Genomic DNA, 115,343 nt, shown 5'->3' with positions numbered 1-115,343 from the left:
TGGGCAAGATACGACACTAGCAGATACTAAGCAGCCATTAGAATCAGACGACAGTTTACACGGCTCTTCCACAGGCAGGGCACCTCAGGATAGTACTCATCAAGTGGTTCAAAACATCACGACCAAACCTTGGGAAAACATGTGGTTCCGTCTTGGTACTTATGACAAAGCTCGCCGTCTGCCTATGCCTCCCTACTTACCGAATTATAAAGCCGATGTTTTATTAAATAGTCCTGTAAGCACGCAAACTTCTGACAATAAACAGGAGTCTGATTGATGGGATTATTCAAACGCAAAAAAAGCCGCCAAGAAAAAGCCGCTAGTTCAGATAAAGAAACAACCGCCGATGCAATGGATAAAAATGAGTCTACAGATGCGTTAAGCGCTGTGGCTGATATGCCTATCACAGAGCATTTGATTGAGTTACGTAGACACTTAATCAAGATATGTGTTGCTGTACTGGTCATATTCTTGGCGCTAGTCGGATTTTCACGCGAGCTATACAACCTATTGTCAGACCCACTGGTTGCACAACTGCCCGCCAATTCGACCATGATTGCGACGGACATCACCTCCAACTTTATGGCACCGATACGCCTGACCGTTTTTGTCGCTGCGTTCTTTGCCATGCCTTATATTCTGTATCAAATTTGGTCGTTTGTCGCACCAGGCTTATATAAAAAAGAAAAGAAAATCGCGATTCCAGTACTACTGTCCTCTATATTCTTATTTTATTCTGGCGTAGCGTTTGCCTACTTCATCGTACTCAAAGGGGTTCTAAAGTTCTTTATCATGTTTGCCCCGCAAAACGTCCTACCAATGACAGATATCGACAGTTATCTAAGCTTTGCACTCAAACTGTTTATGGTATTTGGCTTAACTTTTGAGATTCCAGTCGTCACTTTGCTATTGATATTGACTGGCATTGTCTCCATTCAGAGTCTAGAAGACAAACGCCGCTATATCATTGTGGGCTGCTTTGCCGTAGCAGCAGTCGTCACACCGCCCGATGGCGTATCGATGCTGATGCTTGCCATTCCGATGTGGTTGTTGTTTGAGCTTGGTTTGTTTTTAGCCAAAATTTTAATCAAAGAAGAGCCTAGCGCTGCTTTAGCTGCTAATACGGCCTCGCACAAAGAATGAACTTACCAGTTAATTCAAAACAGGCCAACGCGCTAATCTGTTAATATGGTTACTTCAGCCTCAAGTAATCGTCGATACCTCTTTTGACTATATTATCACTAATCAGCCATTGTCTATGCAGTGGCTTTTTTTACCCCCATCATTTTTGACCATGTTTTATTCTTTTAGGTAACTTTGTTATGTCCGCATCTATGCCAGCTTATATGAGCGATCCCACTGACGAGCAATTAAATGCGCTCAATATGGCGATGGATCACAAGTCATTCAAAGTGGTGGCTTATGCGGGTGCTGGTAAAACTACGACGTTAAAATTAATCGGTGAGCGCCTGCGCGGACGCGGTTTATATTTAGCCTTTAACAAAACGATTGCCAATGATGCTCGTTCAAAGTTTCCACCGCATGTGGAATGTCGCACCTTCCATTCGCTTGCCTATCGTCATGTCGCCCGTGATATCACGGCCAAACTGTCCTTGCCGCGCTTTTCACCCAAACGCCTCGGCGATGATTTGGGCTTGCAACCTGTCCAAGTACGTCGGCAAATGGATGGCATAAACAAATATATTACGCTCACGCCAGCTCGATTATCGCGCTTCGTCAGTGATGCCGTGAGCAATTTTTGTAGTACGCATGCCAGCTACCCTGCACCCAGACATATATTGTTTCCAAGTTGGCTCGATGAGTCAGATGCAGAGCAATTGCGTGAGATGCTCTACCCTGCCGTAGAGCATCGTTGGTTACAGTCGATTGATGCACGTCATCCTGCTGGCATTGGACATGACATTTATCTGAAGCTTTGGGCATTGTCTAAACCTAGCATTCCAGCGGATTTTATTTTGTTTGATGAAGCGCAAGATGCAGATCCATTGATGATGGGGATTTTGACTCAGCAACCGCGACAGGTCATCTATGTAGGCGATGCGCATCAGCAGATTTACGAGTGGCGTGGTGCGGTCAATGCTATGAAAAAATTGCCACTGCCGCAAACCTTATTGACGCAGTCTTTTCGCTTTGGCGAGCCAATTGCAGAAGTTGCCAATACATTGTTGAAGGCATTGCAAGAAGATGTGCCGCTTAAGGGTAATCCTAATAAACAATCCTCTACTGACAAAGGCATGGTACACAGTAAAAAAGATGCCATTCTATGCCGTACCAATGCCGCTGCGATGTCGCAATTATTGACTGGACTTAAACTCGGTCATAGAGTGGCGCTGCAAGCAGACACTGATCGTATGCTCAAATTCTGTCAGGCCGCCGAAAACTTAAAAAATGGTAAGTCTGCTTATGGCGTGCCTGAACTGGCATACTTTTATAATTGGGGCGATGTGCAAGAATACGCCGAAACAAATGAAGGCAGCGATCTCAAAACTCTGGTGAAATTGGTCGACGATCATGGTACCAACGTATTGAGTCAAGCGGTCAATAGCTTGACCAGTATCGAAAATGCGGACTATGTCATCTCAACTGCTCACAAAGCCAAAGGGCTCGAATGGGGAAAAGTACAGTTGGACGATGACTTTTATTATGATGTCACCACTAATGCCGTCAAAATAAGCCCTGAAGAGTTGCGCTTACTATACGTTGCTTGCACGCGTGCCCAGACCAACTTAGACATTCATAATATTAAAGACTTGATATCAGGATTGCAGACAGGTAAAAAAGTGATTTTTGGTAAGACTTAATTTTCCTCCATCTCTGCCAATCTCGAGCTTCATTCTATCTTTCGTTATAGCAACCTTTTAGTAGTGAACAACAAGCATGAATAATAGTCAGCAACTTCAAGCACGTCAAAACACCATCCGTCAGTTATTTGCCAACCCCGTCCGCTTACTTGCGCCAATGGAAGGCTTGACCGATCCATTAATGCGACAAATTCTCACGCAAATTGCGGCAGATTTAGGTCGTCCCTATGACTGGTCGGTGAGCGAGTTTATTCGGGTGACTCAGCACGTTTTGCCAGCACATGTGTTTTACAAATACGTGCCAGAATTGCGTCATGAGGCCAAAACTACCTGTGGCACACCGATTCATTTGCAACTTTTAGGCAGCGAAGCGCAACTTATGGCAGACAATGCTGCTTATGCTGCTGAGCTTGGTGCACCTGCCATTGATATCAATTTTGGTTGCCCTGCTAAAACGGTAAACAGCCATCGTGGTGGTTCAGTATTACTGGATGAACCCGAAACCATGTATCAGATTATCAGCGCGGTGCGTCAAGCAGTACCTGCCGATATTCCAGTATCGGCCAAGATACGTTTAGGCTACACCGATACCAGTAGAATGGATGATATTCGTGGCGCGATTAACGACAGTGGTACTGATTGGCTGACCATTCATGCACGAACCAAAACCCAAGGCTATAAGCCACCAGCCTATTGGGACAAGATTCAAAGTTTTAACGCGCTTGATATTCCAGTGATTGCCAATGGTGAGATATGGAACGCAGAACATGCAAAGAACTGTATGACGCAAGCAGGTACAAAACATTTGATGTTAGGTCGCGGCGCGGTTACCCGTCCAGATTTGGTTGCTCGTGTGGATTGCGGTTCAGATGATGCCATGCTAAGTGCGGCAACGTTGTCGTGGGAAGCGATGGTCACCCATCAGATAAAATTTTTGGAAGGTCGGGCTAAAACTGAAGTGATATTGGTCGGTCGCTATAAGCAATGGCTCGCGATGCTCATCAAAGGCTATAGCGAAGCAAGAGTCTTATGGGATGCTATCAAACGAGAGAAAAATAAAGCGGTGATTATCAGTGCGCTACAATTTAGCATACAACAATAATCACCTGCTCATATTTGGTTGATCTAGGGCGTGTCATCAATTAGATTGTGAGGCTTAAAATGAGAAAAATTACAGATAAACAAGGAAGAAATTGCCGTTAATATGAATATATTGACAAAATTACTGACGATGTTTAGCAAAATTTAGCCATTTTAAGACCACTAAATGTATTAATGTGCTGATTGATGATACGCCCTAGACCCTGTAAAAATTAGCTCTCAAGCGTTATACACTCACTCGAATCGCTAAATAAAATAGCATCAAAGAACAAGCCATCGATAACGCCCAAAGTATCGAGCGAAAAGCCGACAAATTGGTGATATAAGCCACACAAAAACCAATACGAATCAGCACATATAGCCAAGCCAATACATTGATAATCGCCTGCGGAACGAAGAATAGCATCGCTGTTAGGACAGCCGCCAAAAATATAGGCAATGTCTCATAGCTGTTTTGCTGTGCCGCATTAGCACGTGCTGCAACCCCTGTCGCATGCTGAAAAAAATCGCGAGGATGCGCATTATTTCTGAGCTTAAAACCGCCAGATGCTTTTGCAACGATTGATACTAACCATGGTAGTAAGCTTGCCGCCACCATTGCCGAAATGGCAGATGCTGCGGTATTAGAGACCAACTCCAAAAGTGCATTCATTAATATATTCGCCTCTACCCTGCTATAACTTCAAAGTCATGAGTGACGTTCACGCCGCCCTGTACCAACATTCTACTGGCTGAGCAGTATTTTTCTGCTGATAAATGGATGGCTTTTTCGACTTGTTTTTCTTTGACGTCTTGACCCGTCACCACGAAATGCATATGAATATCGGTATATACCGCTGGTACGGTTTCAGCACGTTGTGCGGTTAGCTCACAACGTACATCTGTCACTGCTTGGCGTGATTTTTGTAAAATCTCTACCACATCATAGCTAGCGCAACCACCTAGCCCTAATAGAATCAGCTCCATTGGACTGGCGCCTTTTCCTTTGTCTGCATCGATCTGTACGTTATGTCCTGACGGTGACACGCCCATAAATGCTTTGTTTTCTTGCCACGTAACACTTGCTTTTGACTCTGACATTTTGCCTATTCCTTATTTCAATTATTAGATTTCAATTAGCAGGTTCTCTGCTTTTTATTTTTAATAATACCTGTTGCCTTAATACCGTACTGGTAGTTATATCACGTTGCTAGTGTAGCATAAGCCAAAGCGAGATTTTATATCGCCATTGTCGTTAACTGTCGTTGGCTATTGCCATAACCTTAGTCATGTGTAGCTAGTCTAGCTTCTTTAATTCATAGTTTATTGATAACGATATTTCTTGAGTCGTAGATTAATACCAATACACTTATATTGCCGCCATTACTGAAACTTACCCCTGCCGTAATACCCTTTAAATAAACTTACAAAAGTCTATTTATAACTACTTGATTTTAAACAGCTAAACTCGTGAAACATTTTATAGCAAAATACTGTTACACATTTTGCTTGTTTCTTGGTTTAATAACGGTAATGAATCTTATTTTGACCTAATATCGACAACAATCACCTTATAATAATTATGATTATTGTCATGGTTTTAAATCAAAATAAGCTATTTTAAATAAATCAAAAAGGTTTAGTCATGATAGATGCAGACGGCTTTCGCGCCAATGTCGGCATCATCTTGGCAAATACACAAGGGCAGGTTCTGTGGGCAAAACGTATTGGTCACAACGCTTGGCAGTTTCCGCAAGGCGGTATCGACCGCGGAGAGACGCCGATGGATGCGATGTATCGCGAGCTCTGGGAAGAGGTCGGCCTACATCCGCGTCATGTAGACTTGTTGGCAGTGACGCAAGATTGGTTGCGTTATCGTTTGCCAAAACGCTATGTGCGACATGGACAACACCCTTTGTGTATTGGGCAAAAACAAAAATGGTTTTTGCTGCGCTTAGATGAGGCAAATACTCAACATATCCGCTTCGATGAAGGGAAGCCGGAATTTGACCATTGGCAATGGGTCAGTTACTGGTATCCACTCGGACAAGTGATTCATTTTAAACGAGGCGTTTATCGCCGTGCCTTGCAAGAACTGGTACGCGAGCTTCCCCTAAAGCAAGAACTGATTATCCCTGAGCAAGAAAATCATTTGATAGTGTAATAAATCGCTCAATTTATAATGTAATAAAAGACACCCTTGGTAATTGCTAGAGTTTTTAGCCATTACCAAGGGTGTTTTTTATTGTTGTTCAGCTATTGTTTTCCAGCTATTGGTTTCAGTTATTTTGAGTGATGATCAAACTCTCGACTGGTAATATTGGCCGTGAAGTTTGCGCCCGTAGCGCCCTCTTTGCGCAACGTCAAAATACTTTGGGTACGAGTCCCATAAGTGGGTACATTGTTTTCTGTATTGCCAAAAGCCACTGGTTCAATATAAACAGAAGACAGCATCTGCTCCACCTCAAACGCCACGCCAGTATCAGGCAGCTTATCTGCTGGTGCTGGCGTATTGTCAGATAACACATCAAAGGCAGCCTCTTGCCAGTATTCGAGTGCACTATTTTCAGCAATAAGAGGCAATACTTCTTGCCGTAGCCTGCCACGTAAACGTTCCGTCTTAAACCAACTGTCCTCTGGCTGACCGTTAGAAAGCACATGCAAACCTGCATATAATGGCGTTGGCGCATGACCGCGATTATTGACAATGACGGCTTGTGCTGTATCACCAATAATAAGATTAAACCCAGCGTAGTCCTGCAAAGTAATCTTTCGGGCAAAATCCATTGGGCTAATAGTACTTGTCAAAAAGTCAGTCACGAGCGCACCGCGCGAACGCTCGTCCGTCCTTGCCTGCACACCATCACGAAAGTTTAGTACCGCAGCCCAACGACCATTCTGTTCAACAAAACCTGTCTTTTTTTCTTGATGAATACCTAACCACGTGCCACCGCTTTGCTTATCACGCCCAGCATAAATAGTCTGATCAGACCATTGATGTAGCGACTCAGTTGGACGCTCCAGAAACTCATCACGATTGGACAATAATACCAATGGCAGCTCATCAAATAACTGCCAAGCAATGGCGACGATACACATAGCATTCCTTTTATAATAATCTGTTATACCAATGCTTTTTAGCAAAAATAAAGAGCATCGTTTAAGGTTTTACTTATTGATTGCCAGCTAGCATTTTATTGGCGGGATAGCTAACCTGAGACGTTGAGCGTATCACTTGTGACTGCTTGCTTGGTAAATCGAACTCCCATGCTACTATGCCTTGATTGTCATTCCAATCTCGTTCGGTTACAGGCGGCGTATGAGTGACCGTAACCTTTAGACTGTCGTCGCGACTGATAGGCTCACTGCCCAACACCTGCAAGCGTACACTGCGATTATGCTGATTGGTAAATTGATAGGCGTTGGTGGTCGTTATGGTTTGCGTGCGGTTCAGCACGCCTTTCTCGCCTTGCTTGTCTTCGTTGGTCAGCTCTTTGACCATCATATTTGAATCGCTACCAAACCCAATCCCTTGCTCTTTTAGCATTTGGTAGCTATAACGTGATTGACCTACATAGTTGTCATCACGGTACAGCTGTAGCGAACCATCGACCCAGTCTGGTGTCAAAAATGGCGCTGAGGCATACCAGTAGGCGGCAGTCTCGACGTTTGGTGTGCTGCGAATCCATAGCTTACTGCTACCAGATTGCTCTCCAATCACTGTACGTACACGTCTGCCATCACTTGGAATACTAACCAGCTGCGGCAAACGATACTCGATGATGCCATTTTTATTTTGACTACTGACGGTGAAATTCGGTAGCGGTGCCATACTGACTCCTGCTCCTTTGGTGTAAGCCGCTTCTGCCATCATCACAGGAGCAGCATCCATCATAGGTGACTCACGCCTAACCTTAGCATCTTGATTCTCTTCATATAATGACAGACGCTGCACATACGGCAGTTGCCCTGTCGTACTCTGATTGGGATTAACGGTACTGAGTGTCACAGGTACATTGGTCCAATTCTCACCGGTTTGCTGAGCAATAATTGCAGAGGCTGTGATACTTAACTGCTCACTATTTGTGTTTAGGCGGGCTTGATACGCAGGTTCCCAACCTGCGCCGCGCACTTGGTAGTGCAACTTAACGCTACTTGGCGAGCGACTGGCCGTGCGTACACTCACCTGTGTCACATTATTAAAGGTTGATGTCGCGCTGCCTGACATAAGCTGATTAAGTGCATCTTGAGCACGCGCCTGACGCTGTTGAATCTCTAAAATTCTTTGGTTAATACTAGTCGCTTGAGTTTCTATATCACGCGCATTATTAGCAATCGTACTATCCGTATTGACCTGCGTGGCTTTGGTCAAATTCTGCAAGTATGCTTTTGCTAAGCGTGCTGCTTCCAATTCTGCATTGATATTTGCTAAAGTACTTTGCTGCGTCTGCACCTTAGCATCACCTTGATATTGGCATTGCGCTGCTTGCTCTCCAGTCAATTCTTCAATACTGATTTCACCGACGTTGACGTTACCCACCGCTTGTACACTCAAGCTCTCTTTGTCCATTTGAGGCGACAAGCACGAAAATACAACGGTTTGCTCACCGTTACCTGTAATGGGCAACGCCCGTGTCACGCTTGCCAGCCCCTGATAGATGGTCACTTGCTCGACGCTGCTCGTTGCCGCTTGCGCCGAAGACAACCCCAATATGGCACTACCACCAAACATAAGCGGCAAAGCAAGACCTATGGTCATTTTATTAAGCGGCGATAATGCGCTGCCATGGTCTGTTGAAACAGACGCCTGTACTACATGTGCGTTCATACATCATTCCTTAGAAGTAAAATCCATTATGGCAGCAGCGCACTCTTTCTATGTTGGCTATCAGATCAGCGCGCAAGACAATTTTTATCAAAAATAGTATCTCTCAAAGATATAACCGTAGCGTTTTTGAAACTTTTTAGCAACAAATGTCTCTATCAGAATTAACGTCCTATTCTTATATTCTGCACGGTTTCTCTGTTTATTCCCTTTTATGGTGCAAATTATCAAAGTCTATGCACTAGATTAATGAAAAAACGCTACCATTTTTAGTTATTGTGCTGTTATTTCCCGAATAATGGCCTTTTTAACTTGGCACGGAACTTGAACTATTAATTACTGTTAAGTAACAGTATTTTATCTTTTGTATTTACTTAGGAGATGTCCATGTTTTCGTTACCAATTTTAGCCAACCCTCAGTTTGTTGAGTCGAATATTCACAGCAAACTCAAATCACGCGTTTCATTATTGGCGATAGCCGTCATTAGTAGTTTGAGTCTCGCTGCCTGTCAAAAACCTGCAGAAACTGCGACATCAACAGAGACAACAGCCGAAACCACCACAGAAACAACGACTGAGCCTGCTGCTGATGGCGAGACCATCAAAGTGGGTATATTGCACTCATTGTCTGGCACCATGGCCATCTCCGAAACCTCTCTAAAAGATACCGCATTAATGACCATTGATGAAATCAATGCCAATGGCGGCGTACTGGGTAAGCAGCTAGAACCTGTAGTCGTTGACCCTGCCTCTGACTGGCCGTTATTTGCTGAAAAGGCCCGTCAGCTATTAACTCAAGATAAAGTGGATGTTATTTTTGGCGGTTGGACATCGGTATCACGCAAATCAGTACTGCCAGTAGTTGAAGAGTTAAACGGCTTGATGTTCTATCCAGTGCAGTACGAAGGACAAGAGCAGTCAGAAAATATCTTTTACACGGGTGCGGCACCAAATCAGCAAGCTATTCCAGCAGTAGAATACTTGATGAGTGAGGAAGGCGGCGGTGCAGAGCGATTCGTATTGCTAGGCACTGATTACGTCTATCCACGTACCACCAATCAGATTTTAAAGGCATTTTTGAAATCAAAAGGCGTGGCTGATGCAGACATTATGGAGGAGTACACACCATTTGGTTTCAGCAATTATCAAACCATCGTATCTAATGTCAAAAAATTCTCAACGGGCAAAAAGACAGCAGTAATTTCTACCATCAACGGCGATTCAAACGTTCCGTTCTATCGTGAGCTTGCCAACCAAGGTATCAAAGCGTCAGATATTCCAGTCATGGCATTCTCAGTCGGTGAAGAAGAGCTGCGTGGCATCGACACCAGCCTATTGCAAGGTCATTTGGCTGCATGGAACTACTTTATGTCGATCAAAAACCCAACCAACAGTGAATTTACCAAACGCTATAAGCAATATGCATTAGACCAAAAACTACCGAACGCTGAAAAAGTCGTGACCAATGATCCAATGGAAGCTACCTATGTCGGTATCAATATGTGGAAGCAAGCTGTTGAAAAAGCAGGCACCACTGATGTTGATAAAGTACGTATTAGTATGGCTGGTCAGACGTTCGATGCGCCTTCTGGTTACACATTAAAAATGGATGACACAAACCATCATTTATGGAAGCCTGTGATGATTGGTCAAATTCGTGCCGACGGACAGTTTGATACGATTTTTAAAACCCCAGAGGTTATTCAAGCGCAGCCATGGAGCGAGTACATTCCTAAATAGGCTATTCCCTAAATAAATTGGTGATGATACCGCGTTAATCAACGCCCACTCTCCACATTTATTTTCAACACGCTATATACCTAAATGCCTTATCCATATCTCTATTGCTTAGTACGCTAAGCAGTAGAGCCAAGAATTCGTTGACCGTGGAAAACAGGGAGCCGCACATGCAGCGTCACATTTTATGCCCCTTTGCAGGGCAAATATCATCTAAGAATGGTAATGATCAGCAAGCATCAACGAGCGGGTTAATGAGGCACGCTGCGATTTTTTCAATATCTATACCTATGCGGCTACTTGCTCTGACTGCATTATTTATAACAATTTTCACCACCTCTGCGCATGCTGACCATGACGGTCAACCACATGACCATGATATGAATACTACTCATAGTGAGCCATCACTGGTCACGCCTGAGAACATATCCACTTCTACTCAAGCCATCATCTCCGATACCTCGACAGCAGCTACAAACTCAGGCGATGCCATTCAACAATTTGTGGCGGGTGATTTTAGTAAGCGCCAAACCATGTTAAGTGCCTGGCCTGGGTCGGTTGAGAGTCTAGATAGCTTGGTTGAGTTCATTGCCAATGATGAGCTATATCAAGGCAACGGTGGTCAAACGTATTTACTGAATAAAGATGATCAGCTATTTACTTATCCTGATAAAAAAGAAACGGCAGATTGGCCTAGTGATTTATCACAAATCACACTGACCAATGCGCTGCGCTCGGCGCTCATTTTTGGACAAGCTAAGGTCAAGCTAGCATCTGACAAACCTGCACAGAGACTACAAGCAGTTGATATTTTAGCCAACAACATTGACCAAGTAGATCCAGCCATTATTACGGCAGCAGCGGCAAATGAAGACAATACTAAAGTCAAAAAGGCACTAACTGCATTACAGGCTCGTATTGATTTCAAAAATGGTGACCTACCCACTCAAATCGCAGCCGCAAAGCTACTTGCTGATAGTGATAGCCCACAAGTATTAGTTGATATCGAGTCTGCCCTTGCCGCTGATAATTCAGATTCTGCACTTGAAGCGGCGCTTATCGATGCTGAATCCAGTGTGTCACGGCGTATTGAAATAAGCACATGGACGGGTCATATTTTCACCGGTATGAGTACCGCCAGTATTTTACTGCTAGCGGCTCTTGGCCTTGCCATTACCTTTGGCTTGCTTGGCGTGATTAATATGGCGCATGGTGAGCTGATTATGATTGGGGCTTATACCACTTATATGGTGCAAAACTTCTTTCAAGCTTATATGCCAGATATGGCAGGTTGGTATTTGCTTGCTGCTATTCCAGCTGCATTTTTAGTCAGCGCTGTCATCGGGATGATTATCGAGCGCATTGTGATTCGCCCACTATATGGTCGTGAGCTAGAGACATTATTGGCGACCTTTGGCGTAAGCTTAATATTGATGCAGTTGGTGCGGATGATTTTCGGTGCGCAGAATGTTGAAGTCAGTAACGTGGCATGGTTAAGCGGCGCATATCAGGTGTCATCAAGTTTAGTACTGCCTTATAACCGTATTGCCATTATTGGTTTTACCGTCATTGTCGTGGCGCTATTGGTGTACTTACTCAACAAAACGCGCTTTGGATTGTTTATACGAGCTGTCACCCAAAATCGCCAAATGGCACGTGCTGTCGGTATCCCCTCTGCACGTATCGATATGATGGCATTTGGGTTGGGCTCTGGACTTGCTGGCATGGCAGGCTGTGCCCTTGCCCAAGTAGGCAACGTGGGTCCTGATCTGGGTCAAACCTATATCATTGATACCTTTTTAGTCGTCGTTGTCGGCGGTGTCGGACAAGTATGGGGCGCTGTACTAGCTGCCTTAGGACTTGGTGTGAGCGGTACGGTACTTGAGATTGGTATCGGTGCTGTACTGGCTAAGATTGTATTGTTGGTTCTTGTGATTCTGTTTATTCAGAAACGGCCACAAGGTTTATTTGCACTCAAAGGCCGCTTTGTCGAATAAGGAGATTCCTATGATACTGACCAAATTACTGTCTGATATACCGCGTAGTGCTGTTTTAATTGGCTTATGTTTTGCCGTACTACTGATACTGCCTTGGCTACATCTTATGCCGGAGACTTCAGCTTTTCATCTTTCAGCCTACTGGATTACCCTGATTGGTAAGATCATGGCGCTGGCCATGGTCGCTTTAGCACTAGATCTCGTCTGGGGCTATGCTGGTATTTTGAGCTTGGGACATGGCCTGTACTTTGCCTTAGGGGGTTATGCGTTTGGCATGTACCTAACACGTGAGACAGCAGGCGATGCGCTTCCCGATTTTATGCGGTTTTTGAGCTGGACTGAAATGCCCTGGTATTGGGCTGGCACGCAAAACTTTTGGTGGGCTGTCGCACTGGTTGTATTAGTGCCTGGCTTGGTTGCTTTCATCTTTGGTTTTTTTGCTTTTCGCTCCAAAATCAAAGGCGTTTATTTTTCTATCATCACTCAAGCCATGGTCTATGCAGCAGCCTTGCTATTCTTCCGTAATGAGACAGGCTTCGGTGGCAACAATGGCTTTACTGGTTTTACGACCCTTCTCGGCTACGACATTACCGCTGCCTCTACTCGCTCAATGCTGTGCTTTGTCACGGCCGTAGCATTGTTAGTCTCTTATATGGGTTTGCGTCATTTAATGAATCAGCCTTATGGGCGAGTACTTGGTGCGATTCGTGATAGCGAAAACCGCTTGCAGTATTTAGGCTACCGTACGTTGTGGTACAAGCTATCCGCTTGGGTATTATCCGCCGTCATCGCTGGTATCGCTGGTGCGCTATATGTGCCGCAAGTAGGCATTATCAATCCGAGTGAGATGAACCCAGTTAACTCAATTGAGATAGCCGTCTGGGTAGCAACTGGTGGTAGAGGAAGCTTAATTGGCGCGATCTTAGGTACTGGTGTGGTCAATGCTGTGAAAACCTACTTTACGGTCGCCTACCCTGAATTTTGGCTACTGATATTAGGTGGACTGTTCGTCGTCGTGACGTTGTTTTTACCCAATGGCATTATGGGCTTGTTCGATCGATTCAAAAAGGAAAAGCAATAATGCTAAATGATAAACCTTCAACGACTGAGCAAATTATTAACGAGTATGGACGTACTCATGGCGGTACTGGCCACAGTCACCCGAAGCCATCAGGCGTCGATTTTAGCCATGGCATTGCATTATATTTAGAAGATTTAAGTGTTTGGTTTGATTCGTTTCGAGCACTCAATAATTTATCGCTATATATTGAAGAAGGTGAGCTACGCTGTATTATTGGCCCAAACGGCGCTGGTAAAACCACGCTAATGGATGTCATCACAGGTAAAACTCGGCCCACTGAAGGCAGCGTTTTTTTTGGTCAAACACACAATCTTGCTAATTTATCCACTGAAGAAATCGCCGAAGCTGGCATCGGACGTAAATTTCAAAAACCTACTGTCTTTGAGAACTTTACGGTCATGGATAATCTGTTACTTGCTGCGCCGAAAGACAAACGTGTAGTCAAAAGCTTATTCAATAAACTCAATGCCGATACTCGCGATACCCTCGACGCTACCCTACAGCAAATTCGCCTGACCGATAAGATCAACAAGCCCGCTGGATTGCTTTCACATGGGCAAAAGCAATGGTTAGAGATTGGCATGCTACTGATGCAGAGCCCCAAGCTGATTTTGCTTGATGAGCCTGTGGCCGGTATGACCGATGCCGAAACAGAACATACCGCTGAGATGTGTTTACGTCTTAAAAAGAACCATACATTAGTAGTAGTCGAACATGACATGACCTTTATCGATGCCATCAGTGAAAAAGTCACGGTATTGGCACAAGGAGCGATTTTGGCCGAAGGTACATTAGCGGAAGTACAAGCCAATGAAGCCGTGATTGAGTCTTACTTAGGCCGATAATTGAATCAATCTTAGGCAATGTATTGCTAGACCATGCAGATATTAGAAAGTAATTTAGAAGTTAGGAGACAGCCATGTTACAAGTTAACGATATCAATCAATATTACGGCGGCAGCCATATTTTACGAGACGTCTCGCTTACAGCACCTATCGGCGAATGCAGCGTGGTACTTGGACGTAACGGCGTGGGCAAAACTACGCTACTTAAATGCCTGATGGGGATATTACCGATTAAATCAGGAGAGATTTTGCTCAATGATAAAGACATCAGTAAGATGTCATCCGAGCAGCGAGTACGATCAGGTTTGGCTTATGTGCCTCAAGGTCGTGATATCTTTTCGACACTGACCGTAGAAGAAAATATCTTGATTGGTATGGCCAAATTCTCACGTAGCAAGGCAAAACACGTACCCAAACATTTATACGATATTTTCCCCGTACTCGATGAGATGAAACATCGGCGTGGTGGTGATTTATCTGGTGGTCAGCAGCAGCAACTTGCCATTGCACGCGCCTTAGCCTCCGAGCCGACTGTGTTAATTTTAGACGAGCCAACTGAAGGTATCCAACCGTCTATTATTAAAGATATTGGCCGAGTTCTACGTGACTTAGCGGACAAAGGCGATATGGCCATTGTGCTGGTTGAGCAGTTTTATGAGTTCGCAGAAGAGCTGGCTGACAATTACACCGTGCTATCACGCGGCAAAGTAGTGTCACAAGGCGCAGGTGACACAATGGTCGAAAACAAAGTACAAGATCTAGTCGCTATCTAATTTCTTTTAATAATAGATGTAATAATACAACTTGGTAGTGAACGCTCGATAATGCTAAAAATGGCGTTTTCATCCTGAGCTGCTAGCTACCAAGATTGGTGCTTGTTCGACATGTCATCACGAAACCTTTTCACGATTACAGCTGTTTGTCCTGTTTTATTCAGCATCTTACCTGCTTCCTACCCTATGTATTCTGCACTGTATCGACCGTTCAACTTCTCAATGCTAACTGATTGGCATCATAGCAATTGTGTATGCTCGACGAATGAAATTTGCTATTATAGTCAGCACTTTATTACCAATATTATGATGCCCTTATGATGATTCATCCTCAGTACGATCCTGTAGCATTAGCCATTGGGCCTGTTGAAGTCCATTGGTATGGGCTGATGTATTTGCTGGCATTTGCTGCCGCTTACGGTCTAGCTTGGTATCGCAGCACCAAACGCGACAACTGGACCACCGACATGGTGTCCGACTTAGTATTCTTTGGTGCACTTGGCGTCATTTTAGGCGGCCGTGTTGGCTACGTCTTGTTTTATCAGTTCGGTGAATTGCTACAAAATCCTGCCTATCTTTTCAAAGTCTGGGAAGGCGGCATGTCATTCCATGGTGGCTTGATCGGTGTCATGCTTGGCATGCTATATTTCGCTCGCAAGTATAAAAAGACACCATTCCAAGTACTGGATTTCGTCGTGCCATGCGTACCAACAGGTTTATTGTTTGGCCGCATTGGTAACTACATCAATGGTGAGCTATGGGGCCGTGTCTCTGACGGCGGCTATAATTGGTTGACGTATTTCCCGCAAGCTGCTGCTGCTGATATGCAACAATTACAGATCAATCCTGAACTCCAAGAGCTGATGACTGAAGTCAATGGTCAGTATCTGCTGCCGCGTCATCCTTCACAGTTGTATGAAGCACTTGCTGAAGGTCTATTGCTGTTCTTATTCTTATGGTGGTATTCATCAAAACCACGTCCCCGTATGGCAGCGACCGGTATTTTCATGTTGGGTTATGGCGTTAGTCGTTTCATCATCGAGTTCTTCCGTCAGCCAGACGTCGACCAAGGATTTATCCTGTTAGGTTGGATGACCAAAGGGCAAATGCTAAGCGCACCGATGATAATCATTGGCTTTATCCTATTAATCTATGCCTACAAACGCGGCATCTATGACTGGGGTAAGCAAGCTGCTTATTAAGCTATATACCAATCAGTGTACTAAACAATACCGACGAGCATTTTTATGATTAACAGCAATAACGAGCAGGGCTATTTAGACTTGCTCAAACACGTTTTAACCACAGGTACTGAAAAAGGCGATCGTACTGGCACTGGTACGCTCAGTCACTTTGGCGCACAACTACGTTTTGACTTAGCGTCAGGCTTTCCGCTATTGACCACCAAAAAAGTCCATTTTAAATCCATCGCCTATGAGCTGTTTTGGTTTTTAAGTGGTAGTACTCACGTTGATTATTTGCAAGCCAATGGCGTACGAATTTGGAATGAATGGGCTACTGCAGAGCAGACGGCGCGCTTTAATCGACCTGCTGGCGATTTGGGTCCTGTCTATGGTCATCAATGGCGCAATTATGGTGCAACCAAAGATGAAGACGGCCATTACCATGCTGATGGTGTCGATCAAATCACCCAAGTTATCGAGCAAATAAAGACCAATCCTAACTCACGTCGCTTAATCGTGTCTGGTTGGAACCCTGGAGAAGCAGATCAAGTCGCCTTACCGCCTTGTCATACCATGTTTCAATTCTTTGTCGCGGACAATAAACTGTCATGCCAGCTCTATCAGCGTTCAGCAGATTTATTTCTAGGTGTGCCGTTTAACATTGCCAGCTACGCCCTGCTTACCCACATGGTCGCGCAAATTTGCGGTCTAGAAGTGGGCGAATTCATCTGGACAGGTGGGGATTGCCATATTTACCAAAATCACCGTGAGCAAGTTGAATTACAGTTGACGCGTTCGCTATATACACTGCCAACGTTGACGCTTAACCCTGATGTTAGTGATATTTTTGCCTTCAATTACGAAGACATTAGCATTGAAGGATACGAATCGCATCCCGCTATCAAAGCGAAAGTTGCGGTATAGCATTGGTCTGATTAACTGATTTAAATAAGCTTAAAATTGTAAAAGATAATAAAAAGGATAGATTATGAGTTATGCCCACACCGAAGTTGCCCAAATCGCAGCCATCAGTAGTAACCGCTGTATCGGTAAAGATAATGAGCTGCCGTGGCATATCTCAGCAGACTTGCAGCACTTCAAAAAGATGACGACCAAACAAACGGATGGCGGGATACAAGGCATCGTCATTATGGGTCGTAAGACGTTTGAATCGATGGGCAGTAAGCCTTTGCCAAAGCGCGTTAGCTTCATCATCAGCAGCCAATTGGATTATTCTGAGCAAAAAGGCCTCGTTGGAAAGGACAATGCATACGTAGTACACAACCTAGACGATGCTTTAACACAAGCAGCCAGTCTGGCACATGGCGCGCATCTAGATACTATTTGGGTCATTGGCGGCGAGCGCGTTTTTAGCGATGCATTGATGTATACCGACCGTATTGAACTGACCCATGTAGACACCGAAATTACCGATGGTGATGCATTCTACCCTGAATTGCCAAGTGAATTTGAAGTGGCAGAAGCGTCTGAGCAGATGCATGATGAGAAGAGTGCGTTAGATTTTAAATTTGTGACTTATAAAGTAAAAGCCTAACGTTGGTTGGTTTTCCATTCAACTTTAATAAGATATAACTTAAGAGGAGAAACCAAATATGCAAAATTAAAAAAGCTCAATGAAATTAATCATTGAGCTTAAAAAACTTTTAGATAAGACAACTATGGAGCTAGACTCCGCTATTAGCATACTAATAAAGTTTATTTACCTTGGACGGTTTATATATTTTATAGTAAATGCTAATAAGTGTCTATGTCTAGTCTCCATGGTTGTGAATTCCTAATCATAATTGTGGAGGTCACTAATGGCTATTCAATGCGGTTATCCTAAAGCTGTGCATGTTCGTTGGTATTTACGCTATCGATTTAATCGTTGGGAACGCGTTTGCGAGCACTGCCGCAGCTATCCAAACCAGCAGCTAAGTTTTGATTTTTAGCGATTAAAGATTTTAATCTGCTAAACACTACTAACGTTAAAACGACAACAGATTTGGTTCTGTTATCGTTTTTTTTAATATATACAGCTACTCATGCAAAACCTTGTAAACGGTTTTCGCAAGTACTGGTCCAATACCTTGCACGCCTGACAGCTCTTGTTGCGATGCGCCAAGCAGTTGCTGCATACCACCAAAGTGATTCAGCAGGTCACGGCGGCGCTTTTCGCCCAGCCCCGGTATGACTTCTAGTACTGACGATGAACGGCGCTTGTCACGTTTTTTACGGTGCGCCGTAATCGCAAAACGATGCGCCTCATCACGAATATGCATCAATAAATGCAGCGCTTTACTATCCATCGGTAGATCTAGCGGCTCATGGTCAATAAAATGCAATACTTCAAGCCCAGCCTTGCGCCCTTCCCCTTTTGCCACACTAATGAGCAAAGTGTCACCCAGAATACCCAATTCAGTTAATACTTCTTTGGCAATACCAAGCTGACCTTTACCACCATCAATCAGTAGTAAATCAGGCAACGGCTGCTTCTTATAACGCCGTGTCAACACTTGCTTCATCGCCGCATAGTCATCACCACCTACGATGTCATGGATAGCATACTGACGATAATCACGGCGACGCGAGCCACCCTGGTCGAATACCACACAACTACCAATGGTCGCTTCACCCATCGTATGTGAGATATCAAAACACTCAACCCGATCAATGGTTCGATCGGTGACATCCGCCAATACATCTTTTAATGCACCAAAGCGTGCATGCAATTCTAAATAATCGCCCAGCTTGGTTTTTAGCGCGTTATTGGTGTTCAGTTTTGCCAAATCTAGCCACTCTGCACGATGTTCACGTACATTGGTTTTGATAACGACTTTGCTACCAAAATGCGTCGCCAATGCCTCACTCACTGCCACTTGATCGGGTAGCTCATGAGTTAGCATAATTTCTGCAGGCAAATCATCCGTCACCTGAAAATAGAAAGAAGTAATAAAAGCAGATAAATTATCCGCAAGCGATTCGCTGCTATCGACATCCGGGAAATAGTTCTTACCACCTAGCACACGCCCGCCACGTACGGTCAGCACGTTGACACACGTCATGCCTGCCTGACTGGCAATGGCAATCACATCAGCCTCACCTTGTACGGTATAGACAGCTTGCTTGGCCTGCACTTCACGCAGCATAGAAAGCTGATCGCGATAAAATACTGCTTTCTCAAAATCTAACTCTTCAGCTGATGCTTCCATTTTTTCAATCAGCGTGGTATGAATATCACTAGAGTCACCCTTTAAAAAACGAATGGTATTGTTGACGTCCTCTGCATATTCTTCTGCTGACACCAAGCCCACACAGGGTGCACGGCAGCGTTTGATTTGATACTCAAGACATGGGTGCTTACGTTGATTGAAGAAAGTATTGGTACATTGGCGCATTTGAAACATTTTTTGCATCAGCACCAGTGTCTCTTTTGCCGCATGCGCAGAGGGAAACGGTCCAAAGAATCGACCTTTTTGATGATTGCCTTTGCCGCGACCGTACGCCAGTCTCGGATAAGGCTTGTCGGCTGAGATAAACACATAGAGATAAGATTTATCATCCCGTAGCAGCACGTTATAAGGAGGACGATATTCTTTAATCAGGTTTTGCTCAAGCAGCAGGGCTTCAGTCTCACTACGCGTGATAATGGTTTCGATATCATGGATACGCGCCACTAACGCTCGTGTCTTTGGATGATCGATTGTCTTTGCGAAGTAGCTGTTTACGCGGCTTTTAAGTGATTTAGCCTTACCCACGTATAAGATATCACCATTTTTACCCAGCATTTTATACACGCCTGGTAAATTTGGTAGGCGCTGAATTAAATGCTTAAGACGGGCTTTTTTATCATCGATAGGGCTCGATTCTGAGACATTAACCATAGAATTTACTGCTCTCAAGATACTGATATATAGCTAGTTATGGGGCGGGAGTCATTATTTTACAAGCCAATTATTATCATAGCTTCACCCATAAAAAAGCCAGCTTTCGCTGACTTAGTTTGTTCTATGATCGTTTATTCAGCAACACACTACTAATGACGGAAGTTTGCCATCAATGCTGGAATGCCTGGCAGCATACCAACGATAGCCATCACGCCTGTCAGTACCACAAACATAATACCTGGTATGATCCAGCGGCTCATTTTAGTCAAATTGGCGCTACGTTCTTTAGAGCCAATCAAGCCCAAGTTATCAAGTAATAACGTAAGTGACCAACCAAATGCCGGATTCACCAGTGCAGACGCGAATACCACGATAGCAGCAGATTGCGTAGTTTTACCTTCACGCGTCATCTCCATGCCAGCTTCAAGCAGTGGAATGAACACCCCAACGATCAATGCCACACACATCACTGGCTGCCAAATAGCCAAATCCATTGGATAGCCCCAAACACCTGCGATAATACAGAACAATGCTGTCAATAAGGCACCGGCAGGAATCGGACGTTTGGCAATCGCTGCTGGGACAATATACGTGCCCCACGATGATGCAAAGTTAGCACCGCCCAATACAGAGCCGACGACCTGACGAAACGATGCACTAGTCATGGTGTCATCGATATCCATAAGCACTTTTTCAGTACGTTTAGGATAGCTGATTTTTTGGAACACCTGATGACCTAAAAAATCTGGTGACCACATCGCAACGGCCAAAATAGCAAATGGCAGTACGACAATAAAGCTTTCAACCGTCGGTAATCCTAGCATCCAACCGGTATTTTCACCCCACCAATACATCGGGTTCATATTCGGCAAGCCTGGTGCAGTTTTGAACTCAAAGGGCGCACCCAATGCAAATGCAAGTCCGCCACCTAGTACACAGCTTAGCGGAACCGCAAGCCAGCGTTTTTGCCAGTGCTCAAGTAATGCATATAGCAGGATAGTGGCCAAAATAATGAAGAAGGCAATATGCGACATGCCGATACCTTCTGCCCATGCAAAGAGGTTTTTGACCTGTGAGGTAGTACCGATAAACCCTAAGTAAATCAACAGGCCACCGCACACACCTTTACTAGTCAGATTTGCCAGCAGACTGCCCCCTTTACTGATTGCCAATAGCAAGCCAAAAGCACCAATGAGCAGACCAAATGCCATTGGATGGCCACCAGCGGCCACTACAATAGGAATTAGGGGAATAAGGGGACCGTGAGTACCTGCAAGGTTGGCTGTCGGGAGTAGAAATCCTGAAAATAAGATGATAAAGAATGAAACGATTAATAGCTCATAACGAACGTTTTCTAAAACAAACGCATCGCCCAAACCAAGTGGACCTGCAAATGTTGCAGCAATCGCACCCACCATAACCACTTTACCAATCGTCGCTGCCATTGCAGGAATAGTATCTTCATACTCAAAGCGATAATCACGAAAGGGCAAATTGGGACGCCAGCGTTTGGGCTGCATGATTTGCAATTCATGATTGAGATAATCATCACGACTCTCAAAACTCGAACTTGGTTTGTGCAAATCGACATAGCTACCTGATAACTCTGTGTCGTAATCGGATGGGTTTGACGGCTGTTGATTAGACCCTGAAGAAGGGATCTGAGAGTTACTCATCACATTTCCTTGTGTCGTCTGAGGCTTAATTTAACTGATAATTTGATAGTGACATTTAATGTGACTAAAGCGTCCATTAAAAATTGCAAGCCATTGTATGACATGAGAACTCGAAATGCGAACTTAGAACCACTCAAAAAGCCGACACACTATTATAATCTATAAATTAAAGTTTCTATTTAGTGCAAAATTAAACTTAATAGAAAACCATAAGGAAAAACCACACCTAATATAAGCTGTAAATTAGAATAAATGACCTTTTTCTTAATAATTATCTGTATCTAGACATTTGTTATCACATAACTAAATATTAAAGATAGGTATAATAAATAGTTTATTATACCTTTTAAGTAACTATAGAAAATCCATGTCAGTTACGCTTTAAGGCTAGCGGTCTTGGTGTTTTTTACTTATGATAAATACCCCCTAATGATTATGCTCAATACAGATACCTTTCAGATAATCAGCTATATCAAAATAAATAGAAAAACTTAGAAGCAATAACAGGATAAGTTCATGCGTTTACTACCATCCAATTTTGAGACCTTAAAACGTCGGGCTAAACAAAGTATCATGCCATTACTGACACCACATTTACTTAAGCTGCGCATCAACACCTACGCACCTTATGTCGGTGCAGGCATCAAAATCGATCATATAAGTCTGGATCAAGGTCTGTGCGTCGTCAGTATGGGACTCAATGCTTTGAACAAAAATATCGTCGGTACTCAGTTTGGTGGCAGTTTGTATTCAATGGTTGATCCATTTTATATGATCATGCTCATGCACCAACTCGGTAGTAGCTATGTTGTGTGGGACAAAAGCTCAAATATTGACTTTATCGCGCCGGGTTATAGCAAAGTTACCGCACGCATGAAGATTGCCAGCTCCGAAATTATTACCATTCAAGAAATGGCGAAAGATGGTGATGCGGTCTTTCGCGAATATAAAGTCGATATAGTCGATGAGCAGCAAAAAGTTATTGCGGTCGTCACAAAGACGATATATATCCGACTGCGTAAGTACAGTAAATCTAAAGACCAAAGTAGCCGTATAGATAATTTTGATGACGAAGATTAGAGCGTACTAAACATGTCATTCTCAACTCACATTTAAAACCCACATACAAAAACCCCAACCTAGCTTTCGCATAGATTGGGGTTCTGTCTTTTTTGGTATGGCCCGCTTATTTATATGATAAACCTATGAATAAGGGCTTGTATCTACTTTTGCATAGTTGCCTTGCCACTTCATTAGCAGCTCAGCAACCGTAGCAAGTTTAAGCAGTTGCTTAAACTTATGCTTTAGCAGCAGCTTTCTTTGGAGCAGCTGCACGCGGAGCAAGTTTTTCGCGGATACGTGCTGATTTACCAGAACGCTCACGTAAGTAGTACAATTTCGCACGGCGAACAGCACCACGGCGTTTAACTTCAATGCTTTCAATGATTGGTGAATGCAATTGGAATGCACGCTCAACACCAACACCGCTTGAGATTTTACGTACGGTAAACGCTGAGTTTAGACCGCGGTTACGCTTAGCAATTACAATGCCTTCAAAAGCCTGTAAACGCTCACGCTCACCTTCACGTACTTTTACTTGAACCACAACGGTATCGCCGGGTGCAAAGCTTGGGCGCTCAATCAATTGAGCATTTTCGATGACCTGAACTAATGGATGCTTGTTGCTCATGAGAGTTATCTCCTCACATTAGATAATAGAGGCTTAACGCATATCACCTGTTTGTAATAATTAATTGCGTCTCTTTATGGTGAGACACAACGTAAATGGTTTATAACCAACGGCCACTATGCTATGACCTGTTTTATTATTGCTCAAAATTTTATTTCTTAACTGTTTATCGAATCCGTGCTTTATAAGACAGTTTTTTATCAATTCTAACCTTATAAAGTCTTATTTTTTTCTGCTTTTGCCAATGCTTTCAACCACTTTGCTTGCTCTACCGTTGGTGTGAACGCTTGCCACAAGTCTGGACGACGCGCTTGCGTGCGACTGACTTGCTGACCAAAGCGCCACTTAGCGATATTGGCATGGTGACCTGACAGTAAAACCTCAGGCACCGCCATACCAGCAAAATCATGTGGCTTAGTATAATGTGGACAATCAAGCAATCCATCAACGAAGGAGTCTTGCTCAGCTGACTTATCATCACCCATAATGTCAGGTAGACGACGTATCACACTATCCATTAGCACCATTGCTGGTAGCTCACCACCAGTCAAGACATAATCACCTAGTGATACTTCCATATCGACATATTGCGACAGTAAGCGCTCATCAATACCTTCATAACGACCGCATAATAAAATCATGCCATCGTAATCAGTCATGCTGACCACACTACTCTCACTGAGCGTCTGCCCTTGTGGCGACATATAAATCACCGGACAGTGCTCACTATCGACACGGCAGCCATGTTGACTGGCTCGTAAGCGCGCATCCTCAATGGCTTTTGACAATGGCTCAGCCATCATCAGCATTCCAGGACCGCCACCATACGGGCGTTCATCAATACGGCGATAGTTATCAGTGGTATAATCACGTGGATTAATGCATTCTATCGTCACTTGCTCCTGAGTAACTGCCCGCCCCGTGATACCAAAATCACGAATCGTGGCAAACATCTCAGGAAAAATACTAATAACGGCAAAATACATCTGATGTCTACTTGGCGTAGTGGTTAATAAGGGTTAAATGAATCGGTATAATTATCGATGACACTTAACAATAAAGCCGAAACTTATATCGTTAAAGCGGATATCAATAATCACTTGGCCAAGACACAAGCACTGTTTTTTCAGTCATATTGACCTTCATTACCGTTTGCTTATGCCATGGAATTAGGCGTTCTTCATTATCCAAACTGTCTGAGTTTGCCGCTACACGCATGATGTCATGGGCACCGGTTTCAAACATTTCAGTGATATTGCCTAGATATTCATCTTGCTCGTTCATCACGCGCAAGCTGACCAAATCCGACCAATAATATTCGTCTTCAGCTGTTTCAGGCAAAACGTTTTGTTCGACCCAAACGGTAACACCGTTCATGGTCTCAGCAACATTGCGATCAGGAACTTGCTCAAATTGAGCCACGATTCCTGTTCCTTGCTCACGCCAAGCTTTAACAGTTAAAGGTTTCATGCCTGTGGCGGTTTTCATCCACCACGGATGCATGTCAAATATTGCCGTACGATCATCTGTATCGCTAAAAACCCAAAGCCAGCCTTTAATACCATAAGGCTTTTTCAGCTGACCAATTTTCATAAGGGCACTAGCGTTTGGAACTGATGACATAACGGCTAACCTAACAATGATTAAAACAGAAATTATAATTACATTTCAATCAAAAGCGATAAACGCAATCAAAATCAATAAACAGTTAATGGCGCACCCTGGTTAGAGCAGTTACGCTATATTTACTAAAGTCTACTGAGGTATGCTCATGATCTTGCTATCAGCATCTCAGTAATAGTAACGAAAACTTAAGCAGTTGCTTCAGTTGGTGCTACAGACTTGTTGTAAGCTTTTACTAATGAAGCAACGCGATCTGAAGGTTGTGCACCTTTTGCGATCCACGCGTTGTACGCTTCCATGTTTAGGCGCACTGCTTCTTCTGAATCTTTAGCGAGTGGGTTAAAAAAGCCGATGTTTTCAATATAGCGACCGTCACGCGCGCGGCGTTGATCAGCAACAACTACTTGATAAAATGGGCGTTTCTTGGCACCGCCCCGTGCTAAACGAATAACAACCATGTGAATTCTCTCTTTCGCAGGTATACCAAAAAGGGCATAATTATATCACAGTCTTTATTTATTGAAAACATAAACTGTGCTTATTTAATTATTTATTAACAATAGCTTAAATGCACATCGATGTAAAACATAATTGCTCATAACCTTTTATTTTAAATCAGTAATTTGACTGTCTTCAGCATATGGAATAGCTAAAATACAAAGTCACCTTATCCCGATTCTCACACGCATTTTAGAGAGTCATATGACTGGTTTATCAGGTAAAAGCGACGTCGGTACCTTTCATTGATTATGCTATAGTTCAATTCAAATAATTTCGATACAAGGAAACCGAGTGCAAGTTATACATTAGTATGCTTAACGAGGATGACGATGTAGCCGATTTATATAGATTTGACTATATTCTATGATATGTCTAGCGACCTAATATGCGAGTTGCTCAGTATACGTATCAAGCCGTATATAATGACCAAGATAAATATACTGACCAAGTTCGATATCGTCATCTAGTTGATAATAACCAAGTATAAAAAGCAGAGTTCATCCTATAAGCAGCATAATAACGGTTTAGCTCAATAGTCGATTTAATAAAATACCTCTCTCAACATGTTGGATTCATATGACCACCTCACACCCAAAACCACGTCGTAAAGGTTGGCTACCACGCTCCTATTCCAATACTTGGCTGACAACCTTGATGGTCTCCTTTATTGTCCTTATCAGTGTTGGCTTATCGATTTTGTTTTTTTGGCGAAGCTTGTATTTACCAGAGCTAAAAAACCATGCTCGCTATTTAACGAGCGAGCTACAGCTGATGAACAGTGTCAATCAAGACTGGAAAGACCGTCCTGAGGTACGCCGATGGATTTATCAGCATTCTCATGTGGTGGTGGTAAATAATCCGAATGACTTTCCAGAAGTGTCTGACAAGGCGTTTGTCGGGGTCTTTACCGATGTTTTGCAACGCGAAATCGGTGCGCAGTTAGGTCGGCCTGTTGAAGTATATTTCAAATTTAAACCAACACCGCAGCTTTGGGTACAAGACAGCCGAGACGACAGTTTTTGGATTCGTGAGCCAGTGGTCTATTACTCACAGTACAGTCCAGGATTGTTGGTACTATTCCTCATTGGATTGCCTATTCTGTCGCTGCTAACCATTATCTTACTGGCGCGACAACTAAACCGCCCATTGCGATATTTACAGCGTGCTGCAACCAACTATATTCGCCTCGGTCACGCAACTACTCTACCAACGCAAAAAGGTCCTACCGAGATACGCCAAGTCAATATGGCATTCAATCGCCTATTTACGACGCTAAACCAAGCACAAAAAGAACGCACAATTATGCTTGCTGGCATCTCACATGATCTGCGTACACCTTTGACTCGTATGCGTTTGACGGCAGAAATGCTGCCAGATGACTTTTTTCGAGAAGGACTGATTTATGATATTGAGGATATGGACGCCATCTTAGAGCAATTTATTTCATTTATGAAAGATGGTTCTGATGAGCCAGTGAGCCTGACTAATTTGAACACCATTTTTAATGAAATCATGGTGCAATTTGCTCCGATGGAATTTATTTATCAGTCAGAGTGTCATAAAGTTGTTCCTATACGCCCCATGTCTATCAAACGCCTCATTATAAATCTGGTAAACAATTCGAAGCGTTATGGTAAGGGACCTATTTACCTATCGGCGACTGTGATGCCGACATTTATAGAGACTATTGAAGATGAAGATAGTGACGTGGTCAGTGAAAGTGCTGTCAATCAGGAAGCACAAGAGCAACTAATGATATGTGTAAGGGACTGTGGTGACGGCGTTGCAGAGGATCAATTAGAACGTATTATGCAACCTTTTGAACGGGGAGAGACCGCACGTACCACCCAAGGTAGCGGTTTAGGTTTGGCTATCGTAGACCGTATCGCAAGATTGCATCATGGCACAGTAGAAGCTATCAACCATCCTGAAGGTGGTCTACAGGTTTGTGTACGTATACCTTTGCTTTCTAAAGTTGCGGGAGATAAGACAGTCGCTGCCGATACCGAAGAGCGTTCAGGTTTTGATAACAACCTATTGAATAAAGACGACTAGACTGAACCTGACTAGAGCTAGAAAATACTTCATTGCAGTTTTTGCATGAATAAAAACTAGTCTCTAGTTCCGATGACAGGAGGGATATACTTGGCGCTATTGGTAAACTCTAATGGTTGAGTAATACTTTCTTGCGCAGCTTTTAACGTTTGAGTCGTCGAAGGCTGCTGTAAGAATAAGTAATACCCTAGCGTTATTGCATTTAAAACCACCAAACCACCAAATAAATACGGCATCCTTTGCCCTCCTCTACTGTCAAAAAATCTACTTTTAAAACCATTATTGGTACTGCAGTACTGACCATGATTACATCATAAAATATGATTAGATTCGTAATCTATAGCTTATTAATTCATGTTTCAGTAATTCTTAGCTAAAAAGTAGCTATAGTGTTGTGTATTGCCTCTATTTATCATCACTTATCATCAAAACCACGTTCACTTTTCTCCTGCGTCAACTCGTCAGCAGCCAGAATTTGTGTCAGTGGTTTAATCGGCCATGTCATAACAAATCGGGCACCACCAAGTGGCTCGCTCTCATCGACTTTCATACTACCATTAAACCAAAAAGCAATACGCGATACAATAGACAAGCCCAGACCATAGCCACCTGATGCACGCGTACGACTATCATCTAGCCGTGAGAATGGAATAAATACTTTTTCGCGATCTGCTTCTGGAATACCATGACCATCATCTTCAACACTAACAAACGCATTGCCTTTTTTGACGCCTGCGCTAATGACAATCGTGGTCTCTGCATAGCGTAATGCATTGCCTGCAAGGTTTTGAATCACACGATGTAGATAGCGTCGGTCGGCAATGGCGGTTACTTTAGCGTTCGGCAGTTTGGTCACTATCTTGATTGGCTTACCTAGTGCATTGGTCTCACGTTCAATCTGCTCAAGCAACTCTCTAAGATTGACTGGCTCCAAATCTAGTTTTGGTGAGCCTTCTTCAAGCTTAGCATAGGTCAAAATCTCATCAATCAAACCATTGAGCGATTCAATATCTTCATCGATATAGTCGCGCTGCATAAAGCGTGAGTCTTCATCATCAGTATCAGCAAGCATATCGACAGCAAAGCGAATACGAGCCACAGGCGTACGTAACTCATGTGACACTGCTCGTGTCAGCTCTCGCTGCGACTCAATCAAACGTTTGATATGTGAGGTCATCGCATTAAAAGTCGCTGCTAAACGAGCAATTTCATCTTGCCCAATCACTTGCACCTGACTTTCAAGGTTACCTTTACTGACTTCATTGACACCGACCTGAATCAATTGTAATTTGCGTTCAAGCGGGAAAATCAATGCATATACACCCAAGCTGATTAAAAACATGCTTATCAAAATCATACTTATAATCAAATTGAGGGGAAACCAGTTAAATAAAGGTACTGGCCCAATCAAAATGGCCATATCATTGATTTCAGAAGGCACTACTATCTGGATAGCCGAATTACTTTTACTGCTATTGGTGTCCTGCAGTGAGATAACAACCTCATCACGGCGCAATCGACCCATCTGATCGGTATCCAAATCCAGCGTATTAACTGCTTTGAATTCCAATGGGAAGGAGAACTTCTCTTCTAACTGAGCCAAGCGTGCACGTTTATCAGGCAGCGTCACGTGATAAGACAAATCATCTAATAAGAACACAGCTATTGCACGCACTTGCTGTTCAGTGACTTGCGTAACCCTAGCCGTTAGGACATTTTTATTGTCAGGTAAACGATAATAGACATCGGCATGCACAGGTTGAGTAACATAGCGTACGACTGTGTTGTCATTTTCAAAACGTCGCAATTCACTGGCATTAAAGTCCACGTCAGTAATAGGCACAATACTGAACTTTGAGCCAAACAAACTACTCGCATCAGACAGCCAATACTCACGCTGCTCTTCACTCTCCTGATGAGAAATACCTTCGCTCACCAGATGAAAAGCGCCCTTGGCCATATTTTCACGATAGGACTGTACACGCTCTTTATTGATTGTATCCATCAATAACTGGGCAAATAACGCCACACATAAACAGACTATGAGTAGTCCAGCATAGATACGAACAAAAATACTGTGTTTTAAAGAAGAGACTAATGACATACGTGCCGTGACCAACTTAATGAATAAAAACTGCTGATATCATGCAGCACATAAGCGCTGTATAACAAATAATATCAAACAGTATGGAGTAAAAACGATCCTAGCTATTATGTTTTTTGTGTTGAGCTGATACTTAGCACACTTTGTACCATGTGCAGGGTCTCAGTCACTACAATAATTGTTTAATTAAACCACATAACACTATAATTAAGTTCAAAAATTCAAATTTAGCCATAAAAAAACCAGCATAGTTGCTGGTTTTTTATATGACGATTATCAATAGTAAGTAATTACTCAAAGGAACGAGAATTAGTTGCCTTCTTTCACAAATAAATAACCTTTACTACGTACGGTTTTAATACGTTTAGGGTTTTCTGGATCATCACCAATCTTTGGACGAATACGTGAGATACGTACGTCAATTGAGCGATCTTGACCATCATATTCAATACCGCGTAGACGTTCAAAAATATCTTCACGAGATAGAATACGACCAGCATTAGAAGCTAGCAACCATAAAAGGTCATATTCAGCACTGGTGAAATCAACCAGCTCATCACCTAGATTCACTGAACGACCACCATTGTCGATGACCAACTCACCAAACTCTAGGCGCTGTGGCACGTCTTCTGATGGTGCATTTTCTGAACGGCGTAATAATGCACGAATACGGGCAAGCAAGACACGTGGCTGAGCAGGTTTTGCGACATAATCATCGGCACCCATCTCAAGACCTAGTACCTGATCCATATCTTCAGTACGAGCCGTCAGCATCAAAATAGGATTTTGGTAATGCGGGCGAACTTCACGACAAACCGTTAATCCATCGCTACCAGGAAGCATCACATCAAGTACAACCAAATCTGGTTGCTCATTGACGATACGGCGAATAGCACGATTACCATCTGTTTCAATCGCTACTTCTAAACCGTTTTTGACCAAGTAATCTTGGGTCAGCATGGCCAGACGCTCATCATCCTCAACAATCAAGATTCGGGGGGTGTTGTCTTCTTCATTCGTTGTCATTGTTATATCCTCTAATACATCTAATTTAAAAGTAGTAAAAGTAAGAGCGGTAAATTAATAGCACCATCACGTGGCACAATTGATGTTCGTATAGCTGTTACAAACTTGGTAGCACAGTATACTATTAAATATACAGCTTCCTATACTATAGCTTATAGTCGTTAACAAAACCTATAAACTACACCTATTAAAACGTTAGTTTACGTCCAAAAAATACGTGATTTACGCAAATAACAGCAGACAAGTTGGTTTTATCACTCCTTGAATGTCTAAATATTGGTAAGTAAACTAACCAAATTAGCTTTTCAAGGAACTTCTAATCGCTTTACTCTCACTCAGAACTTACTCTCTATGACATATAATATAGCGACATATTGTTGTTGTCGCCAGTGACTTTTTAGAAATTGTCTAATATTCTTTGATTCATATATATTTGATATGGTCACTCTAAAAACAGGCATAAAAAAACAGCCCATATTGGACTGTTTTTTTATCGTCGAAAGACTAAAACTTTCAAACAAAAATTTTAAGCACGGTTTTTGTACTTACGGATAGTCTGTAGCTGTGCCACAGACTCTGCTAATGATGCTAAAGCTGCATTAGTCTGTACAGTGTCCGATTGATTGACAAGCATTTGCTCAGCCTTTTTACGTGCTTCAACAATTTTGCTTTCATCAAGGTTATGTGCACGCATGGCTGTATCAGCCAATACGGTAACCATCTTCGGCTGTACTTCTAATACACCGCCTGATACATAAATTATTTCTTCTTCACCGTCTGGTGTTTGCACTCGCATCGCACCCGGTTTTAACAAAGTAATAAGCGGTGTGTGACCTGGCAATACACCAATCTCGCCTTCGGTTCCCGTAGCTATTAACATGCTAATTTCGCCTGAATACAACTCTTCACGAGCACTTACGACGCGACATTGTAACGTTGCCATACTTAACTCCTTACTATCAAAACGCGATCAAAAAAACAGTAAAAACTGCGATGCGTTACTGATGAGTAGATAAACGTATTATAGCCTATCTACTCGTTAGCCAATGCTTGAGCAACTTACGCTGCAGAAGATTTCATTTTTTCTGCTTTGGCAACAACTTCATCGATGCCACCAGCCATATAGAATGCCTGCTCTGGCAAGTCATCGTATTCACCAGCGATGATTGCTTTAAAGCTAGCAATGGTATCGCGTAATGGTACATATTTACCAGGTGCACCAGTAAAGATTTCAGCAACGTGGAATGGCTGTGATAAGAAGCGCTGAATCTTACGAGCACGATAAACAACCAGTTTATCTTCTTCTGATAACTCATCCATACCCAAAATTGCGATGATATCTTTAAGCTCTTTATAGCGCTGTAGGATTTCCTGTACGCCACGAGCAACATTGTAATGCTCTTCGCCGATCACTTGTGGATCTAGCTGACGTGACGTTGAATCCAATGGATCAACCGCAGGATAGATACCTTGTGAAGCGATATCACGGCTTAGTACAACTGTTGCATCCAAGTGAGCAAACGTCGTAGCAGGTGATGGATCGGTCAAATCATCCGCAGGTACGTATACAGCTTGAACTGAAGTAATAGAGCCTGACTGAGTTGACGTGATACGCTCTTGCAGCATACCCATCTCTTCAGCTAGCGTTGGCTGATAACCAACTGCTGATGGCATACGACCTAGTAGTGCTGATACTTCAGTACCGGCTAGTGTGTAGCGATAGATGTTATCAACAAACAGCAATACGTCACGACCTTTGCCAGTAGCAGGATCTTTGGTATCACGGAAGTACTCAGCCATGGTCAAACCAGACAGTGCAACACGTAAACGGTTACCCGGTGGCTCATTCATCTGGCCATATACCATTGCTACTTTAGATTTGCTAAAGTCTTCAGTGTTTACAACGCCAGCTTCTTGCATTTCGTGATAGAAATCGTTACCTTCACGAGTACGTTCACCAACACCAGCAAATACTGACAAGCCTTCATGCTTAAGCGCAATGTTGTTGATCAATTCCATCATGTTGACGGTTTTACCAACACCAGCACCACCAAACAGACCAACTTTACCACCTTTTGCAAACGGGCAAAGTAAATCAATAACCTTGATGCCTGTTTCTAATAGTTCAGTACTGTTTGACTGCTCTGCATAGCTTGGAGCTTCACGATGGATAGACCATTTTTCATCAGCAGCAACAGGACCTTCTTCATCGATAGGACGACCAAGAACATCCATGATGCGACCTAGTGTACCAATACCGACAGGTACAGAAATAGGTGCGCCAGTGTTAGTAACTGGTAGGTTACGCTTTAGGCCTTCAGTTGAACCCATTGCGATAGTACGTACGATGCCATCACCTAGCTGTTGCTGTACTTCTAGGGTGGTTTCGGTACCGTCTACTTGCAAGGCATCAAAAATTTTAGGAACTTCGTTACGGTTGAACTCAACGTCAAGAACCGCGCCAATAATCTGTACAATACGACCGCTACTCATTGCGTTCTCCTTGAACTTCTATATATAGGTGTAGTCAATTATGAAACAGCAGCAGCACCGCCAACGATTTCCGAGATTTCTCGAGTAATCGCCGCTTGACGCAGCTTGTTATAAACCAACTGTAAATCGTTAATAAGGTCACCAGCATTATCTGTAGCCGCTTTCATCGCAACCATACGTGACGACTGCTCAGAGGCAATGTTTTCCATTACCGCTTGATAAACAATCGACTCAATATAACGGCCAAGCAATTCATCAATCAAAGTCTTGATGTCAGGCTCGTAGATATAATCCCAGCTAAGCTCAGTCTGCATGCCGCTGTCTTCATCAATAAGCGATCCCTCTGGAAGAGGTACTAACTGACTGACTGTCGGCTTTTGAGTCATGGCATTGATAAACTGGTTATATACCACATAGATACGGTCTAAATTACCGTTACTATAGTCCTCAAGCATCGCCTGAACAGGTGCGTTCAATTGCTCAAACGTTGGCTTATCACCATAATCGGTCACGGCCGAGGTAACTTTACCACCAAAGTTTTTGAAAAAACTCACACCTTTAGCGCCAATGGCTGCAAACTCAGTCTGTACAGACTGGTCTTGGTATTGCTGGATACTTTTAGTTAAAGCTTTAAATAGGTTGACATTCAAACCACCCGCTAGACCACGGTCAGAGGTAATGACAATATAGCCAACCTTATTGACTGGGCGCGATACCATATACGGATGTTTGTAGTCTGATGAAGCATGCACCAAATGTGAGATAACCCGGCGCATACTATCAGCATACGGGCGACCCACTTCCATGCGCTCTTGTGCACGGCGCATTTTACTTGCTGCAACCATTTGCATTGCGCGAGTAATTTTTTGGGTGCTTTTAATACTGGTGACTTTGGCACGTATCTCTTTTAAGCTTGCCATAATGATTCCAATATAAGAGGGTTAAAAAGCATTGGCGCAAGCGACAATCATTTAATATACAACATTAATCTGACAGAGTAATATTTTATATCTTGTGCATTACGCGTTCTAATACCGTCAATGGTTAAAACAGTGGCGCTCTATCTTGGCAAAAATCTGATCAGACAACGCGCCACTTTATCAGCTATCAAAGATAGCCATAACCAAATTCGGCTTAACCCGTTAAATTAATAACTGTGATTTTGTTTAAATGTCTCTAGAGCTGACTTTAAACGACCTGCGATATCATCGTTGTAGTTCGCAGTGTCATCAATCTCACGCATCAATTCACTCTGCTCATCATGCATATAGCGTAAGTAAGCTTCTTCGAAAGAACCAATTTTTTCAACAGGCACGTCAGATAAAAATCCTTCATTCGAAGCATAAATAACTGCTGCTTGCTCAGAGATAGACATTGGCTGATACTGCTTCTGCTTCATAAGTTCAGTCACACGCTCACCATGATCAAGCTGTTCGCGAGTTGCGTCATCAAGATCTGAGGCAAACTGAGCAAATGCTGCTAGTTCACGATACTGAGCTAGTGCGGTACGGATACCACCAGACAGTTTCTTAATGATCTTAGTCTGTGCAGCACCACCAACACGAGATACCGAAATACCAGCGTTGACTGCTGGACGGAGACCTGATGCGAATAAACTAGACTCTAGGAAGATCTGACCATCAGTAATTGAGATTACGTTAGTCGGTACGAATGCAGAAACGTCACCAGCTTGGGTCTCAATGATTGGTAATGCAGTTAAAGAACCTGTTTTACCAACAACTTCACCATTAGTGAATTTTTCTACATAAGCAGCATTTACACGTGATGCACGCTCAAGTAAACGTGAGTGTAAATAGAATACGTCACCAGGATATGCTTCACGGCCTGGCGGACGACGTAGCAATAGTGAAATCTGACGATAAGCAACAGCTTGCTTTGATAAGTCATCAAAGACAATCAGAGCATCTTCGCCGCGGTCACGGAAATATTCGCCCATCGTACAACCTGAGTACGGTGCGATATACTGTAGTGCTGCTGGCTCTGATGCTGATGCAACCACAACCGTGGTATATTCTAATGCACCAGTTTGCTCAAGCTTACGTACGACGTTGGCGATGGTCGAACGTTTCTGACCGATAGCTACGTACACACACTTAATGCCAGATGATTTCTGTGCAATAATCGCATCGATAGCCATTGCGGTTTTACCCGTCTGACGGTCACCAATGATAAGCTCACGCTGACCACGACCAATTGGGATCATAGTATCAACGGCTTTATAACCAGTCATTACTGGCTGATCTACTGACTGACGATCGATAACACCTGGGGCGATCTTTTCGACTTTGTCAGTCATCTTGGCATCGATAGGACCTTTGCCATCGATAGGATTACCCAAAGCATCAACAACACGGCCTAGCAGCTCAGGACCTACGGGTACTTCAAGAATGCGACCAGTACAATAGGCTTTTTGACCTTCTTGTAACTTTAGGAAGTCACCTAGTACTACCGCACCAACAGAATCACGCTCTAAGTTAAGCGCCATTCCATAGACTTCACCTTCAAACTCAATCATTTCGCCGTACATGGCATCTTCAAGACCATGAATCTGCACGATACCGTCAGATACTTTGACAATCGTGCCTTCATTCTTTGCAGTTGCACCCGCATCAAGGTCTTGAATACGCTGCTTAATCAGGTTACTGATTTCCGCTGGATTCAATTGTTGCATTGCCTTGTTTCCTTTAATTTATGATAACCCGCCCACTGACTTAAATGCTCTTACTATCACGCAGATATTAAATGACTGCGTTGATGAATGGCATTAGGCAGTTAGCTGTGTTTTTAACTGTTGTAACTTGCCGCGCATCGAATCATCAATGATTTTGTCACCGACTTTGATCGTAGCACCTGCCAATAGACTTGGATCAACTGATTCGTGAATCACCACACTAGCGTTTAGCGAGGCAGCGAGACGTGTTTGAATCATTTGACGTTGGTCATCCGTTAATGGATAAGCAGAAGTCACATATGCGTCAAGCTGCTTTAAGCTTACTGCCTTGTGATGACGATAATGCTCATAAACTTCAGGAAGCAGCGCCAGACGCTCTTGTTCTGCCAGCTGCTTAATAAAATTATTGAGCGCTGGTGATACTTTAGGATAGCTAATACTATTACCGTAGCGAGAACCTTTGTTCTCACCTAATAGCTGTTTAAAAGCAGAGTCGTTATCACCAGCCACTTGTGAGTCATAAAGATCAACCAAAGCAGCTGACTTATGCTCAGCCGTAACGGCTGGATTTTCTAGCCAAGTACGGAACGCTTTGTCATTGACAATTGCACCAGCGATAAACAAGAAATTTTCCCACTCGTCTACGGCCCCGTTTTCATTGGCATAGTCAAACGCGGCTCTAGCGTAGGGTCGTGCTAAGGTTGATAAGTCAGCCATTATATCCTCACAGTTACAGCTTCGCCGCCAGTTGGTCTAGCATACTGGCATGTTTTTGCACATCGACTTTGTCTTGCAAAATCTTTTCTGCACCAAGTACAGCCAGTTCAGCAACTTGAGCACGTAATGAATCACGCGCCTGATTGATTTCTTGGTCGATAGACGCTTGCGCTTGTTGACGAATGCGCTCGCCTTCCACTTGGGCCTGCGTTTTTGCATCTTCGACAAGCTGGTTGGCACTTTTATTCGCTTGCTCGATTAGAGCAGCAGCTTTAGTCTTTGCAAGAGTAAGCTCCTGCTGGACATCTTGCTCCGCGGTCGCCAGATCTGCTTTTGCTTTTTCTGCGGCATTCAGGCCTTCAGCAATTTTACGCTGACGCTCATTGATGGCACCAATAAGTGGTGGCCACACGAATTTCATGCAGAACATCACAAAGATTGCAAAAGCAATGGCTTGACCGATGAGGGTAGAATTGATATTCACGTGATCACCTCTTTGTTAATGAAAAATCAGTTTCATTGATCATATTTGATAGCCAAACTTTGGCTATGGTTAAGATACAAACTTTGACTACCAAACATTTACAACTGAGCTTTCTGATTAACCTGCTAGAGGGTTAGCGAATAACAATAGCATAGCAATACCAACACCGATCATCGGAATAGCATCAAGAAGACCTGCTACGATGAACATACGAGTTTGTAGCTGTGAGCCTAGTTCTGGCTGACGTGCTACGCCTTCTAGGAATTTACCACCTAGAATAGCAAAACCAATACCTGTGCCAAGTGCGCCAAGACCGATAAGTAGCGCTACTGCGATAACTGTGTAACCACCTAATACTGGATCCATTGATGTATCCTCATTTACCTATTGAATGTCTAATTAATGTTCAGTTGATGATGCGAGCGACATATAAACTATCGTCAGCATCATAAATACGAACGCTTGAAGTGTAATAACTAAGATGTGGAAGATAGCCCACGGTACCGATAACGCCCATTGAATCCAAAACGGCATTAGAGCAATCAGTATGAAAATCAATTCCCCAGCATACATGTTGCCGAATAGACGCAAACCAAGTGATACAGGTTTGGCTATTAGAGTAACTGCTTCTAGGATGAAGTTGATGGGAATCAAAATCGCTTGTACGATTGGGTTTTTGGCGCCAAACGGATGTAGTGTTAATTCACCGATAAAGCCGCCCAAACCTTTTTCTTTAATGCTATAAAAGATAATCAGTGCAAAGACAGAGAACGACATGCCAAGCGTGATGTTAGGATCAGTCGTTGGAACAATCTTAAAGAAAACATGATGTGGATCATGGCCCATTGCAGCACCAATTTGTCCCGCAATACCTGGAACGAAGTCGACAGGTATTAGATCCATCAAGTTCATCAAAAAGATCCAAACAAAGATGGTCAACGCCAATGGTGCAATCAGTTTTGATGTACCACTGTATGAATCACGAACGTTGTTATCAACAAACTCAACGATCAATTCAACTGCTGCCTGCATTTTGCCTGGCACGCCTGAAGTGACTTTTTTGGCAACCATCCAAAAGATGGTACAAAATAGAATGCCCAGACCAATTGACCATAGCATAGAGTCAAGATGGATAGCTTTAAAGCCCATTAGCCCCGCTTCTTCAGCAGTATAGGCAACTTTCCAACCTTCGCCCGGCAGATAGCCGTACGTCCAATTCGTTAAGTGGTGAGAGATATATTCTGATGATGTTTGCTCGGATGCCATAATGTAAGCTTCTTATTAATCAACGATTTAATCAACTACCAAAAATATGGTTGTCATCTGATGAGGTTTAGTGTTTTATTTGATGTGCTTATAAGCAAGCAAATAATTCATGCTAACGCGCTCATGTAATCAATAACATCCAACCCATAGTTCTATTACTAGTGCGCAACTCAATAGCTACAAATGAAATTTAGCTATCAAAAAAGGGCTTATGATGAATCAGTAATAGCCCTTGCATGTGTACGAAAAATTATTATATATGTGCTCGCCTACTGTCGTGTTCCACGACTGGCGCCTTATACAAGGTTTGTAAGCAAAATATTTAGCTGCCTATATTAATGCAGCGTTGTATTCGTGTAAAGTCAATTGTTACTTTTTTATCCGTTGTATGAATAAGTTAGCAACGCTTAACGTTTACCAATATAGCTTTACGGCTGTAATTTAATTGTAATAATTTAATTACAAATGATAACGATAGCGAAACTTGCCCTACCCTATCACCGCATTCTTAAATGCTACATTCATTTAGAACACTTATACCACAGTTTTTATAGTCACTAGCGCTGTCATAAGACAGATTTTTATGTTTTGACTTTTTAAAACTAGTCATAGAGAAGCTGGACGGCAGGGTGGCTTGCATAGCGTTATTAATCACAAAACCATATAAATAGTTATATGATTAACCCTAGCGTATATGCCACAACATCCAACTGTGACTAATTTGCATTACCATAAAACCGATAAACAGCGCAGGCGCAGATAGGGGTTGTACGGTAATAAAAATTAGTGCGAAACCTAACACGGCTAACAGCCATTTGGCCATCTGCCCTCGATATAGCTGGCTAACAATATGTTGGCGTGCGCGATATCCAGTATGCCAAAAGATAAAAAAAGCAAATACGGCTTGAGTAGTAAAACTTAGCAATGCACCAATTGCGGCGCTTTTCGTTACAGTAAGCTCACTATCTAACCAAATAGCATCTAGAATCCAAACAACAATTATCAGGATAAACAATATCCATGCTTGGCGTTTGATATAGATACCAATCTTATCTTTCTGCGTGCGTTTGGCAGGCTTGGTCATCGGTATTCCTATAGCCTTACAATATTGGGATAATCTAGTATCCTTTTGACACTTTTATCCGTGAATCGCTCACTCTACAGGTAATGCCTTTCAACCAAAATTAAACGCCACTTATTATAAGGAGCATGTGAGTTTTAAGCAAGCATAATATGAAATTTGTCAACTATTTAGCGTGAAAACACACCTCAAACTAGGCCACACTTCATTTCAAAGCACTTAGTTTGAGGCATGGTAACATTTATTTGAAGAATACTTCGATTTATTCCTACTTACCATCCACACAATTGTTAATTTGCTGTGCCATATTCGTCCACCCTTTTACAAAGTCTTGACTGTCGCTCATGTCTTCGATTTGTACAGAAGTACTGATTGGCTGTAATTTAGCAAGCAGTCCTTTAGAAACGACGCCTTGGTTAACCATGCACATTTGCTTAACAGGACGGTTCTCATTTAACCAACGCAATTGACTGGCTTTTGGAGAAATATGGTGATCTGGACTTAAGCTACCTGCTAGCTCTATATGCGCAGCTTTTTCAATATATTGATAGGCATCATGGTAAGCCCAATAAGGACGGTTTTTCTGTGAAGCTTGTTGTATAGTGGCAACTGCTGTATCCATACGAGCAGCGAATTTTTTAACATTGGCTTGATAAGTGCTTGCGTACTCTGGGTTAGCACGGCTATGTATCACGGCCAATGCACGAGTAATGGCTTTGGCATTTTCAGGATCTAGCCAGATATGCGGATCAAGCGTGCCTGCAATCGGCACACCTTTCACATCACGAAGTGGATAGCGGTTGAAGGCTTTAAAGTCAAACATAGCAATGGCATTAAGGGCTGTCTCTAAACTGCCAGTCAGGCTGTTTTCTAATGAAGGTCCAAACCAAACGACGAACTTACTGTCTTTAATCGCTTTAATATCGCTTGGACTAACACTTCCATGATGCCCTACATCACCTGGTTGTAAAATTCTATTGGCGGATGGTGTTCCTTCAGTCACCGCTTCACTGAGTAAAAACATCGGATAGTTGCTCACACTAACGGTTGCTGCTTGAGCATTTAGCGTTAAAAATCCTAGTAGTGCTCCAGAAACTAGCAGACGTTTTATCTTGATGATTGGACGTAGTAACTGATTGAAAGCTGAGTTCATAGTAGGTGTCTTTGGTATATGAGTGATGGTATTGAGATATCATGTTTAATGAAGAGTTACGATACAGTAGATAACAGTAAGACAGCTTATCTTCTCTTCGTTTTATTATGTTATACTATAACAATAAAAAATATAATAAAACAGCCATTTATTTTTAGGAGTCTGCACCATGTCTATCCACTCATCAGATTGTGAACATCTACATGATGCGCAAGACTTTACGCCGCATGATGTTGTCGAGCGCTTAACCGAAGCAAAAGAGCGATGCCGTTTAAATGGATCGCGCTTTACATCCTTACGTCAGCAAATATATCAGTTGGTATTAGAAGCCAATAAGCCCATCGGTGCCTATGACCTAATCACTCTATTACAGAATATGCGCCTGTCAGATTCTCAGAGCAGTGATGATAATAATAAAGAGGCTGACTCAAAAAAGTCCTCATCAAAAAAACAAACCAACAAAAACGTCGCCCCACCAACGGTCTATCGCAGCTTGGAGTTTTTATTGAGCGAAGGTTTGATTCATCAGTTAACGTCTATCAATGCTTATGTTCCTTGCTGTCATCCAAGAGCGCAACATACGGCGGCTTTTTTAATCTGTGGTCAGTGCCAGCGGGTACAAGAATGCAGCAGCTTGCCAGTACGAGAGATGATGAGCTTTGCTGAGCAAGATGTTGGGTTTGTTGTGGAGAACAGTGTTATTGAACTTAGTGGTCGATGCCAAGCTTGCCGATAACCTATCAGTCTTGTTTTCACTATTTTTAGTACTTTTTTATTGGTTTTTAATAGCAATATTCTGATTATTTCTATCTTTTACTTATCCATTCGTTGTCATATTATGAACCCATCTACTTCAATATCTAATCAGCCGCTCTCCCCTACTGCTGATAACCGTCCCATGAAAGATACCAACCAGCTGCTGAGCTTAAGCAATATCAGCTACCATGTTGGACACCAACGTATCCTTTCAAACATCGATATTGACATTGCGGTCAATGAGACGGTAAGTCTGGTAGGACCTAACGGTGCTGGCAAATCAACGTTGGTTAAACTTATTTTAGGTTTGATTGATCCGACTAAGGGCAATATCACAGCGCATCAGCCACTACAACTTGGCTATGTGCCGCAGCGATTTACCGTACCGCCTATATTGCCCTTGCGAGTCAGTGACCTACTGGGTCAAGCAAATAAAAAGCGTCTAACCGACGAGCAGCGCCAATTCATATTTGATAATTTAGCATTGACGCATTTGCTATCACGGCAGATGCTGCATTTGTCAGGTGGCGAAACACAGCGCGTCTTATTAGCCCGAGCCTTATTGGATAAACCCAATTTATTGATTTTGGATGAACCCATGCAAGGGCTTGATCCTGATACTGAGGTTTGGCTCTATCAGTTCATCGACAAGCTACCAGATTTCTTACATTGTGCCATGTTAGTGATATCGCATGATTTGCATTGGGTGATGAGAGGTAGTCGACGTGTTATTTGCCTCAATAAACATATCTGCTGCGAGGGGCAACCAAGCGAGCTGGCCATTAGCACCGAATTTAAAAAGCTATTTGGTCATTATTATGAGCAACCTTATGTGCATCAGCCACATGCTTGCCAGCATCACGCACCAAACGAGCTCGAACCATAATCATCAAAACCAAATATATGATGGCTATATCTAGCCAAATATTTTTGATATTTACTGATACTGTCTCATGCCTTTATAAAAATTTTACGGATATTTATTATGACCACTTGGTTAGCCATTATTGCTCCTGCTTGGATTGCTGGCAGTATTTTAGCACTACTATCAGCACCATTAGGGTGTTTGGTATTGTGGCGCCGTATGGCCTTTTTTGCTGATGCTCTGGCACATGGCACTTTACTTGGTGTGGCCTTAGCTGCTTGGTGGCAACTGCCGATGGGCATTGGTGTTTTGTTAGTCAGCATTGCGGTAGTGTTAGGACTGGTATTAATTGATGATGAACGCCTGCCAGCGGATGCCGTATTAGCAGTGGTGGCTGTCTCATTATTATGTTTAGGATTATTGACCTTAACCCAGCTGACAGATCAGCAAGCCAATGTATTAGGTTTTTTATTTGGTAATTTATTGGAGCTAGATTGGGCTGATTTACCTCTACTTTCGGGTAGCGTGCTAGTGGGTTTGGGCTTACTACGCTATATATGGCCAGCGCAAATTAAGCTTGCGACTCATGAAGCATTGGCACGTATTCAAGGTATCAACCCGACACGCCAACGATTATTTTTTATGGGGATATTGGCAGGGTTCTGTGCTGTTGCGCTACAGGCAGTCGGCAGCTTACTAATTAGTGGATTGTTGGTATTGCCAGCACTAACTGCACGCTTATGGGTGACATCACCAAAACAAATGGTCATTATATCTTTAGTTATTGCTCAGTTAGGTGTTACCTTAGGCGTTTGGGGCAGCATTTGGCTAGATATTCAGACTGGACTATCTATTGTATTGATATTGGCCATTTTGTTTTTTTTGGCACTGATTTTATCAAAGGTGATAACCTCAAAGTTTTGGGTGGCGCGTCATTAGCAGACTATAAAACACCGTATAAAAGAGCTCTTGCTTAATTATTCAACTTTATTTGATTAATATTGCTAGAGCTTTGTTTTACTTTATGTTATAAACTTGCCTCGACACTATTGGTATCATTAATAATAGAAAGCTGCCTATAATAGCTATTGAAAATATAGTGTAGTAACTGCGATTAAATATCATATACGATGGAAAAAGTAGTGAAAACAGATAATAGTGATTCGTTTACTTATGGTCATGTTGACAGCGTCAATTGCTCTGCTTTAATAAGGGACTGACCCAATGCCAAGCAATACTATCAGTAGCATCAGTACGCTAGATGAGCAAGTTAATATCTTACAAGTCACCGATTTACACTTATTGACACCTAGCGCTTTTATTACAGATAACGATAATATTGACAGTGATGAAGCTGCCATTTATCAGCATAGCTTTGAGAAGGTGCTTCAACAAGCCTTGAATGAAGATATTCGCTGTGATCTCATTCTCGTGACAGGTGACTTGGTCAATAAAATCATACCTACGATTTATGACCATATCTTTAAGGTATTACAAGCGACCAACATTCCTTTTGCTTGTATTGCTGGTAATCATGACGTGACTGATGAAATTGGCTGCCATTTGCCGTTTTTGCAGCGCACATTGGTTGCTCAGCCTGCTGACCCTCGTTTATTGAGCCAACATATTATTGAAACTGACTATTGGCAGCTACTACTATTAGACTCATCCATTAGTGGCGAGGTAGCAGGCAAAATAACGTCTGCTGATATGAACTGGCTATGTGAAAGACTCAGTACTTGTGATAAGCCTACGCTAATCGCCCTACACCATCATGTTATACCGGTAGACTCTGCCTGGATTGATGCTCACATGGTAGGAAATAGCGAAGATTTTTGGCAGCATATGCTAGCTTTTGAGCATCTAAAAGTAATCATTAGTGGACATATTCACCAAGACCAAGTTCGCTATCGTCAAGGCGTTTCTGTCTATACAACACCCTCAACCTGCTATCAGTTCATGCCTAACGAAGATGACTTTGCTTACGATGAAGACGCTCGACCTGGTTACCGTTGGTTGCAATTAGCCAACAATGGAACGGTTGCAAGCTGGGTTGAAAGGCTGGATACTTGATGGCCATAATTACTGGCATAAAAATAGTTTTAACCCTTATATATTAAGCATTTAGCTAACATTAACCACCTTAATATGAAGTGGATATCGAAGTAAAATAGGCACCAGTATAAAAAATCACTTCATTATTATTAGAAACAATGATACAACTTATAAAATGAAGACTGCCTAACACCTACCATTAGATACAATCATAATGGCTAGGATGGCTAAGTCGACCATAATTGAGGTTTTAACCGTCAGTGGTTTGCAGTATTTTTTAAACAAGACTATTTAAATAAAGATAAGCGTAACCATATATTTGACCATCGCTATGTTGATGTCAGCATAGCAAGATAGCCATACTATTAGATCAGCTGTGTTACTTGTGTTACCAAGTGGTAAAACGTTTTATAAATGGAAAGCATTATAGCGTTCGTAAAATTAATAACGTCTTATCTGTTGATACGTCGTTTTATTGAATTAATTTGAAAAAGTAGGATACCCATATGAGCACCGTGACCACGAATCCGAGTGAAGTGAAGTTTACTCCTTATGTGCCAGCCAAAGACGAAGAATATATGTCTGATGCTCAGTTAGAGCATTTTAAAGCGATTTTATTGGACTGGAAAAACCAACTGATTGGCGAAGCAGATCGTACCAAGACTTATATCCAAGATGAGTCAAGTGCCATGCCAGATATCAATGATCGCGCGACCCAAGAAGAAGAGTTTGCGCTGGCTTTGCGTACGCGTGACCGTGAACGTAAACTCATTCGCAAAATCGATAAATCTATGTCAGAAATCGAAAATGATGACTATGGTTTTTGTGAGACTTGTGGTGTAGAGATTGGTCTGCGTCGCCTTGAAGCACGCCCAACAGCGACTCAGTGTATCGACTGTAAAACATTATCTGAAATCAAAGAACGTCAGAACCAAGGCGCTTAGATAGGATAGCTTCAATCAAGCATAGGAAGACCATATTTAAGTACGAGCGACCATATTATTGGTCGCTCGTTGCGTTTTAGGCTATCGTTTCTTTGTTCAGTGACTTGTAGTCAATCTATCCCTATAGTGATGACAATCCCTAACGATAAGTGTTAAGAAACCAATTTTATTTTTTAGAAATAACACCTCTAACAAATTATCTCATTTAATAAATATCTTTTTTGACCCAACTTTATTATTCTATCTGAATAACGCTATCATCGATAACCACTTATTTTAAAAACGATCAAGACTCCTATGCCTACTCCTTCTCAGCCTATCGGCCGTTTCGCACCTTCACCCACTGGTGAATTACACCTTGGCTCTTTAACGACAGCACTTGCCAGCTTCTGCCATATAAAGTCATTGGGTGGTCAATGGTTACTGCGCATTGAAGATACCGATACTGAGCGCTGCGATCAGCAGTTCACTGAGCAAATCTTGATTGATCTAGAAGCGCTTGGCCTACACTGGGACGGCGATGTCATTTATCAATCTGAGCGTATTGATATCTATAATGATTACTTAAACTCTGCCTTGCATTCACTCACTTATGGCTGCCAATGCTCACGTAAAGGCTTAGAGCAATATTGGGCAAAAGAAGAACAGAGCCAAACTCATAATGAAAACCAACCAAATAGAAAGCGCTACCCACGCTGCTGTGTCGCCGCTGACCTTGATAGACAGCAGCATAAACTACGGATCCAGCTACCAGACCATAGGATTGGCTTCAATGATGGTATTCAAGGAATGCAATGGGATAACCCGCAACAAACCTTAGGTGATATGGTGGCTCGTCGCCAAGATGGCATGATCAATTATATTTTGGCTGCGAGTCTCGATGATGGCCTACAACAAGTTACCCACATCATGCGTGGCTTGGATATATTACCCATGACCACAGCACAAATTAGCATCATGAATGCTGCTCACTTACCCGCTATCGACCACTGGTATCACTTGCCGTTGATATGCAATCCTGATGGACAAAAACTCTCCAAACAAAACCTTGCACAACCCATCGATACACGCAATCCAAGTCAGTTAATCGCTCATGCACTAAAACTATTACAACAACCCGTCGTTGATAGAGATACCCCCGAAAACATGCTCAAGCAAGCCATTGCGCAATGGGACAACACACCTCTGCAGAACAAACAACAATTAAACCTGCCTAACTTATAAGAAATGATACTCAAACAAGAGGTAACAAAAAGCGCCACTCGTTAGCGACGCTTTTTTAAAGGAAACCAGATACTAGTTATCAAACATCATATTATTAAGTACGATGTAATTAATCATTATATTATTAAGAAACATGCATAATCATATAATGCTAATAATAACGACACTGGCTTTTTTCGATCTCAGGGCTTTCTTTATAAATTTTCAATAAGAGCGCAACCATCACTAGACTGATCAACATAGATGAGCCACCATAACTGAAGAATGGCATGGTCAAACCTTTGGTCGGAATCGCGCCCATATTCATCGCTGCATTGATAATCGTCTGTGCAATAAACACCACGCCAATACCAAAGGCGGTATAGCTCATACGCATCTGCCGACGTTTTAACGCATTATAACTGATACGCATCGCACTACCGATAATCAGTGCTTCGAGCACCAACACCATAGTGACCCCAACAAAACCTAACTCTTCACCCGTAATTGCTAGTAAAAAATCCGTGTGTGCCTCTGGCAAATGCGATAATTTTTGTACGCTCTCACCATAGCCAACACCCGTAAACTGACCACGACCAAAGGCGATCAAACTGCGTGCTAACTGGTAATCGGTGTCTTGCACATCATCGAACGGATCCATGAACGACATCACACGTACCAATCGATATTGCGCTGTCGTAACCATCAATACTGCGCCGCCAACGGCAGCCGCAGCCAATGCTAAGAAGTGCTTATAAGGCGCACCAGCGATATAAAAAATCGCAAAGATGGTCCCTAAAATCACGACAAAAGATCCAAAATCTGGCTGCGATAATAACAGCATGGTTATCAATGCCACTACCAACATAATTCGCAAAAAGCCATCCAAGCCATTACGAACTTCGAAAGACCGGCGCACCACAAAGTCAGACACAAAGACAATCATGACCAGCTTGGCAAGCTCTGCTACCTGAAAGTTAAAAACTCCCAGGTTCAACCAACGCTTAGAGCCATTAATAGGCGTACTAAACAAGGTTGCTACTAATAGCACGCCCGTAATACCGAGTAGCATAAATTGGGTTTCGGTCTTATATAGTGTTCGTAAGGACACACTATAATAAGGAATAGACGCGATAACCAGACCAATCGTCATATACAGCAGTTGGTTGTTAAAAAAGTACAGCTCTGTCATACCGCGACTGAGCGCAAAAGGAATAGACGCAGAAGCGACCATTAGTAAACTGAGCACCAGCATGCAGCCAACGCTCGATATCAAAACAGCACGTGCTGACGGCATAGAAAGAATACCATCAGAGCCAGCGGCTTGTTTTGATTGGGACGAGGAACGAAAAAAAGAAGGGAGCGCCATAATTTTATATACACTAACGAACGAAAAACACGGCGTCTATGAAACGCCACCGTTTAAAAAATATGAAGAAGATAATACCAAACAGATCACTTGTCTGGTTATGATTGACAGTAGCAGCAATCTATAGGCAAAACAATCATTTATACAGAAAATGCTTTCTGAGAATAAACACCAACTAAATAACATCTTACTATTCGATATTGTTGTTTATTCTCAAGCCAATCAGCTATCAAGCCAGTTAAGTATCAAGACAAATAGCCATCATCTAGTCAATTCAATATAATTTGGATACAAAGAGGGCGAGTGAAAGCACTACAAATAGTAGGCTAAGCAAGACTGACACCGTATCCAATTTATAAGGGATTGACTATATTAACCTCATTGCACACATTCTAGCTGACTAACCAACTGACTAAAGTGCTCACCGCGAGCAGCATAGCCACTATACTGATCAAAACTGGCACAAGCAGGAGACAATAGCACCGCTTGTACTTGCGATAGGCTACTTGATGTCACTTGCTGAATTGTAGCAAAGACTTTTTCTAGCGTTTGGCACTGATGTAGTGCCACATCAGCACTAATCTTCGCTGCACGCAGATGTTGCTCAATCAGTTGAGCGTCTTCACCGATCAAGAGCACTTGGCTGACGTATTGATTAATGAACGGCGTCAGCTCGCCAAATGCTTGGCCTTTACCCTGTCCACCCAAAATCAATAATAGCTTGCCGTCCTTTGGCGCATAGACCGCACCTAGCCCTTCGATTGCGGCCATGGTTGAGCCAATATTAGTACCTTTGGAATCATTAAAATAATCAATATCGGCAGCATGAGCGATATATTCACAGCGATGCTCAAGTCCAGTGAAGTGCTGTAACGTATCTAGCATACTATCAAGTGGTAAACCGACAAGCTCACCTAAGGCTAAGGCTGCCTGTGCATTGAGCAAATTATGACGACCTTTAATCAACAGTTTGTCTGCCGACAGTAGCAATTCTGTACCACGAGCAAGATAAATATGACCTTCAGGATTAATGATAAGACCATATTGGCCTTTATCAGGAGCATGAATACCTGTGCTTACTCTGGTTAAATTATCAGCGACTAACGGGCGCGTCAGTGCGTCTTCACGATTAATAACGATGGACTTGGCACCCTGAAAAACACGGTGCTTGGCTTGATGATAACCCAACATATCGCCATGACGGTCTAAATGATCAGGCGACATATTGAGAACTGTCGCTACCTGCGCACCCAAATTGGTGACGGTCTCTAGCTGAAAACTGGATAATTCCAGTACAGCCAATGCCATTTCAGGATTATCAAGTAGCGTGAGCGCTGGCACGCCAATATTGCCACCGACACCCACATTGATACCAGCATCTGCGGCCATTTGACCGACCAACGTGGTCACGGTACTTTTAGCATTAGAGCCTGTAATAGCCACGATCGGCACCGTACAAGCTTCACAGAATAGCTGAATATCACTGACCACTGGAATGTGAGCTTGACGTGCAGCAGCAACGGCTTCGGTAGCCAAAGAGATACCAGGGCTGATAATGATACGTGCTGCTTGCTGCAACAGCTCGGCATCGATTGCACCGAACTGACGGATATCAACTTCAGCTGGTAATTGATCCGCTAATTTAGGTGCTGCTTGTGCATCAGTGACTGCTACCTGATAGCCTTGCTTGGCCAGATAGCGCGCAACGGATAGGCCAGATTGCCCTAAGCCGACCACGACCTGTAGACCACTACCTTTATGAAGTAAGGCATCTGTTGCAATGTTGGTGGTCATATATATTCCTTCTATTTTACGAGCAAAATGGCATCAAGCATACCTAATCTATAAAGAGTCCAAATAATGCCTTTAAGATGAGAAGCATCATAACGGTATCGTTCAGATTTCGGTACTGGTTTTTTATGACTTTATGCTATTATGCGCCTGTTTTTATATTAAGTGGCTAGTGCTATAATAGTCGCCCTAAGCTATGAATGGTTGGGTATTCCCCCAAGCATTTTAGTTTAGCATGTTGCCACAGTTAACGCGCTATTCGCGTGTGATTGTCACTTATCTTTAACAGAGATTGGTGTTGCGGTCATGCTCTATCAAGCGACAATGTTTGTTTGACAGATTATTTACCACCCTCTACCGCACAAAGTCATTACTGACTCTATTCATTATTTTAGGTGCTATTTTACGCAACCTATTTTAAACAATATTTTTTAGGTAATCTCACTGAATTTATCATCGTATTAGTGATTGGTGAGCGTATTAGTGATACCAATCATAAATCAGTAGACATACTTATTATCGACCTTTAATAATTCAATGCCACCACATGATGCAATGCGTGTCGTGGTAAAAGAAAGATGGATAGCTACGTTTGTAGCGACGCGATCATTTTATTAATGAGTAATGATTACTTTTTTTGCCTCTAACCCTACGCAGTTTACTTATGACATCTTTTATTGATAACTTACGTGACGAATGGTTTTCCAACGTTCGCGGTGACGTCTTATCAGGTTTGGTCGTCGCATTGGCACTGATTCCTGAAGCTATTGCTTTTTCTATTATCGCGGGTGTTGACCCAAAAGTCGGCTTATATGCCTCATTTTGTATCGCTGTCGTGATTAGTTTCGTTGGTGGCCGTCCGGGTATGATTTCGGCGGCCACAGGAGCCATGGCACTAGTGATGGTCGACTTAGTCGCCGATCATGGTTTGCAATACTTACTGGCTGCTACCTTATTATGTGGCGGTATTCAGGTTGTGATGGGCTTATTAAAGCTTGGCAATTTGATGCGCTTTGTCTCTCGCTCAGTGGTCATTGGCTTCGTCAATGCACTGGCTATATTGATATTTGCGGCTCAGATTCCCGAGCTTAATCCCATGACTGAACGTGTTGGCATGACGGTTTATATCATGACGGCAGCGGGCTTGGGGATTATTTACCTGTTTCCACTTATCCCTAAAATCGGGCGCATCATCCCCTCGCCACTTATTTGCATCGTTGGCTTGACGGCTGTCGCGATGTATATGAATCTCGATATTCGTAACGTCGGCAGCATGGGTGATTTGCCAGATTCATTGCCAATGTTTTTGTTGCCTGACATTCCATTGAATCTACAAACCCTACTGATTATTGCGCCTTACTCTATCGCTTTGGCCATTGTTGGTTTATTAGAATCTATGATGACTGCGACTATCGTTGATGAATTGACTGATACGCCAAGTGATAAAAATAAAGAATGCCGTGGTCAAGGTATTGCCAACGTCGTGTCAGGTTTCTTTGGTGGCATGGCAGGCTGTGCAATGATTGGTCAGTCGATGATTAACGTCAAATCTGGCGGACGCACGCGCCTGTCTACCTTGATGGCAGGTGTTGTCCTACTCATCATGGTTGTATTCTTAAGTGAATGGGTCAGCCAAATTCCAATGGCAGCGTTGGTCGCTGTGATGATTATGGTGTCTATTGGGACGTTTAATTGGCAGTCAATTCGTGAGTTTAAAACGCATCCAATGTCATTTAACATTGTCATGCTAGCGACTGTTTTGACGACGGTATTTACGCACAACTTAGCTTATGGTGTGGGCGTGGGCGTTCTATTATCTGCCCTAGCATTTGCCAATAAGATTGGTCAGTTCTTAACCATCTTTAGTGAGTATGATGATAGCAGCAACACCCGTTATTATTATGTGCAAGGACAAGTATTCTTTGCATCTACCACGCAATTCTTAGGTAGCTTTGATACAAAAGAAGCACTAGACAGCATTGAAATCGATGTAAGCCAAGCACACTTCTGGGATGTCAGTGCCGTAGATACCTTGGACAAGCTGGTCATGCGCTTGCAACGTGAAGGTATTGATGTCAAAGTGGTTGGACTCAACAATGCAAGTCGAACACTGATTGATCGCTTCTCTGTCCATGACCGCCGAGATATTGGCCTATTGGATTAAGCATAGTACGTCTGCATACTAAATGCTGGCGTTGCTTGATAGCGTCTAAATCAACAATTGAATAAATAGTTTAATACACAGCTGCAGTGGTTAAGAGAATTGGGTATCAGCATTATCATCCAATTCTTGAACCAAGCAGCTGTATTTTCATTAGAATGATGTGGTGGTCTTATGAGTAATTTAAAACCAGATAGCGTAATCGCCTGCTTAGACTGCCCTGATCATGTGCAAGCCGTATTAGAGGCAAGCATGTGGGCCTCGACTCGTCTACAAGCGCCTATCGGACTGTTGCACTCTGTACCGAGCTTACAACAAAAAGCGGCGGTGAATTATTCTGGCTGTTTAAACATTGATGATGAAAACATGCTGCTCGAACAATTCACAACCAAAGAGCATTTGAGTAACTGTGAGCTAAAGTCACAAGGCAAGTTATTGCTACATCAAGCCACAACTTATTGTGAGCAACAGCGTAAGAAGCTGAAGACGTATACATTGCATCGGCACGAAAACCTCAATGAGAGTATCGATTATGTCGACGATAAGGCGCAACTTATCATCATAGGCCATAATGTTACCTGCAAAGCAACATTGAGCCAGCTGGTTAGGGTCAGTCACTGCCCCATTTTGGTGACTCATGCACCATTTTTGCCCCCTACGACTGCGTTGTTTGCATTCGATAACAGTCCAACGTCGCATAAATTGCTCAATTGGCTCTGCAAAACATCGCTTGTGCGGGCATTAACTGTGCATATTGTCATGATCGGCAAAGAAAACTCAGAAAACTGTGATGCCCTACGTGAAGCTTATGCGCGTCTCAAACAAGCAGGTATTAAATCTAAAAAAGCATTGCTAGACTGCCGCGATGTCACTGCTGCTCTACATTATTATCAGAATGAAAATGACATCGGTCTACTGATGACAGGGGCCTTTGGTCAATCTCGCATCCGCACGTTGTTACAAGGTAGTGATACCAAAAAGCTCCTAGGCAGTACTAAAACACCTTATCTCTTATTCCCTAAAGCGTAGGCTCAAACTAGCCTGTAGCCCACTACATGGCTATTATTATCTTGTTAGATGCAGAGCATGAGTACTATTATCAAGCTCTGCCGCCCAGCTCTGCTATATATCAACACACTCTCTAATACTTCTCTCCATCTAGCGCTCAATGCCTTTCCACACATTAAATCAATTTAGCAAATCATCACATGAAATACATGGATAGCCTCCCCAAGCACCTAAAAAGTTGGTTATAATAAAGTTTTCGTTGATTCAACGCTAAAGGTTTATACAGGCCATTTATACCCATAATGACAGTGCTTACCGTGGTAGCATAGTCATTACTCTTTGCCCTGAACGTGAGTTTTTTGAGCACAAAGTTCCAATCTTACCTATCCCCCTTGAGTAAATTGGCACAGTTCTTGAATAACTTATGATAAGCAAGGCAGAGATAAGATGTACCACAATGCCTCTATCAATCTGCAGCATCACACAAATAAGGAATATTTTATGAAGCTAATCACTGCGATCTTAAAACCGTTTAAGCTCGATGATGTACGTGAAGCGCTTTCTGACATCGGTGTTAAAGGTGTCACCGTTACTGAAGTTAAAGGTTTCGGTCGCCAAAAAGGTCATACAGAACTTTATCGTGGCGCAGAATACGTGGTGGACTTTTTACCTAAAGTAAAAGTCGAAGTGGCTGTTATCGATGAGATGGTTGAACCTGCTATCGAAGCAATCACTCGCATTGCGAGCACTGGCAAGATTGGAGACGGCAAAATCTTCGTCACCGCTCTTGAACAAGTCATTCGTATCCGTACAGGCGAGACGGGTCCTGACGCTATCTAAAAGCATATGACCAACCTATAAACAAAAATTATAGATCACACCGATAAGCTGTATTGCATCAATTCAAGGGGGAATTAATATGCAAAATCAAATCTTCGAGCTCCAGTACGCACTTGATACGTTTTATTTTTTGATATGTGGGGCGCTAGTCATGTGGATGGCAGCGGGCTTCACTATGTTAGAAGCTGGCCTAGTTCGTTCAAAAAACACCGTTGAGATTTTAACCAAAAACATCGCACTTTTTGCGACCGCTTGTACTATGTACATGATTTGCGGTTACGCCATTATGTATGGCGGTGATTTGTTTTTGAGTGGTATCGCAGGTGGTGACACACTAGTAGAAGAGGCTTTGACAGCATCAGCTGAAAACGGCTTTGACGGTGACTCTGTCTACTCTGCTGCGTCTGACTTTTTCTTCCAAGTAGTATTTGTTGCAACCTGTATGTCTATCGTCTCAGGGGCCGTGGCTGAGCGCATGAAGCTTTGGTCATTCTTACTGTTTGCCGTGGTGATGACTGGTGTCATTTATCCACTAGAGGGAAGCTGGACGTGGGGCGGCAATGATGTATTTGGCATGTTCAACTTAGGTGATATGGGCTTCTCTGATTTTGCAGGTTCTGGTATCGTTCATATGGCGGGTGCTGCGGCTGCATTGGCAGGTGTACTACTGTTAGGTGCACGTAAAGGTAAGTATGGCCCTAATGGCGAAATACGTGCCATTCCAGGTGCCAATCTACCATTAGCAGCACTTGGTACGCTCATATTATGGATGGGTTGGTTCGGCTTTAACGGCGGTTCAGTACTAAAGCTTGGCGATATCGCCAGTGCCAACTCAGTTGCCATGGTCTTTTTGAATACCAATGCAGCAGCAGCAGGCGGTGCAATTGGTGCTTTAATAATAGCACGCATCATCTTTGGCAAAGCTGACTTAACAATGCTCTTAAATGGTGCGCTTGCAGGGCTAGTCGCTATCACGGCAGAACCCTCTACTCCATCTGCATTACAAGCCACACTATTTGGTTTAATCGCTGGCGTTATCGTTGTGCTATCTATCTTAGCATTAGATAAAATAAAAATAGATGATCCAGTCGGTGCTATTTCAGTTCATGGCGTAGTCGGTCTATTCGGTCTACTTATTGTACCAATTACCAATCCAGCGGCATCATTCGTCGGTCAGATTGCTGGTGCCGCTACCATCTTTGTTTGGGTATTTGTTGCTAGCTTAATCGCTTGGGCAATTATCAAGGCAGTTATTGGCCTACGTCTCTCTGAAGAAGATGAGTATGAAGGTGCAGATATAGCAGAATGTGGTATGGAAGCTTATCCAGAGTTCGTGAGATAAGTACTTTGAAACCATACTAAACTATAAGCACTAAAAATCCCGCGATACCTTTTGGTAAAGCGGGATTTTTTTGATCAAGATCAGTATCATTTGGACAATTATCAAAGCAGTTATTAGCCTACGTCTCTCTGAAGAAGATGAGTACGAAGGTGCAGATATAGCAGAATGTGGTATGGAAGCTTATCTAGAGCTCGTAAGATAAATGCTTTGAAACCATACTAAAATATAGGCACTAAAAATCCCGCAATACCTTTTGGTAAAGTGGGATTTTTTTGATCAAAATTAATATTGATAAAAGAACAACTATATTAGGTTATTTCTTTTTCCATGTTTGACTGCGTGAGAATGGGCCAATATAGCCTTTTAGGTTCAGGGTACTGCCATTTAAGCTAGCTGTCATACGATAATCTTTACCTTTCTCAGGATCCGTAATCGTACCACCACTATATTTACCACCACCATCAGCTTTTAGACCTTTAATGACTTTCATACCAACATGCTTTTTACCTGTTGCTGAGTTGGTAGCGATAAGTGTCCCTGTTAGCACACCATTTGACTCAGTAATTTTCACTGTGCCTTTTGGTTTACCTTCATCAAAGGTCTGCCAAGTTGTATTGGCGAGTGGATCAGCGGCAAACGCCATAGTGGCTAGACTGATACCTGCAACTGCTAAAGCGGTTTTTGTAAATAATTTCATAAATTGACTCCCTTCATACAATGATTACTCGAAACATTATGTTTCTGATATTCCATGCTTATCCGTTGCTAGAATACTTTATTACAAGCTTGACGATCTCATACTAATTGAAAGCCGATTACTACCATTGCTTATCAGCCTCTTCAAAGCTTTGAGTGATATAAGCAATGTCTTAATTCATTATAAGCAATTTTTGGACTTTGCCTAGTAGTTTTTTTACACTTTATTATTTCTGTAAAAACGAAACTATATCAAAGAGTTATAGAAATGGATTATCTATATCTTTGCCCAATTGGTCATCATTTTCTTTTGACTTACTGTCATTCTTGCTATAAGTATCATTAACTTCGAAAGCTTGTATGATTTTAGCGGTCAGTGCATGTAGCTGCTGGGCTTGCTCATATCCAGACGCGTCTAAAGTCAGATCAAGATCACCATAAATGATAATTTTGTCTTCTTGATTTTCAATTACAAGTTCACCTATCTGCATACTTTGATGATTATTAGCAAAGGGTTCAATCATTTGGTCATCCATCCTATTAATAGCATCTTACATTATTTCTTAGTATCACTCGCTTTCGGTCATTGTCTACATTCACATATAAACCTCTATGCTTGCAACTGACCCAACAGCCACTCAATAATCGCCCAAACAAATAGCATCCAAGTAGGCTCTTCTGTTGGCTCATCAGCAGGTAAATCAGAACTTTCACCCGCTTTCAGTGGCAAATCGAATGCTTGTTTTTTGGTCTGAGAGTCCAGCATGGGTAAGACATCGATACCGATTTCGGTAGCCAACTCATCAATACTGATAATTTCTATACGCTCCGACTCATCGTTTGGTGCGTAGTAAACCCCTGCTTGATTAGTCGCTGGGATATAAACAGCTTTGAAGAAATGACTGGGTACAAGCACACGATCAGCGAGCTGCTTGGTTTTTTTATTCGTAAATGAAACCCCTGTAATCGTATAGACTTCGCCATACTGCTGCGTCAGATATCGAGTCGCTGATTCAATATTACGCCAAATATAACGATTATTACGAGGTGACTGTGGGGCAATATTGGCCAAACTAAAGCTATCATATTGTTGGCTGCGATTGGCCATATCAGCATTGGGTGCTAAATGTCCACGATCATAGCCAGACTTTGAGTAGTCAGATAATGAAGCGCGTGCGGATTCTGGCAATTTGCTTTCTTCATGAAAACTGTCTTCACGATCAATCTCTTTGGCTTGCTGTAAGCGCTTGCGATCTAGATGCTCTGCCGACCACAGTGGTGTGCGTGATACACCTGAATACATAACGGCAAAGCCGTCCATGCATAACTCTTGTGTCTTATTGCTTAGTTTGTCATTGGTAAATTCGGGGTAAACACCACCATAAAAAGACTCACTACACTGAGTAAAATCATCAGCATTTGCTGAAGTCATGCTTATGGCAACCGTCGCAATGGTCATTATTATGCTATTTTTGAGAGTATATTTGAGCCTACCAACACTTATCATTTAACTTTCAACCATCTATGCTTGTTATTACGGATACGCTATCCTAGCAGGCGTCTACAAATAAAGAAAGATAAGGTGTAATTGGTGACATTTTAAATGGTATCCGCTATACTGAGCCAGTCAAAAAACGGTGAAGTGGGTGAGTGGCTGAAACCGCACGCCTGGAAAGTGTGTATGCGTTAATAGCGTATCGAGGGTTCGAATCCCTCCTTCACCGCCAATCTTATTCTGCTTAATCAAAGCATCAGTTTCCACATCTTGTTCTACCCTTTCCTAAATACTCATCAAATTCTTTACTAGTAAGACTTTCAGTCTCTACTTATTATCTTCTGCTGTCCGAAATACTCCCGTTCAACTTACTTTATTTCTTCACTCTTTTTGCTTATTTCGAAGTAATACAAGCCATAAATAGATATTTACTGTCAAACCCATATAAAAACTGCTGATACTTTAGCTAAACCGCTTTGGGCATTATTCCTAAACCCCAGTAGAACGCTTATTGAATGAATAAATGCGTATTTTGTTGATTCCTATCAATTAGCTTGCCACTAACGATAAATGATATGATTTAATCAAAATAAAGCCTTAACGTGCTCTAGCAATATTGGGAAAGACGATGTCTCAAAATGGTAATGATACCGATCAAATAATAGTCAACCTTCAAGCGCTCACAGCATTTGGTAAAAACTATGATGAGCTTAACCTAATCATAACTGAGCATAAAGCTAGTCAATTAGCACTCGATGATACTTGGATACAGAAAATTTGGCGTTGGGCAGACAGTTTTGACATTAATGATGAGGCTATACCGCGTGATAAAAAAGCTCTACTAGCATTAAAAAGTATTGTTCTAGAAGCTAAAAACTTTTCTGAACTACCAGAGAATCTCGGGCAGCTTAGTTATATAGATACGCTTGAACTAAATTATAACCAGCTTAACGTGTTACCTGAAAGCATTGTACAACTACAAAATTTACTTCAACTTGGCCTTAATGGTAATAATCTTAAAGCACTACCTGAAAGTATCGGACAGCTTAGTAACTTAACTCAACTTGGTCTCACTGGCAACAATCTCAAAGAACTGCCTGAAAGTATTGGACAGCTTAGTAACTTAGCTCAACTGACGCTTGGTAGTAATACCCTTAATGAATTACCTGAGAGCATCGGACAGCTTAATAATTTGACTTATCTTTCACTTTTTGACAACAATCTCAGTTCTTTACCCACCAGCATTGGACAGCTTAATAACTTAATTTATTTATTGCTTACTAATAACCATTTGAGCGCATTGCCTAAGAGTATTGGTCAGCTTAGCAACTTAGAAACACTAACGCTTAGTGGCAATGAACTCAGTGCATTACCCGAAAGCCTTGGTGAGCTTAACAAGCTAACTCAACTGACTCTCAGTGATAACAATCTTAATGAATTACCTATTAGCATTGGACAGCTTGATCGTTTAGAGATACTGAATCTTTATAACAATAACCTCAGTGAACTACCTGAAAGTATCGGACAGCTTGGTAACTTGACTAAACTGATGCTTAGTGGCAATAAGCTCAGCGAATTACCCATCAGCATCGGACAACTTAGGCGTTTGGAGATACTTGATCTTTCCGATAATGGTTTGAATGTACTGCCTGAGAGTATCGGACATTTGAGCCAGTTAAAAGCTCTATACCTTAAAGGCAATAGAATTAAACAGCTTCCGGAAAGTATTAAGCATAATAGCGACTTGTGTATTTATGACGATAGCGGCTTATTAAGTAAGGATCTCTACTAAATAAATCGCCTTTTCTAAACCGATTAAAGGTACAAACCAAAGTCACATTTAAAGATTGATACCTGTGGTCAAATCCGTATAAACCGCCCATACTTATCACACTTATTTAAATAAAATAAAGGAATTAAACCATGAAAGCACTAGGATTGTGTATTGCAGCAGGGCTGGGATTAAGCGCTTGTGCTAGTGGCATAAGTGGTGGGACAACAGTTAATAATCAAAATAACGACATTGATAAAGTTGTCACGCAATACCCCGTTGAGACTGCTATGTTCAACATCTATACCAAACAACGGAGTGAAAAACTGGTTGCTATTGTAGGCAATCAAAGTGCCTCAGCGGACATTCAAATCACGCCTAAAGGCAGTATTCAATTTAATAATAAATCGGTGCAAGGTGCCGAAGTAAATACCATTAATAAAGTAAATAATCGAATCACTGATCAGTCAGTCGCTATCAATTACTTTACCCTGAATCCACTAGTGTTTCATGGCTTTACAGATAGCACGGGTAAATACTCGCTATCGAACCAGACAACCATCATTCCTAAGATGGCTACAGTCGGCGACTCAAGTAAGTTGATGACTGAAACCGTCTATGCTGACAGCAGTATGCATAAAAAAATAGGGTCGTACGAACAAAACTGGTCTCTTACACGAGACACTAATAATACGGCATGGCTCTGTATAGAAAACTCAAAAAACTTATTACTGAGCTCTGATCCTATAGGCACTTCATCAGAATGCTATAAGATCAATGCCAAAGGCGATATCTTGGCAAGCAAGGTCACACTAAGTCAGCCATCTGCTAATGGTACTAATACAGTGGTATTTACCAGTCAGTAGTTTATATATATCGTTGAATGTAGAATACGCATTGGATACTCATACAAATAGCGAGTTTTTTTCTAACGTATGACCTATCTTTAGGTTATAGAGCAAACCAATATTAAAGCTATTTGCTGCTATCTATCAATAGTAGCAAATAGCTTCATCAATTTTAAAATCGCATGGTCGTCTTAGATCATTTTCAGCTATCGCTTGAGACACTTTACTTCTTTAAGAGCGGTAACAGTCTTAGGAAGATACCGTTCTATGCCAATTATCGACAAGCTTTCCATCATTTTATTTGTCTACCAGTTAGATAACTTTTACATCGCTATTCCTATCTGCGAGCCGTTGCGCTCAAATTGGCATTGTTGACTACTATATTTTTGACGGCTTCTACTTTGAACTATAACTGTACTTCTCATTAGTCATGACACCCTCATCATCACATTATTATTTAACAAAGTTTACCTCTACGATTTTTTCAGCATGACGTCATCTTACTTTTTAGAGTAAACCGCTAGGACCTTCTAATGACTATTAAGATTTAATAGTTGATATTTATTTACATGTCTGTTAGATTTTAACATGATACATAATGTATCGTTTTATTTATTTTCGTATATAGGTAGCAGATAATGACTTGATGCTCTCACATAACCTCATCTATAAAAATTGCGTTAGTCATATTTGGTTCATGCTAAGGATAGCTATTATGAACAATCATTCCCTAAGTTCGCTCTTACAAGCTAAAAATATTCAAGTATCGATCAATCAAATAGCATTAGCTTTCGCTACAAGGCCATAGCTATAAGTATTTGTTGCTCTGAATACTCTTGGATAGAGAGAATAAGTCAGATTGCATTCAACATCTTAAATATATTGAGCATTAATCGCAATATTCTATCTGCAAAATGCTTAGATATCAGTACCTCTCCCTTGACACTATGACATAAGGTAATTTTATTCATTTGTCATTCATGACGATATTTCACCATCTAAATAGCAACTACTGAGAAGACTCTAGAAAGTATTATTTAATAAAAACTAGACTAAATTCTGTTTATAAGAAGAATCACCTGATTCACAAATTATAATTTAAAGCGTATTTTTCCATGGAAGGAAATTGAAACTATGAGCATTTTTGCTATTTTTTTGTCTTTGTCATTTTTGATATATTTTGCCTATAGAGGGGTTAGCGTATTAGTTTTGGCTCCCTTACTCGCTATTTTAGCTGTTGTTTTAAGTGGCGATAGCAGTCAAACAATGGGGATTTATACTGAAGTATTTATGCAGGGTCTTGGAGGCTTTGCTGTCAAATATTTCCCGCTATTTATCTTAGGTGCGATTTTTGGCAAGTTGATGGAAGATTCTGGTTACGCCTATAGTATCGCACGTAACATCGTGGATAAACTGGGAGACAAACATGCTTTGTTAGCCGTCGTCTTAGCATGCTCAATCTTAACTTATGGAGGTGTATCAGCCTTTGTCGTTACTTTCGCAATATATCCCATTGCTGCCGCCCTATTTAAGCAGACAAACATACCTAAAAGACTGATACCTGGAGCCATCTGCATCGGTGCCCTAACTTTGACCATGACGGCATTGCCAGGTTCACCTGCTATTCATAATGTTATACCGATGCCTTATTTTGAGACCGATGCATTTGCAGCTCCTGGTTTAGGCATTATTGCCTCGATAGTCATGCTAGGCGGAGGTATGTTGTGGATGAATCGCCAAACGCGCATTGCAAGTGCAAATAATGAAGGTTATGGAAATCATACGTTAAATGAAAAAGAGCCTCACTCAGGTATCGACATACCCAATTTTTGGCTCGCATTATCGCCTATTCTCATTGTGATAATAGGCAACTATGCTTTTTCAAAAATCATAATACCGTTATGGAACAACAGTTACTTAGCTGACGAAAAGTTTGGTGGCGTAGCCTTGAGCTCAGTTATTGGTATATGGGCCATTATTTTATCGTTGTTTTTAGCTTGTATATTTGTGATTGCTTCGAGTTTCAAAAGAATAGATAGTGTGGCAGAAAGTTTAAATAAAGGTGCTACTGGTTCTTTACTGCCTATTTTTAACACAGCTTCAGAGGTGGGTTATGGTTCCGTGATTGCAACTCTTGCAGGTTTCGCGATTATCAAACAGTCTCTCATGGGAATTTCACCTGAAAACCCTCTCATATCAGAAGCAATCATGATTAACGTTTTAGCAGGTATTACAGGATCAGCTTCAGGTGGTTTGGGTATAGCGTTGGAAATTATGGGTGCAAGCTATATGCAATTGGCAGAACAATATAATATTGACCCCGAACTGATGCATCGTATTGCTTCTTTGGCTTCCGGCGGTTTGGACTCATTACCACATAACGGGGCAATAATAACAATGCTAACCATTTGTGGTTTGACTCATAGAGAGTCCTATAAAGACATATTTGCTACTGCTGTGGTCATTCCTTTAATTGCTCTCACTCTAGTCATCATACTCGGTACCGTATTTGGGTCTTTTTAAAGAGAAAAGCTAATGTCTATACGATAGAAAGGAGCACTGCCACTTATTGGAGTTATTATAGATAACTCTAGAAATTTGTCATATGCTCTTAGCTACGTTTACTCTTTCAAATACAGTTCCACCATAGAGGCAGGCTTGGTATGTGTTTTTCTAGCTGAGCCATGACTCGTGTCAATAGGTAAGTAATGGCAAGCACTTCATCAGAATGCTAAAGGCGATATCTTAGCAAGCAAGGTGACATTAAGTCAGCCATCTATTAACGGTACGAAGACGGTGACGTTTGTTAGTCAGTAATTTATGTGCATATCGTTGAATGTAGAATACGCATTGGATACTCCTACAAATAGCGAGTTTTTTTCTAACGTATGACCTGTCGTCAGGTTATAGAGCAAGCCAACGATATAGCTGACTTGCTCCATTTTTCTAAAATAATTCCTGCCAACCTAAATATGTGTGTTGTCAGCTCGTTTGGAACAACACCAATACTTTCCAGATTTTATAATCCATTTACTGTGTAGCGTACGATAACTTCATTATCGAGTACTACATTGGTTGACCAAATGAATTCAGCATCTGCTTTTTCATTATCAAAAATATCTGTGAAATTGGTATAAGCTGATTTGTTGTCTACCCCAATGGTTTGGTTACTATAGGTGGTGGCATTCGGCCAACTAGAGTCATCAAAGTCTGCTTGTTGCCAGTTGGTAGGCAATTCCCAATGCAGGCCATAATCTGCCGAACTATCTTGCACATTGCCGGTGGTAACACAATTACTAGATAGGCGCTCGCTACCTGACTCACTAACACAGGACAAGTCTCTAATCGGCGCGGTATAAAAGGTTTGTGCTTTCCAGTTTTCATCGGTCTTGGCGATGATGTTGTTATCTTTATCTTTGATCACAGCGACGAGACCACCGTCTCCTGCATGAAACTCTGAGCCGTTATTACTCTCTGAACCAATACCTAAGTTTTCTTCCCAATCTACCAGATGCATAGCAACGGTAAACGGTGCTTTTGCCTTAAAACGTACAATGTTTGAATTGAACTGAGTAAATGGTACATTGTCACGTCCGACGGCTACGCCATTTACATACATCTCAAAATAATTATCTGCAAAGACGTAAGCGGTATACACTTCGCCATCTGCGTCTATTTCAATGATGTCTGAGCCATCAAGTTGAGATAAAGCTTCACTGGCGGTGCGATAGTCGTTGCCCGTACAAGGGTTGTTTAAGTCGGATGCCACTGGGAAACCTGTATTGAGCAAATTGGTCGCTGCTGGTACTGTCCATGTTTTACCGTCAGTTGACTGGATACTACCGATGTTGGTTTGACGACCGCGGTCACATTCATAGGCGTTTGTCACGTCAGTCTGAGCAACACCTTGGGTGATGCTAGCGGTGCCAGTATAGCTGCTGGCATCTGCACTACTTATTGATGCCGTCGTTTGCTCATTGGCATCGGTAGCCGCTGAGTCTATTTGAGTTTGGCTACACGCCGCTAGCAATACAGCAGATGTTGTCGTGGTTAGCAAAGCAGGTATTAAAATAGGTTTCATTAGGATTCCTTAGCATTATATAAGATGGTCTAAAACTCAGCTTATTTGTCTCTATAACTGATTATTATCATTAGATGCACATTATTTTTTCTGTGTATCATCAGTGCGTTTATAAGTTTGTACAGTCGTACCCTCTGGATCAATAAACTCAAAAGTATAAGTATCTTTAGTCGCTTCAGTAGCACCCCAACCATAGTTAAGTTTATGCTCTTGACCGTCATGGGTATAGGTTAGACTATATTGAGTCGGGCTTATAATTTTGTAATCTGTGATCTCGGCTCCGCGCAAAGGCGTTAGCGCTGGACGAACGCCGTGCGTATGCGCTTGCGGTGCAATCTCATTTTCTGGCGCTGTCGTATCTGGGTTCACAGTGACCTTACCGCGCAAGCCTGCAATTAAATACGGAAACTCTGAGGTAGCATGGTATTCATAGCTACCGTCTTCATTGAATTTGCCTAGATATTCATCCAGCTCATCATCCGTTTCACCATAGACAGGAAAGCCGTCTAGTGCATAAGCAATGGGCTTACCTTCACCAACTTGTGACTGTAGATGAGTTGGTGCAAGATGATAATGGTAGTCATCAGCGCGTCCAGAATGCCCGCCCCAATTGTCTAATTCTCCGAATGCTTTGGCGTCCTCACCACGATTGTTTAATGGGTTGAATATAGGAATGCCATTGGCTGCAATCGCGATGGCCCCTTTCATAAAATTGTCTTTGGCCATCAAAGGCTCATCGGCAAGCTCAGGCTGTAAGGGAATGACCCAACTGTTCTCATTGGTATAATCCTGGTCGATAGGTACTTGCTGTTGCCAACTGGTGATACCTGTCATCATTTCATGGCTTGGGACACCATTTGATTCGACATACAGATATTTATCATCATGATGGGTACTGACGTTATCAAATGAGCCAAATACTGAGGTCATAAAGTCAATGTCATTGGCAGGTACTGGCAAATGAGCAATCGCCTCTTTCGTCTTTGCACCGATATTTTGGGCCGTCTCAGTACTGCTACAAGCCACAAGCAACGCAGCTGAACCCAATACACCAAAAACTGAATAGGCCATTTTTGAGGTTCGGTTTTTTTTGTGGCGTATATTCAAAACATAGAAGAAAACCAAACCACTCGCTAAGATCAAGCCGCCCAAGAGGTAGAAGAATAAAACAGAGCGCGTGTCACTGTTATCCGTTATAACAGAACTTTCCGCATCAATTTTGTTTAGCGCAGTCCCATTATCATTGGCGATAACAGTAGTATCGCTTGGATTTTGGATAGCCGTTAACTGATTACTACTTACTAGATTTTCAATCACTGCTAGCTGATTGATCGCTTGAATATGGGCGTTTTTTTCCAGAATATAGGTTTGATCATTGGCTGAAAAGTCTGACAAGTTAAAAGAGAGTAGCTGATGGTGACTGTCGGTTAGATAAACCATGTCGTCTTCTAATTTAATAAAATCAGCAGCGACACTAGGCTGGCCGATGATCTGCCATTCTTTGGCAGGCAGAGTATGTGCACTAGGATCATGGGCGTAGGCAGAGGTCAGTGATGAAACTTGTATGGCAGTGACAATAGCCAGCAAGCTGAAAGCTCGAGCCGTTTTTATAAAGGTCATAACACGCTCTCGTTTGGATTGATATTTGAAAATTAGTCATAGTCAGACTGATATGCGTATACGCACCTGTCTAACCATCGTGGCTACTCGTCGTTACTCACACAAAAAATTATAGTGACAAAATGATGAATTCATTATATTGAGAATATAATATCAATTTTTACTTTAGATACACTTTAAAAAATGTTAAGTCCTATTGCGTTTTTTACTATGGAAATCCCATAGACTATATCTTCGCCTGATCTACTATCATTAATCGCCATACAACGTATGACGATAACTAGCAGTGTTCTTATATAAGAAAGCATCGTGCAAAATCAAAAGCGCATCCCACTGTCTTCTAAACACTGCAGCGGGTTTTTATCAGACGCACAAGGTTGGATTTTTTTGAGTTCATCAAGCGATAGATATTCAAAATAATTGGTCAGTGCAACACGGGCGTCAGGGTCGTTTATAAAATAGCCGTCATCATATATTTTATCTTTCCAACTTGGATTTACTCGATACAAATAAGACTTATAGTCTATATTAGCTAATGCCTCGTCAGGGAGCTGATCAAAAGGGCCATCGTAATAGTTATTTTTGTAAACATTATTGGCATTAACGCCTACTAATATGGCAAATTTTTCCATAGGCAGGTAGACAAACTGAGTCCTAGCACCCACTTTAAGTACGTCGCTAAAAGGATAGTAAAATTCATCATCTCTGGATAAAGGATTAATATAATAGAAGTTATTGGTAGTAGGATGAAATGCCAAATAGAGTGTGACTCCCGAATCATCCATCATGGGTAGGTTGACTTCAAAACCTTGACTCTCAAGCGTCTTTACAAAATCAGCATCCGGCTCTATCTGATTAATCTCAAGATTTTTTTTGATATTTTTGAAAGTTAATTGATATAAGTTAGGTTGATGCTTTTTCAGGCTAAATATGTCTGATGACTTATATAGTTTATGATGCGTTTTAAATTCACCCCGTTCTTTTCCGGCTATGTCATAAAAATATATAAAGGATAAGCTGCCCTGCTGTCTTAACTTATGACCTACCAACATATTGCCTTTTATTAAGTTGCCTTGATGGTAAAAGTTAAAGTAATAATAGCCCTCTGAAGGGTAAATAGTGAGGGTATCGTCAGTCTGTGATAGCACATATTCAAAAACGTCATCTACATTATCAATATCAAGCTCAGTATCCTGATACAGCTCATTGATCATTTTCTCGTTAGTATTTAGGGCATTGGCTTGAGCAGAGTACAAAAAAAGCAGACTCACCAGTAGGTAACAAAAAGTTTTCATGAATACTCTCCAAAATGTGGCTTAGTACATAAAAAATGACAGCTAAACGTTTAACTGTCACCTTGTTCTACTCGTAGATAGCATATGTAGCATTGCTCAATTATTTTGTTAGCTTCATAGACTCAAGCTCAACGTTTTCATCGTTGATCCCTACTTTAGTAGTGATACAGTTATGGGTTTTACGGGTTTTACCAAATAGATGACCTGCACTTTTCGCCAGTTCTTCTTCACCGCTCGTAAATTCGCGTGCTTTAAAAATCTTAAAAGATTTTTTGGGCCAATGCGAGTCAGACTTGCCCCAACGATGACCTCCTCGCTTAGTTTCAGTCATCTCACCTTCAACGAATGCGCCACAAACCTCGCCGTAGCTTTTGTTCGTCATGTTATTTTTTTCAGCAAACTCGGTTAGGGCTACTTGCGATGCATCCTCTTCCAACGGCACGTTCACCTTTGAGGACACCATGTTTGCCTTGCCCTTTTTCTTCTCTTTCCCAGTGGTGCTCCAATTATGAGTCCACGCCGCAATCGCACTGTTTTCCGTTACAGTCATACCACTTTTGGCACCTGCCATATCATCGGCAGCATGGCTGAGCCCTATTAGAGACATACTAAGTGTCAGTATCGTTATTTGCTTATAAATATTCATAATATACATCCTTGTGTAAAAGTATTTAATATCAACAAACCACTATGAATAGCTGAAACTACTGTAAAAAACTACGCTAGGTTTACCATCAAATGATCCACATGATGGATTTTCTCTCTGAGCCTCTTCAGGGTCTTGATTGATTCTTAAAGTCTTCGATAGCTTCAAGAGCTTTGTCTTTTCTTCTTTGCCAAGGCCATCTGAAACCTTGTTCTTTATCCATTTCAACATCATTTGAATTATTAATGGCACTGGATTTATTATCTGTCGGTACTTTTTCTTTTTTCTGCATGGTTGGTTGCACTGTTTCATTGACACTCATCATTGAGGTTTCAGAGATGCGTAAGTGTTGGGTGTCAACGTCTTCAGCATGAGAGATGATAGCTAACGGAAAAATAAAAATGCTAGTTAAAATGGCTTTCCATAATTTCATCGTGGTAGTCCTTTATAGTTAATGAACTAACAGCACTTTGGACGCTCAGGTGTCGCTACTTCTTTGTTCTTCTTCTGCCAAGGCCAGCGCCACGTTCTTTCTTTGTCCACTTCTACATCGCTGCCGTCTTGAATGGCGTTCGATTTTTCGCCCATATGATCATTATCATTGTGCATTTTCATGGTTGCTGGTGCCGCGTCATTGACACTCATCATTGAGGTTTCAGAGATACGTAAGTTTTGAGTATTAACGTCTTCAGCATAAGCGATGGTGGCTAACGGTAAAATACAGATGCTGGCGAGTACAGCTTTTGCTAATTTCATAGTTATCGTCCTTTATGGTTGCTTAACTCCGATACGTAAGATTAGAAATCCATACAGCCAATTAATTTAATTAGATAAACTAACCAAATTAATTAGTATAACTAGGTATAGCAGAAATATTCATCATTTTCCATGAATATATTTTGTGATAAATATGAACATCTTACTTAAAAGGGCATGCCAAAATACGAGCTCAGCTATCCCATTAATCACCACTCGCTTTTTATCAATGAATAACCAGTGTGGAATGAACTGATAGCACAGCGTGGTGAGTAGGCTTAGGATAAGAAGTGGTTATATCTATCCAATGGATACATAGTGTTTATTTGGTTGTATTGTTTGCAGACGAAAACCTATATAAGAGACTCGAAAAAGGCAATGAGATACAAGGTTAAATGTATGACAGCTACGAGGATACGTTTGGTGATAGCTCCTATTAGAAATATCTATAATCAATAGTTAAAGGAACTGAAGATACGTTTTAGATTCATAAAATAAAAAATTTACCGACAGTCATAAAACCTTGCACTCGCTAACAAAAAGCCAACTTCATTGTTGAGCGTTTATTTGTAGTATCGGTACTGAGCATATTGAACGATCAATCAAATTCAACATAAATAACTTTTTAATAAAACGATAAGGATAAAAATAATGTCAACAGACTACACTCAAAAACTTCATGCCGGCGTAAAATTCCCAGAGATAGACGTAACCATGCTAAATGGCGAAGTAAAATCATTAGGTACGCCCGAAAACGGTCATGACTGGAAAATGGTCGTTGTTTATCGCGGTAAACATTGCCCAAAATGTACTCAATACCTCACTCAGCTTGAATCTATAAAAGAGTCGTTTGCTAAGGTAGGCGTTGATATCATCGCCATCTCAGGTGATAGCAAAGAGCAATTAAACGCCCACCTAGAAGAGCTAGATATTAACTTCCCTATCGCTTATGGTCTAACTGTTGAGCAGATGAACACGCTAGGTCTATACATCTCTGACCCACGCTCAGAGAAAGAAACTGATCATCCATTCGCTGAACCTGGTCTGTTTGTTATCAATGCAGAAGGTAATATCCAAATTCTCGACATCTCAAATGCACCATTTGCCCGTCCAGATCTAGAAGTGCTGGCTGGCGGTTTGGCTTTTATTAGAAATCCAGAAAACAACTATCCTGTCCGTGGTATGCATCGTTAGAGATTGTTTAAATAGCAGTTTTATATATCTTTCAAAAAAAGAGCTCCCAATTAGGGAGCTCTTTTTTATTTGATGATTGATGACCCGCCTTAAAAATCCATATCCTATCCATCTATCATAATGTACGACTGTGATAATCTTAGACTCGTCACCTTTAAAACCATTTTCCAATATGTCGGTCATCTACATACAAGCGTATTATTTCTATGTCAAAAGCATTACTTACTAGCACTCGTGTCATCTTATTCACTATCGGTATCGTAATCATCGTTGACTGTGTTACTTTGATGGCTCTCGGTAAAATTAATTTTGGCTCGGTAGTACCGTTGCTATTAGGGATTGTCTTTGTCGCTCATGGGCTATTTTGGCAAGCCATTCGCAAATTTTTCAGCCGAAACCCTTGGTTAAATCGTTTATGGTATGGACTCTGGGCTGTGTTTACAATTTGGCTCATCAGCTTTGGTCTTTTTATCTGGTCATTACAGCAGCAGATTACGCTTAGCAAAGGGCCTGCACCGACTGTGGCAGCGATTATTGTATTGGGTTCAGGAACGGTCGCAGGCAAACCAACACCGACCCTCGCCAAGCGTCTAGATAGCGCTGTACCACTAATCAAATCACAACCTAATGCATTGGTCATAACCAGTGGCGGCGTGGGCTTTCAACGTACACGTAGCGAGGCCGATATCATGGCCACGTACCTACACGAATCACATGGCATTGCTTTCGAGCGTATTTTACAAGAAGGTAAAAGTACCAGTACCGAAGAGAATTTAGCCAATAGCCGAGACATCTTAGAAGCAAACGGGCTGTCTATCGCTGAGCCCATTGCTATTGTGACCAGTGACTTTCATACCATTCGCGCAGCCAGTATCGCCAAGCATCAAGGCTATCAGCAGCCTATTACTGTCGCCAGTCCGACCCCTTTATCCATCCGCTATAATGCGTGGTTCCGTGAGTATTTTGCCTTTGTGAGTGGTTGGCTATTAGGAGAGTATTAATGCTAGCTATATTCTCGTCATCAACACAGTACATCTATATAAACACACCGTTATGAGAAACTACTTATCAGTCGTTTTTTGCAAAACATAGACCACAAACTTTGCCTCGGTATGAAATGGCTTTGTTTCAACGGCTGTTAGTAACGCCTGTTTTTTCTCGTTACGTGCACGATACGCATAGGGAGTCATGGTCATCAAATCAGCCAAATCACCTGCTGATAACGTTAGCTCTGTACTGATACGATGAGTATCTAATAGCGTGAAATACGGTGACAACTCTGTTAAAAATTTATCAGAATCATGCTCGCGAACATCATCAAATAAGGCATCACGCATCGTTGCCAAGTGACCTGCATCCGGCTTGGCAATGATTAGATAGCCTTTATCAGCCAATACTTCAGCAAAAGCCTCTGGCAGAATGGGACTAAAAATACTACTGATACCCGTCATACTATGAGCGCGTAATGGTAGGTGTGCGGCGCTAGTGACTAACGGATAAATCGCTGTTGTCTGAGTAGATGTCTCTTTATTCTGCTGATACCACAACCGACCTGCCATTTTGCTGACTTTAGCCAATTCAACCAATGCAGGTTTACTGATATCAGCAGCGATTAGAGTATCGATAACTTCCGTGCCTAGTTGCGCCATTGACTGTGTGTAGTAGCCTTCTCCGCAGCCAATATCCAACCAATTTACCTGTTCATTTGATGACAATAACGCCACCATTTTTTGGCAAATTAAGTCATTTAATGGCTGATAATGCCCAGCATGCAAAAACCGCTTGCGAGCCTCAATAGATTGCTGACTGTCGCCTGGGGCTTTAGATTTTTTTTGCTGTACTGGTAGCAGATTGACATAACCCTGACGCGCCACATCAAATGGATGTGCTGTTTGCTTAGGGTGTAAGCTACCATCACAGCGCCATGTATCCGCAGCAGGCTGTAGTGGAGATTGACAAAGGGGGCAGATAAATAAGGACACAGGTTTCTCAAAGTCATACAAATATGATTGACATTTTAGCAAAATTTGCACTCGTTCATGCAGAAAAGAAGCGGTTAAAAACGTGATGGCTGGAAAACAAAAAGCCACTTCAAATGGATTTGAAGTGGCTTTTTAGTCAACAGTATTGAGATTGGTTCAACGTCAATCAGAATGACGATATCGACATAGCTTTAAAGTTAACGTAGCTTTAGAGTCATTAGACCTAAAATAACAAGAATGATAGCGATAATCCAAAACCTTGCCACCACTTGCGTTTCTTTCCAGCCAATTTCTTCAAAGTGATGATGTAATGGTGCCATACGGAAAACGCGTTTTTTGCGCAGTTTATACGAGCCAACCTGTAGCATAACCGATAGCGCTTCAGCGACGAACAAACCACCCATAATGGCGAAGGCAATCTCTTGACGAGTCATAACCGCAATCGTACCAAGCATCGCACCGAGGGCAAGTGCGCCGACATCACCCATAAATACCTGTGCCGGATGCGCATTGAACCATAGGAAGCCAAGCCCTGCACCAATCATCGAACCGCAGACAATAATGACTTCAGAGTTGTAAGCGATATAAGGTACATGTAAGTAATCAGCAAAGCGTACATCACCTGATACATAGGCCATCGCACCTAAACCTGCCGCGACTAAAACCACTGGCAATATAGCCAACCCATCTAAACCATCGGTCAAATTGACAGCGTTAGAAGCACCATTAATCACAAAATAGGTAAAGATAATAAAACCAATGCCAAAAGGCACTGCCGAAAATGGAATCATCCAGTCTTTAAAGATAGGTAATAACAAATCCTGCATCTCGCGGGTAGTTGCGATATCTGGCTGTAACGTCGCGATATAATACAAAGATATACCGACAAATAACGCGCCCATCGATAACCAAAAATACTTTTTGCGAGCGATTAAGCCTTTAGGGTTTTTATATTTAATCTTGAGCCAATCATCTGCCCAGCCTACTGCCCCAAAAATAACCATGACAACGAGCAAAATCCAGACATAAGGATTGTTTAGACGTGCCCACAATAGCGTCGATACCCCAATGGCACTGAGAATCAGGACACCGCCCATGGTTGGTGTACCCGTTTTAGCCAAATGCGATTGTGGTCCGTCATTACGAATCGCTTGACCGTACTTGAGCGAACGCAGATGTCGAATGACAGGTCCACCCAACGCCATACTAAAAGCAAGCGCGGTCACGACCGCAAGTAATGCTCTCAACGTCAATGAAGAAACCGCAGAAAACGGCGTATAATACTGGCCAAGCCAGCCAAACAACCAAACTAACACCGCCTACTCCTCGACTAGCGCATTTATAAGAGTTTCCATTTCCATGGAACGAGAGCCTTTGAACAACACGGTACAAGGCTTCGCTTGTTGCGCTTGCAAATACGGCTGTAAATACTGTAATAAACTGTCTTTATCCGCAAATGCATGGGCACTAATATCAGCAATCTCTTGCGCACCCGCAACGGTATAAGGGGCGTACTCACCAACACAGAGCAGCACATTGATGCCTGTAGTTGCAATGGTACGACCCAAACTTTGATGTTCACTGATAGCTGCTTCACCGAGCTCACCGATATCACCTAATACCATCACTTGCGTACCAGTCTGCGCGGCCAATACTTTGGCAGCGGCACGTACCGAATGAGGGTTGGCATTATAAGTATCATCAATTAAGCGATGCATACCAAGCAACTGACTGTTCAAACGGCCTTTTGCTGGACGGGCATTTTCAAGCCCAATCACGATGTCACTGACAGCAATATTGAGCGCGTGTGCACAGGCAGCAGCGGCCAAAGCATTATTGACATTATGCTCACCAGCCAGTGGCAAGTTGATATCATGAACTTGGCTGCCAATATGCAACTTAAACTCACTGCGCTCAGGCTCTACATCGAGATGGCTAGCACTAACGTCAGTATTACCAAACCCAATTACATGAGACGTATGCTTTTCAGCGATACGGCGCAGTTGATTGGTGAAATCATCCTTATCAGGAACAATCGCAAACTGGTCATTGGTTAATGTGCTATAAATCTCAGCCTTGGTCTGGCAAATGCCTTCACGGCTACCGAATTCGCCCAGATGCGCGGTGCCAATATTCAAGATACAAGCCACATCAGGCTGAACAATTTCAGTCGTATAGGCAATCTCACCAATATGATTAGCACCCAACTCTAAGATAGCATAACGATGATGATCCGACAGCTCAAGCAGCATCATCGGTACACCCAAGTCATTATTTAGGTTACCACGGGTAATCAGTGTTGGCGCTAATCTACCAAAGATACTACCAAGCATCTCTTTGCAAGTGGTCTTGCCACTAGAGCCAGTGATTGCAATCACGGTCAAATCTGTGTGCTGCTGGCGACGATAAGCAGCCAACTGACCTAGTGCTAAGCGTGTATCACTCACTACCAACTGCGGAATACTGTTTGGACTGGTAACAGGACGAGATACGATAGCAGCGATAGCACCTTGTGATGCCGCCATATCGATATAATCGTGACCATCAAAATTATCACCGCTCAGCGCTAAAAATATATCACCTGGCTTTATCGTACGGGTATCAGTAGCGATACGATTGCCAGTGACAGCGTCGTTTGATAACTCGGTCTGTCCTGCATTTATTTGTTCTGGTGATAACTGCCAATGACCATCAAGAGATGCTGTCGCAGCAAGCAGATTATCTACTTTCCAGACATACAGCCCTTGCGACTGAGTGGCAGTATCGTTGTCGGCTGTCATAATGATTACCTTATATGATGACTACTTAATTTTTATAAATATTAGGGTCTGTTGAACATTCAAATATTAGGGCTGCTGATTGCTAAAATTGCACCAAACTAGGCGCAAGTCGACGATAATGTCGAGACCTTAGCTAGGATTGTAACAACGTTTGGGATAATTTTAGCATCAGCCTTTCAGGGCAGTACTATTTTTTGCCAATATATGGCGAAATTGTTTCACCTAGAATAACTAGGCATCAAAAATTTCACTGCATATTGTCTAAAAAAATAGTGACTGCCAGCACCACATTTGAATGTTCAACAGACCCTAGACTTTTCAATGATTGTGACGTAAAAAACCGTCATGGCCAATTGCCTATACTCGGCCCGCTTGCGCTAGCGTTTGCTGCAAAATGACACTGTCATCAAAATCATAACGGACATGATTAATTTCTTGATACGTTTCATGGCCTTTACCAGCGATAACAACAATATCATCGGCAGCGGCATGACTGACAGCATACTCAATGGCGGTTTGACGCGCAGGTTCGATATGCGTACGTTGATATTGCTCTGTACTCATGCCAGCTTGCATGTCTTGCAAAATGACATTGGGGTCTTCAGTACGTGGATTATCAGCCGTCAAAACAACTTGATCAGCACCCGCCAATCCCGCTTGCGCCATCAATGGGCGCTTGCCTGCATCACGATCTCCGCCGCAACCAAACACTGCCCATAGCTGACCTTTACAATGGGTCTTTAAGCTGGCCAGCACTTGGCTCAATGCATCAGGCGTATGCGCATAATCCACGATAAAACAGCCATCATTAGACGGCACACGCTGCATGCGTCCAACAGCACCCTGTAGCTTCGGCACAACTGCAGCTATACGCTCAACGTCACTGTATATTCCATTATCAACATCGTTTGAGTTCACACTAAGCGCCACTGAAGCAGCAATAGCCGCAAGCAAATTAGCGACGTTAAAACGGCCGAGTAATGGACTCACGATATTTATATTGCTTATGTTCTCATTACCAGAGCCATTACTATTAATATCACTACGCAGGGTAATTTCGACACCTTGTAGGCTTGGCTTAATGTCAGCCGCCACAAAGGTAGCTGTTTTTGATGGATCTAAACTATAGGTCCAAACGATTACATTGCTAGCCTGCGCAGTATCAATCATAACCTGCGCATACTCGTCATCGATATTGATAATGGCATGCGTCAAATCTGGAAAATGTGCTTTATCAAACAATTTGGCTTTTGCCGATGCATACGCTGCCATATCGGCATGATAATCTAAGTGATCGCGACTCAAATTGGTATAAATCGCCACAGATACTGGCATACCTTGCAAGCGCTGCTGTTCTAATCCATGAGAGCTGGCTTCTAATGCTAAGAGTTCAGCGCGCTCTGTGCCCATTTGATACAAGAACTGCTGGACAGCTAAAGCATCGCCTGTCGTATGGCTAGCTTGTACTAATGCGCCAAGTCGACCATTACCTGCTGTACCCATCACTGCACTACTCATGCCAGTTAACTGAGTTAATTGCGCTACTAATTGGCTGATAGTGGTTTTGCCATTGGTACCCGTTACAGCAACGACCTTTGGTAAAGTCACTGATTGTTGATATTGCAAACGAGATTGAATTAAATCACCTAAAATATCACGGATATTGGGTACGTATAATACAGGGCAAGATAGCGCAGCTAATTGTTGCTGTGCGTTCGAGATACTATCCCCTGATGAGACGATATCAGTAAAATTTGATACATTCCCCGTAGCAAACAGCGCGATAGGATCGACTTCCGATAGAATAAAAGCCGCATTTTTAGCAGCTTGGAATAGATAGTCACGGCTTTTTTGAAAGTTTGGTGTCTGGCTTTTTAAGAGAACGAATGCATCGTTAGTTTCGAGCTGACGACTGTCTAAACGGAACTGGTGAAATGGGATATTAGCGATTACATTTATATGATTTGACTTGTCTTGAGTCGCTGCCTGAGTATCCGATGCCGCTACCATCGCCGTCCATACCTGCTGTAAACCCTGTTTATGACTGCTATTGGCTTCAACCAATTGTTGCAAGGTGACAAGAGCATTGTTCGGCGATGAGATAGTCATTGGCAAATCCTAAATGGTTAAAACAAATCGAATAATTAAGCGCTAAACATTGAAAAACGGTCAGTTACACTTTTACTGCTATGGCTCTTCCGTTTTTAACGGCTTGTCTAAAGGTACATTATATAAACGTAGCGCCTCTTTCATGACGTTATGGAATACAGGTGCTACCGTCAAGCCAGCATAAATTTGACCACGTGGATCTTCAATGAGCATCACACCGACTAACTTTGGATTGGACGCTGGCGCCATACCAGCAAAGACGTTGCGGTACTGGTCAGTATAATAGCCTCCATCTGGATTGATACGGCGCGATGTACCTGTTTTACCAGCGACACGGTAACCATCGATAGCAGCGGCTTTGGCTGTACCACCCTGCTCGGTGACACTTTCTAGCATTTGAACAATCGACATTGCCTTTTCATGCGCCATGATACGCTTGCTCGGTAGCGGCTTATCATTTTTGATTAGGGTCAATGGGTGCATGACGCCACCTGCGGCTAGCGCTGAGTAAGCTTGCGCCACCTGCGCCAGCGTCACTTGTAGGCCATAACCATAACTGACAGTTGCACGGCGTGCTGTCTCTTTCTCTTTTGGTGTCACGACCAGACCACTTCCTTCACCAGGGAATTTTAATGGTGTCTTCGAACCAAAACCAAACTGCCTTTGCATATTACTAATAGCATCGGCTGGCAGTGATAGCGCAATCTTGGTAGAGGCCACGTTACTAGATTTCTGTAATAGCGTTGCCAGATTAATCATACCCAGATTATTATGATCACGAATGGTATAGCCACGAACACGAATAGATCCAGGATTGGTATCGATTAAAGAGGTCGGTGTGTATTTACCAGAATCCAAGGCGGCAGCAACCGTAAATGGCTTCATTACTGAACCCGGTTCAAACACATCAAGAAGCGCACGGTTACGTTGATTCTCACCAGTCATCTCATTCAAGTTGTTTGAATTAAATGATGGCCATGTCGACAGTGCGAGCACTTCGCCCGTTTGCACATCGACGATCATACCCGTCGACCACCGTGCTTTTTGCAAACGGCCTGCTTTTTCTAGCTCTTTATAAAGCAAATACTGCAAGCGCGAATCAATAGTCAACGCCACATCTTTGCCCGGTATTTCTGGTTCAATTTGCTTAATTTCTTTTAGACTGTTTTGTTTGGCATCTTTTAATACCAATACTTTACCATCATCACCTGCCAGCTCAGTTTCATACTGACGCTCGATACCGGCACGACCTTCGTAACCACCTTCAGGGTCGCTAGCACTTTGTCCCATAAAGCCCAATAACTGCGAATTTGGTTGTGGCTGCGGATAATAGCGCTGAAAGAAATTCTTTTCATAGATACCAGGGAAGTCAAGCGAGCTGACACTCTGAGCAATCTCAGGCGTTACTTTATTCAACAATGGCAGATAATGTGAGCCTGCGCCCGATGGCAGCGCTGCTTTCACTGCTTCTTCGTCAGTGACATCGATACTGTCATCAATGGCGGTGACTTTCTTTAACTCGTCGACTGAGATATTGGCAGCAGCAGCAAGCGTGGTCAAATCCATATTGTCTAGACGCTTTTGCATACGCGCCTGTAATTGTGGACTGCTAGGGTTGGTAAGAATAATCCGCTTTAGCTCATAATATTCACGCGAATAATCATGCGGACTAAAAGACACGGTTGCGAGTGGCGCACTGACGGCTAATGGCAAGTCATTGCGATCGGTAATCATGCCACGATAGGATTTTTGCGTACGCACGCTGGTAATAAGCTCATTACCTTTATCTTGGTAGAACTGGGCATTAGCGACTTGCAAATAATATGCACGAGCTATGAGTAACCCCAATACGACCAGTGCGATACCCCAAATAGTACGGAAGCGATTTTTATCATGCTCAAAGCCACCACGGGAGGACGCACCAGATGCCTTACCTAAAAATGCTCTTTTGGCTTTTTGGTTTTTGACGCTGGTATAGGCACCCTTATCTTCGTTCTTTTTTAGGCGATCAAACAGTTTGGCTTTACGATTACCAGAAGATTGTTTTTCAGGCTTGCTGCTTGTTTGTCCAGATTTAGCCGCGCTAGCAGGGCGTAATGGCTTGGTGACCTTGCCACTGGCTGGTTTTTTTCTGGTAGTTTTGACAGGTTTTTTGACACCAGTATTAGGTTTTTTATCACTCATTGTCCTGCCTCCGCTTCCGCAACATCAGGAGACAAATCCGTAGAAGCCCGTGGTCCAACAGCGTATGACTCTTCGTCATCTGAATCGCTAGTGTCCACTGGTACCAATACCGTAGCGGCTCCTGGCTGGATAATGAGCTTGTCTTTGAGGGTTGGTGAGAACATACCCAACTCAGACACAGCACGACTAGCAATTTGCGGTGTCGCACTAAATGTCTGTTGTTCAATGAGCAAGCGCTGGTGCTCAACTTGTAGCTTACGCTCTTGTTTTTTCATGTCTTGCAAAGTTTTATAGTCCTGATGATATTGCTGAACACCTTCGGCTGTTTTGATACCGCTCCACACAATCGCGGCAGCTATTATCAATAGCACTGCCACATAGATACTGACCACATTAAATCGGCGCACAAATAGTTCGCCGATATCGTTATTATAGGGCGGTGCGGCGCGACGTTTTGTCGGTTTGTCAGATATTGCCATGACGATCTCAAAAATTGAACTTCAAAATATAAAAAGCGATAACCGTCTATGAGTGATGCAACACTCATGAGCCATCAGCACCATCAGAAAAGATAAAGGTAAAACCAAACAGACAAAAAAGAAAGCAACTGTCGAGCCTAGCAGAGAATGTTTACAGGTTTTTAACAGCCACGTAACCATTAAAACATCAGTCATATTTCACAAATAGATAGCTGACCAAATACCATGCCCGAGCGTTGAAACATCTAAGCACTTATATTTCTAAACACTTATATTTCTAAACACTTATATTTCTAAACACTTATATTTCTAAACACTTATATTTCTAAGCACTTATATTTCTAAGCACTTATATGTTCAAGTACTTAGAATAAGTAGATATTTATGCACCAACTATCTAGACTTTACTGGTCGCCGACAGGCAGATAGTCGATATCCGTACGTGTTGCCATGCGCAACCATGCACTACGCGAGCGTGGGTTTTGACTGGTTTCAGCTTTGCTCGGACCCACACGTTTAGGCTTGCTAAAGTAACGTGGACGATTGGGCGGCATCGGTAGCTTTTCATCTTCTGGGTACTGCCCTTTGCTATGGCGCTGCAAAAACTGCTTGATACGGCGATCTTCTAGCGAGTGAAAGCTAATGACAGCCAGTTGCCCACCTGATTTCAAAATTGGGATACTTTGTTCTAAAAAGGCATCGACATCGCCAAGCTCATTATTAATAAAAATGCGCATGGCCTGAAAGCTCTGAGTCGCTGGATGCTTGCCGCGCTGCCAGTTCGGATGCGCCACTTTGATTACTTCTGCCAACTCAAGCGTCGATTCATAACTATCCATCTGCTTGATCGCACGTGCAATACGGCGACTGTGACGCTCTTCGCCAAAGTCATAAAGCACATTAGCCAACGTTTCATCATCAACTTTCATCAACCATTCAGCAACCGACTGCCCACGGCTGGTGTCCATGCGCATATCAACCGCACCATCACGCATGAAGCTAAAGCCACGACTGCCATCATCAATCTGCGGTGAGGAAATACCCAAATCCGCCATCAAGCCGTCAACTTGCACGATGCCCATGGCTGCTAGACTGTCCGTCAATGTCGCAAAGCTGTCATGAACCACTTTCACGCGGCTATCTGTACTTGCCAGCTCTTGAGCCACGCTAATGGCTGTCGGATCTTTATCAAAAACAATCAGCTGTGCATCATCGGCCAACTGACTTAATAGTAGTCGACTATGTCCACCGCGCCCAAAGGTTGCATCAACGTACACACCGCTCATCTGTAAGCCAGCGTGGATGTTATCGTCTGTTTGCTTGGGCAAGAATTTTACACCGAGCACTGCCGCGACAGTCTCTTGCAGTAGCACTGCATCGTGGACAAAACTTAATTCATCAGGCGTGATATCGCCCTCATGACGGGCTTGAGTAACATCCAGAGGGGCATCTTGCGTAGACGCATCCTGTACAGAGGATGGGCTAGGTGCTGACTCAGTGAGTGCAGCAGCGGCAGAAGGACTGGCTTTCGATTTTGGCTTAGACTTTGATAAGGACACAAACAACTCAATAGATGACGACCATGTTGGCCAGTAATAGTAAAAAATCAGATGAAAATAAACAAGTTATGCCTTGCCTAGCATTATTATCGCAAGGATATATCTGTAGTCAAGCGCTAGAAGGGCTTTTCATTAAAAATATCCTATCTCTCTGTTATACTAGCGCTATATTTTACGCTATTTTTCTACTTTGACGACTATTGTTTCATCCGTATTTTTTATTCAAATATTTCATGCATATTTGTCATTGCGATTTTTTATTACCCTCTTTCACTGCTAAATTTACTAACCAACACATTCATTAACAAACGTATTTTGAGATTCCTATGACCCAAACATCGACCCAAGCATCAACACGCCCTGTCCGTACTCGTATCGCACCTTCACCCACTGGCTTTCCTCACGTAGGAACGGCTTATATCGCCCTATTTAACTTGGCCTTTGCTAAAGCGCATGGCGGCGAGTTTATTTTGCGTATCGAAGACACTGACCAAACGCGCTCAACCGAGCAATCAGAACAAATGATTTTGGATGCGCTGCGTTGGGTCGGTCTAGATTGGAGCGAGGGTCCAGATATTGGTGGTCCTCACGCCCCTTATCGTCAGAGCGAGCGTAGCGACATTTATACCAAACACGCCGAGATGCTCATAGAAAAAGACCATGCGTTTCGCTGTTTTTGTACCAGTGAAGAGCTAGATACCATGCGTGCTGAGCAAATGGCCAATGGCGAGACGCCACGTTATGACGGTCGCTGTGCTCACCTTGCACCAGAAACCACCGAAAAACTGGTCGCTGAAGGCAAGCCACATGTGATTCGTATGCGTGTGCCTACCGAAGGCATCTGCCAAGTACATGACATGCTACGCGGTACGGTTGAGATTCCTTGGACCCAAGTCGACATGCAAGTGCTGCTAAAAACAGACGGCATGCCAACATACCATTTAGCCAACGTCGTCGATGATCACTTGATGGATATCAGTCATGTGATGCGCGGTGAAGAATGGTTGAACTCTGCGCCTAAGCATCAATTGCTTTATGAATATTTTGGTTGGGAGATGCCAGTACTTTGCCACATGCCATTACTGCGTAACCCAGACAAATCAAAGCTGTCTAAGCGTAAAAACCCAACCTCTATCACCTACTATCGTGATGCGGGCGTACTTCCTGAAACGTTGCTCAACTATCTCGGTCGTATGGGCTACTCGATGCCAAATGATGCTGAGCAGTTTACCTTAGAAGAAATGATTGCTAGCTTTGATATTCAACGTGTGTCACTTGGCGGCCCTATCTTCGATATCGAAAAGCTCAACTGGCTAAACGCAGAATGGCTACGCGCCCTCACCCCTGAAGAATTAAAGAACAAAATCCTCGACTGGGCCAGCAATAGTGACAAACTAACCGCTATCGCAGCCGCCATTCAACCACGTATCGAGCTATTGTCTGATGCGGTAAATTGGAGTGGTTTCTACTTCCAGAACCTACCCGCTATCACTGCCGAGAGCTTTACGCATAAGTCGCTCACACCTGAGCAAATCATGGACATGCTACAGCTGTCATTATGGCAGTTAGAAGTCTTGCCAACGTGGTCGGAAGAAAATATCTACGCTACGCTAAAAGGTCTTGCCGCTCACCTCGATATTAAGATGCGTGACTTTATGGCGCCGTTCTTTATCGCTATCGCTGGTAGCACGTCATCGACGCCCGTCATGAACTCTATGGCGATTATCGGTGCTGATATGACCCTGACACGCTTGCGTCATGCCGTTGATGTACTGGGTGGCCTCGGTAAAAAGAAACTGAAAAAGCTTGAAAAGCAAGCGGCAGAATTGCCAGACTTTTTGACAGCAGAATAATTCAGACACATTAAAAATAAGTCTATAAAAACTGTTCAAGCTATCATAATCATTATACGATTATGATAGCTTTTTTTAACAAAAATTTATTTATGAAATAGGTGATATTTTATGGTCGTTACAGCCGCTGTCCTAACTACCTTATTGAAAGATCCTCTAACTAAGGCTTTAGGCTGGACATTCAGTGAAGCGTTAAAAGGTTCTCGCAATCAAAAAATAGAAAAATCACTTGAAAGCTTATCTAAGAGAATTACAGACGTAATTAAAGTAAAAACTTTTTATCAAATTGATGAAAGTATTGATCTGCATAGATTTTACGTTCCAACTCGAGTTAACGATGTTAGTATTAATATAGACACTGTTTCAAAAATAGATTCAAAATCTATCGTTTTAGAAGGTACAGTTGGGCAAGGCAAGTCTATTTTTATGCGTTATTTAACTTATCAAGAAGCACAGCAAGGACAAAAAGTTCCAATTTTCTTTGAGCTTCGCAGGTTAGAAAATAGTCAAAGCTTAGAAGAAGCAATTACTTCAACCATCAGCAATTGGATCCCTTTCTTTTCTGAAGAAAACTTTGATAAAGTAGCTCAGAGTGGTCATCTTGTATTATTTCTTGATGGTTTCGATGAAATACCACATGAGAGGATACAAAATATAATTAACGAGATTGAAGGATGGTGCGTTCGCTACCCCAAGATGCAACTCATCATTAGTGCTCGTCCAGAGTCCGAAATTCAAAAATCAACATATTTTAAAACTTACAAACTATCGAGTTATACACTCCCTGAGCAGGACAAGCTAATTGAGAAGCTAATTCCAAATAGAGAGACTCAATATGTTCTAAAAAAAGCTATAAAAAACAGCTCAACACAGATTAAATATTTGCTTAAGACACCATTAATGGTGACTCTTTTTGTCATGCAATATAAAGCAACTTTAGCAATACCAGAAAATCAAAGCGAGTTTTATGAAAATTTATTCTATTCACTAATTTTACGCCATGATAATACAAAAGCGGGATTCAGAAGACAACTTAATAGTGGTTTAGATGTATCTACCTTACAGGGGTTATTCGAAGAATTTTGCTTCATCACTAAGAACAGTGAAAAGCTAGTTTTAAGTAAACCTGAAACAGTAAGAATGATATCTGATTGCTTAACAAGCCAAGAAATACAAAATAGTACTGAAAATATATTAAAAGACTTCTCTACGGTTGTCTGTTTATTATTGAAAGATGGACTGGAATACTCTTTCATTCATAGAAGTATTCAAGATTACTTCTATTCAAGTTATATAAATAAAAAATCAGAAAAAGCTAAAAAGGAATTTTACAAAGCATGCTTACAGAATGAACGTTTTTCTAATAAAGTAGATAACGTACTAAGTTTCTTAGAAAGAAGCGATACTTATAACTATAATAAGTTTTTCTACATTCCCATAATAGATCAATATATTAATTTCTATCAAATAAACTACAATGACAATACTATTATAGATAATATCTATCTATTCAATAGTAGTGATAAAAATATAAATTATCTTACTGTCATACATATGGATGAAACAGTAAGTTTAAGCAGTAAGTTTACAAGTATATATATTAGTCCTTTAATGAGAGATATTTCTAAATCTGTGAGCCCTACTAGCAACAATTCATCTTATGCAATGAGTAGTGACACTTCATTGAAAATACAGGGAGAACCATTAAAAAAACATGTTCATGAAACCTTGGCGACAGAAATTTATAAAAAATCTATTGATGCAGGAAATGCTATATTACAAGCTAGAACAGATTTTCAGAACTACATAGTTAAGAAAGATGGACTTAATATAGATTATGGAAAGTTTAAATAGTCATTGAGCCATAACTTATGTATTTATCAAAATCGTCATAAATACAATACAATACAACAATAATTACAGAGCTTTATGAGTAGGACACATTTCTAGTTTTACAGATAACGATATTTTCTTTTTAAACCTCTTAACTGGAATAAACATGGCTGCTAAAACCGTCACGATAGAAAGCAAAGATTATGTTTTTAACACGCTCAAAGAAGCGCAGAAATATTATGATGCCATCGTAAAAGAGCTTTATGATGCAAAGCTTACCCTGACAAAGGGTCAAGATTTCGAAGATTTAAAGTGGATATATACCACTTACTGTGGTTATACCAACCATAATCTAGATAAATTAAGCAGGTTTGACATCACTGGCTTTAAAGGTATCAGAACCGTCAGAGAAAAAGGTGGTCAATATATCCCTACTGAGTGCTGTATCATCATTTTTTCTGATGACAACTCTAATTGTACTGAGGAAGAGTTTTATACTGATAAAGCCATCAAAGAAATCTCTCTCAAGCAAAATCCACGCTAATTTGGCCTTATGAAGCCATTAAAATAGGCTAAAATGCTTTTTTTTGCATATTTATGGATTATTTTTAAAATAGTAGTTGACAGGGCTGTCGGTCTTGCATAAAATACGCACACTCTTAGCGAGGGGCTATAGCTCAGTTGGTAGAGCACTTGCATGGCATGCAAGGGGTCAACGGTTCGACTCCGTTTAGCTCCACCATACTATTTATTGCAATGCTCAGTACTACTGAAATTTATAATAGATACTCGCTAGTAGGACGATATCAGCACCTAGGCAATGCTTACTTGTAAGCTATCTGATATTGTGAAGTACCGTTGTAACCATTGGTTATAACACTCTATGCGTCCCCATCGTCTAGAGGCCTAGGACACCGCCCTTTCACGGCGGTAACGGGGGTTCGAATCCCCCTGGGGACGCCACTATTTGGCGTCACTTACTAGCACTTTTGCTTAGCATTAGATTAGACTAGTAAGCGAACAATAAAAAAGCCCAGTCACCATACGGTGACTGGGCTTTTTTATGTCTGTTGATTTTTATCTAGCATTAATTAATCAACATTGCACTAGAAATCTAATAGCAACCAGCTTGTTGTCTAGGAAACTCAGATATAGCAGATTATCACTAGTTTTTTCACGGACAGAATACATAATGTCGTAGGCTGTTTTTATACCAGTAGACTCTATGCCAACCGTGTTGTCTGAGACTGTCGCCTTATTTTTATAAACTTCAAATTTTTCAAGGCTTAAGCTTTTAGGATTGAAGTTGTTATCGATTAATAGTTCATTGTATTTAATACGAAGCCCATCAGGGATGCCCACTATTTTCATGATAGCGCCCTGATTATCTGTGATATCAACTTCCATATTGCCATACTGATAAATCGCTTCTTCTCCGCTCTCTCCTATTTCTTCTTCAGTAAAAAAACCGCCACACTCAACGTCACTCATTTTCTTGAATTCACCGTCGAATGTGGTCATGCTTTTAATTTGATCTAAGCTAAACGCTTTACCAATTTCGATTTCTCTTATATTTGCGTCAGAATATTTCTCGATTTTTATATTACTATCAGAAGCTTCTGCGTTTGGTGTGTTAATGCCAGTGCTACACGAGCAAATTAAAAAAGATATAGCAAATGTAAAAACACACTTATAAATCATATTACCATCCCCTAGAATTGGTAAGTTGTCATATTAACGATCATAACAAGAGACAAACTCTCTAATCGCCCAGCCCCAGTGCCTGTACTCGCCCTTGTAGTAGCCTTCTAAATATACCCACGGACGGTTTTTATTATCATAAGTGATATCTGTGACATACACCTCGCGATCATTACGCAGCTTATTAATAATCTTGCCATTAGGTTCATCGCGAATGTTTAATGGTGTGTCAGTCGGATCTGTTACTTTACAAATTCTCTCAGCATGCGCGGCACTTATCCCAACAGTCATAGCAAAAAGAGAGACAGCAACGGTACAAGCCAAACGTTTCATCTCAAATCCTTATTATCAACAAATGTTTTATCTAATCCTGATATATTATCAGAGTTGGTACTGCCGTATCTGAGATTTTTATAAGATATTTACGTTTTATCCATTTCACAGGGGCTGAGCGTAAAGTGTGTCTTATGGTTTCTAAAATCAGTATTTATTGAGAAATTTATTCTATTGCCAACCTCTCTAATACGCTTTAACATCGACGTGACCAGCGTTTTTATAAAGTGTGCCTAGCTGCTATAAATAATGGATTTTTGCGCGATCAAAAGAAGGGATTCGCTATGTTCGGGATTGAGAACTATCTAGGATTTATTTTGGCTGCTATTTTGTTAAACCTAACCCCAGGCACGGACAGTATGTACATCATTACCCGTAGTATTTCGCAAGGGCAAACGGCAGGGGTTTATTCTGTGTTAGGTATTACTTCGGGCATTCTGGTGCATACGCTACTGGCTTCGCTAGGATTATCCGTATTGCTTGCTAACTCTCCTACGGCATTTATGCTCGTTAAATATATTGGTGCTGGATACTTGTGCTATTTGGGTGTCAAAATGCTAATGAGTAAACAGCAGCCTTTGATAGCCAGTAGTTTGCAGGATGACGAGAAGTCGAAATCCATCAAACCTCTAGACCATTGGCAAATATATAAGCAAGGTGTATTGACCAATACCTTTAATCCAAAAGTCGCGTTATTTTTCCTCGCATTTTTCCCGCAGTTTATTGACTCCAGTTATGCTTACGGCATGCTGTCATTTTTAATGTTGGGACTAACCTTTGCTGTTACTGGCTTTATATGGTGCTTGTGTTTGGCACTGCTGGCGTCAAAGTTCAGCAAAAAACTAAGAGAGAATCCAAAAATTGAATCAATGATGAACAAAATAAGTGGTGTCGTATTTATGGGGCTAGGAATTAAGCTGTTGACTGAGAAGGGTTGATAGAATTGGAATACATAGTAGAGGATGTAATAATGAACGACGATAGTAAGAAAAAATTTACTTTGCTACTTGAAGAATTACTCAACACGGAATGCTCAGAGCCAAGACAAATAGAAATAAACCTTGAACTAAATACATTATCTCCCGATCCATTTTGGAGTGACTATATATTCTGGAGTGATGAGTATGCACACGAAGATGGAAATGTAAACTACGAGAAACTGTTTGATAAAATTTCTGGTTATCCGAATTCTTACGAGTATAAAACAAAAAGTCGTATTTTAGATCTGGCTCAAAAACTTATTACTAGAGATTTCTCTGATATTAGTGAAGTTGACATAGTAAATGAGATCAATGAACTTTCTCCTGATATCAGTTGGACAAACTACCTTTTTGTCGATAAAAGCTGCTTAAACGATGATGGTAGCATCGATAAAGAACAGTTCTTAAATAAAGTGTTTAAAGAGAGCTGGAATGAGAACTTCAGATAAGTTAAGTAAATAGATTTTCAGATATTTGCTTTCCTTTTTCTCAGATAATAAAAAAGCCCAATCCCCTACTTTGAATGGGATTGGGCTTTTTATCATACTAAGTTTATTTGACCTTTATGCAGCGTTTTTACTCTCAGCAGCTAGTTGACGTAGCACATAGTGCAGTACGCCACCGTGACGCACGTATTCACGCTCTTTTGGCGTTTGTAGCATGACATTGACTACAAAACTCTCAGTTGAGCCATCAGCACGCGTAGCCGTGACTGTCGCTGTTTTGCTTTCACCATTGTCTAGACCCGTGATACTAAGTACCTCAGAACCGTCTAAGTTATACGTCTCTGCATTTTCACCTTCTTTAAAGGTCAATGGCAACACACCCATACCGACTAGGTTTGAACGGTGAATACGCTCAAATGAGCTGGTCAATACTGCTTTTACACCGAGTAAAATCGTACCTTTGGCAGCCCAATCACGGCTAGAGCCAGAGCCATATTCCGCACCACCCAATACCACGAGTGGGCGCTTGTCTTCTTTATACTTCATCGCCGCATCATAGATAGCCATTTCTTCACCATCTTGGAGAGTGGCTTTATCACCATTAAAGTAATAGGTATAGCCGCCCTCTTTGCCAGCCATCATCGTATTCTTGATACGGATATTGGCAAAGGTACCACGAGTCATAACCGCATCATTACCACGGCGTGAGCCATAGCTGTTGAAATCGGCTTGTAGGACACCACGCTCTTGCAGATACTTGCCTGCAGGTGAGTCTGGGTCGATATTACCCGCTGGTGAGATGTGATCAGTAGTGATTGAATCACCGAACAGACCTAAGATACGTGCGCCTTCGATATCAGGGATACCTTCTGGCTCCATGGTCATACCATCAAAGAACGGTGGGTTTTTGATATATGTTGACCCTTCATCCCATGGATACAACTGACTATCTGCAGAACTGATCGCGTTCCATGCTTTGCTACCTGCAAACACTTCACCGTAATTTTTGCGGAACATATCAGCATCGATATTATTGGCAATTAGCTCATTGATCTCTTCTGACGTTGGCCAGATGTCTTTTAAGAACACATCATTGCCGTCTTGGTCCTGACCCAGCGGATGCGTGGTCATATCGATATCGACCGTGCCCGCCAACGCATAAGCCACGACCAACGGTGGTGACGCTAAATAACTAGCTTTGACGTGTGAGTGAATACGACCTTCAAAGTTACGGTTGCCTGATAGCACGGCAGCAGCGACTAGGTCGTTTTCTTCGATACCTTTTTCAATACTTTCAAGCAATGGCCCTGAGTTACCGATACACGTGGTGCAACCATAACCTACTAGATAGAAGCCTGTTTTTTCTAGCTCATCCATCAGCTTGGTTTTTTCTAGGTAATCAGTCACCACTTTTGAACCAGGTGCTAATGACGTTTTGACCCATGGCTTGGCTTTCAGACCTTTGGCTGCTGCTTTTTTGGCGACTAAACCTGCACCAATCATAACCGCAGGGTTTGAGGTATTGGTACAAGAGGTAATGGCGGCAATTACGACTGAGCCATCACGTAGCTTATGATCTTTCTCATCGATACTAACAGTAGAGAAGACGCCATTTGCAGGTTGATAGCCATCATCTTGATCATCGTTCATTTTTGGCTGAGCTGCTAAATGTTCAGCTTGTTCTTGCTCACCACCTTCTTGATCAAAGCGACCTTTGCCTTCTACTTCTGACTTGCGATCTTTGGTCATTTTTTCTAACGTTTCACCAAACTTTTCGTGCATATCAGACAGATTAATACGTTGCTGTGGCAAATTAGGGCCAGCAAGTGCAGGCTGTACTGAAGCCAGATTTAACTCTAACTTGCTCGAATAAGTTGCCGCTGGTGTATCTGCATCGTGCCATAGGCCTTGCGCCTTGGCATACTTTTCGACCAACTCAATTTGTGCTTCATCACGACCAGATAGACGCAGATAATCAATCGCCATTTGGTCAATAGGGAAGATGCCACAGGTCGCACCATACTCTGGTGACATATTAGCAATAGTGGCACGGTCTGCAAGCGGCATACTGTGTAAGCCTTCGCCATAGAATTCGACGAACTTACCAACCACACCATGCGCACGTAGCATCTCGACCACACGCAATACCAAATCTGTCGCAGTGACACCTTCAGTTAGCTTGCCTTTCAGCTCAAAGCCAACCACTTGTGGAATTAGCATTGATGATGGCTGACCGAGCATCGCCGCTTCCGCTTCGATACCACCCACGCCCCAACCAAGTACACCGATACCATTAATCATGGTCGTATGGCTATCTGTACCAAACACCGTATCTGGATAAGCTGTCAGCTCACTTTTACCATCGACAGTGACATCTGCTGCCATCACAACACGAGCTAAATACTCAAGGTTGACCTGATGCACGATACCCGTCGCTGGTGGTACGACAACGAAGTTTTCAAAAGCGTTACGACCCCAATGTAGGAACTCGTAACGCTCATTATTACGCTTAAATTCAATTTTTTCGTTGAGATCTAGCGCGTCTTCACGGCCATAAGCATCTACTTGTACAGAGTGATCGACGACCAGCTCACTAGGAATGAACGGATTAATTTGCTCAGCCTTACCGCCAAGCTCAACTACCGCATCACGCATCGCTGCCAAATCGACCACAGAAGGCACACCCGTGAAATCCTGTAGCACCACACGTGCTGGCATAAAGGCAATTTCTTTTGACGCTTCTGCACCTGCATCCCAGTTGGCAACGGCTTCGATATGGTTTTTTCCGACTGATTGACCGCCGTCTTCGTTACGTAATAGATTCTCTAGTACGATTTTCATGCAAAATGGCAGTTTACTGATGTTTTCGTAGGTTTTGGTTAGCGCTGGCAAGCTGTAGTAGGTATGTTCCTTGCCATCGACCGCAATCGTGTCTTTTACATCAAAAATATCACTCATAGTAGCTTCCTTATCGTTGTTATATATCCTGAACATAAGCAGTCTTACGCTTGTGCTGATAACTGGTGGCTAAATAAATCCTTCATCATTGTTTATTAAAGTTAATCGTTATTTAGAATGAGGAGACATAAATCTCAATGAATAAAATGGCTAAATACCTTTTAAATCATTTCTTTATCATTTAACAATAACGTCCTTTTACCATAACAAATATATCAACCTTTGTTAACGTCTAGACGTAGTCAAATCGTGGCACAATCGTAAACGTAACAACGGCTTAGCCACTTATCTACCAATACTTCAGCCATTTCACACTAATTACTTTTTTGACGGCGACCACTACGAAACACATAGTCATCATCGTAAAAACTCGGATCAGCATTTTCTGACCAAAAATGCGGCACACCCAAAATAGGTAACGGTGCAAGCTGGCGCGGTGTAACATCGTTTTTTGATAATAATGTGTCCATGTATTCAGCAACTTTGTCATCCAAGTAGCTCATACGCTCAGCTAACGATAGGGTAAAGAATTCTTGTGCAACATTGATGACAATGCTGTGAGCGCATAAGGGTTTTCGCGGGTATACCAACTGCTCAAGTAAGGCGTGACCAAAAATATAGACCGCTGCTTGTGCATGGCTAGTAGGCTGTTGTGGTTCGTCCCACTTAGGGCGCGATGATACTAAACTCGCCTGCCAATCAAACCCAATCAACGCCTCACCGATATTTGAATCTGCCGTGACGAGCACTGCGCCATTCTCATCAAAGACAGTAATGGTATCGCGCACACGCCCTCTACTCGCATTGATACCCTGCGCGGCAATCTCTAGCATATGATAATAATTGAGCAATGCCTTAGTTTTCGGAAACGTCAGCCAAATACTGCCGTTAAATAAATCGTGCAAGTTATCACGCGTCGGGATATTACCAGTCGTTGCAATAAAGCTTTCATATGCTTCGCCTTCAGGGAGCGCATTCTGTGAGACGAACTTTAAGGTATGGGCTTGATTATTATGAGTGGGCTTAGTCGTTGGTAGTTCTGCTTGCTCATAATAATCAAGCCCATAACTGCTTTGCTGATTAAAGGCATTGTTTAATACACCCGCAATCACATCTATTGGCTGACCCTCATACGCTACAGCATTGTTTTGTTCACTTAATGAACTTAGACTTTTAATGATTGCGCTGATGATGCTCAGCTGATTTATATGGCACATCCATGGCACTTGCCAATCAATGTCAGCGAAGCTTTTATCCAGCATAGGTGAGATCTCAGATAAAACATCAGCATCAAGGGTAACGGGGGAATCAGTGGTAAGCATAGACGCGTTCTCTGTTAAGCATTTGGCTACGCTATGGTATCATGGTGCGCTTTTTTACTGCTAGATACGCCGCTCGAAAGGTCTTTTTGAGCGCTATGGATAAATGATTTTATGGCAAATTTTAATACTCACCTAAATGTCGCTTTTATGGTCAGCGGCACACTGAGTTTGACGGTTTATAAAGCTGGATTGATTGATGATTCAGGCTTTTTGGTGTGCGTGGCGCTTGGGACTATTGGCGGGTTGTTACCGGACTTAGATTCTGATAATTCCACACCGATTAAGCTCGGTTTTAATATTACCTCGTTTATATTTGCCTTTGGTCTCGTCATGCATTGGCGCAGTGATTTGAGCTTACTTGCATTGATAGTATTGTGGCTAGCTGGCTACGGTTTTATGCGTTATGTGGTCTTTCATATTTTCACTACTATGACTGTGCATCGTGGCGTCATCCACTCTGTGCCGTATATGGCGATACTGGGATTAGGTCTGACGTGCCTAAGCTATTATGGGGCGCAGCTCCCACTGACGACCAGTTGGTTTTACGGTTTATTCTTATTCGGCGGTGCGATGGTACATTTATCACTGGACGAGCTGTATAGTGTCAATTTATCCAATATGAAAATGAAACGCTCATCAGGCACTGCGATGAAGTTTTATAAACATGACGACAAATGGTGGTATCTATTGCTATATACCTTGCTCGCTATACTGGTCTATATGGCACCACCTTTTGAGGCGTTTTGGGCGCAGCTACGTGACCCAGCACCATGGGCACAGCTCAAAGTTGGCATATTGCCAGAGTTAATAAAAAGCATTCTGCAATAAAAGCCCCTCAAAGCCATAAAATCCAAACGAAGAATAGAGTAACCTATGCAACCTTCCCTACACACTTGCCCTTGTCAAATCAATCCAGCATCAGAATCTGTCAGCTCAGCGCTACTTTATAAAGATTGCTGCCAGCCTTATCATGATGCTTTTTATAATGACGAAGTCGATGAAGTAGATGGTATAAAAGCCGAGACAGCCGAACGGCTCATGCGCACGCGCTATAGTGCCTTTGTGTTGATTAAGCCAGAGTATATCGTCAAGACCACGCTACCAACGCAGCAAGCATTACTTGATGTGCAAGCAATTGAGAGTTGGGCGAAGGAAACGGACTGGGCAGGATTGGAAATCGTAGAGCACACGCCAAAGCTGGGTAAACGTCATGCACAGGTTGAGTTTAAGGCTTATTTTAAAAGCCATGAGGAAACAACTAGCAGTTTAGAAGGAAAAATACAGGCACACCATGAACTGTCTGCCTTTGTAAAGGTTACAAACAAAGCTAATCATGATGCACGCTGGTACTTCTTAGATCCTACGGTCGCAATGACTATCAGCCAAAAACAACCGTGTATCTGTGGGTCTGGAGAGAAATTTAAGCGGTGTTGTGGAGGTTATTTGGGTTAGTTATAGCGCTTGATAACGCTCGTATAAACCTTCCATTTGATCTATGTGCTTATCATTAGATAGTAGCTCAATACCATTAATTTTAGCCGTAGCAAAATGAAACACATCAAACTTTCGCTTTTCTAAATTCTTTGGTATACCTTTGCTATCTGCTTCATATTTGTCTAAACGGTATAGATTGGTCGCCAAATCCGTAACGTCTTTACTGATATCTAGCCATGTAAATTCTTCAACAGCTGCTTTAAATTTATTAAAATCTTCACTCTCATTCTGACCAAACTTTCTTAAAAACTCATATCGCAGCAATGGTGTGATGACCAGCTCGACATTATCATCATTGACGAGTGCTAATAAATCCATCAGACGCTCAAGAAGATCGACATCATTTTCATCAATATTCTTACCTTCCAAGAGATAGGTCAAAAAGTTTGAGTCCAGTAACTTCGCAATTTCTGTATCCATTACTATTGCGTTCCTTCTTTAAGCTCATTGATCCGTTTTTCTAACAGTTCAGTCAGTATTTTTTTAGCATTTTTTTGCTGTGGCGCATTATCACGCGCCAGCTTAAGCTTATTAATATCAATGTCAAAAGCATCTTTTAGCAGGTCTACAAATGCAGCGTTATTTGGATGCTCTATCAGCTCTGTTTTGACCACGCCATCTTCTTTATCACGGTATAACTCATAAGCTTCGCCATGTTGCAACTGACTTAAAACAATAGCGGAATGGGTGGTGATATAAAACGTCGTATTAGGAAATAAACGCTTTAAAGTAGAAATAATAGTCGCTTGCCATTTAGTATGTAGATGACTTTCGATTTCATCAATGAATACCACGCCTTTAACACGAGCAATATTGATTTCGTTGGTGAAGTAGCTATAACCTGCGATGATAGATTGCATGATTTTAAGAATTGAAGCAAAGCCGCTAGAAAGCTCGGATAATTCAGTTTTTTTATCAGAAACCTTTATAAATACGCGATTATTTCCTGATATTTCAAGAAATTTACGATCAATTCGTTCGTCAACCTTGTTCAATAAGTCTAGCAACGTCGTGATTTCTACTTCGCGATTATCTTCGGCGGCTTGGTAAGGGTTAGCAGATTGAGCACGCTGAATTATCCATTCGTGGATAGAAATACCATTTTGATCTTCTTTAAATGAATTATGACCTTTAAGTATTGATACAATCTTTTCAATATAATCTTTTCTTCTGATTTCAAAAGTATTGATATCACCATTCTTTCGTTGTTGTATCTTACTTAAATTATCTTCAATATATCCTCTAGAATAAGCAGACACGTAAACTAATGCCATATCATGGATAGATGTGGAAGTGCGTAAAGGATTCTGGTTGCTTGGGTCTATCGGTTTATTTTTAAACCCAAACTCAAGGGTTATGTTGTGAGAGCTCAATTCTATGAACTGTGGTTTTGAAATGTAGCGTAGGTTATTTACCCATTTGTTAGAAAATTTATGAGAACAAAATTTAGCTGTAAATAAAGCCTCTAAACACTTCGTCTTGCCAATACCATTTTCACCAATTAGACAATACACTCTTTGCTGAGGCTGGAAGCTAAGATGAACATCACCGACACCTACTAGCTGTTTTATTTGAATGTCATTGCCTAACATAGCTTCACCTAATTTTTATTAAACTATTAATTTTATAGTGGAACAACCAATTTAAAAATACAAGTCGATAAACCCCTAAACACTCGCCCCAACTGCTCGTGCAATCGCAATACCTTCTTCCACCGTCAAAAACTTGCGCTGGCTTGGGCTGTCTTTATAAATGACATCGCCATCTTGAAATATCAGGCATTCATTGACCGCTAACTGTTGCCATTTTTCATTTTCAGTCAATGGCACGGTGACTAAAATAGTGACCTTATCAGCATCTGTGGTTACATCGCCAAAATTAATTGCCAAGTCATCGTCAGCCAATTTCGCTTCACCAAATGGTGCCTTACGTGTGAGATAAAACAATAAGCTACCCGCATAGGCCAGTTGCCACCTGCCATTTGATATCAGGCAGTTAAATAAACCATTGGCAGATAAATAGCGACATTGCGTGGTCAAAAAATTAAACAGCGTCTGATCATCAGGACGGGTTTTAAAGCTACTTTTAAGGCGATTAACCAAATAACAAAACGCCATTTCAGAGTCAGTTGAACCAACTGGTTGGCAATGTGAGCCATTACCATTGTCTTGTAAGCGCTGACAGCGTTTAATGAATTCGCTATTCATCTGCCCATTGTGCGCAAACACCCACTGCTCGCCCCATACTTCACGGACGAATGGATGCGTATTGGCCAAGCAGTTCTGCCCTTGGGTAGCCTTGCGAATATGCGCAATGACGTTCATGGCTTTAATTGGGTAATTATTGACCAAGTCGGCCACTGGTGACAGATGGCTTGGGCGATTGTCATGAAACAGACGCAGTCCCGTTGAATCATTTGCCGCTTTATCACTATTTACACAGTCACTGCGTTCAAAAAATGCAATGCCAAAACCATCTTCGTGGCTGTCAGTCATACCGCCACGCTTGCGAAATCCTGCAAAGCTAAAACCAATATCCGTTGGGGTGTTGCTGTTCATTCCTAAGAGTTGACACATTTATAAAGTACCGCCGTTATTGTCGTTCATTATCGGGTTGCTTTGAGTAGAATTACTTTGAGCGTCAGATAGCGCATCAAAGTCCGCATCACTCATCTCATCCAGTAAGGCCGCACCATCAGCTGGGATGGTCGCTAGGATACGTTGAGCTTCTGCCAAATCCGTATCTTGTATCCACAGCACTGCCCCTGAGTTCATACCAGGAATGCTACTCAGCGCTTGCATGGATACCGTAATGTTATTATTTCTCAGCAAATTGGCATGCAGCTCGCCTTGCATATTGGTGTCGTAGCGTGCCAGCTTGTGCCAGTTGTCAACTTGATCGGTCATGGGATCGCCTTATAGTTTTGGTACCAGAATAAATGAATAAGCAATGCTTACGACAATTGATCTAGCGTATATTCTTTGATTGCGAACTCACTACTATTGCTCAATTTTTCACGGGCTTGCTCAGCTTGCGTGATACTGCTAAAAACACCAATTATCTGATTGTCGGATGCCGTACCAGAAAGCACAAACACGGTATCTTGCGATTTTTCAACATGCGCCCAATGGTAAGCGGCGAGTCGTTTCATTAAGTCAGGGTTTTTGACCATGATGTTATCACCCGTACGACCTTCAGTACGGTTGTAATGGATAACGTTTAAACGTAATAGCCAAAAAATCACTGCCGCTTTGGCTAGCATAACAGGCAATGCACGCTTTTCATCAAGGCCAAGTGAGCGTTTAGACTCATACCCTTGCAAGAACGCCGCCATTTTACTGCGGTCAAAATTCACTGACTCGCCTTGCTCAGCCATGCCCCACGTCGTGCAAAAGTCATTGATGGTAATGGCAATATCCATTACATAATGCTCAACACTGACCTCGGTAAAGTCTAATAAACCAGTGAGACGTTCTTCCCCTTTTTGCAGATTCCATAGGGTGTTGTCCGCAAACATATCTAAATGACACAAACCATTTGGCAACGTTGTCAGTGGCAACTCTGTGTAAGAGCGCCAAATATCACTCATCAATTTGGCTTCATCACCTGGCATAAACTGCATTTCACGATCGCGTACGTCTGCCCACGGGTATAAAGGTACGCCATACTGCTCAGCAGGTTGTAATGCTTGCAACGTCTCATGCAACATCGCTAGCGCAGCACCGATATCATGGCACATCGCTTGCGTGGTTTGCTCTGGATGCGACCCTGCTAGGCATGGCACTAGCGTAATAGCCTTGTCTTCGTAATGAATGACATAGCGTTTATCATCGTCATCCGTTTGAACACTATTGGATTCAATAACTGATAGCGGTGCGGCAACCGGTAGCTTACCGTCTAACTGATTGAGAATAACTGCCATTTTTTCGATATCAGCAGGTGGACGCTCTTCGAATAAAGTCAATACATAAGAGTATGCGCCATCTACATCGTCAGTCGTTTGAATAAACCAGTTTGAGTTTTTTATCCCTTGGGTAATCGGAATGGCACGCACGAAAGATACGCCAAAGCTCTGGCAAAAGGCGGCAAACTGGTCATTGGTTAACTGGGTATAGACGGACATGACATCTCACTTTTGGCAATTGAATAAGAAGTTAAATAGAATAGATTGAGGCGGTAATCACAGCAATTGTACCGCGCATGAGCAAACTATGGCGAAATGCATAATAATCTTACGAAAACCTGCCTGAGACGGCGGTGTTTTTGCTAGACTAGCGCCTATAGAATGAATTGATTATAAGGTGAAAGACCCTATGTTAGCAAAGCGTATCATTCCTTGTTTGGACGTTGATAATGGCCGTGTGGTCAAAGGTGTACAATTTGTCGATATTAAAGACGCAGGTGACCCTGTCGAAGTGGCCAAACGCTACAACGAACAAGGCGCTGATGAGATTACTTTTTTAGACATTACGGCGACCAATGATGAGCGTGATACCACTTATCATACCGTTGAGCGTATGGCTGAAACCGTATTCGTCCCGCTCACAGTCGGTGGTGGCGTGCGTAAAATCGCTGATATCCGCAATTTGCTCAACGCGGGCGCGGATAAAGTAGCGATAAACTCAGCGGCAGTGTTTACCCCAGAGTTCGTTGGTGAAGCCTCACAGAAATTTGGCAATCAATGTATCGTTGTTGCCATCGATGCCAAGCGTGTCGCTGATATCAATGTTAATGGCATTGTCGTACCACGTTGGGAGATTTTCACTCACGGTGGTCGTAAGCCAACTGGCATTGATGCGGTTGCTTGGGCCAAGAAAATGGCTGAGCTGGGTGCAGGCGAATTATTAGTCACCTCGATGGACGGCGACGGTACTAAAAAAGGCTATGACTTAGCTCTAATGCAACAAATCACTAGCCAAGTGAATGTACCAGTCATTGCCTCAGGCGGCGTCGGCAACTTACAACATTTGGCCGAAGGCGTATTAGAAGGCGGCGTCGATGCGGTACTCGCAGCCAGCATCTTCCATTTTGGTGAATACACAGTACAAGAAGCCAAAGCATATATGGCAGCGCAAGGGATACAGATGCGTTTATAGTCAATCACATATAACTCAAATATAGCGTTAGGCGTGCTGAACCTACTATTTTTAGTATTTTCACTCGCCTACCCTGTATTTAAATGTGATTAAGCCGACCAAGGCATATTGAACATTCGAACCTGGCAATGCCCATTTATAAATGTCTAATATGCCCCATATAACACACTGGTAAAATACAAATAAATTAGAAAAAAATGTTATCATAGCGCTAAACACTTATTTTCGTTCATTTAACTGCCGGTTTCTTTGATTATCAGTATCTATTGAATAACAAGCCAAACAATCGAACCTGTTATCTGAACACATCACTATATTTAGCGACTCATTTACGCCCACATCTTTATTAAAAGCCAAATAAGCAAAGGATTTTTTATGTCAAATCTACAACAGCAACGCAATGACGTGACTCATATCGACGGTAATTTACATCAAAACAAAGACGTTCGTATTGGTATCGTAGTCGGTCGTTTTAATGGTTTTGTGGTTGAATCATTGGTAGATGGTGCAATTGATGCACTACTACGTCATGGTGTATTGGGTAGCAATATCACCGTGATTCGTGTGCCTGGTGCTTTTGAATTGCCATTGGTTGCCCAACGTGCCGCTGAGTCTGATCGCTTTGACGCGATTGTTGCTTTAGGCGCTATTATTCGTGGTAGCACGCCGCATTTTGATTTTGTTGCTAGCGAATCTGCAAAAGGCTTGAGTGCTGTAGCGATGGATTATAATATCCCTGTTGCAAATGGCGTATTGACCACTGATAGCATTGAACAAGCAATTGAGCGTGCTGGCACGAAAGCTGGTAATAAAGGCTCAGAAGCGGCAATGGTTGTCATAGAAATGCTTGCTGTCTTATCACAGTTAGATATTGATGACGAAAGCGATGACGCTTAGTTTTATTGACCGTTAGTATTGACCACTAGACAGTGCCTATTTGACTGTCTAGCGGTTTTATTAGCACAGATAAGCAGTGCTATTTAAGCAGCATCTATAAGTAATATTGTTTGCGAATTTGATGAAGGTTATGGTTGTTACCATAGCCCTAACCCTGTAACTCCAGTATCCAAGACTGACTGGCAAAACGTGCCAGCCGACCACTATTTAACATTCTATTTCAAAATTCAGGTATTGACCCCTTATGACTGACCAACTCAAGCACGCTATTAATGCTGCGAAAACCGCACAAATCAATGATAAACAAGCGGAAGCTACTCGTATAGCGAGCAGCAGTGCGGGTGATCAAACCTTCGATATGAGTGAGTCTTCTTATAAGACCAGTCACACTGCTATTCGTAAGGCGCGCCGCTTTGCGATGCAAGGTCTATACGAATGGCTGGTCACTGATCGCCGCTTTGATGTAGATGGCAAGCTTGGCTGGAAGGCCAATGCGCCGCATGATATCGCTGCCCGTACGCGCGCGACCAATGCCATGCACACCGTACATATCGGCTACTATCACGAAATGATGCGTGATATCCCAGAGCAAATTGAAGCGTTGGATGCTCTAATCCTTCAGCATCTTGATCGCGACATTGATAAGTTGGACACCGTTGAGCACGCTATTTTGCTTATTGGTACTTATGAGCTGCAGAATCGCTTAGAGATTCCTTACAAGGTAGTACTTGATGAAGCGATGAAGCTTAACAATCATTTCGGTGCCACTGACGCGCATAAATTGATCAATGCGGTATTAGATAGAATGGCCGTTGAGCTACGCGCTACTGAAGTAGAATCAGATACCAAAGCCAACCTGCGTACGTCACAAAAATCAGCGGCTAAACAAGCTCAAGTGAAACCAGTTGATAGCACAGAAGCCACAAACGAAAGCGCTATTGATGACAGCCCAACTGCATCAAACAAACCTCGTATTAGCGCAAATAACACTAGTGTCAAACGCAATAGCGCTAGTAAAGCCAGTGCAAATATTAGCGAGTTTAAAGCGAGCAAAAAAGACGCTGACGATGCTAAAAAACAAGACTAGCCATGAATGAATTTGAGCTGATTGAGCGTATATTTTCGCAAATGCAAGCGGCAAATGCACCATTAACTGGTATCGAAAAAGGTATCGGTGATGATGCAGCTGTCATGGCCTTGCCAGCAGGGTCACGATTAGTCAGCTGTATTGATACATTGGTTCAAGGTCGACATTTTAGTGCTGATTGGCAGCAAGTCAACGAGCTGGCATTTGCGATTGGTTATAAAACCGTCGCTGTCAATGTCTCAGACATCGCAGCGATGGGTGCGACCCCGCATAGTATTTTATTGGCACTAGCGTTACCTAAACAACTTGCTAACGAAAAATGGCTCACTGAATTTGCCAAAGGTTTATTTCATGCCTGCCAGCTATTTGGTGTTGCCCTTATTGGCGGTGATACCACACGCAGTGACAACTTAGTACTGAGTGTCAGCGCGCAAGGATTGCTTGCCGCAGACACCCCAGCTGTATATCGTTCAGGTGCACAAGTTGGTGATAAGATTTATGTATCAGGGACGCTTGGCGATGCCAGTTATGCCCTGCAACATCCTGACAGTACCCAAGGTAAAGAGTTGGCTCACAGGTTACATATGCCAACGCCCCGTATCGCCTTAGGGGCAGCACTGGCAAAGATTGGCGCAACGGCGATGATAGACATCTCTGATGGCCTTTATCAAGATATCGGGCATATCTGTCAGCAAAGCGCTGTAGGCATGCGTATTGATGTGGAGCAGCTACCTACTAGCGAACCATTGGCAACTATTGATTTATCTGAACGCTTGTTGTGCCAACTGGCGGGTGGTGATGATTACGAGTTAGCTTTTACTTTACCTGCACGTATTGAACCACCTATTGGTAATACACCAGTTACCTGTATCGGTGAAGTAATCGCACTGTCAGATGATCTAGTGACAGATGCAAACAGGTCTATAGCATTACACCCTACACTGTATTATCAAAATCAGCCAATCACACCAACTCAGCACGCGCCATTTGCCACATGGCCCAACCTTACTGGTTACCAACATTTTACAGGTTAGCCCATGACTGATAACGATTTATCCAAGCCTGATATCAGCAAAGCCAATGATTGCCCACCACTGCCTAAAAATGCCAGTGCGCTTGATCGTATGGTCTATTGGTTAGGTATTGGTTTGGGCAGTGGTCTACCGCGCCGTGCCCCCGGTACTTGGGGTACTGTTGGTGGGTTAATCATTGCCATACCACTGATGAGCTTGGGCTTCATACCTTTTCTAATTCTGACAATTCTATCTTGTATTTTTGGTGTTTGGATCTGCGGACGTACTTCTGAGCTGATGCAAGGTCATGATGACCCGCATATCGTCTGGGATGAATGGTCTGGTATCTGGATTACCCTGCTGCCTTTCTCTTATATGGGTGTTGCGACCACAAGCTTTTGGCAAGATGTGTCTCAAGAGCTTTCTATTTTCGCCATTGTTATCGCTTTTGTATTATTCAGATTTTTTGACATTATTAAACCGCCACCGATTGGCTGGGCAGATAAAAAAGTCGCAGGTGGGTTGGGCATTATGCTCGATGACATCATCGCAGGTATTATGGCAGCAGTGTTATGGGTAGTGGTTATGTTTGGTGTGCTGTTATAAGCGACCATAGCCGCTATGATAGTGAGTGATCACAACATAACCTCTTATGCAGCAATTTGAATACTATCCTCTTGCATAGAGGATTTATTTATCGTTATCAGATTGCATTACAAAGCATGCACATCACAGCATTTTTCTAAATGAACATTTGCGCTATAATTCAATATTATACTTTGTTACATTTGTAGGGCTACTATGACATCTCCTCTCTCAGTAATTATTCTCGCTGCTGGTAAAGGCACGCGTATGCAATCAGCTAAGCCAAAAGTTCTTCAGACCTTGGCAGGCAAATCTTTGCTGAGTCACGTCTTAGACACGTGTCATAAGCTAACTGTCAACGAGACCATTATTGTTCATGGTTTTGGCGGCGACCAAGTTAAATCGGAAATTATCGACCAGTATACGCAATCGTCAATTACTTGGGTTGCGCAGACTGAACAGCTAGGTACAGGCCATGCGGTCAAAGTGACGCTGTCTGATTTACCGAAAGAAGGACAAAGCCTCATTCTCTATGGTGATGTGCCTTTGGTGAGCCATCAAACTCTGTCAGCACTGAAGACAGCCAATACTAATGGCATGTCTATGCTGACTTTGACGGTGGATAATCCATTTGGTTTAGGCCGTATCAAACGTGATCATGTAGGCAATATCACTGCCATCGTTGAACAGAAAGATGCCAGTACGGATGAACAACAGATTCAAGAGATTAATAGCGGCATTTATTGTGTCGACAATGCCCTACTGCATAAATACTTACCTGAACTGTCTAACGACAACGCGCAACAAGAATACTATCTTACCGATATTGTCAAAATGGCAGTCGCTGATGGTATCACGATTGCAGCGATTGAACCTGAGCATACCTTTGAAATTGAGGGTGTCAATAACCGTCAACAGCTTGCGAGTCTAGAACGTACTTGGCAAAGTAAACTGGTCGCTGACTTACAAGAAGCAGGTGTACAGTTTGCTGATCCTACCCGTGTCGATATTCGCGGTACATTGACAGCAGGCCAAGACGTGTTTATCGATGTCGGTGTTGTATTCGAAGGCAACTGTACGCTAGGTGATAACGTCTATATTGAAGCAGGCTGTGTGATTAAAAACTCACAACTCGGTAATGCTTGTCATATAAAGCCCTATTGTGTCATTGATCGTGCCGAGGTTGGTGCTGGTGTCGACGTTGGTCCATTTGCTCATTTGCGTCCTGACACGGTATTGTCCGATAACAGTAAAGTCGGTAATTTTGTAGAAATTAAAAAATCGACCATTGGTCAAGGCAGCAAAGTAAACCACTTAAGTTACGTCGGTGATGCCACCGTTGGAACAGGCGTCAATATCGGAGCTGGTGTCATCACCTGTAATTATGATGGGGCTAATAAATCAAAAACCATCATTGAAGACAATGCATTCATCGGCTCTAACGCTAGCTTAGTCGCGCCAGTCACGATTGGTGACACGGCAACGGTTGCGGCAGGCTCTGTTATTACCAAAAATGTGGATGCTAAAGCATTGGCATTTGGCCGCGCGCGACAAACACAGAAAGACGATTTTCAACGACCAACTAAAAAGTAATCGATGCGCCAATCGTTGAGTCAATAGCAGTCAGACTTAAACAAATTAAGCAGCGCGGCAATCTTTGTGGTGCTGCTTAATTATATCTAACACGCTATAAAATTAACGGCTTATCTGCCAACCAGCTTGTTGATTGGTAAAGCACCTCTATATAGAAAAGTTAAAATCTAGAAACATCAAAAATTAAACTTAAGGAATAGCCATGTGTGGAATTGTAGGGGCAGTTGCTGAGCGTAATATCGCCAATATCTTACTTGAAGGTCTTAAACGTTTAGAGTACCGCGGTTATGATTCTGCTGGCTTAACTGTCATTCGTGATGGTGAATTACATCGTGAGCGTCAAGTGGGTAAAGTACAGGCGTTGGTCGATGCAGTCGCTGTTAATCCAGAGTTTTTTGATGGCCATATCGGTATCGCTCATACACGTTGGGCGACGCATGGCGAGCCAGCACAACGTAACGCGCACCCACATGTCTCAGGTAAAATTGCTGTGGTGCATAATGGTATTGTAGAAAATTATGCCGAGCTCAAAGAAGCGCTGATAGCAAAAGGTTATGAGTTTACCTCACAGACAGATACTGAAGTCGTCGCGCACCTGATTAATGATATTTACAAAGCAACGCCTGACTTGCTAGAAGCGGTTCGCACTGTGATTCCACTATTACATGGTGCCTTCGCTCTTGGCATCGTACATACCGATTATCCAGATGAGCTTATTACCGTGCGTTTAGGCTCGCCATTGGTGATTGGTGTAGGTATCGGTGAGAACTTTATCGCCTCAGATCAGTTGGCACTATTACCAGTCACTAACCGCTTTATGTACTTAGAAGAAGGCGATATCGCCAAATTGACTCGTAAAAGTATTCAAGTCTACGCGAATGGAGTGCAAGTTACGCGTCAAATACATGAAATTGATGCAACCCAACACAATGCAGATAAAGGCGAATTCAAACATTATATGCTCAAAGAAATCTATGAGCAGCCAGATGCCGTCGCACGTACCCTTGAAATGGGTATCGATAAAAGTGAAACCTCTAAACTGCGTGATGACTTTTTACAGCGTCATGAAACTCAGCTCTCAGGTATTCGCCATGTGCAAGTTCTCGCTTGTGGTACCAGCTATCACTCAGGTCTGGTTGCAAAATATTGGTTTGAAAGTCTTACTCGTATCCCCTGTTCTGTTGAGGTAGCCAGTGAGTTTCGTTATCGTAATCCCGTCGTCGTTGATAACTCATTAGTTATTTGCATCTCTCAGTCTGGTGAAACTGCTGATACTTTGTCTGCGCTACGTGATATTCAAAAGCATACCCCAGCAGGTTTGGTCAGCTTAGCGTTATGTAATGTTCCTACTTCATCGCTGGTGCGCGAGACAGATATTTTCTTACCGACGTTAGCAGGTCCTGAGATTGGTGTGGCATCTACCAAAGCGTTTACTGCTCAGCTTGCAGCTCTCATGTTATTAATCATGAAAGTAGGTGTCGTTCAACAGCGCATGACTGATGATTATTTAAGCAAATTGATTGGTGAGCTACAACTGCTGCCAGGCCAACTACATGCCAGCTTAAACCTTGATTCCCCTATTAAAACGATGAGCGAAAGCTTTGAAGACAAAAGAAGCTGCTTATTCTTAGGTCGTGGCTTACAGTTCCCTATTGCATTAGAAGGCGCATTAAAGCTTAAAGAAATTTCGTATATTCATGCAGAAGGCTATGCCGCAGGGGAGCTAAAACATGGCCCATTGGCATTGGTTGATAAAGACATGCCAATCGTCGTACTAGCGCCTAAAGACAGCATGTTTGATAAGCTCAAAGCCAACATGCAAGAGGTACACGCGCGTCACGGTGAGTTGTTTGTGTTTGCCAGTGAGTCTAGTCAGATGATTGCAGAAGATAGATTGCATGTGGTTTATGTACCGGATGTTTGTGAGACACTAGCACCTATCGTTTATAGCGTACCTGTGCAGCTGTTGTCGTATCATGTGGCAGTTATGCGTGGTACTGACGTCGATCAGCCTCGCAATTTAGCAAAGAGCGTCACGGTGGAATGATTGTTGCCAAGATATAATTATGATTGTCATTGAGTAATTAGCTATCATCCTGAGTAATAAAGTATCATCCTAACCCCTTGCCATCTTGCATTAGCGAGATGGGAGGGAGTTAGGATGCCTTTTTGAGCGTTCGGGTCGGTGGCTTTTTTTTGTGATTTTCATTTAACATAAGCGCTGTTATGGGAACAAAGAATGTATTCCTAGTGAGGGCTTGAACAATGGGCTGTAGCCCAAGTGATTTCAATGCGTATGGAATATTAAATTAAATCAGTGTATATCTGAATGTACTTAATGAGCTTAGCTTAATGATTACTAGAACTCATTGCTGTCAAGTTCGTAGAAAAAATTTGGCCAAATTTCGACCTTCAATTAAATAAACAGCAGAATATTCAAAATATTATGAGCAATCTATAGATGATGAATAATCAAACTTTTTCATATTTATAAGATTATTGCCACTCATATAGTTGCGTCTCTCTTTTGATATATCTTTATCATCTAAAAAATCTTCAAATTTAGAATAGCTACTTATCAGAAGATTCTCACCAGTACAGACATCGACATAAAAATAAAATAGTGATGTATTTGTTCGATCTCTGTTGGAGCTCATTGAACCGTAGACTTGTGATCCTTCGACGTACCATGAATCTAAGCCACTAATATAGCCTAGCTTCTGATTGTCAAAAATTAGACTATGCTCGCCACCTATAGTTCTTTTTAGTTTTAAGTCATCTAATATTTGTATTGGATACAAGTAATAGATAGCAGTAGATATAACTATAATTAAAACTAGAATAGACAAAATCACTCTCATTATTTTCATAACTAATTAATTTCCTCAGGGGTTATGACGGTATTTATATTATTTTTTATCATCCCTGTAATTTTGTACGGCGTGCCATTGGGGTCCCACGACCCTTCTACCCAATCCCACGTATCATATGGATCCTGAAAAATATCTGAGAACTTATAAGTTACTTGACCTTGAAGATGGAAACTACCATTGCTAAGTTTATTGATGTTACCATTAAATATGCCGGACAAATCTCCTGATCCAAATGCCCAAGGTAGCCCTTCCGCGCCAAAATTATAACCATTATCGAATGAATAATCTGAATCACCATTATCATACTTTTCTGCAATCTGTACACCAAAACGGCTTTGTATAGAACCCTCTCGATCAAAAGCGCCTCTTCTTAATATCACTTTATTTAATGTTTCCGTTGCTCCTAAATTGTCTAAGGTTAAAGCCTCTCCTTTACCAAATCGATAGTGATCAAACATTTCAGAATTCGTAGCAAGTCTATCTAGATTCTTTTTTGATGATAATGGTGAAAGTTGTTCGGTTTCTAAACTGCCATTAGGATTACGATGGACTATTGGAGGACCCGCCCAAAGACCATCTTCTTCTGCTTGCGCTACTGCATCATCAGCCCATTTCGCCATTTCCTCTGGATCCGACTCGATACCTCCTACCTCAAAATCAGATTCACCGAAGGACTGCTGAACCGCAATGAGTTTAGCACCACAGCTAGTCGCATCTCCTGCGCGAGCAACGGGTGCACCATCGACAATATACGAGGAGTCACCTGTCACAATAGTGGTCATCTTTTTACATTTTTTACAGATGACCTTATCGCCTTTACGCGATATTGGAAGACCATAGTGAGTCGTATGTAGTGACCCACTAATCACTTTACCGCCATGAGTTGTCGTCGCGCCTACGGTGATATAAGCTGCCATAGTACCTCCTAAATATAACTGAGATATGAATCTTAACATGATAAATGGACATAAGTTTATCATATAAGGTTATTGATGAGATATGTGTTGGCAACGGCAGAAAAGATTATCAGAGGGTATCTATTCGATCCTAAAATGGTGAGTAGTATAAAACTAGTCACTAAGTAAAGTACTAGATTTGGACATAGTACTGGTAGCAGGTGAAAAAGCGACTACTAAATTATGGATCCAAGGGATGGGGTTAAAAACGTAGCGCCATGTAAAGCTGTAGAATCTCATTAAAATGAGCCTGAAATAGGCGGTATATCCCTCCCCAAAAAAAATTATCTGTTGTTCCTGTAAAGTCAAATTATAGAAACAATGGGTATTACCGTTAAGCTGCATGATTAAAACAACCCCAGCTTGTTTATACGGATTTAACAGCAGGAATCACTATATTACAGTCAATGAAAGAATACTCCAATGGAACTAGCCACCTCACCCCAAATCCTATTAACAGACTACTTAAGACAGACTGATATAATGTAACCACTTATAACGGACGACTAAGTCAGACATAGTTTTGTCCGCATTGCATACTAAAATATTATTCGTGACCTTTATATCTCACACCACTATAAATACTCAAACCAGTCCTTTATAAAGAAAATAGCATCCTACTATGGTCAACAATACCGCAAAACACTTTTTTAATAATTGTGGTGATAATATATGAGCCACTTTCGCACCTATCTTTGCGGTAAAAAAGCTCATGATACTGATACCTAAAAAGGCATAAATGTGGACAAAACCAATCGTATTGGGCACATCTACTTGCTGCTTCATTCCAAAAAACATAAACCCTAACGCACCTGCAATGGCAATAGGTAGACCGCACGCCGCTGATGTACCCACTGCTTTTTGCATGACCACACCGTAACGCGTGAGATAAGGTACGGTTAAACTGCCACCACCGATACCAAAGATGGCAGAAGCAATACCAATAACCCCGCCTGCCGCCAGTTGCTTAGGTTTTGAAGGCAATACTGTATGAAGATTACTGGTATCGCTAGTGGTTTCCTTTTTACCACCCTTAAACATTTTAAAGGCAACCCAAAGCAAAAATACACCAACAATGAGCTGAAGATACAATCCAGATATCTGCCCTGCAATCCCTGCCCCTAAAAAACACCCTATCGCTAGGCCTGGTGCCAGATTTTTAAAGACAGGCCACATAACTGCGCCTTTTTTATTGTGCGCCATTAACGAGCTGATAGACGTGATAATAATGGTCGCTAATGAGGTTCCCAAAGCCAAATGCATGATGTTGTCAGGACTGTAACCCATTTGCGTAAAGACGATAAATAACAGTGGTACGATGATCGTGCCACCGCCCACACCGAAAAGCCCTGCAGCAAATCCTGCTAGAGCACCTATGATTAAAAAAATGATTAATTCCACGGATTATTTACTTCTTAGTTAGATTTGGTGAAATGCTTACTATATTTGTTTGATAATGAGATAGCTGACTTAAGCAATGTCTACTTGAGCCATCTGCCCCACTTGGTGATAAGCACGATTAAAATAAACCAAACTTTTCTCTCGTACGCCTCGTTGGGCAGATTGTTTGATAGCGACAACGCGACACATAAACACACTGTGCGTACCAACCTCTTGAATATGCTCTATCTCACAGTCAAAACTGACCAACGCATCTTCTAATACAGGGGCGCCTGTTTGCAATTGCGTCCAAGCGCCATATTCAAAGCGCTCTGCTGAATGCAATTTAGAAGCGAATGTGTTGGATATCTGTTCATGCTGTGCACCCAACACATTAACACTTAAGATTTTATTTTCAATAAAATAGCCATGTGATCGAGACGTCTGATTCATACAGACAAGTAAGGTCGGCGGCGTATCTGTGACGCTACATACTGCAGATGCCGTAAACCCATGAAGGCCAGATGGGCCTTCTGTGGTGACAACACTTACTGCGGTTGTCAATAAAGACATGGCATCTCTAAAATCAGTTGCTTCAATCATATCTTAAGTCCCAAATTTCAGATCAGTAAACACTCATGTGTACCAATAAACGCTAGGCAGTCAGCTCTTGACGAACAATCTGTGCGCCAGCACTTAAAGCTGCAAGCTTACCTCTTGCAACTTGGCGAGACAAAGGTGCCATACCGCAATTGGTTGCAGGATACAGCTTGTCCGCATCGACAAATTGTAGCGCTTTACGTAGCGTATTTGCTACTTCTTCTGGTGTCTCAATAGTATTGGTTGCCACATCAATGGCACCAACCATTACCTTTTTACCGCGAATCAATTCAATCAAATCCATTGGCACATGTGAGTTTTGACATTCAAGTGAAACAATATCGATCTTAGACTGTTGCAGCTGAGGAAAGGCTTTCTCATATTGACGCCATTCTGAACCCAGTGTCTTTTTCCAATTATTATTGGCTTCGATACCATAGCCGTAACAGATATGTACTGCTGTTTCGCATTTTAGACCTTCAATAGCACGCTCTAAAGTGGCAATGCCCCAGTCATTCACATCATCAAAGAACACATTAAATGCAGGTTCATCGAATTGGATAATATCAACACCAGCTGCCTCTAGCTCTTTTGCTTCTTGATTTAAAATTTTAGCAAATTCCCAAGCCAGTTTTTCGCGACTTTTATAATGACTGTCATATAAGGTATCAATCATCGTCATTGGCCCTGGTAGCGCCCACTTGATTGGCTGATTGGTCTGCTGACGTAAAAACTTTGCATCTTCTACAAATACTGGCTTTTGACGGCTCACCGCACCGACCACTGACGGCACACTCGCATCATAGCGATTACGGATTTTGACCGTCTCACGCTTCTCAAAATCGACGCCATCCAAATGCTCAATGAACGTGGTCACAAAGTGCTGACGGGTCTGTTCGCCATCACTGACAATATCAATCCCTGCATGTACTTGTTCTTGTAGTGATAACCGTAGAGCGTCTTGTTTGGCTTCAATCAACTGCTCACCTTCTAATGCCCAAGGTGACCAAATTTTCTCTGGTTCTGCTAGCCAAGAAGGTTTCGGTAAGCTGCCAGCGGTTGAGGTCGGTAATAATAATTTCATGTGATTCATCTTCTTATTTATTTTTTATTATGTTAATTAGTGAGGATCAGTTAGGCAGCTTGTTTCTTAGCCACATTTTTTTTGGCCACTTCACTTGTCACATCGTAGCTTGCAGCCCACTCTTCCAGAATGGCTTGGTACGGTTTAATGAACTGTTCTTCAGTGAATTTGCCTTGTGTTACAGCCATCTGGCTACGCTCGGCGCGGTCATACACAATTTGAGTCAGTGAGTAATCTTGGTACTTTAAGCTCGGTTGATACACTTCACCTGCGCTCGAGTTGGCATTATAAATCTCAGGACGGTAGATTTTTTGGAACGTCTCCATCGTACTGATAGCGCTTATCAGCTCAAGATCAGTGTAATCACTTAGCAAGTCGCCGGCAAAATAAAAGGCTAAAGGTGCCGCACTATTTTCAGGCATAAAGTAGCGAACGGTTAAGCCCATCTTATGAAAATAATCATCAGTCAACGAATAGTCATCTTGTCTGTACTCAACGCCTAAAACAGGATGCTGGTTGGCGGTACGATAATAGGCTTTACTGGTTGAAACACTGAGGCAAATCACAGGTTTTTTATGAAAATTAGCGTTGTAAGCTTCTGAGTTCAATAAGTATTGAAACAGTTTACCGTGCAACTCACCAAAATTATCTGGCGTTATTGATGCTAGATTCTTATCACGATGCTCTGGCAATACCACGCTAAAATCGTAGTCACGTACATAAGAAGAGAAACTATTACCAATCATACCGTCAATACGTTTGTTATCTTTATGATCAACTATCGTTGTTTGTAACGTCTCAATAATTGGGAATGTATGCCCATTACCTTCAACGTCCATATCGACAGAAATGATATCCACCTCGACAGAATAACGGTCTGCTGTCAGATTGTCCCAATGCGCCAACGCATTAAAACGATTGTTTATCATGCGTAGCGTTTTACGTAAATTTTCTTCGCGGTGCTCACCACGTGCCAAATTCGCAAAGTTAGTCGTCAAACGCGTGCTGTCTGCAGGCTGATAGTTTTCGTCAAAACGAATGCGCTTAATTGAACAGGTAAAGTCTTTACTCATGGGGATCTACTGCCTTAATCTATTCTCATTGTCTGAGACAAAACCAAATTTGTGTATGGAGTAGATTATGCCCGAATCTTAACATGAATAAAAACGACTTAATTTAAATAAAAGATGAATATAATTCATATTAGTAGTTTTTAAGTAGCTTTGTTGTATAAAAAAATCGAATAATAGAAATATTTATCACTCATCTAACGAAATAACGAAATCTATAAATTTTTGATTTGAATGAGCATGTAGACATAGATAAGCATATCTCTTTCATATTATCTTGAACCAAGTTAAACAGCTTCTTCAGCTTGAGTCTTAATGTCATTAAACAGACATAGTTCATAGCCATAATTCAATCTTCTTGATTAACTATCAACAATAATAAATTGAAGAATTGGAGAAAAGAATGTACACAAGAAGGGCTAATTTTTTGAGAATAAGTATGGCTATCATCGCCACGACTGGTATTGGTCAGCTAGCAACAGCAGCGGATGCCTACCCTGCTGAATTGGTCTCACATGCCCTACTACCCTCTCAAACATTTATCTCTGCTCCAACTGATGCGCCCAAAGATTTGCAAGTCAGTGGTAAATACACTACTGGGCAATTGGTTGAACAACTTGGCAGTATTGAAGGTAAATCGGCAGGTCGTCCCACTGGTATCAAGCTACCGTTTCCAGGACAACCTGTACAAGGGCATTCTGGTATCAAATATATGCCTGATGGCAGTTATTGGATATTGACCGATAATGGTTTTGGTAGTAAAGCCAATTCACCAGATGCCATGTTATTCATGCGTCAGTATCGAATGGATTGGGATAAAGGCATTTTTGAACCTATAAAAACTATTTTCTTTAATGACCAGAATAAAGTGATACCTCACCGAATTACGCATCAAGACAGTAATCGCCGCTATCTAACAGGATCTGATTTTGATCCTGAAAGTTTCCAAATCATTGATGGTGATATTTGGGTCGGTGAGGAGTTTGGCCCATGGTTACTAAGATTTGATAGCAAAGGCACACTTAAAGCCATGTATGACACAAAAGTAGATGGGGAGACCGTACATTCTCCAGACCATCCCGCTTTACAATTACCAAGCAAACCCGATGACAATCTACCGTTATACAGTATTAAACGCTCTAAGGGCTTTGAAGGTATGGCATCAGCCCCAGATGGACGTTATTTATATCCTATGTTAGAAGGCGCTGTTTATAATCAGAACAGCCAACAATATGATTCAGTCGATGGTCATAACTTCTTGCGCATCCTGCAATTTGATACCAAGCGTAATACCTATACTGATAAGAGCTGGAAATACATACTTGATAATGACGAGTATGCGATCGGAGATTTCAATATGATCGATGATACTTATGGTTTGATTATTGAACGAGACAATTTAGAAGGTGTAAGTGATAAAGCTTGTCAAAAAGCAGCTGTAGATAAAAGCCAGTGCTTTGACAAACCAGCCGTATTCAAACGTATATATAAGGTCAAATTAGACCCTAGAAGTCAGATCGCTGAAAAAGTGGCGTACATTGACTTGATGGCTATTAAAGATACCAAGGGCGTGACTAAAAAACCTTTAGTAGGTGATAAATTTGTATTTCCATTCTTTACTATTGAAAATGTAGACATCATCGATGAAAGCCACATCGTAGTAGGTAATGATAACAATCTGCCTTTTTCCTCTAGCCGAGACCCAAATCGAGCAGATGATAATGAACTATTATTGTTAGAGGTCAAGGATTTTTTACAGGCGAAATAAATTGCCATTAGTGCTTGTAGTAGATCATAACTAAACTAGAAGTTAGAAAGGCTTCAGCTATAAGACACCAAAATAAACCCCTGCTATTTTCAATATTAGCAGGGGTTTTCTATGTATTTAAAGAACCATCATTCAGGTACTTTCAGTTCATACATTAATGCTACCCATTAGAGTGAGTCTTTTAAAGCATCCTCAACGAAATTCAAACGATCTTGACCAAAGAACATTTCACCATTTACAAAGAAACTCGGTGCACCAAATACACCTCGCGATACAGCTTCCTCAGTAGTCGCTTTCAGACGCTCCTTGATCTCAGTATCGCTTATACGTGTCATAAAATGAGTGGCATCAATACCCGCTCTGACCAAAGCTTCAGCGACTACCTCTGATGATTCCATATTGAGTTTTTCAGCCCATAAAGCATTAAAGATGGCCGTTAGACAACTTGGAAACTCAGGTTCTCCTAAGTAAGCAGTAATACCTCGCATAAAATGCATCGTATTCAACGGAAAAAATGGATTGAACTCAAACGGTACCTCATAAATATTTGAGAAGCGCTTAAGGTCTTTGAGCATATAAGCACCTTTCGCAGGTACTGCAGCTGGTGAAGTGTTACCAACGGCTTGAAAAACGGCTCCAAGCAACATAGGTCGCCAAATAATTTCAGCATTGTGACGTTGTGCTATGCTCTCTAATTGTGTCCATGCCAAATAACTGGCTGGACTGCCCACATCAAAGAAAAACTCTATTTGTTTACTCATCTTTGCATTCCTTGCAATATATATTAAAACCTTAGGGATTTATCGTTAGATAAATGTTAGAAAGTTTCCATCCACGGGCGTAAATCTAGCTCATGCGTCCAACTGTCTCTCGGTTGGCAGTACAATTGCCAATACTGCTCAGCGATATGCTCAGGATTCAAGATGCCATCTTGGTCTTTAAGTGCATAGCGCTCCGGAAAATTGTCACGGATAAATGCTGTATCAATAGCACCATCAATAATAGGGTGCGCCACATGTATACCTTTTGGTCCTAACTCACGTGCCATGCTTTGCGCCAAAGCACGTAACGCAAATTTAGCGCTAGCAAAAGCCGAAAAACCTTTACTGCCTCGCAAAGAAGCTGTTGCTCCAGTGAAAATAATCGTGCCCTTTCCACGTGGAATCATAACTTTTGCAGCTTCTCTACCTGTCAAAAATCCAGATAGTGCTGCTATTTCCCATACTTTTCGAAAGACTCTTTCTGTGGTATCAATAATTGAGAAGTGTACATTTGCACCGATATTAAATACCACTACTTCAATCGGCCCAATATCCTTTTCAATATGAGCGAACAACTCGACCATCTCTTTTTCTACACGCGCATCACAACCAAATGGGTTGGCTACTCCACCAGCTGCCTCAATATCACTGACTAACGTGTTTAGTTTATCGACGCTTCTTCTAGTCACACATAAAGTAAAACCTTCTTTTGCAAAACGTTTTGCAACAGCACTGCCAGTTGCATCCCCTGCTCCGATTACAACCGCTACAGGTGCTCTATACATATCTATTTCCTTATAGATTTCTTTTTAGAACTAACAAAAATGTAGCCTTATTTATGCATACTGTCAAGCTAACCCATTACTCAATAGTAAAGGAGATAACATATGCGTTGGGATGAACTTGCTAAGTATTTTTGCTCGATACCTCGTATGTTAGCCATTTTCCCCCAAACTATAGGCAAAAGAAAACCCCCTCTGACATAAGTCAAAGGGGGTTTATCTTTAGAATAGAGAGCTGACGATGACCTACTCTCACA

At 42.1% G+C, this 115,343-nt stretch carries 105 protein-coding genes and 3 tRNA genes (1 of these 108 running past the window's edge); 51 read left to right on the top strand and 57 right to left on the bottom strand.

Features of this window, described 5'->3' with window-relative positions; genetic code table 11:
- The 4 genes from tatB to I6E84_RS11360 form a co-directional block, all read left to right on the top strand.
- On the top strand, positions 1-277 hold the end of the coding sequence (tatB, locus tag I6E84_RS11375; protein WP_197218083.1) for a Sec-independent protein translocase protein TatB. It extends 419 nt beyond the left edge of the window; 277 of the gene's 696 nt are visible here — the last part of the coding sequence; its start codon lies off the left edge, out of view; its stop codon occupies positions 275-277.
- Complete coding sequence (gene tatC / locus I6E84_RS11370; RefSeq protein ID WP_197218082.1) at positions 277-1,143, top strand: twin-arginine translocase subunit TatC; 867 nt, start codon at positions 277-279, stop codon at positions 1,141-1,143. Before tatB ends, tatC begins: the two co-directional genes overlap by 1 nt.
- Before the next feature lie 179 nt (positions 1,144-1,322).
- Positions 1,323-2,822 (top strand): UvrD-helicase domain-containing protein, encoded by a 1,500-nt coding sequence (locus I6E84_RS11365; protein ID WP_197218081.1) that lies wholly within the window; start codon positions 1,323-1,325, stop codon positions 2,820-2,822.
- A gap of 76 nt (positions 2,823-2,898) precedes the next feature.
- Entirely contained in the window at positions 2,899-3,924 is a 1,026-nt protein-coding gene (locus I6E84_RS11360) for a tRNA dihydrouridine synthase (protein ID WP_197218080.1), read from the top strand.
- A 225-nt stretch (positions 3,925-4,149) separates the two neighbouring features.
- On the opposite strand, the gene I6E84_RS11355 is transcribed toward I6E84_RS11360, so the two are convergent.
- Together I6E84_RS11355 and I6E84_RS11350 are read right to left on the bottom strand one after the other, a co-directional pair.
- Positions 4,150-4,575 (bottom strand): MAPEG family protein, encoded by a 426-nt coding sequence (locus tag I6E84_RS11355; protein WP_197218079.1) that lies wholly within the window; start codon positions 4,573-4,575, stop codon positions 4,150-4,152.
- 14 nt (positions 4,576-4,589) lie between these two features.
- Entirely contained in the window at positions 4,590-5,003 is a 414-nt protein-coding gene (locus I6E84_RS11350; RefSeq protein ID WP_197218078.1) for an OsmC family protein, read from the bottom strand.
- 544 nt (positions 5,004-5,547) lie between these two features.
- Between I6E84_RS11350 and I6E84_RS11345 the strand changes: the two genes are divergently transcribed.
- Positions 5,548-6,066 (top strand): RNA pyrophosphohydrolase, encoded by a 519-nt coding sequence (locus I6E84_RS11345; RefSeq protein ID WP_110923585.1) that lies wholly within the window; start codon positions 5,548-5,550, stop codon positions 6,064-6,066.
- A 119-nt stretch (positions 6,067-6,185) separates the two neighbouring features.
- Here I6E84_RS11345 and I6E84_RS11340 read toward each other — a convergent pair whose 3' ends face one another.
- Positions 6,186-7,001, bottom strand: a complete 816-nt coding sequence (locus I6E84_RS11340) for an NRDE family protein (RefSeq protein ID WP_197218077.1) — start codon at positions 6,999-7,001, stop codon at positions 6,186-6,188.
- 73 nt (positions 7,002-7,074) lie between these two features.
- The gene (locus I6E84_RS11335; protein ID WP_197218076.1) at positions 7,075-8,730 is read right to left on the bottom strand and encodes a DUF4139 domain-containing protein; all 1,656 of its coding nucleotides are present in this window, start codon (positions 8,728-8,730) and stop codon (positions 7,075-7,077) included.
- 432 nt (positions 8,731-9,162) lie between these two features.
- On the opposite strand from I6E84_RS11335, the gene urtA reads away from it, so the two are divergent.
- The 9 genes from urtA to I6E84_RS14220 all read left to right on the top strand — a co-directional run bounded on the left by urtA (position 9,163) and on the right by I6E84_RS14220 (position 18,296).
- On the top strand, positions 9,163-10,467 hold the full coding sequence (gene urtA / locus I6E84_RS11330) for an urea ABC transporter substrate-binding protein (protein WP_197218129.1): 1,305 nt from the start codon (positions 9,163-9,165) through the stop codon (positions 10,465-10,467).
- A gap of 377 nt (positions 10,468-10,844) precedes the next feature.
- The gene (urtB, locus tag I6E84_RS11325) at positions 10,845-12,461 is read left to right on the top strand and encodes an urea ABC transporter permease subunit UrtB (RefSeq protein WP_197218128.1); all 1,617 of its coding nucleotides are present in this window, start codon (positions 10,845-10,847) and stop codon (positions 12,459-12,461) included.
- 10 nt (positions 12,462-12,471) lie between these two features.
- Entirely contained in the window at positions 12,472-13,542 is a 1,071-nt protein-coding gene (gene urtC / locus I6E84_RS11320; protein ID WP_197218074.1) for an urea ABC transporter permease subunit UrtC, read from the top strand.
- Positions 13,542-14,387, top strand: coding sequence for an urea ABC transporter ATP-binding protein UrtD (gene urtD, locus I6E84_RS11315; protein ID WP_197218072.1), 846 nt, complete (start codon positions 13,542-13,544; stop codon positions 14,385-14,387). The genes urtC and urtD overlap by 1 nt, the downstream gene beginning before the upstream one ends.
- A 74-nt stretch (positions 14,388-14,461) precedes the next feature.
- A complete protein-coding gene (gene urtE, locus I6E84_RS11310) occupies positions 14,462-15,160 on the top strand; it encodes an urea ABC transporter ATP-binding subunit UrtE (RefSeq protein WP_197218071.1) in 699 nt (232 codons plus the stop codon).
- A gap of 317 nt (positions 15,161-15,477) precedes the next feature.
- A complete protein-coding gene (gene lgt / locus I6E84_RS11305; protein WP_197218070.1) occupies positions 15,478-16,362 on the top strand; it encodes a prolipoprotein diacylglyceryl transferase in 885 nt (294 codons plus the stop codon).
- A 45-nt stretch (positions 16,363-16,407) separates the two neighbouring features.
- Positions 16,408-17,268 carry a thymidylate synthase gene (locus I6E84_RS11300; protein ID WP_197218069.1) on the top strand — a complete coding sequence of 287 codons (861 nt, stop codon included), beginning with the start codon at positions 16,408-16,410 and terminating at the stop codon, positions 17,266-17,268.
- 64 nt (positions 17,269-17,332) lie between these two features.
- On the top strand, positions 17,333-17,899 hold the full coding sequence (locus I6E84_RS11295; protein WP_197218068.1) for a dihydrofolate reductase: 567 nt from the start codon (positions 17,333-17,335) through the stop codon (positions 17,897-17,899).
- A gap of 265 nt (positions 17,900-18,164) precedes the next feature.
- The gene (locus I6E84_RS14220) at positions 18,165-18,296 is read left to right on the top strand and encodes a hypothetical protein (protein ID WP_265090868.1); all 132 of its coding nucleotides are present in this window, start codon (positions 18,165-18,167) and stop codon (positions 18,294-18,296) included.
- Between the two features lie 87 nt (positions 18,297-18,383).
- On the opposite strand, the gene uvrC is transcribed toward I6E84_RS14220, so the two are convergent.
- The gene (uvrC, locus tag I6E84_RS11290) at positions 18,384-20,228 is read right to left on the bottom strand and encodes an excinuclease ABC subunit UvrC (protein ID WP_197218067.1); all 1,845 of its coding nucleotides are present in this window, start codon (positions 20,226-20,228) and stop codon (positions 18,384-18,386) included.
- 152 nt (positions 20,229-20,380) lie between these two features.
- Entirely contained in the window at positions 20,381-21,907 is a 1,527-nt protein-coding gene (locus I6E84_RS11285; protein WP_110923617.1) for a DUF3360 family protein, read from the bottom strand.
- A gap of 516 nt (positions 21,908-22,423) precedes the next feature.
- Here I6E84_RS11285 and I6E84_RS11280 point away from each other — a divergent pair.
- Entirely contained in the window at positions 22,424-22,987 is a 564-nt protein-coding gene (locus I6E84_RS11280) for a DUF4442 domain-containing protein (RefSeq protein ID WP_197218066.1), read from the top strand.
- A gap of 217 nt (positions 22,988-23,204) precedes the next feature.
- Here I6E84_RS11280 and rplS read toward each other — a convergent pair whose 3' ends face one another.
- From rplS to rpsP, 4 genes are all read right to left on the bottom strand, one after another.
- Positions 23,205-23,597 (bottom strand): 50S ribosomal protein L19, encoded by a 393-nt coding sequence (gene rplS / locus I6E84_RS11275; RefSeq protein ID WP_110923619.1) that lies wholly within the window; start codon positions 23,595-23,597, stop codon positions 23,205-23,207.
- 212 nt (positions 23,598-23,809) lie between these two features.
- The gene (trmD, locus tag I6E84_RS11270) at positions 23,810-24,583 is read right to left on the bottom strand and encodes a tRNA (guanosine(37)-N1)-methyltransferase TrmD (RefSeq protein WP_197218064.1); all 774 of its coding nucleotides are present in this window, start codon (positions 24,581-24,583) and stop codon (positions 23,810-23,812) included.
- Positions 24,584-24,686: 103 nt separating this feature from the next.
- Positions 24,687-25,220, bottom strand: a complete 534-nt coding sequence (gene rimM, locus I6E84_RS11265; RefSeq protein WP_197101991.1) for a ribosome maturation factor RimM — start codon at positions 25,218-25,220, stop codon at positions 24,687-24,689.
- Between the two features lie 188 nt (positions 25,221-25,408).
- Positions 25,409-25,678, bottom strand: a complete 270-nt coding sequence (rpsP, locus tag I6E84_RS11260; protein ID WP_197101989.1) for a 30S ribosomal protein S16 — start codon at positions 25,676-25,678, stop codon at positions 25,409-25,411.
- A gap of 619 nt (positions 25,679-26,297) precedes the next feature.
- On the opposite strand from rpsP, the gene I6E84_RS11255 reads away from it, so the two are divergent.
- On the top strand, positions 26,298-27,776 hold the full coding sequence (locus I6E84_RS11255) for an ATP-binding protein (protein WP_197218063.1): 1,479 nt from the start codon (positions 26,298-26,300) through the stop codon (positions 27,774-27,776).
- A gap of 56 nt (positions 27,777-27,832) precedes the next feature.
- Here I6E84_RS11255 and I6E84_RS11250 read toward each other — a convergent pair whose 3' ends face one another.
- The 13 genes from I6E84_RS11250 to I6E84_RS11190 form a co-directional block, all read right to left on the bottom strand.
- A complete protein-coding gene (locus I6E84_RS11250) occupies positions 27,833-28,012 on the bottom strand; it encodes a hypothetical protein (RefSeq protein WP_110923624.1) in 180 nt (59 codons plus the stop codon).
- A 179-nt stretch (positions 28,013-28,191) separates the two neighbouring features.
- Positions 28,192-29,880, bottom strand: coding sequence for an ATP-binding protein (locus I6E84_RS11245; RefSeq protein WP_197218062.1), 1,689 nt, complete (start codon positions 29,878-29,880; stop codon positions 28,192-28,194).
- 309 nt (positions 29,881-30,189) lie between these two features.
- On the bottom strand, positions 30,190-30,906 hold the full coding sequence (locus I6E84_RS11240; protein WP_021812806.1) for a response regulator: 717 nt from the start codon (positions 30,904-30,906) through the stop codon (positions 30,190-30,192).
- A 526-nt stretch (positions 30,907-31,432) separates the two neighbouring features.
- The gene (locus I6E84_RS11235; RefSeq protein WP_197218061.1) at positions 31,433-31,849 is read right to left on the bottom strand and encodes a F0F1 ATP synthase subunit epsilon; all 417 of its coding nucleotides are present in this window, start codon (positions 31,847-31,849) and stop codon (positions 31,433-31,435) included.
- Positions 31,850-31,965: 116 nt separating this feature from the next.
- Entirely contained in the window at positions 31,966-33,399 is a 1,434-nt protein-coding gene (gene atpD, locus I6E84_RS11230) for a F0F1 ATP synthase subunit beta (protein ID WP_110923626.1), read from the bottom strand.
- A 38-nt stretch (positions 33,400-33,437) separates the two neighbouring features.
- Positions 33,438-34,319: a F0F1 ATP synthase subunit gamma gene (gene atpG / locus I6E84_RS11225; protein WP_110923627.1), complete on the bottom strand. Its 882-nt coding sequence runs from the start codon at positions 34,317-34,319 to the stop codon at positions 33,438-33,440.
- Between the two features lie 227 nt (positions 34,320-34,546).
- Complete coding sequence (atpA, locus tag I6E84_RS11220) at positions 34,547-36,091, bottom strand: F0F1 ATP synthase subunit alpha (protein WP_110923628.1); 1,545 nt, start codon at positions 36,089-36,091, stop codon at positions 34,547-34,549.
- Between the two features lie 93 nt (positions 36,092-36,184).
- Positions 36,185-36,808, bottom strand: coding sequence for a F0F1 ATP synthase subunit delta (locus I6E84_RS11215; protein WP_110923629.1), 624 nt, complete (start codon positions 36,806-36,808; stop codon positions 36,185-36,187).
- Positions 36,809-36,821: 13 nt separating this feature from the next.
- On the bottom strand, positions 36,822-37,292 hold the full coding sequence (locus I6E84_RS11210) for a F0F1 ATP synthase subunit B (RefSeq protein WP_110923630.1): 471 nt from the start codon (positions 37,290-37,292) through the stop codon (positions 36,822-36,824).
- A 117-nt stretch (positions 37,293-37,409) separates the two neighbouring features.
- Positions 37,410-37,658, bottom strand: a complete 249-nt coding sequence (atpE, locus tag I6E84_RS11205; protein WP_010197960.1) for a F0F1 ATP synthase subunit C — start codon at positions 37,656-37,658, stop codon at positions 37,410-37,412.
- A gap of 33 nt (positions 37,659-37,691) precedes the next feature.
- Complete coding sequence (gene atpB, locus I6E84_RS11200) at positions 37,692-38,558, bottom strand: F0F1 ATP synthase subunit A (RefSeq protein WP_110923631.1); 867 nt, start codon at positions 38,556-38,558, stop codon at positions 37,692-37,694.
- 685 nt (positions 38,559-39,243) lie between these two features.
- The gene (locus I6E84_RS11195) at positions 39,244-39,642 is read right to left on the bottom strand and encodes an ATP synthase subunit I (RefSeq protein ID WP_197218060.1); all 399 of its coding nucleotides are present in this window, start codon (positions 39,640-39,642) and stop codon (positions 39,244-39,246) included.
- A gap of 265 nt (positions 39,643-39,907) precedes the next feature.
- Positions 39,908-40,792, bottom strand: coding sequence for a metal ABC transporter solute-binding protein, Zn/Mn family (locus I6E84_RS11190; protein WP_197218059.1), 885 nt, complete (start codon positions 40,790-40,792; stop codon positions 39,908-39,910).
- 169 nt (positions 40,793-40,961) lie between these two features.
- On the opposite strand from I6E84_RS11190, the gene I6E84_RS11185 reads away from it, so the two are divergent.
- The 6 genes from I6E84_RS11185 (at position 40,962) to gluQRS (ending at position 46,636) form a co-directional block, all read left to right on the top strand.
- A complete protein-coding gene (locus I6E84_RS11185) occupies positions 40,962-41,528 on the top strand; it encodes a transcriptional repressor (RefSeq protein WP_197218056.1) in 567 nt (188 codons plus the stop codon).
- A 162-nt stretch (positions 41,529-41,690) separates the two neighbouring features.
- A complete protein-coding gene (locus I6E84_RS11180; protein WP_197218127.1) occupies positions 41,691-42,434 on the top strand; it encodes a metal ABC transporter ATP-binding protein in 744 nt (247 codons plus the stop codon).
- A gap of 99 nt (positions 42,435-42,533) precedes the next feature.
- Positions 42,534-43,352: a metal ABC transporter permease gene (locus tag I6E84_RS11175; protein ID WP_197218055.1), complete on the top strand. Its 819-nt coding sequence runs from the start codon at positions 42,534-42,536 to the stop codon at positions 43,350-43,352.
- Between the two features lie 285 nt (positions 43,353-43,637).
- Complete coding sequence (locus tag I6E84_RS11170) at positions 43,638-44,486, top strand: metallophosphoesterase (protein ID WP_197218053.1); 849 nt, start codon at positions 43,638-43,640, stop codon at positions 44,484-44,486.
- 488 nt (positions 44,487-44,974) lie between these two features.
- Positions 44,975-45,412 (top strand): RNA polymerase-binding protein DksA, encoded by a 438-nt coding sequence (dksA, locus tag I6E84_RS11165; RefSeq protein ID WP_110923638.1) that lies wholly within the window; start codon positions 44,975-44,977, stop codon positions 45,410-45,412.
- Between the two features lie 297 nt (positions 45,413-45,709).
- The gene (gene gluQRS, locus I6E84_RS11160; RefSeq protein WP_197218051.1) at positions 45,710-46,636 is read left to right on the top strand and encodes a tRNA glutamyl-Q(34) synthetase GluQRS; all 927 of its coding nucleotides are present in this window, start codon (positions 45,710-45,712) and stop codon (positions 46,634-46,636) included.
- A gap of 151 nt (positions 46,637-46,787) precedes the next feature.
- On the opposite strand, the gene ftsW is transcribed toward gluQRS, so the two are convergent.
- On the bottom strand, positions 46,788-47,984 hold the full coding sequence (gene ftsW, locus I6E84_RS11155; RefSeq protein ID WP_197101973.1) for a putative lipid II flippase FtsW: 1,197 nt from the start codon (positions 47,982-47,984) through the stop codon (positions 46,788-46,790).
- Between ftsW and I6E84_RS11150 the strand changes: the two genes are divergently transcribed.
- Positions 47,869-48,111 (top strand): hypothetical protein, encoded by a 243-nt coding sequence (locus I6E84_RS11150; RefSeq protein WP_197218131.1) that lies wholly within the window; start codon positions 47,869-47,871, stop codon positions 48,109-48,111. The two genes, ftsW and I6E84_RS11150, sit on opposite strands and share 116 nt — an antisense overlap.
- Before the next feature lie 251 nt (positions 48,112-48,362).
- On the opposite strand, the gene murD is transcribed toward I6E84_RS11150, so the two are convergent.
- The gene (murD, locus tag I6E84_RS11145; protein ID WP_197218049.1) at positions 48,363-49,778 is read right to left on the bottom strand and encodes a UDP-N-acetylmuramoyl-L-alanine--D-glutamate ligase; all 1,416 of its coding nucleotides are present in this window, start codon (positions 49,776-49,778) and stop codon (positions 48,363-48,365) included.
- Between the two features lie 661 nt (positions 49,779-50,439).
- Here murD and I6E84_RS11140 point away from each other — a divergent pair.
- The 5 genes from I6E84_RS11140 (at position 50,440) to I6E84_RS14215 (ending at position 55,328) form a co-directional block, all read left to right on the top strand.
- Positions 50,440-51,939 (top strand): SulP family inorganic anion transporter, encoded by a 1,500-nt coding sequence (locus tag I6E84_RS11140; protein WP_197218047.1) that lies wholly within the window; start codon positions 50,440-50,442, stop codon positions 51,937-51,939.
- Between the two features lie 171 nt (positions 51,940-52,110).
- Positions 52,111-52,965, top strand: coding sequence for a universal stress protein (locus I6E84_RS11135; RefSeq protein WP_197101967.1), 855 nt, complete (start codon positions 52,111-52,113; stop codon positions 52,963-52,965).
- Positions 52,966-53,445: 480 nt separating this feature from the next.
- A complete protein-coding gene (locus I6E84_RS11130) occupies positions 53,446-53,784 on the top strand; it encodes a P-II family nitrogen regulator (RefSeq protein ID WP_010197981.1) in 339 nt (112 codons plus the stop codon).
- Positions 53,785-53,863: 79 nt separating this feature from the next.
- Entirely contained in the window at positions 53,864-55,126 is a 1,263-nt protein-coding gene (locus tag I6E84_RS11125) for an ammonium transporter (RefSeq protein WP_110923645.1), read from the top strand.
- Between the two features lie 70 nt (positions 55,127-55,196).
- Complete coding sequence (locus tag I6E84_RS14215) at positions 55,197-55,328, top strand: hypothetical protein (protein WP_265090867.1); 132 nt, start codon at positions 55,197-55,199, stop codon at positions 55,326-55,328.
- Between the two features lie 111 nt (positions 55,329-55,439).
- Here the strand turns inward: I6E84_RS14215 and I6E84_RS11120 are convergent, their stop codons facing one another.
- From I6E84_RS11120 to I6E84_RS11110, 3 genes are all read right to left on the bottom strand, one after another.
- Positions 55,440-55,823, bottom strand: coding sequence for a DUF2147 domain-containing protein (locus I6E84_RS11120; RefSeq protein ID WP_110923646.1), 384 nt, complete (start codon positions 55,821-55,823; stop codon positions 55,440-55,442).
- 259 nt (positions 55,824-56,082) lie between these two features.
- Positions 56,083-56,346, bottom strand: coding sequence for a hypothetical protein (locus tag I6E84_RS11115; RefSeq protein WP_110923647.1), 264 nt, complete (start codon positions 56,344-56,346; stop codon positions 56,083-56,085).
- A gap of 86 nt (positions 56,347-56,432) precedes the next feature.
- Positions 56,433-57,254, bottom strand: a complete 822-nt coding sequence (locus I6E84_RS11110; protein ID WP_227681475.1) for a DNA/RNA non-specific endonuclease — start codon at positions 57,252-57,254, stop codon at positions 56,433-56,435.
- A gap of 204 nt (positions 57,255-57,458) precedes the next feature.
- Here I6E84_RS11110 and I6E84_RS11105 point away from each other — a divergent pair.
- The 4 genes from I6E84_RS11105 (at position 57,459) to I6E84_RS11090 (ending at position 62,459) form a co-directional block, all read left to right on the top strand.
- Positions 57,459-57,549 (top strand) — tRNA-Ser (locus I6E84_RS11105).
- A gap of 396 nt (positions 57,550-57,945) precedes the next feature.
- Complete coding sequence (locus tag I6E84_RS11100) at positions 57,946-59,109, top strand: leucine-rich repeat domain-containing protein (protein WP_197218045.1); 1,164 nt, start codon at positions 57,946-57,948, stop codon at positions 59,107-59,109.
- Between the two features lie 131 nt (positions 59,110-59,240).
- Positions 59,241-59,954 carry a hypothetical protein gene (locus I6E84_RS11095; protein ID WP_197218044.1) on the top strand — a complete coding sequence of 238 codons (714 nt, stop codon included), beginning with the start codon at positions 59,241-59,243 and terminating at the stop codon, positions 59,952-59,954.
- Positions 59,955-61,070: 1,116 nt separating this feature from the next.
- Entirely contained in the window at positions 61,071-62,459 is a 1,389-nt protein-coding gene (locus I6E84_RS11090) for a GntP family permease (RefSeq protein WP_197218042.1), read from the top strand.
- 496 nt (positions 62,460-62,955) lie between these two features.
- Here the strand turns inward: I6E84_RS11090 and I6E84_RS11085 are convergent, their stop codons facing one another.
- The 6 genes from I6E84_RS11085 to I6E84_RS11060 all read right to left on the bottom strand — a co-directional run bounded on the left by I6E84_RS11085 (position 62,956) and on the right by I6E84_RS11060 (position 68,334).
- Positions 62,956-64,017, bottom strand: a complete 1,062-nt coding sequence (locus I6E84_RS11085) for a hypothetical protein (RefSeq protein WP_197218041.1) — start codon at positions 64,015-64,017, stop codon at positions 62,956-62,958.
- 81 nt (positions 64,018-64,098) lie between these two features.
- Positions 64,099-65,637, bottom strand: coding sequence for a YHYH protein (locus I6E84_RS11080; protein WP_197218039.1), 1,539 nt, complete (start codon positions 65,635-65,637; stop codon positions 64,099-64,101).
- 317 nt (positions 65,638-65,954) lie between these two features.
- Positions 65,955-66,932: a hypothetical protein gene (locus tag I6E84_RS11075; protein ID WP_197218037.1), complete on the bottom strand. Its 978-nt coding sequence runs from the start codon at positions 66,930-66,932 to the stop codon at positions 65,955-65,957.
- Positions 66,933-67,032: 100 nt separating this feature from the next.
- The gene (locus I6E84_RS11070) at positions 67,033-67,578 is read right to left on the bottom strand and encodes a hypothetical protein (RefSeq protein WP_197218035.1); all 546 of its coding nucleotides are present in this window, start codon (positions 67,576-67,578) and stop codon (positions 67,033-67,035) included.
- 127 nt (positions 67,579-67,705) lie between these two features.
- The gene (locus I6E84_RS11065) at positions 67,706-68,011 is read right to left on the bottom strand and encodes a hypothetical protein (protein ID WP_110923671.1); all 306 of its coding nucleotides are present in this window, start codon (positions 68,009-68,011) and stop codon (positions 67,706-67,708) included.
- Between the two features lie 26 nt (positions 68,012-68,037).
- A complete protein-coding gene (locus tag I6E84_RS11060; protein WP_194363816.1) occupies positions 68,038-68,334 on the bottom strand; it encodes a hypothetical protein in 297 nt (98 codons plus the stop codon).
- Between the two features lie 651 nt (positions 68,335-68,985).
- On the opposite strand from I6E84_RS11060, the gene I6E84_RS11055 reads away from it, so the two are divergent.
- Together I6E84_RS11055 and I6E84_RS11050 are read left to right on the top strand one after the other, a co-directional pair.
- The gene (locus I6E84_RS11055) at positions 68,986-69,528 is read left to right on the top strand and encodes a redoxin domain-containing protein (protein WP_110923673.1); all 543 of its coding nucleotides are present in this window, start codon (positions 68,986-68,988) and stop codon (positions 69,526-69,528) included.
- A 206-nt stretch (positions 69,529-69,734) separates the two neighbouring features.
- Positions 69,735-70,529 (top strand): YdcF family protein, encoded by a 795-nt coding sequence (locus tag I6E84_RS11050; protein ID WP_197218033.1) that lies wholly within the window; start codon positions 69,735-69,737, stop codon positions 70,527-70,529.
- A gap of 60 nt (positions 70,530-70,589) precedes the next feature.
- On the opposite strand, the gene I6E84_RS11045 is transcribed toward I6E84_RS11050, so the two are convergent.
- The 7 genes from I6E84_RS11045 to rsmH all read right to left on the bottom strand — a co-directional run bounded on the left by I6E84_RS11045 (position 70,590) and on the right by rsmH (position 80,504).
- The gene (locus I6E84_RS11045) at positions 70,590-71,510 is read right to left on the bottom strand and encodes a putative RNA methyltransferase (protein ID WP_320158642.1); all 921 of its coding nucleotides are present in this window, start codon (positions 71,508-71,510) and stop codon (positions 70,590-70,592) included.
- A gap of 197 nt (positions 71,511-71,707) precedes the next feature.
- Positions 71,708-72,826: a phospho-N-acetylmuramoyl-pentapeptide-transferase gene (gene mraY, locus I6E84_RS11040; protein ID WP_110923675.1), complete on the bottom strand. Its 1,119-nt coding sequence runs from the start codon at positions 72,824-72,826 to the stop codon at positions 71,708-71,710.
- A gap of 3 nt (positions 72,827-72,829) precedes the next feature.
- Positions 72,830-74,290 (bottom strand): UDP-N-acetylmuramoyl-tripeptide--D-alanyl-D-alanine ligase, encoded by a 1,461-nt coding sequence (locus I6E84_RS11035; protein ID WP_197218031.1) that lies wholly within the window; start codon positions 74,288-74,290, stop codon positions 72,830-72,832.
- A gap of 357 nt (positions 74,291-74,647) precedes the next feature.
- Positions 74,648-76,399 carry a UDP-N-acetylmuramoyl-L-alanyl-D-glutamate--2,6-diaminopimelate ligase gene (locus I6E84_RS11030; RefSeq protein WP_197218029.1) on the bottom strand — a complete coding sequence of 584 codons (1,752 nt, stop codon included), beginning with the start codon at positions 76,397-76,399 and terminating at the stop codon, positions 74,648-74,650.
- A gap of 78 nt (positions 76,400-76,477) precedes the next feature.
- Positions 76,478-78,583: a peptidoglycan D,D-transpeptidase FtsI family protein gene (locus I6E84_RS11025; RefSeq protein ID WP_197218026.1), complete on the bottom strand. Its 2,106-nt coding sequence runs from the start codon at positions 78,581-78,583 to the stop codon at positions 76,478-76,480.
- On the bottom strand, positions 78,580-79,062 hold the full coding sequence (locus I6E84_RS11020; protein WP_197218025.1) for a cell division protein FtsL: 483 nt from the start codon (positions 79,060-79,062) through the stop codon (positions 78,580-78,582). Before I6E84_RS11020 ends, I6E84_RS11025 begins: the two co-directional genes overlap by 4 nt.
- A gap of 404 nt (positions 79,063-79,466) precedes the next feature.
- Entirely contained in the window at positions 79,467-80,504 is a 1,038-nt protein-coding gene (gene rsmH, locus I6E84_RS11015) for a 16S rRNA (cytosine(1402)-N(4))-methyltransferase RsmH (protein WP_197218125.1), read from the bottom strand.
- A gap of 443 nt (positions 80,505-80,947) precedes the next feature.
- Here rsmH and gltX point away from each other — a divergent pair, with 443 nt between their 5' ends.
- The 5 genes from gltX (at position 80,948) to I6E84_RS10990 (ending at position 85,270) form a co-directional block, all read left to right on the top strand.
- The gene (gene gltX, locus I6E84_RS11010) at positions 80,948-82,474 is read left to right on the top strand and encodes a glutamate--tRNA ligase (protein WP_197218023.1); all 1,527 of its coding nucleotides are present in this window, start codon (positions 80,948-80,950) and stop codon (positions 82,472-82,474) included.
- A gap of 111 nt (positions 82,475-82,585) precedes the next feature.
- A complete protein-coding gene (locus tag I6E84_RS11005) occupies positions 82,586-84,328 on the top strand; it encodes an NACHT domain-containing protein (RefSeq protein WP_197218022.1) in 1,743 nt (580 codons plus the stop codon).
- A 145-nt stretch (positions 84,329-84,473) separates the two neighbouring features.
- Complete coding sequence (locus tag I6E84_RS11000) at positions 84,474-84,851, top strand: hypothetical protein (protein ID WP_197218021.1); 378 nt, start codon at positions 84,474-84,476, stop codon at positions 84,849-84,851.
- Positions 84,852-84,973: 122 nt separating this feature from the next.
- A tRNA-Ala gene (locus I6E84_RS10995) sits at positions 84,974-85,049 on the top strand.
- A 145-nt stretch (positions 85,050-85,194) separates the two neighbouring features.
- Positions 85,195-85,270, top strand: a tRNA-Glu gene (locus tag I6E84_RS10990).
- A 132-nt stretch (positions 85,271-85,402) separates the two neighbouring features.
- Here I6E84_RS10990 and I6E84_RS10985 read toward each other — a convergent pair.
- Complete coding sequence (locus tag I6E84_RS10985; RefSeq protein ID WP_197218020.1) at positions 85,403-86,008, bottom strand: hypothetical protein; 606 nt, start codon at positions 86,006-86,008, stop codon at positions 85,403-85,405.
- Between the two features lie 33 nt (positions 86,009-86,041).
- Positions 86,042-86,341 (bottom strand): hypothetical protein, encoded by a 300-nt coding sequence (locus tag I6E84_RS10980; RefSeq protein ID WP_197218019.1) that lies wholly within the window; start codon positions 86,339-86,341, stop codon positions 86,042-86,044.
- A gap of 284 nt (positions 86,342-86,625) precedes the next feature.
- On the opposite strand from I6E84_RS10980, the gene I6E84_RS10975 reads away from it, so the two are divergent.
- Positions 86,626-87,279, top strand: coding sequence for a LysE family translocator (locus I6E84_RS10975; RefSeq protein WP_197218018.1), 654 nt, complete (start codon positions 86,626-86,628; stop codon positions 87,277-87,279).
- 32 nt (positions 87,280-87,311) lie between these two features.
- Complete coding sequence (locus tag I6E84_RS10970; protein WP_197218017.1) at positions 87,312-87,770, top strand: hypothetical protein; 459 nt, start codon at positions 87,312-87,314, stop codon at positions 87,768-87,770.
- Between the two features lie 114 nt (positions 87,771-87,884).
- Here the strand turns inward: I6E84_RS10970 and acnA are convergent, their stop codons facing one another.
- A complete protein-coding gene (gene acnA, locus I6E84_RS10965) occupies positions 87,885-90,725 on the bottom strand; it encodes an aconitate hydratase AcnA (protein WP_197218016.1) in 2,841 nt (946 codons plus the stop codon).
- Positions 90,726-91,039: 314 nt separating this feature from the next.
- A complete protein-coding gene (locus tag I6E84_RS10960) occupies positions 91,040-92,047 on the bottom strand; it encodes a DUF3025 domain-containing protein (RefSeq protein WP_197218014.1) in 1,008 nt (335 codons plus the stop codon).
- A 111-nt stretch (positions 92,048-92,158) separates the two neighbouring features.
- Between I6E84_RS10960 and I6E84_RS10955 the strand changes: the two genes are divergently transcribed.
- Together I6E84_RS10955 and I6E84_RS10950 are read left to right on the top strand one after the other, a co-directional pair.
- The gene (locus I6E84_RS10955) at positions 92,159-92,875 is read left to right on the top strand and encodes a metal-dependent hydrolase (RefSeq protein ID WP_197218012.1); all 717 of its coding nucleotides are present in this window, start codon (positions 92,159-92,161) and stop codon (positions 92,873-92,875) included.
- Between the two features lie 45 nt (positions 92,876-92,920).
- The gene (locus I6E84_RS10950; RefSeq protein ID WP_197218010.1) at positions 92,921-93,499 is read left to right on the top strand and encodes a YchJ family protein; all 579 of its coding nucleotides are present in this window, start codon (positions 92,921-92,923) and stop codon (positions 93,497-93,499) included.
- Here I6E84_RS10950 and I6E84_RS10945 read toward each other — a convergent pair whose 3' ends face one another.
- The 5 genes from I6E84_RS10945 to I6E84_RS10925 form a co-directional block, all read right to left on the bottom strand.
- Positions 93,500-93,961 (bottom strand): type II toxin-antitoxin system VapC family toxin, encoded by a 462-nt coding sequence (locus I6E84_RS10945; RefSeq protein WP_197218009.1) that lies wholly within the window; start codon positions 93,959-93,961, stop codon positions 93,500-93,502. It lies immediately after the preceding gene.
- Positions 93,962-93,963: 2 nt separating this feature from the next.
- Positions 93,964-95,133 carry an AAA family ATPase gene (locus I6E84_RS10940; protein WP_197218007.1) on the bottom strand — a complete coding sequence of 390 codons (1,170 nt, stop codon included), beginning with the start codon at positions 95,131-95,133 and terminating at the stop codon, positions 93,964-93,966.
- Between the two features lie 75 nt (positions 95,134-95,208).
- Positions 95,209-96,117, bottom strand: coding sequence for a class II glutamine amidotransferase (locus I6E84_RS10935; protein ID WP_197218005.1), 909 nt, complete (start codon positions 96,115-96,117; stop codon positions 95,209-95,211).
- A complete protein-coding gene (locus tag I6E84_RS10930) occupies positions 96,118-96,447 on the bottom strand; it encodes a hypothetical protein (RefSeq protein WP_227681473.1) in 330 nt (109 codons plus the stop codon).
- A 47-nt stretch (positions 96,448-96,494) separates the two neighbouring features.
- The gene (locus I6E84_RS10925) at positions 96,495-97,664 is read right to left on the bottom strand and encodes a homoserine kinase (protein WP_197218003.1); all 1,170 of its coding nucleotides are present in this window, start codon (positions 97,662-97,664) and stop codon (positions 96,495-96,497) included.
- A gap of 190 nt (positions 97,665-97,854) precedes the next feature.
- On the opposite strand from I6E84_RS10925, the gene hisF reads away from it, so the two are divergent.
- The 7 genes from hisF to glmS all read left to right on the top strand — a co-directional run bounded on the left by hisF (position 97,855) and on the right by glmS (position 105,859).
- On the top strand, positions 97,855-98,637 hold the full coding sequence (gene hisF, locus I6E84_RS10920; RefSeq protein WP_197218001.1) for an imidazole glycerol phosphate synthase subunit HisF: 783 nt from the start codon (positions 97,855-97,857) through the stop codon (positions 98,635-98,637).
- A 375-nt stretch (positions 98,638-99,012) separates the two neighbouring features.
- Positions 99,013-99,534, top strand: a complete 522-nt coding sequence (gene ribE, locus I6E84_RS10915; protein WP_194197873.1) for a 6,7-dimethyl-8-ribityllumazine synthase — start codon at positions 99,013-99,015, stop codon at positions 99,532-99,534.
- 244 nt (positions 99,535-99,778) lie between these two features.
- A complete protein-coding gene (nusB, locus tag I6E84_RS10910) occupies positions 99,779-100,621 on the top strand; it encodes a transcription antitermination factor NusB (protein ID WP_110923696.1) in 843 nt (280 codons plus the stop codon).
- 2 nt (positions 100,622-100,623) lie between these two features.
- Positions 100,624-101,655: a thiamine-phosphate kinase gene (gene thiL / locus I6E84_RS10905; protein ID WP_197218000.1), complete on the top strand. Its 1,032-nt coding sequence runs from the start codon at positions 100,624-100,626 to the stop codon at positions 101,653-101,655.
- 3 nt (positions 101,656-101,658) lie between these two features.
- Positions 101,659-102,240: a phosphatidylglycerophosphatase A gene (locus tag I6E84_RS10900; protein WP_197217999.1), complete on the top strand. Its 582-nt coding sequence runs from the start codon at positions 101,659-101,661 to the stop codon at positions 102,238-102,240.
- 195 nt (positions 102,241-102,435) lie between these two features.
- On the top strand, positions 102,436-103,812 hold the full coding sequence (glmU, locus tag I6E84_RS10895; protein WP_197217998.1) for a bifunctional UDP-N-acetylglucosamine diphosphorylase/glucosamine-1-phosphate N-acetyltransferase GlmU: 1,377 nt from the start codon (positions 102,436-102,438) through the stop codon (positions 103,810-103,812).
- Between the two features lie 202 nt (positions 103,813-104,014).
- A complete protein-coding gene (glmS, locus tag I6E84_RS10890) occupies positions 104,015-105,859 on the top strand; it encodes a glutamine--fructose-6-phosphate transaminase (isomerizing) (RefSeq protein ID WP_197217997.1) in 1,845 nt (614 codons plus the stop codon).
- Positions 105,860-106,684: 825 nt separating this feature from the next.
- Here the strand turns inward: glmS and I6E84_RS10885 are convergent.
- The 5 genes from I6E84_RS10885 to I6E84_RS10865 all read right to left on the bottom strand — a co-directional run bounded on the left by I6E84_RS10885 (position 106,685) and on the right by I6E84_RS10865 (position 111,778).
- Positions 106,685-107,602, bottom strand: a complete 918-nt coding sequence (locus I6E84_RS10885) for a PAAR domain-containing protein (RefSeq protein WP_197217996.1) — start codon at positions 107,600-107,602, stop codon at positions 106,685-106,687.
- A gap of 624 nt (positions 107,603-108,226) precedes the next feature.
- Positions 108,227-109,042, bottom strand: coding sequence for a sulfite exporter TauE/SafE family protein (locus I6E84_RS10880; RefSeq protein WP_197217995.1), 816 nt, complete (start codon positions 109,040-109,042; stop codon positions 108,227-108,229).
- Between the two features lie 69 nt (positions 109,043-109,111).
- A complete protein-coding gene (locus I6E84_RS10875) occupies positions 109,112-109,624 on the bottom strand; it encodes a flavin reductase (protein WP_197217994.1) in 513 nt (170 codons plus the stop codon).
- 52 nt (positions 109,625-109,676) lie between these two features.
- On the bottom strand, positions 109,677-110,705 hold the full coding sequence (locus I6E84_RS10870) for a methionine synthase (RefSeq protein WP_197217993.1): 1,029 nt from the start codon (positions 110,703-110,705) through the stop codon (positions 109,677-109,679).
- 50 nt (positions 110,706-110,755) lie between these two features.
- Complete coding sequence (locus tag I6E84_RS10865) at positions 110,756-111,778, bottom strand: DUF1852 domain-containing protein (RefSeq protein WP_197217992.1); 1,023 nt, start codon at positions 111,776-111,778, stop codon at positions 110,756-110,758.
- A gap of 436 nt (positions 111,779-112,214) precedes the next feature.
- Here I6E84_RS10865 and I6E84_RS10860 point away from each other — a divergent pair, with 436 nt between their 5' ends.
- Positions 112,215-113,543 carry an esterase-like activity of phytase family protein gene (locus I6E84_RS10860; protein WP_197217991.1) on the top strand — a complete coding sequence of 443 codons (1,329 nt, stop codon included), beginning with the start codon at positions 112,215-112,217 and terminating at the stop codon, positions 113,541-113,543.
- Positions 113,544-113,710: 167 nt separating this feature from the next.
- On the opposite strand, the gene I6E84_RS10855 is transcribed toward I6E84_RS10860, so the two are convergent.
- Positions 113,711-114,304, bottom strand: a complete 594-nt coding sequence (locus I6E84_RS10855) for a 2-hydroxychromene-2-carboxylate isomerase (protein ID WP_197217990.1) — start codon at positions 114,302-114,304, stop codon at positions 113,711-113,713.
- A gap of 56 nt (positions 114,305-114,360) precedes the next feature.
- Entirely contained in the window at positions 114,361-115,089 is a 729-nt protein-coding gene (locus I6E84_RS10850) for an SDR family oxidoreductase (RefSeq protein WP_197217989.1), read from the bottom strand.
- Positions 115,090-115,343 lie beyond the last annotated feature (254 nt).

Origin of the sequence: Psychrobacter sp. SCQQ22 (assembly GCF_015864605.1) — a bacterium.
Classification (GTDB): domain Bacteria; phylum Pseudomonadota; class Gammaproteobacteria; order Pseudomonadales; family Moraxellaceae; genus Psychrobacter; species Psychrobacter fozii.
This window is presented reverse-complemented; position numbering and strand designations above follow the sequence as displayed.

Excerpts from the sequence above, each read along its gene's own strand:
- tatC (WP_197218082.1), top strand. The coding sequence starts at position 277 with ATGGGATTATTCAAACGCAAAAAAAGCCGCCAAGAAAAAGCCGCTAGT.
- I6E84_RS11365 (WP_197218081.1), top strand. The coding sequence starts at position 1,323 with ATGTCCGCATCTATGCCAGCTTATATGAGCGATCCCACTGACGAGCAA.
- I6E84_RS11360 (WP_197218080.1), top strand. The coding sequence starts at position 2,899 with ATGAATAATAGTCAGCAACTTCAAGCACGTCAAAACACCATCCGTCAG.
- I6E84_RS11355 (WP_197218079.1), bottom strand. The coding sequence starts at position 4,575 with ATGAATGCACTTTTGGAGTTGGTCTCTAATACCGCAGCATCTGCCATT.
- I6E84_RS11350 (WP_197218078.1), bottom strand. The coding sequence starts at position 5,003 with ATGTCAGAGTCAAAAGCAAGTGTTACGTGGCAAGAAAACAAAGCATTT.
- I6E84_RS11345 (WP_110923585.1), top strand. The coding sequence starts at position 5,548 with ATGATAGATGCAGACGGCTTTCGCGCCAATGTCGGCATCATCTTGGCA.
- I6E84_RS11340 (WP_197218077.1), bottom strand. The coding sequence starts at position 7,001 with ATGTGTATCGTCGCCATTGCTTGGCAGTTATTTGATGAGCTGCCATTG.
- I6E84_RS11335 (WP_197218076.1), bottom strand. The coding sequence starts at position 8,730 with ATGAACGCACATGTAGTACAGGCGTCTGTTTCAACAGACCATGGCAGC.
- urtB (WP_197218128.1), top strand. The coding sequence starts at position 10,845 with ATGAATACTACTCATAGTGAGCCATCACTGGTCACGCCTGAGAACATA.
- urtC (WP_197218074.1), top strand. The coding sequence starts at position 12,472 with ATGATACTGACCAAATTACTGTCTGATATACCGCGTAGTGCTGTTTTA.
- urtD (WP_197218072.1), top strand. The coding sequence starts at position 13,542 with ATGCTAAATGATAAACCTTCAACGACTGAGCAAATTATTAACGAGTAT.
- urtE (WP_197218071.1), top strand. The coding sequence starts at position 14,462 with ATGTTACAAGTTAACGATATCAATCAATATTACGGCGGCAGCCATATT.
- lgt (WP_197218070.1), top strand. The coding sequence starts at position 15,478 with ATGATGATTCATCCTCAGTACGATCCTGTAGCATTAGCCATTGGGCCT.
- I6E84_RS11300 (WP_197218069.1), top strand. The coding sequence starts at position 16,408 with ATGATTAACAGCAATAACGAGCAGGGCTATTTAGACTTGCTCAAACAC.
- I6E84_RS11295 (WP_197218068.1), top strand. The coding sequence starts at position 17,333 with ATGAGTTATGCCCACACCGAAGTTGCCCAAATCGCAGCCATCAGTAGT.
- I6E84_RS14220 (WP_265090868.1), top strand. The coding sequence starts at position 18,165 with ATGGCTATTCAATGCGGTTATCCTAAAGCTGTGCATGTTCGTTGGTAT.
- uvrC (WP_197218067.1), bottom strand. The coding sequence starts at position 20,228 with ATGGTTAATGTCTCAGAATCGAGCCCTATCGATGATAAAAAAGCCCGT.
- I6E84_RS11285 (WP_110923617.1), bottom strand. The coding sequence starts at position 21,907 with ATGAGTAACTCTCAGATCCCTTCTTCAGGGTCTAATCAACAGCCGTCA.
- I6E84_RS11280 (WP_197218066.1), top strand. The coding sequence starts at position 22,424 with ATGCGTTTACTACCATCCAATTTTGAGACCTTAAAACGTCGGGCTAAA.
- rplS (WP_110923619.1), bottom strand. The coding sequence starts at position 23,597 with ATGAGCAACAAGCATCCATTAGTTCAGGTCATCGAAAATGCTCAATTG.
- trmD (WP_197218064.1), bottom strand. The coding sequence starts at position 24,583 with ATGTATTTTGCCGTTATTAGTATTTTTCCTGAGATGTTTGCCACGATT.
- rimM (WP_197101991.1), bottom strand. The coding sequence starts at position 25,220 with ATGTCATCAGTTCCAAACGCTAGTGCCCTTATGAAAATTGGTCAGCTG.
- rpsP (WP_197101989.1), bottom strand. The coding sequence starts at position 25,678 with ATGGTTGTTATTCGTTTAGCACGGGGCGGTGCCAAGAAACGCCCATTT.
- I6E84_RS11255 (WP_197218063.1), top strand. The coding sequence starts at position 26,298 with ATGACCACCTCACACCCAAAACCACGTCGTAAAGGTTGGCTACCACGC.
- I6E84_RS11250 (WP_110923624.1), bottom strand. The coding sequence starts at position 28,012 with ATGCCGTATTTATTTGGTGGTTTGGTGGTTTTAAATGCAATAACGCTA.
- I6E84_RS11245 (WP_197218062.1), bottom strand. The coding sequence starts at position 29,880 with ATGTCATTAGTCTCTTCTTTAAAACACAGTATTTTTGTTCGTATCTAT.
- I6E84_RS11240 (WP_021812806.1), bottom strand. The coding sequence starts at position 30,906 with ATGACAACGAATGAAGAAGACAACACCCCCCGAATCTTGATTGTTGAG.
- I6E84_RS11235 (WP_197218061.1), bottom strand. The coding sequence starts at position 31,849 with ATGGCAACGTTACAATGTCGCGTCGTAAGTGCTCGTGAAGAGTTGTAT.
- atpD (WP_110923626.1), bottom strand. The coding sequence starts at position 33,399 with ATGAGTAGCGGTCGTATTGTACAGATTATTGGCGCGGTTCTTGACGTT.
- atpG (WP_110923627.1), bottom strand. The coding sequence starts at position 34,319 with ATGGCAAGCTTAAAAGAGATACGTGCCAAAGTCACCAGTATTAAAAGC.
- atpA (WP_110923628.1), bottom strand. The coding sequence starts at position 36,091 with ATGCAACAATTGAATCCAGCGGAAATCAGTAACCTGATTAAGCAGCGT.
- I6E84_RS11215 (WP_110923629.1), bottom strand. The coding sequence starts at position 36,808 with ATGGCTGACTTATCAACCTTAGCACGACCCTACGCTAGAGCCGCGTTT.
- atpE (WP_010197960.1), bottom strand. The coding sequence starts at position 37,658 with ATGGATCCAGTATTAGGTGGTTACACAGTTATCGCAGTAGCGCTACTT.
- atpB (WP_110923631.1), bottom strand. The coding sequence starts at position 38,558 with ATGGCATCCGAGCAAACATCATCAGAATATATCTCTCACCACTTAACG.
- I6E84_RS11195 (WP_197218060.1), bottom strand. The coding sequence starts at position 39,642 with ATGACCAAGCCTGCCAAACGCACGCAGAAAGATAAGATTGGTATCTAT.
- I6E84_RS11190 (WP_197218059.1), bottom strand. The coding sequence starts at position 40,792 with ATGAACTCAGCTTTCAATCAGTTACTACGTCCAATCATCAAGATAAAA.
- I6E84_RS11185 (WP_197218056.1), top strand. The coding sequence starts at position 40,962 with ATGTCTATCCACTCATCAGATTGTGAACATCTACATGATGCGCAAGAC.
- I6E84_RS11180 (WP_197218127.1), top strand. The coding sequence starts at position 41,691 with ATGAAAGATACCAACCAGCTGCTGAGCTTAAGCAATATCAGCTACCAT.
- I6E84_RS11175 (WP_197218055.1), top strand. The coding sequence starts at position 42,534 with ATGACCACTTGGTTAGCCATTATTGCTCCTGCTTGGATTGCTGGCAGT.
- I6E84_RS11170 (WP_197218053.1), top strand. The coding sequence starts at position 43,638 with ATGCCAAGCAATACTATCAGTAGCATCAGTACGCTAGATGAGCAAGTT.
- dksA (WP_110923638.1), top strand. The coding sequence starts at position 44,975 with ATGAGCACCGTGACCACGAATCCGAGTGAAGTGAAGTTTACTCCTTAT.
- gluQRS (WP_197218051.1), top strand. The coding sequence starts at position 45,710 with ATGCCTACTCCTTCTCAGCCTATCGGCCGTTTCGCACCTTCACCCACT.
- I6E84_RS11150 (WP_197218131.1), top strand. The coding sequence starts at position 47,869 with ATGCAGCCAACGCTCGATATCAAAACAGCACGTGCTGACGGCATAGAA.
- ftsW (WP_197101973.1), bottom strand. The coding sequence starts at position 47,984 with ATGGCGCTCCCTTCTTTTTTTCGTTCCTCGTCCCAATCAAAACAAGCC.
- murD (WP_197218049.1), bottom strand. The coding sequence starts at position 49,778 with ATGACCACCAACATTGCAACAGATGCCTTACTTCATAAAGGTAGTGGT.
- I6E84_RS11140 (WP_197218047.1), top strand. The coding sequence starts at position 50,440 with ATGACATCTTTTATTGATAACTTACGTGACGAATGGTTTTCCAACGTT.
- I6E84_RS11135 (WP_197101967.1), top strand. The coding sequence starts at position 52,111 with ATGAGTAATTTAAAACCAGATAGCGTAATCGCCTGCTTAGACTGCCCT.
- I6E84_RS11130 (WP_010197981.1), top strand. The coding sequence starts at position 53,446 with ATGAAGCTAATCACTGCGATCTTAAAACCGTTTAAGCTCGATGATGTA.
- I6E84_RS11125 (WP_110923645.1), top strand. The coding sequence starts at position 53,864 with ATGCAAAATCAAATCTTCGAGCTCCAGTACGCACTTGATACGTTTTAT.
- I6E84_RS11120 (WP_110923646.1), bottom strand. The coding sequence starts at position 55,823 with ATGAAATTATTTACAAAAACCGCTTTAGCAGTTGCAGGTATCAGTCTA.
- I6E84_RS11115 (WP_110923647.1), bottom strand. The coding sequence starts at position 56,346 with ATGATTGAACCCTTTGCTAATAATCATCAAAGTATGCAGATAGGTGAA.
- I6E84_RS11110 (WP_227681475.1), bottom strand. The coding sequence starts at position 57,254 with ATGACTTCAGCAAATGCTGATGATTTTACTCAGTGTAGTGAGTCTTTT.
- I6E84_RS11100 (WP_197218045.1), top strand. The coding sequence starts at position 57,946 with ATGTCTCAAAATGGTAATGATACCGATCAAATAATAGTCAACCTTCAA.
- I6E84_RS11095 (WP_197218044.1), top strand. The coding sequence starts at position 59,241 with ATGAAAGCACTAGGATTGTGTATTGCAGCAGGGCTGGGATTAAGCGCT.
- I6E84_RS11090 (WP_197218042.1), top strand. The coding sequence starts at position 61,071 with ATGAGCATTTTTGCTATTTTTTTGTCTTTGTCATTTTTGATATATTTT.
- I6E84_RS11085 (WP_197218041.1), bottom strand. The coding sequence starts at position 64,017 with ATGAAACCTATTTTAATACCTGCTTTGCTAACCACGACAACATCTGCT.
- I6E84_RS11080 (WP_197218039.1), bottom strand. The coding sequence starts at position 65,637 with ATGACCTTTATAAAAACGGCTCGAGCTTTCAGCTTGCTGGCTATTGTC.
- I6E84_RS11075 (WP_197218037.1), bottom strand. The coding sequence starts at position 66,932 with ATGAAAACTTTTTGTTACCTACTGGTGAGTCTGCTTTTTTTGTACTCT.
- I6E84_RS11070 (WP_197218035.1), bottom strand. The coding sequence starts at position 67,578 with ATGAATATTTATAAGCAAATAACGATACTGACACTTAGTATGTCTCTA.
- I6E84_RS11065 (WP_110923671.1), bottom strand. The coding sequence starts at position 68,011 with ATGAAATTATGGAAAGCCATTTTAACTAGCATTTTTATTTTTCCGTTA.
- I6E84_RS11060 (WP_194363816.1), bottom strand. The coding sequence starts at position 68,334 with ATGAAATTAGCAAAAGCTGTACTCGCCAGCATCTGTATTTTACCGTTA.
- I6E84_RS11055 (WP_110923673.1), top strand. The coding sequence starts at position 68,986 with ATGTCAACAGACTACACTCAAAAACTTCATGCCGGCGTAAAATTCCCA.
- I6E84_RS11050 (WP_197218033.1), top strand. The coding sequence starts at position 69,735 with ATGTCAAAAGCATTACTTACTAGCACTCGTGTCATCTTATTCACTATC.
- I6E84_RS11035 (WP_197218031.1), bottom strand. The coding sequence starts at position 74,290 with ATGACAGCCGACAACGATACTGCCACTCAGTCGCAAGGGCTGTATGTC.
- I6E84_RS11030 (WP_197218029.1), bottom strand. The coding sequence starts at position 76,399 with ATGACTATCTCATCGCCGAACAATGCTCTTGTCACCTTGCAACAATTG.
- I6E84_RS11025 (WP_197218026.1), bottom strand. The coding sequence starts at position 78,583 with ATGAGTGATAAAAAACCTAATACTGGTGTCAAAAAACCTGTCAAAACT.
- I6E84_RS11020 (WP_197218025.1), bottom strand. The coding sequence starts at position 79,062 with ATGGCAATATCTGACAAACCGACAAAACGTCGCGCCGCACCGCCCTAT.
- gltX (WP_197218023.1), top strand. The coding sequence starts at position 80,948 with ATGACCCAAACATCGACCCAAGCATCAACACGCCCTGTCCGTACTCGT.
- I6E84_RS11005 (WP_197218022.1), top strand. The coding sequence starts at position 82,586 with ATGGTCGTTACAGCCGCTGTCCTAACTACCTTATTGAAAGATCCTCTA.
- I6E84_RS11000 (WP_197218021.1), top strand. The coding sequence starts at position 84,474 with ATGGCTGCTAAAACCGTCACGATAGAAAGCAAAGATTATGTTTTTAAC.
- I6E84_RS10985 (WP_197218020.1), bottom strand. The coding sequence starts at position 86,008 with ATGATTTATAAGTGTGTTTTTACATTTGCTATATCTTTTTTAATTTGC.
- I6E84_RS10980 (WP_197218019.1), bottom strand. The coding sequence starts at position 86,341 with ATGAAACGTTTGGCTTGTACCGTTGCTGTCTCTCTTTTTGCTATGACT.
- I6E84_RS10975 (WP_197218018.1), top strand. The coding sequence starts at position 86,626 with ATGTTCGGGATTGAGAACTATCTAGGATTTATTTTGGCTGCTATTTTG.
- I6E84_RS10970 (WP_197218017.1), top strand. The coding sequence starts at position 87,312 with ATGAACGACGATAGTAAGAAAAAATTTACTTTGCTACTTGAAGAATTA.
- acnA (WP_197218016.1), bottom strand. The coding sequence starts at position 90,725 with ATGAGTGATATTTTTGATGTAAAAGACACGATTGCGGTCGATGGCAAG.
- I6E84_RS10960 (WP_197218014.1), bottom strand. The coding sequence starts at position 92,047 with ATGCTTACCACTGATTCCCCCGTTACCCTTGATGCTGATGTTTTATCT.
- I6E84_RS10955 (WP_197218012.1), top strand. The coding sequence starts at position 92,159 with ATGGCAAATTTTAATACTCACCTAAATGTCGCTTTTATGGTCAGCGGC.
- I6E84_RS10950 (WP_197218010.1), top strand. The coding sequence starts at position 92,921 with ATGCAACCTTCCCTACACACTTGCCCTTGTCAAATCAATCCAGCATCA.
- I6E84_RS10945 (WP_197218009.1), bottom strand. The coding sequence starts at position 93,961 with ATGGATACAGAAATTGCGAAGTTACTGGACTCAAACTTTTTGACCTAT.
- I6E84_RS10940 (WP_197218007.1), bottom strand. The coding sequence starts at position 95,133 with ATGTTAGGCAATGACATTCAAATAAAACAGCTAGTAGGTGTCGGTGAT.
- I6E84_RS10935 (WP_197218005.1), bottom strand. The coding sequence starts at position 96,117 with ATGTGTCAACTCTTAGGAATGAACAGCAACACCCCAACGGATATTGGT.
- I6E84_RS10930 (WP_227681473.1), bottom strand. The coding sequence starts at position 96,447 with ATGACCGATCAAGTTGACAACTGGCACAAGCTGGCACGCTACGACACC.
- I6E84_RS10925 (WP_197218003.1), bottom strand. The coding sequence starts at position 97,664 with ATGTCCGTCTATACCCAGTTAACCAATGACCAGTTTGCCGCCTTTTGC.
- hisF (WP_197218001.1), top strand. The coding sequence starts at position 97,855 with ATGTTAGCAAAGCGTATCATTCCTTGTTTGGACGTTGATAATGGCCGT.
- ribE (WP_194197873.1), top strand. The coding sequence starts at position 99,013 with ATGTCAAATCTACAACAGCAACGCAATGACGTGACTCATATCGACGGT.
- nusB (WP_110923696.1), top strand. The coding sequence starts at position 99,779 with ATGACTGACCAACTCAAGCACGCTATTAATGCTGCGAAAACCGCACAA.
- thiL (WP_197218000.1), top strand. The coding sequence starts at position 100,624 with ATGAATGAATTTGAGCTGATTGAGCGTATATTTTCGCAAATGCAAGCG.
- I6E84_RS10900 (WP_197217999.1), top strand. The coding sequence starts at position 101,659 with ATGACTGATAACGATTTATCCAAGCCTGATATCAGCAAAGCCAATGAT.
- glmU (WP_197217998.1), top strand. The coding sequence starts at position 102,436 with ATGACATCTCCTCTCTCAGTAATTATTCTCGCTGCTGGTAAAGGCACG.
- glmS (WP_197217997.1), top strand. The coding sequence starts at position 104,015 with ATGTGTGGAATTGTAGGGGCAGTTGCTGAGCGTAATATCGCCAATATC.
- I6E84_RS10885 (WP_197217996.1), bottom strand. The coding sequence starts at position 107,602 with ATGGCAGCTTATATCACCGTAGGCGCGACGACAACTCATGGCGGTAAA.
- I6E84_RS10875 (WP_197217994.1), bottom strand. The coding sequence starts at position 109,624 with ATGATTGAAGCAACTGATTTTAGAGATGCCATGTCTTTATTGACAACC.
- I6E84_RS10870 (WP_197217993.1), bottom strand. The coding sequence starts at position 110,705 with ATGAAATTATTATTACCGACCTCAACCGCTGGCAGCTTACCGAAACCT.
- I6E84_RS10865 (WP_197217992.1), bottom strand. The coding sequence starts at position 111,778 with ATGAGTAAAGACTTTACCTGTTCAATTAAGCGCATTCGTTTTGACGAA.
- I6E84_RS10860 (WP_197217991.1), top strand. The coding sequence starts at position 112,215 with ATGGCTATCATCGCCACGACTGGTATTGGTCAGCTAGCAACAGCAGCG.
- I6E84_RS10855 (WP_197217990.1), bottom strand. The coding sequence starts at position 114,304 with ATGAGTAAACAAATAGAGTTTTTCTTTGATGTGGGCAGTCCAGCCAGT.
- I6E84_RS10850 (WP_197217989.1), bottom strand. The coding sequence starts at position 115,089 with ATGTATAGAGCACCTGTAGCGGTTGTAATCGGAGCAGGGGATGCAACT.